This is a genomic window from Microbacterium sp. NPDC089320 (assembly GCF_040684875.1).
GTDB lineage: Bacteria > Actinomycetota > Actinomycetes > Actinomycetales > Microbacteriaceae > Microbacterium.
Genome location: NZ_JBFBGY010000003.1, coordinates 226,030 through 341,372 on the forward strand (window position 1 = coordinate 226,030; position 115,343 = coordinate 341,372).

101 protein-coding genes and 1 riboswitch (2 of these 102 only partly in view) are annotated in these 115,343 nt (G+C 68.9%); of the genes, 47 read left to right on the forward strand and 54 right to left on the reverse strand.

Going from position 1 to position 115,343, the window contains the following annotated elements; translation table 11 throughout:
• The 5 genes in view from hpaD to AB0N61_RS09665 are tightly spaced (at most 59 nt apart) and all read left to right on the forward strand, a layout consistent with a single transcriptional unit that may run on beyond the window.
• Positions 1-732, forward strand: partial view of a 3,4-dihydroxyphenylacetate 2,3-dioxygenase gene (gene hpaD, locus AB0N61_RS09645; RefSeq protein ID WP_167946289.1) — the 3' portion only. 432 nt of this gene lie to the left of the window's left edge; only the last 732 of its 1,164 coding nucleotides appear in the window; its start codon lies beyond the left edge, outside the window; the stop codon is at positions 730-732.
• A 26-nt stretch (positions 733-758) separates the two neighbouring features.
• Positions 759-1,544, forward strand: coding sequence for a fumarylacetoacetate hydrolase family protein (locus AB0N61_RS09650; RefSeq protein ID WP_363363507.1), 786 nt, complete (start codon positions 759-761; stop codon positions 1,542-1,544).
• Complete coding sequence (locus AB0N61_RS09655) at positions 1,529-2,332, forward strand: aldolase/citrate lyase family protein (protein ID WP_363363509.1); 804 nt, start codon at positions 1,529-1,531, stop codon at positions 2,330-2,332. Before AB0N61_RS09650 ends, AB0N61_RS09655 begins: the two co-directional genes overlap by 16 nt.
• A gap of 59 nt (positions 2,333-2,391) precedes the next feature.
• Positions 2,392-3,639: an MFS transporter gene (locus tag AB0N61_RS09660; protein ID WP_363363511.1), complete on the forward strand. Its 1,248-nt coding sequence runs from the start codon at positions 2,392-2,394 to the stop codon at positions 3,637-3,639.
• 22 nt (positions 3,640-3,661) lie between these two features.
• Positions 3,662-4,384 (forward strand): DUF6882 domain-containing protein, encoded by a 723-nt coding sequence (locus AB0N61_RS09665; RefSeq protein ID WP_363363513.1) that lies wholly within the window; start codon positions 3,662-3,664, stop codon positions 4,382-4,384.
• Positions 4,385-4,411: 27 nt separating this feature from the next.
• Here the strand turns inward: AB0N61_RS09665 and AB0N61_RS09670 are convergent, their stop codons facing one another.
• Positions 4,412-4,888 (reverse strand): DUF4188 domain-containing protein, encoded by a 477-nt coding sequence (locus AB0N61_RS09670; protein ID WP_363363515.1) that lies wholly within the window; start codon positions 4,886-4,888, stop codon positions 4,412-4,414.
• A 66-nt stretch (positions 4,889-4,954) separates the two neighbouring features.
• Here AB0N61_RS09670 and AB0N61_RS09675 point away from each other — a divergent pair, with 66 nt between their 5' ends.
• Entirely contained in the window at positions 4,955-5,515 is a 561-nt protein-coding gene (locus AB0N61_RS09675) for a TetR/AcrR family transcriptional regulator (RefSeq protein ID WP_363363519.1), read from the forward strand.
• 60 nt (positions 5,516-5,575) lie between these two features.
• The gene (locus AB0N61_RS09680) at positions 5,576-6,145 is read left to right on the forward strand and encodes a hypothetical protein (protein ID WP_363363521.1); all 570 of its coding nucleotides are present in this window, start codon (positions 5,576-5,578) and stop codon (positions 6,143-6,145) included.
• 86 nt (positions 6,146-6,231) lie between these two features.
• On the opposite strand, the gene AB0N61_RS09685 is transcribed toward AB0N61_RS09680, so the two are convergent.
• Positions 6,232-7,110, reverse strand: coding sequence for a bifunctional methylenetetrahydrofolate dehydrogenase/methenyltetrahydrofolate cyclohydrolase (locus tag AB0N61_RS09685; RefSeq protein WP_363363523.1), 879 nt, complete (start codon positions 7,108-7,110; stop codon positions 6,232-6,234).
• Positions 7,107-8,381 carry a serine hydroxymethyltransferase gene (gene glyA, locus AB0N61_RS09690; RefSeq protein ID WP_363363525.1) on the reverse strand — a complete coding sequence of 425 codons (1,275 nt, stop codon included), beginning with the start codon at positions 8,379-8,381 and terminating at the stop codon, positions 7,107-7,109. Before glyA ends, AB0N61_RS09685 begins: the two co-directional genes overlap by 4 nt.
• A 35-nt stretch (positions 8,382-8,416) precedes the next feature.
• Positions 8,417-8,501, reverse strand: a riboswitch (ZMP/ZTP riboswitch).
• A 52-nt stretch (positions 8,502-8,553) separates the two neighbouring features.
• On the opposite strand from glyA, the gene AB0N61_RS09695 reads away from it, so the two are divergent.
• The 6 genes from AB0N61_RS09695 to AB0N61_RS09720 all read left to right on the forward strand — a co-directional run bounded on the left by AB0N61_RS09695 (position 8,554) and on the right by AB0N61_RS09720 (position 16,064).
• Entirely contained in the window at positions 8,554-10,071 is a 1,518-nt protein-coding gene (locus AB0N61_RS09695; protein WP_363363527.1) for a family 20 glycosylhydrolase, read from the forward strand.
• Positions 10,068-11,234 carry an N-acetylglucosamine-6-phosphate deacetylase gene (nagA, locus tag AB0N61_RS09700; protein ID WP_363363528.1) on the forward strand — a complete coding sequence of 389 codons (1,167 nt, stop codon included), beginning with the start codon at positions 10,068-10,070 and terminating at the stop codon, positions 11,232-11,234. Before AB0N61_RS09695 ends, nagA begins: the two co-directional genes overlap by 4 nt.
• Positions 11,235-11,705: 471 nt before the next feature.
• Entirely contained in the window at positions 11,706-13,901 is a 2,196-nt protein-coding gene (locus tag AB0N61_RS09705) for a sigma-70 family RNA polymerase sigma factor (RefSeq protein WP_363363530.1), read from the forward strand.
• A gap of 30 nt (positions 13,902-13,931) precedes the next feature.
• Positions 13,932-14,303 carry a YrdB family protein gene (locus AB0N61_RS09710; RefSeq protein WP_363363532.1) on the forward strand — a complete coding sequence of 124 codons (372 nt, stop codon included), beginning with the start codon at positions 13,932-13,934 and terminating at the stop codon, positions 14,301-14,303.
• Complete coding sequence (locus AB0N61_RS09715; RefSeq protein WP_363363533.1) at positions 14,300-15,664, forward strand: FAD-linked oxidase C-terminal domain-containing protein; 1,365 nt, start codon at positions 14,300-14,302, stop codon at positions 15,662-15,664. Before AB0N61_RS09710 ends, AB0N61_RS09715 begins: the two co-directional genes overlap by 4 nt.
• Positions 15,657-16,064 carry an NUDIX domain-containing protein gene (locus AB0N61_RS09720; protein WP_363363535.1) on the forward strand — a complete coding sequence of 136 codons (408 nt, stop codon included), beginning with the start codon at positions 15,657-15,659 and terminating at the stop codon, positions 16,062-16,064. The genes AB0N61_RS09715 and AB0N61_RS09720 overlap by 8 nt, the downstream gene beginning before the upstream one ends.
• 25 nt (positions 16,065-16,089) lie before the next feature.
• Here the strand turns inward: AB0N61_RS09720 and nagB are convergent, their stop codons facing one another.
• The 5 genes from nagB to AB0N61_RS09745 all read right to left on the reverse strand — a co-directional run bounded on the left by nagB (position 16,090) and on the right by AB0N61_RS09745 (position 23,615).
• Positions 16,090-16,869, reverse strand: a complete 780-nt coding sequence (gene nagB, locus AB0N61_RS09725) for a glucosamine-6-phosphate deaminase (RefSeq protein ID WP_167946259.1) — start codon at positions 16,867-16,869, stop codon at positions 16,090-16,092.
• On the reverse strand, positions 16,862-17,827 hold the full coding sequence (locus AB0N61_RS09730) for an ROK family protein (RefSeq protein ID WP_363363537.1): 966 nt from the start codon (positions 17,825-17,827) through the stop codon (positions 16,862-16,864). Before AB0N61_RS09730 ends, nagB begins: the two co-directional genes overlap by 8 nt.
• 58 nt (positions 17,828-17,885) lie before the next feature.
• Positions 17,886-19,073: an ROK family transcriptional regulator gene (locus tag AB0N61_RS09735; protein WP_167946257.1), complete on the reverse strand. Its 1,188-nt coding sequence runs from the start codon at positions 19,071-19,073 to the stop codon at positions 17,886-17,888.
• Positions 19,074-19,152: 79 nt separating this feature from the next.
• A complete protein-coding gene (locus AB0N61_RS09740) occupies positions 19,153-22,407 on the reverse strand; it encodes a family 20 glycosylhydrolase (RefSeq protein ID WP_363363540.1) in 3,255 nt (1,084 codons plus the stop codon).
• On the reverse strand, positions 22,398-23,615 hold the full coding sequence (locus tag AB0N61_RS09745) for an alanine racemase (RefSeq protein WP_363363542.1): 1,218 nt from the start codon (positions 23,613-23,615) through the stop codon (positions 22,398-22,400). The genes AB0N61_RS09740 and AB0N61_RS09745 overlap by 10 nt, the downstream gene beginning before the upstream one ends.
• Positions 23,616-23,640: 25 nt before the next feature.
• On the opposite strand from AB0N61_RS09745, the gene AB0N61_RS09750 reads away from it, so the two are divergent.
• Together AB0N61_RS09750 and AB0N61_RS09755 are read left to right on the forward strand one after the other, a co-directional pair.
• Entirely contained in the window at positions 23,641-24,048 is a 408-nt protein-coding gene (locus AB0N61_RS09750; protein WP_167946251.1) for a RidA family protein, read from the forward strand.
• A gap of 100 nt (positions 24,049-24,148) precedes the next feature.
• Positions 24,149-25,654 (forward strand): L,D-transpeptidase family protein, encoded by a 1,506-nt coding sequence (locus AB0N61_RS09755; protein ID WP_363363545.1) that lies wholly within the window; start codon positions 24,149-24,151, stop codon positions 25,652-25,654.
• A 113-nt stretch (positions 25,655-25,767) separates the two neighbouring features.
• On the opposite strand, the gene AB0N61_RS09760 is transcribed toward AB0N61_RS09755, so the two are convergent.
• Positions 25,768-27,987: an NADP-dependent isocitrate dehydrogenase gene (locus AB0N61_RS09760; RefSeq protein ID WP_363364230.1), complete on the reverse strand. Its 2,220-nt coding sequence runs from the start codon at positions 27,985-27,987 to the stop codon at positions 25,768-25,770.
• 180 nt (positions 27,988-28,167) lie between these two features.
• Between AB0N61_RS09760 and AB0N61_RS09765 the strand changes: the two genes are divergently transcribed.
• The 3 genes from AB0N61_RS09765 (at position 28,168) to AB0N61_RS09775 (ending at position 31,891) form a co-directional block, all read left to right on the forward strand.
• Positions 28,168-28,626, forward strand: a complete 459-nt coding sequence (locus tag AB0N61_RS09765) for a GNAT family N-acetyltransferase (RefSeq protein ID WP_363363546.1) — start codon at positions 28,168-28,170, stop codon at positions 28,624-28,626.
• A gap of 108 nt (positions 28,627-28,734) precedes the next feature.
• The gene (locus tag AB0N61_RS09770; protein WP_363363547.1) at positions 28,735-29,865 is read left to right on the forward strand and encodes an ROK family transcriptional regulator; all 1,131 of its coding nucleotides are present in this window, start codon (positions 28,735-28,737) and stop codon (positions 29,863-29,865) included.
• A 13-nt stretch (positions 29,866-29,878) separates the two neighbouring features.
• On the forward strand, positions 29,879-31,891 hold the full coding sequence (locus AB0N61_RS09775) for a beta-galactosidase (protein ID WP_363363550.1): 2,013 nt from the start codon (positions 29,879-29,881) through the stop codon (positions 31,889-31,891).
• Here the strand turns inward: AB0N61_RS09775 and AB0N61_RS09780 are convergent.
• Positions 31,869-32,840, reverse strand: coding sequence for an acetylxylan esterase (locus AB0N61_RS09780; RefSeq protein ID WP_363363552.1), 972 nt, complete (start codon positions 32,838-32,840; stop codon positions 31,869-31,871). The two genes, AB0N61_RS09775 and AB0N61_RS09780, sit on opposite strands and share 23 nt — an antisense overlap.
• A gap of 157 nt (positions 32,841-32,997) precedes the next feature.
• Between AB0N61_RS09780 and AB0N61_RS09785 the strand changes: the two genes are divergently transcribed.
• From AB0N61_RS09785 to AB0N61_RS09810, 6 genes are read left to right on the forward strand one after another with little or no spacing between them, the layout of a single operon-like run.
• A complete protein-coding gene (locus tag AB0N61_RS09785) occupies positions 32,998-34,305 on the forward strand; it encodes an extracellular solute-binding protein (protein ID WP_363363554.1) in 1,308 nt (435 codons plus the stop codon).
• A 7-nt stretch (positions 34,306-34,312) separates the two neighbouring features.
• Entirely contained in the window at positions 34,313-35,251 is a 939-nt protein-coding gene (locus AB0N61_RS09790) for a sugar ABC transporter permease (protein ID WP_363363555.1), read from the forward strand.
• On the forward strand, positions 35,241-36,185 hold the full coding sequence (locus tag AB0N61_RS09795) for a carbohydrate ABC transporter permease (protein ID WP_363363557.1): 945 nt from the start codon (positions 35,241-35,243) through the stop codon (positions 36,183-36,185). Before AB0N61_RS09790 ends, AB0N61_RS09795 begins: the two co-directional genes overlap by 11 nt.
• Positions 36,186-36,188: 3 nt before the next feature.
• Positions 36,189-38,522, forward strand: a complete 2,334-nt coding sequence (locus AB0N61_RS09800) for a glycoside hydrolase N-terminal domain-containing protein (protein ID WP_363363558.1) — start codon at positions 36,189-36,191, stop codon at positions 38,520-38,522.
• A complete protein-coding gene (gene yicI, locus AB0N61_RS09805; RefSeq protein WP_363363560.1) occupies positions 38,519-40,738 on the forward strand; it encodes an alpha-xylosidase in 2,220 nt (739 codons plus the stop codon). Before AB0N61_RS09800 ends, yicI begins: the two co-directional genes overlap by 4 nt.
• Positions 40,735-42,171 (forward strand): GH1 family beta-glucosidase, encoded by a 1,437-nt coding sequence (locus tag AB0N61_RS09810; RefSeq protein ID WP_363363561.1) that lies wholly within the window; start codon positions 40,735-40,737, stop codon positions 42,169-42,171. The genes yicI and AB0N61_RS09810 overlap by 4 nt, the downstream gene beginning before the upstream one ends.
• A gap of 56 nt (positions 42,172-42,227) precedes the next feature.
• On the opposite strand, the gene AB0N61_RS09815 is transcribed toward AB0N61_RS09810, so the two are convergent.
• The 8 genes from AB0N61_RS09815 to AB0N61_RS09850 all read right to left on the reverse strand — a co-directional run bounded on the left by AB0N61_RS09815 (position 42,228) and on the right by AB0N61_RS09850 (position 52,980).
• Positions 42,228-43,031 carry a hypothetical protein gene (locus AB0N61_RS09815; RefSeq protein ID WP_363363563.1) on the reverse strand — a complete coding sequence of 268 codons (804 nt, stop codon included), beginning with the start codon at positions 43,029-43,031 and terminating at the stop codon, positions 42,228-42,230.
• Between the two features lie 109 nt (positions 43,032-43,140).
• Positions 43,141-44,955, reverse strand: a complete 1,815-nt coding sequence (locus tag AB0N61_RS09820; RefSeq protein WP_363363565.1) for an ABC transporter ATP-binding protein — start codon at positions 44,953-44,955, stop codon at positions 43,141-43,143.
• On the reverse strand, positions 44,952-46,883 hold the full coding sequence (locus AB0N61_RS09825; protein ID WP_363363566.1) for an ABC transporter ATP-binding protein: 1,932 nt from the start codon (positions 46,881-46,883) through the stop codon (positions 44,952-44,954). The genes AB0N61_RS09820 and AB0N61_RS09825 overlap by 4 nt, the downstream gene beginning before the upstream one ends.
• A gap of 271 nt (positions 46,884-47,154) precedes the next feature.
• On the reverse strand, positions 47,155-47,652 hold the full coding sequence (locus tag AB0N61_RS09830; protein ID WP_363363568.1) for a methylated-DNA--[protein]-cysteine S-methyltransferase: 498 nt from the start codon (positions 47,650-47,652) through the stop codon (positions 47,155-47,157).
• Positions 47,649-49,151: an AlkA N-terminal domain-containing protein gene (locus tag AB0N61_RS09835; RefSeq protein ID WP_363363570.1), complete on the reverse strand. Its 1,503-nt coding sequence runs from the start codon at positions 49,149-49,151 to the stop codon at positions 47,649-47,651. The genes AB0N61_RS09830 and AB0N61_RS09835 overlap by 4 nt, the downstream gene beginning before the upstream one ends.
• Positions 49,152-49,306: 155 nt before the next feature.
• Positions 49,307-50,914, reverse strand: coding sequence for a bifunctional phosphoribosylaminoimidazolecarboxamide formyltransferase/IMP cyclohydrolase (gene purH, locus AB0N61_RS09840; RefSeq protein ID WP_167946227.1), 1,608 nt, complete (start codon positions 50,912-50,914; stop codon positions 49,307-49,309).
• Positions 50,915-50,954: 40 nt separating this feature from the next.
• Positions 50,955-51,542, reverse strand: a complete 588-nt coding sequence (purN, locus tag AB0N61_RS09845; protein WP_167946225.1) for a phosphoribosylglycinamide formyltransferase — start codon at positions 51,540-51,542, stop codon at positions 50,955-50,957.
• 43 nt (positions 51,543-51,585) lie between these two features.
• A complete protein-coding gene (locus tag AB0N61_RS09850; protein ID WP_363363573.1) occupies positions 51,586-52,980 on the reverse strand; it encodes a DUF6350 family protein in 1,395 nt (464 codons plus the stop codon).
• A 91-nt stretch (positions 52,981-53,071) separates the two neighbouring features.
• Here AB0N61_RS09850 and AB0N61_RS09855 point away from each other — a divergent pair, with 91 nt between their 5' ends.
• On the forward strand, positions 53,072-54,529 hold the full coding sequence (locus tag AB0N61_RS09855; RefSeq protein ID WP_363363576.1) for an NCS2 family permease: 1,458 nt from the start codon (positions 53,072-53,074) through the stop codon (positions 54,527-54,529).
• A 118-nt stretch (positions 54,530-54,647) separates the two neighbouring features.
• On the forward strand, positions 54,648-55,583 hold the full coding sequence (locus AB0N61_RS09860) for a homocysteine S-methyltransferase family protein (RefSeq protein ID WP_363363579.1): 936 nt from the start codon (positions 54,648-54,650) through the stop codon (positions 55,581-55,583).
• A gap of 48 nt (positions 55,584-55,631) precedes the next feature.
• Here the strand turns inward: AB0N61_RS09860 and sucD are convergent, their stop codons facing one another.
• Entirely contained in the window at positions 55,632-56,534 is a 903-nt protein-coding gene (sucD, locus tag AB0N61_RS09865; protein WP_363363582.1) for a succinate--CoA ligase subunit alpha, read from the reverse strand.
• 27 nt (positions 56,535-56,561) lie between these two features.
• On the reverse strand, positions 56,562-57,728 hold the full coding sequence (gene sucC / locus AB0N61_RS09870) for an ADP-forming succinate--CoA ligase subunit beta (RefSeq protein ID WP_363363585.1): 1,167 nt from the start codon (positions 57,726-57,728) through the stop codon (positions 56,562-56,564).
• A gap of 163 nt (positions 57,729-57,891) precedes the next feature.
• Between sucC and AB0N61_RS09875 the strand changes: the two genes are divergently transcribed.
• The 8 genes from AB0N61_RS09875 (at position 57,892) to AB0N61_RS09910 (ending at position 63,113) form a co-directional block, all read left to right on the forward strand.
• Positions 57,892-58,305, forward strand: coding sequence for a YbaB/EbfC family nucleoid-associated protein (locus tag AB0N61_RS09875; RefSeq protein WP_363363588.1), 414 nt, complete (start codon positions 57,892-57,894; stop codon positions 58,303-58,305).
• Complete coding sequence (locus tag AB0N61_RS09880; RefSeq protein WP_167946213.1) at positions 58,305-58,634, forward strand: type VII secretion target; 330 nt, start codon at positions 58,305-58,307, stop codon at positions 58,632-58,634. Before AB0N61_RS09875 ends, AB0N61_RS09880 begins: the two co-directional genes overlap by 1 nt.
• Positions 58,631-60,097 (forward strand): glycohydrolase toxin TNT-related protein, encoded by a 1,467-nt coding sequence (locus AB0N61_RS09885; RefSeq protein ID WP_363363592.1) that lies wholly within the window; start codon positions 58,631-58,633, stop codon positions 60,095-60,097. Before AB0N61_RS09880 ends, AB0N61_RS09885 begins: the two co-directional genes overlap by 4 nt.
• Positions 60,094-60,378, forward strand: a complete 285-nt coding sequence (locus AB0N61_RS09890) for a hypothetical protein (protein WP_363363595.1) — start codon at positions 60,094-60,096, stop codon at positions 60,376-60,378. Before AB0N61_RS09885 ends, AB0N61_RS09890 begins: the two co-directional genes overlap by 4 nt.
• Complete coding sequence (locus tag AB0N61_RS09895) at positions 60,375-60,818, forward strand: hypothetical protein (RefSeq protein ID WP_363363598.1); 444 nt, start codon at positions 60,375-60,377, stop codon at positions 60,816-60,818. Before AB0N61_RS09890 ends, AB0N61_RS09895 begins: the two co-directional genes overlap by 4 nt.
• Positions 60,815-61,075, forward strand: a complete 261-nt coding sequence (locus AB0N61_RS09900; RefSeq protein WP_363363601.1) for a hypothetical protein — start codon at positions 60,815-60,817, stop codon at positions 61,073-61,075. The genes AB0N61_RS09895 and AB0N61_RS09900 overlap by 4 nt, the downstream gene beginning before the upstream one ends.
• 65 nt (positions 61,076-61,140) lie before the next feature.
• A complete protein-coding gene (locus AB0N61_RS09905; protein ID WP_167946196.1) occupies positions 61,141-61,803 on the forward strand; it encodes a TetR/AcrR family transcriptional regulator in 663 nt (220 codons plus the stop codon).
• A gap of 74 nt (positions 61,804-61,877) precedes the next feature.
• A complete protein-coding gene (locus AB0N61_RS09910; RefSeq protein ID WP_363363605.1) occupies positions 61,878-63,113 on the forward strand; it encodes an acyl-CoA dehydrogenase family protein in 1,236 nt (411 codons plus the stop codon).
• Positions 63,114-63,131: 18 nt separating this feature from the next.
• Here AB0N61_RS09910 and AB0N61_RS09915 read toward each other — a convergent pair whose 3' ends face one another.
• The gene (locus AB0N61_RS09915) at positions 63,132-64,016 is read right to left on the reverse strand and encodes a helix-turn-helix transcriptional regulator (protein ID WP_363364232.1); all 885 of its coding nucleotides are present in this window, start codon (positions 64,014-64,016) and stop codon (positions 63,132-63,134) included.
• Between the two features lie 123 nt (positions 64,017-64,139).
• On the opposite strand from AB0N61_RS09915, the gene AB0N61_RS09920 reads away from it, so the two are divergent.
• Positions 64,140-65,084, forward strand: a complete 945-nt coding sequence (locus AB0N61_RS09920) for an SDR family oxidoreductase (protein ID WP_363363608.1) — start codon at positions 64,140-64,142, stop codon at positions 65,082-65,084.
• Here AB0N61_RS09920 and AB0N61_RS09925 read toward each other — a convergent pair whose 3' ends face one another.
• Complete coding sequence (locus tag AB0N61_RS09925) at positions 65,085-65,570, reverse strand: hypothetical protein (protein ID WP_167946190.1); 486 nt, start codon at positions 65,568-65,570, stop codon at positions 65,085-65,087.
• Between the two features lie 41 nt (positions 65,571-65,611).
• Here AB0N61_RS09925 and AB0N61_RS09930 point away from each other — a divergent pair, with 41 nt between their 5' ends.
• Both AB0N61_RS09930 and AB0N61_RS09935 read left to right on the forward strand, forming a co-directional pair.
• On the forward strand, positions 65,612-67,063 hold the full coding sequence (locus AB0N61_RS09930) for an NAD(P)/FAD-dependent oxidoreductase (RefSeq protein WP_363363611.1): 1,452 nt from the start codon (positions 65,612-65,614) through the stop codon (positions 67,061-67,063).
• Positions 67,064-67,119: 56 nt separating this feature from the next.
• Complete coding sequence (locus AB0N61_RS09935) at positions 67,120-68,163, forward strand: ATP-dependent DNA ligase (RefSeq protein WP_363363614.1); 1,044 nt, start codon at positions 67,120-67,122, stop codon at positions 68,161-68,163.
• Positions 68,164-68,166: 3 nt separating this feature from the next.
• On the opposite strand, the gene ligD is transcribed toward AB0N61_RS09935, so the two are convergent.
• The 4 genes from ligD to AB0N61_RS09955 all read right to left on the reverse strand — a co-directional run bounded on the left by ligD (position 68,167) and on the right by AB0N61_RS09955 (position 75,500).
• Positions 68,167-69,219, reverse strand: a complete 1,053-nt coding sequence (gene ligD / locus AB0N61_RS09940; RefSeq protein ID WP_167946184.1) for a non-homologous end-joining DNA ligase — start codon at positions 69,217-69,219, stop codon at positions 68,167-68,169.
• Between the two features lie 40 nt (positions 69,220-69,259).
• On the reverse strand, positions 69,260-70,408 hold the full coding sequence (locus AB0N61_RS09945; protein ID WP_363363618.1) for an SseB family protein: 1,149 nt from the start codon (positions 70,406-70,408) through the stop codon (positions 69,260-69,262).
• Positions 70,409-70,434: 26 nt separating this feature from the next.
• Positions 70,435-72,897 (reverse strand): UvrD-helicase domain-containing protein, encoded by a 2,463-nt coding sequence (locus AB0N61_RS09950; RefSeq protein WP_167946180.1) that lies wholly within the window; start codon positions 72,895-72,897, stop codon positions 70,435-70,437.
• A 95-nt stretch (positions 72,898-72,992) separates the two neighbouring features.
• A complete protein-coding gene (locus tag AB0N61_RS09955) occupies positions 72,993-75,500 on the reverse strand; it encodes a lamin tail domain-containing protein (RefSeq protein WP_363363622.1) in 2,508 nt (835 codons plus the stop codon).
• A 167-nt stretch (positions 75,501-75,667) separates the two neighbouring features.
• On the opposite strand from AB0N61_RS09955, the gene AB0N61_RS09960 reads away from it, so the two are divergent.
• A complete protein-coding gene (locus AB0N61_RS09960) occupies positions 75,668-76,063 on the forward strand; it encodes a YccF domain-containing protein (RefSeq protein ID WP_363364234.1) in 396 nt (131 codons plus the stop codon).
• A gap of 7 nt (positions 76,064-76,070) precedes the next feature.
• Here AB0N61_RS09960 and AB0N61_RS09965 read toward each other — a convergent pair whose 3' ends face one another.
• Positions 76,071-77,057 (reverse strand): glycerophosphodiester phosphodiesterase family protein, encoded by a 987-nt coding sequence (locus tag AB0N61_RS09965; protein ID WP_363363624.1) that lies wholly within the window; start codon positions 77,055-77,057, stop codon positions 76,071-76,073.
• 86 nt (positions 77,058-77,143) lie between these two features.
• Here AB0N61_RS09965 and AB0N61_RS09970 point away from each other — a divergent pair, with 86 nt between their 5' ends.
• Together AB0N61_RS09970 and AB0N61_RS09975 are read left to right on the forward strand one after the other, a co-directional pair.
• Positions 77,144-78,070 (forward strand): Bax inhibitor-1/YccA family protein, encoded by a 927-nt coding sequence (locus tag AB0N61_RS09970; RefSeq protein WP_167946173.1) that lies wholly within the window; start codon positions 77,144-77,146, stop codon positions 78,068-78,070.
• Between the two features lie 159 nt (positions 78,071-78,229).
• Positions 78,230-78,502, forward strand: a complete 273-nt coding sequence (locus AB0N61_RS09975) for a GlsB/YeaQ/YmgE family stress response membrane protein (RefSeq protein WP_167946171.1) — start codon at positions 78,230-78,232, stop codon at positions 78,500-78,502.
• Positions 78,503-78,589: 87 nt separating this feature from the next.
• On the opposite strand, the gene AB0N61_RS09980 is transcribed toward AB0N61_RS09975, so the two are convergent.
• The 13 genes from AB0N61_RS09980 to AB0N61_RS10040 form a co-directional block, all read right to left on the reverse strand.
• Positions 78,590-79,879, reverse strand: a complete 1,290-nt coding sequence (locus tag AB0N61_RS09980) for an RNA polymerase sigma factor (protein ID WP_363363626.1) — start codon at positions 79,877-79,879, stop codon at positions 78,590-78,592.
• 1 nt (position 79,880) lies between these two features.
• The gene (locus AB0N61_RS09985; RefSeq protein ID WP_363363628.1) at positions 79,881-80,309 is read right to left on the reverse strand and encodes a YciI family protein; all 429 of its coding nucleotides are present in this window, start codon (positions 80,307-80,309) and stop codon (positions 79,881-79,883) included.
• Between the two features lie 112 nt (positions 80,310-80,421).
• On the reverse strand, positions 80,422-81,360 hold the full coding sequence (locus AB0N61_RS09990; protein WP_363363630.1) for an L-lactate dehydrogenase: 939 nt from the start codon (positions 81,358-81,360) through the stop codon (positions 80,422-80,424).
• 81 nt (positions 81,361-81,441) lie between these two features.
• Positions 81,442-83,028 (reverse strand): glutamine-hydrolyzing GMP synthase, encoded by a 1,587-nt coding sequence (gene guaA, locus AB0N61_RS09995; RefSeq protein ID WP_167946151.1) that lies wholly within the window; start codon positions 83,026-83,028, stop codon positions 81,442-81,444.
• Positions 83,025-83,537 carry a DUF3817 domain-containing protein gene (locus AB0N61_RS10000; protein ID WP_167946149.1) on the reverse strand — a complete coding sequence of 171 codons (513 nt, stop codon included), beginning with the start codon at positions 83,535-83,537 and terminating at the stop codon, positions 83,025-83,027. The genes guaA and AB0N61_RS10000 overlap by 4 nt, the downstream gene beginning before the upstream one ends.
• A gap of 51 nt (positions 83,538-83,588) precedes the next feature.
• Positions 83,589-83,939, reverse strand: a complete 351-nt coding sequence (locus tag AB0N61_RS10005) for a DUF2510 domain-containing protein (protein WP_363363631.1) — start codon at positions 83,937-83,939, stop codon at positions 83,589-83,591.
• Positions 83,936-84,685, reverse strand: a complete 750-nt coding sequence (locus AB0N61_RS10010) for a hypothetical protein (protein ID WP_167946145.1) — start codon at positions 84,683-84,685, stop codon at positions 83,936-83,938. Before AB0N61_RS10010 ends, AB0N61_RS10005 begins: the two co-directional genes overlap by 4 nt.
• Positions 84,686-84,688: 3 nt before the next feature.
• The gene (locus tag AB0N61_RS10015; protein WP_167946143.1) at positions 84,689-84,994 is read right to left on the reverse strand and encodes a hypothetical protein; all 306 of its coding nucleotides are present in this window, start codon (positions 84,992-84,994) and stop codon (positions 84,689-84,691) included.
• Positions 84,987-85,535, reverse strand: coding sequence for a hypothetical protein (locus AB0N61_RS10020; protein ID WP_363363634.1), 549 nt, complete (start codon positions 85,533-85,535; stop codon positions 84,987-84,989). Before AB0N61_RS10020 ends, AB0N61_RS10015 begins: the two co-directional genes overlap by 8 nt.
• Positions 85,536-85,560: 25 nt before the next feature.
• Complete coding sequence (locus AB0N61_RS10025) at positions 85,561-85,851, reverse strand: WXG100 family type VII secretion target (RefSeq protein WP_167946139.1); 291 nt, start codon at positions 85,849-85,851, stop codon at positions 85,561-85,563.
• Positions 85,852-85,978: 127 nt separating this feature from the next.
• On the reverse strand, positions 85,979-90,613 hold the full coding sequence (locus AB0N61_RS10030; RefSeq protein ID WP_363363636.1) for an ExeM/NucH family extracellular endonuclease: 4,635 nt from the start codon (positions 90,611-90,613) through the stop codon (positions 85,979-85,981).
• Between the two features lie 235 nt (positions 90,614-90,848).
• On the reverse strand, positions 90,849-91,604 hold the full coding sequence (locus tag AB0N61_RS10035; protein WP_363364236.1) for an SURF1 family cytochrome oxidase biogenesis protein: 756 nt from the start codon (positions 91,602-91,604) through the stop codon (positions 90,849-90,851).
• A gap of 58 nt (positions 91,605-91,662) precedes the next feature.
• Positions 91,663-92,778, reverse strand: a complete 1,116-nt coding sequence (locus AB0N61_RS10040; RefSeq protein ID WP_363364239.1) for a GuaB3 family IMP dehydrogenase-related protein — start codon at positions 92,776-92,778, stop codon at positions 91,663-91,665.
• Between the two features lie 76 nt (positions 92,779-92,854).
• Between AB0N61_RS10040 and AB0N61_RS10045 the strand changes: the two genes are divergently transcribed.
• Positions 92,855-93,934 (forward strand): FAD-dependent oxidoreductase, encoded by a 1,080-nt coding sequence (locus tag AB0N61_RS10045; protein ID WP_363363638.1) that lies wholly within the window; start codon positions 92,855-92,857, stop codon positions 93,932-93,934.
• A gap of 1 nt (position 93,935) precedes the next feature.
• On the opposite strand, the gene AB0N61_RS10050 is transcribed toward AB0N61_RS10045, so the two are convergent.
• The 9 genes from AB0N61_RS10050 to guaB form a co-directional block, all read right to left on the reverse strand.
• Entirely contained in the window at positions 93,936-95,624 is a 1,689-nt protein-coding gene (locus AB0N61_RS10050; RefSeq protein ID WP_363363640.1) for an ATP-binding cassette domain-containing protein, read from the reverse strand.
• A gap of 68 nt (positions 95,625-95,692) precedes the next feature.
• Positions 95,693-97,477, reverse strand: coding sequence for a HAMP domain-containing sensor histidine kinase (locus AB0N61_RS10055; protein ID WP_363363641.1), 1,785 nt, complete (start codon positions 97,475-97,477; stop codon positions 95,693-95,695).
• Positions 97,474-97,821: a response regulator gene (locus AB0N61_RS10060; RefSeq protein ID WP_167946129.1), complete on the reverse strand. Its 348-nt coding sequence runs from the start codon at positions 97,819-97,821 to the stop codon at positions 97,474-97,476. The genes AB0N61_RS10055 and AB0N61_RS10060 overlap by 4 nt, the downstream gene beginning before the upstream one ends.
• Positions 97,818-97,961 carry a hypothetical protein gene (locus AB0N61_RS10065; RefSeq protein WP_363363643.1) on the reverse strand — a complete coding sequence of 48 codons (144 nt, stop codon included), beginning with the start codon at positions 97,959-97,961 and terminating at the stop codon, positions 97,818-97,820. Before AB0N61_RS10065 ends, AB0N61_RS10060 begins: the two co-directional genes overlap by 4 nt.
• Complete coding sequence (locus AB0N61_RS10070; RefSeq protein WP_363363645.1) at positions 97,958-99,460, reverse strand: glycosyltransferase; 1,503 nt, start codon at positions 99,458-99,460, stop codon at positions 97,958-97,960. The genes AB0N61_RS10065 and AB0N61_RS10070 overlap by 4 nt, the downstream gene beginning before the upstream one ends.
• Positions 99,445-100,158: a PHP domain-containing protein gene (locus AB0N61_RS10075; RefSeq protein ID WP_363363647.1), complete on the reverse strand. Its 714-nt coding sequence runs from the start codon at positions 100,156-100,158 to the stop codon at positions 99,445-99,447. The genes AB0N61_RS10070 and AB0N61_RS10075 overlap by 16 nt, the downstream gene beginning before the upstream one ends.
• On the reverse strand, positions 100,155-101,144 hold the full coding sequence (locus AB0N61_RS10080; RefSeq protein ID WP_363363649.1) for an ATP-grasp domain-containing protein: 990 nt from the start codon (positions 101,142-101,144) through the stop codon (positions 100,155-100,157). Before AB0N61_RS10080 ends, AB0N61_RS10075 begins: the two co-directional genes overlap by 4 nt.
• Positions 101,144-102,187, reverse strand: coding sequence for a response regulator (locus tag AB0N61_RS10085; protein ID WP_363363651.1), 1,044 nt, complete (start codon positions 102,185-102,187; stop codon positions 101,144-101,146). The genes AB0N61_RS10080 and AB0N61_RS10085 overlap by 1 nt, the downstream gene beginning before the upstream one ends.
• A 205-nt stretch (positions 102,188-102,392) precedes the next feature.
• Positions 102,393-103,895, reverse strand: a complete 1,503-nt coding sequence (gene guaB, locus AB0N61_RS10090; RefSeq protein ID WP_167946117.1) for an IMP dehydrogenase — start codon at positions 103,893-103,895, stop codon at positions 102,393-102,395.
• Between the two features lie 300 nt (positions 103,896-104,195).
• On the opposite strand from guaB, the gene AB0N61_RS10095 reads away from it, so the two are divergent.
• The 4 genes from AB0N61_RS10095 to AB0N61_RS10110 are packed head-to-tail and all read left to right on the forward strand — an operon-like array spanning position 104,196 to position 108,268.
• On the forward strand, positions 104,196-105,512 hold the full coding sequence (locus AB0N61_RS10095; protein ID WP_363363653.1) for a branched-chain amino acid ABC transporter permease: 1,317 nt from the start codon (positions 104,196-104,198) through the stop codon (positions 105,510-105,512).
• A gap of 5 nt (positions 105,513-105,517) precedes the next feature.
• A complete protein-coding gene (locus AB0N61_RS10100; RefSeq protein WP_167946114.1) occupies positions 105,518-106,495 on the forward strand; it encodes a branched-chain amino acid ABC transporter permease in 978 nt (325 codons plus the stop codon).
• Positions 106,496-106,541: 46 nt separating this feature from the next.
• A complete protein-coding gene (locus AB0N61_RS10105) occupies positions 106,542-107,507 on the forward strand; it encodes an ABC transporter ATP-binding protein (protein ID WP_363364240.1) in 966 nt (321 codons plus the stop codon).
• Entirely contained in the window at positions 107,504-108,268 is a 765-nt protein-coding gene (locus AB0N61_RS10110; protein ID WP_363363654.1) for an ABC transporter ATP-binding protein, read from the forward strand. The genes AB0N61_RS10105 and AB0N61_RS10110 overlap by 4 nt, the downstream gene beginning before the upstream one ends.
• A gap of 131 nt (positions 108,269-108,399) precedes the next feature.
• Here the strand turns inward: AB0N61_RS10110 and AB0N61_RS10115 are convergent, their stop codons facing one another.
• The 3 genes from AB0N61_RS10115 to AB0N61_RS10125 all read right to left on the reverse strand — a co-directional run bounded on the left by AB0N61_RS10115 (position 108,400) and on the right by AB0N61_RS10125 (position 112,271).
• Positions 108,400-109,677, reverse strand: coding sequence for an ABC transporter substrate-binding protein (locus AB0N61_RS10115; RefSeq protein WP_363363657.1), 1,278 nt, complete (start codon positions 109,675-109,677; stop codon positions 108,400-108,402).
• Positions 109,678-109,821: 144 nt separating this feature from the next.
• Positions 109,822-110,760: an EamA family transporter RarD gene (gene rarD / locus AB0N61_RS10120; RefSeq protein ID WP_363363660.1), complete on the reverse strand. Its 939-nt coding sequence runs from the start codon at positions 110,758-110,760 to the stop codon at positions 109,822-109,824.
• Between the two features lie 98 nt (positions 110,761-110,858).
• Positions 110,859-112,271, reverse strand: a complete 1,413-nt coding sequence (locus AB0N61_RS10125) for an MFS transporter (RefSeq protein ID WP_363363663.1) — start codon at positions 112,269-112,271, stop codon at positions 110,859-110,861.
• A gap of 103 nt (positions 112,272-112,374) precedes the next feature.
• On the opposite strand from AB0N61_RS10125, the gene AB0N61_RS10130 reads away from it, so the two are divergent.
• A complete protein-coding gene (locus AB0N61_RS10130; protein WP_363363666.1) occupies positions 112,375-113,250 on the forward strand; it encodes a helix-turn-helix transcriptional regulator in 876 nt (291 codons plus the stop codon).
• A gap of 80 nt (positions 113,251-113,330) precedes the next feature.
• Here AB0N61_RS10130 and groES read toward each other — a convergent pair whose 3' ends face one another.
• A complete protein-coding gene (gene groES, locus AB0N61_RS10135) occupies positions 113,331-113,627 on the reverse strand; it encodes a co-chaperone GroES (RefSeq protein ID WP_039394204.1) in 297 nt (98 codons plus the stop codon).
• A 143-nt stretch (positions 113,628-113,770) separates the two neighbouring features.
• Between groES and AB0N61_RS10140 the strand changes: the two genes are divergently transcribed.
• Positions 113,771-114,979: a class I SAM-dependent methyltransferase gene (locus tag AB0N61_RS10140; protein ID WP_363363670.1), complete on the forward strand. Its 1,209-nt coding sequence runs from the start codon at positions 113,771-113,773 to the stop codon at positions 114,977-114,979.
• Positions 114,980-114,994: 15 nt separating this feature from the next.
• Here AB0N61_RS10140 and AB0N61_RS10145 read toward each other — a convergent pair whose 3' ends face one another.
• A protein-coding gene (locus tag AB0N61_RS10145; RefSeq protein WP_363363672.1) for a hypothetical protein crosses the window boundary here: on the reverse strand, positions 114,995-115,343 show its 3' portion. Its footprint extends 854 nt past the window's final position; 349 of the gene's 1,203 nt are visible here — the last part of the coding sequence; the start codon falls outside the window, past its right edge; its stop codon occupies positions 114,995-114,997.

A 115,343-nucleotide genomic window follows, 5' to 3' on the forward strand; every position in this document is an offset into this window, starting at 1 on the left:
CTGGGCTTCCCGATCGAGTTCTTCCACCAGTCCGACCACGTCGAGCGCATGTCGTGGCGCTACGACCTGCACATCCCGGGCGAGCTCGTGCGTCTGGATCACTTCAACCAGGTCACCCCCGACGTGCCCCGTGCGGTGAAGTTCATGCAGGATCTGGGTTTCCGCGTCACGGAGGACATCCAGGACGACGAGGGCACGGTGTACGCCGCCTGGATGCGCCGCAAGCCCACCGTGCACGACACCGCCATGACCGGCGGCGACGGACCGCGCATGCACCACGTCTGCTTCGCGACGCACGAGAAGCACAACATCCTCGCGATCTGCGACAAGCTCGGCGCTCTCCGTCGCTCCGATGCGATCGAGCGCGGTCCCGGCCGCCACGGCGTCTCGAACGCGTTCTACCTCTACCTCCGCGACCCCGACGGACACCGCGTCGAGGTGTACACGCAGGACTACTACACGGGCGACCCCGACAACCCGGTGATCACCTGGGACGTGCACGACAACCAGCGCCGCGACTGGTGGGGCAACCCGGTCGTCCCCTCCTGGTACACCGAGGCATCGCTCGTGCTCGACCTCGACGGCAACCCGCAGCCCGTCGTGGCGCGCACCGACGACTCCGAGATGGCCGTCACGATCGGCGCCGACGGCTTCTCGTACACGCGACCGGGCGATGACGAGGCCATGCCGGAGTACAAGCAGGGCGAGTACAAGCTCGGCCACCAGCTCTGATCGATTCGTCGAGAGAGGAGACACGGATGCTGTCCGCAGACACCATCGAGAGCATCGCCGCGGAACTCGCCGAGGCCGACCGGACCCACTCGGTGATCCCCCGGATCACCGCCCGCCACCCGGAGGCCACGGTCGAGGACTCGTACGCGATCCAGGGCGTGTGGCGCGACTCGCAGGTCGCCGCGGGGCGCCGGCTCGTCGGCCGCAAGATCGGGTTGACGTCGAAGGCGATGCAGCAGGCCACCGGCATCACCGAGCCCGACTACGGCGTCATGTTCGACGACACGGTCTACGAGTCGGGCGCCGACATCCCGGTCGACCACTTCTCGAACGTGCGCATCGAGGTCGAGCTGGCGTTCGTGCTCAAGCATCCGCTCGAGGGGCCGGACTGCACGCTCGACGACGCTCTCGCGGCGATCGACTACGCCGTGCCCGCTCTCGAGGTGCTGAACTCGCACATCGAGCTCGAGGGTCGGACGATCGTCGACACGATCAGCGACAACGCCGCCTACGGGGCGATGGTGGTGGGAGACGTGCACAAGCGTCCCGACGAGATCGACCTGCGGTGGGTGCCGGGCGTGCTCTCGCGCAACGGCGAGATCGAGGAGACCGGTGTCGCCGCCGGTGTGCTGGGCCACCCCGCCACCGGGGTCGCGTGGCTGGCGAACAAGTTCCATCAGCACGGCGCGCGTCTCGAGGCCGGCGAGATCATCCTGGCAGGATCATTCACACGCCCGATGTGGGTGTCGCGCGGCGATCAGGTGCTGTGCGACTACGGACCGATGGGAACGATCGAATGCCGCTTCATCTGAGCCCCTCCTTCCGCGAGCAGCTCGCGGCGTACGACCGCGCCGTCATCGGGATGTGGGCGTGTTCCGGCAGCCCGCTCGTGACGGAGGTCGCCGCGGGATCCGGTCTCGACTGGCTGCTGATCGACATGGAGCACTCGGCCAACACGCTCGAGTCCACGCTGCTGCAGCTGCAGGTCGTCGCCGCCTATCCGATCACCCCGGTCGTTCGCGTGCCCGTCAACGACGTCGTGGCGATCAAGCAGGTCCTCGACCTCGGCGCTCAGAACCTCATCGTCCCGATGGTCTCGTCGGCCGATGAGGCACGTGCGGCCGTCGCGGCGACCCGCTACCCGCCCGAGGGAGTGCGCGGTGTCGGCAGCGCGCTCGCCCGCAGCGCCCGCTGGAACCGGGTCGACGGCTATCTGCACGACTCGGCGCACCACACCTCGCTCACGGTGCAGATCGAGACGGCCGCCGGGGTGGAGGCCGCCGCGGAGATCGCGGCGGTCGACGGCGTGGATGCCGTGTTCGTGGGACCCTCCGATCTCTCCGCGTCGATGGGACTGCTCGGCCAGCAGACGCATCCGGACGTCGTCGCCGCCGTCGAACGGGTCTTCGCCGCGGTGAGAGCCGCAGGCACACCAGTCGGCGTGAACGCGTTCGATCCGTCCGCCGCCGATGCGTACATCGCCGCCGGCGCGGACTTCGTGGCCGTCGGCGCCGACGTGGCGATGCTCGCGCGCGCATCCGAGGCACTGGCCGCCCGCTTCATCCCGGCATCCGACGACACGACCCGCGCCAGCTACTGACGCCTGCCGATCCTCTCGGGGTGGCAGGATTGACGGATGCAGAGCAGCGACGAGCCGTCATGATCCGCGCGCTCGCAGCGATGCAGGACCGAGGGTTCCGCTGGTTCTTCCTCGCGCGTGCGATCACACTGATCGCCGGGTCGATGTCGTCGATCGCGCTCGCCTTCGCGGTGCTCGAGATCGACAATGACGCGCGGTCGCTCTCTCTCGTGCTCGCCGCATTCACCGTGAGCAACATCGTCTTCCTGCTCTTCGGCGGTGTGATCGCCGATCGACTTCCCCGCGCGCTCATCATCCAGTCCTGCTACGTCGTCGACATCCTCACGGTCGGAGCGATGGCGGCGCTGCTGTTCAGCGGCACCGCGACGGTTCCGCTGCTGGCACTGCTGTCGGTCGTGAACGGCGCCTCCACCGCCTTCGTCCTGCCCGCCATGCAGGGGATCATCCCGCAGCTGACCTCCCCCGAGCACCTGCAGCAGGCCAATGCGATGCTGTCGTTCGTGCGCTCGGCGACCACGATCGGCGGCCCGATCATCGCGGGCATCGTCGTCGCCGCGGCCGGCCCCGCGTGGGCCATGGTCGTGCAGGCGATCGGGTGGGTCATCGCGATCCCCGTGCTCGCGATGGTCAAGCTCCCTCCGCCGGATCACGCGGGCGGAACCACCCTGTTCCACGATCTCCGCATCGGCTGGCAGGAGTTCTGGAGCCGCACCTGGCTGTGGGTCATCGTGCTCGCCTTCATGGTGATGAATGCCATCCACATCGGCGCGTGGGGCGTCGTCGGACCGTACATCGCGAAGAACGACGAACGGCTCGGCATCGCGGGCTGGGGATGGGTCGTCAGCGCCGAAGGCGTCGGCATCCTGCTCATGACCCTCGTGCTGATGTGGTTCCCGCTGAAGCGCCCGCTGCGGTACGGGATGATCGGCATGGCCGCCTTCGCGATCCCGCTGACCGTGCTGGGCGTGCATCCCGCGGTCATCCTGCTGGCCATCGCGGCGTTCCTCGCCGGCGCCGGCGCCGAGGTCTTCAGCACCGGGTGGAATCTCGCGATGATGGAGAACGTCCCCGGTGACAAGCTCTCCCGGGTCTCGAGCTACGACATGCTCGGCAGTTACGTCGTGATGCCGATCGGCACCCTCGTCTACGGCTGGCTGATCACCCACAGCGATGTCGAGACGGTGCTCGTCACCTCGGGGATCCTCTATGCCGTGCTCGCCGCCGTGACCCTGTTCGTGCCGAGCGTCTGGCGGATGGGTCGTCCGAACGGCGCACTGTCCCCGCGAGCGGAGTTGGCGGATTCATAGCAATCCGGGCGAGACTGTGGGCATGACCTTCGCCGCGCTCCAGCCGCTCGCAGACCGTGCCGCACTGTTCTCCGCTCTCCGTCAGGATTCCCTGTCGACCGCCCTCGAGGACCTCGGCGACAACCGCTGGGATGCCGACATGGCGGCCGGCACTCTCACCTTCACGTCCAACGCCGATGCGACGCGCCGGCTCGTGACCCGCGCCCACCTCGTCGCGACGATCGCTCCGGGACCCCGCTCGCTGCTCTGGGCATGGGCTCACCCGCAGGGCGACCCTGCGGGTGTCGCCGCCCAGCTGCGCGACTACGGCAGGGAGCACGGCGTGGCGGAGCTGAGCGAGCAGGAGCTGCCGTTCCCCGACGACGCGGCCGGCGACGCCGACTGGATCACGGGCGCCGCCCACACCGTCGGCGCCGTCGCGGTGGAGCTCACCGGGCGCGCACCGTACTACCTCGCACCGGTCGGCGGCGGCACATATGCCGTGTTCCTGCTCGACGCCCCGCTTCCCCCGCTGACCGTCGCGGCGGCCGCGATCGCTCTTCCGCGCATCCTGTCGGGCCTGGCCCTCCCCGATGCACGGACAGCGGTCTGGGACGCCGCACGCCTCGCCGGGTGGAACCTCACCTGGACGGACGAGTCGTTCTCGGGCGCCACGGTCGCCGACGGCACGGGCACGGCGACCTTCCGGTTCGACGAGCAGGCGCGCATCACGAACATCGAGAGCAGCCTGCACCCCCAGAGCTGAGCCCTGGCGACGCCAGCTGCCGGCGCGTCAGCGGCCCATCCGCTGGCGCGCCGTCTTCATCCCCGGCCCGACCGGGACGTGTGAGGTGGCCGCCGCCAGTCCGAACGCCGGCATGTCGACGTAGACGGCCTCCATGTCCGCCGTCGGCACCTGGTATGTCTCGTGCCACACGCCGACGCTCCCCGTTCCCTGCAGTGTGCGCATGAAGTCGCGCCACGGCTGCAGATGCGGCGCATCGCGATCGGCGGCGAAGCGCTGCAGATGCTCCGGACTCTCCCAGTACGTCAGAAGGATCGTCGTCCGCCCGAACCAGCTGTGCACCCCGAGCATCCCCGCCTCGGGGTGAGCGCCGAGGTGCATCAGCATCGGAGGCATCTTGCTGGCCGTCCACCACACCTTCCCGAGCTGCCACCAGCGGTTGGCCCGCATCCCGATCAGGAAGACCGTGACATCCGGTCGGTCGGGAGCCGCGGTGAACCTGCCGGGAAACACGTGCTGAACCATGCGGATCTCCCTACAACGTTGTTATGTAACTGCGTTATGCAACAACGTTACGATACGATCGATCCCATGGCAAGACCTCCTCTGTACGACGATGCCCTGCGCGACCGCCTGCTCGATGCGACTGCGGAGATGGTCGACGACAAGGGTCCCGAGAAGGTGAGCCTGCGCGACATCGCGCAGAACGCCGGCACATCGACGTCGGCGGTCTACGCGCTCTTCGGCGGGAAGACCGAACTGCTCGTCGCGGTCATCGAGCACGGATTCGCGTCATTCGGCGAGGCGCAGGCCGCCGCCGAACCCGAGGGACTTCGCGCTCTCGGCATCGCGTACCGGGCCTGGGCGATGGGGAATCCCGCGCTCTACCGCCTCATGTTCGGCGGCGGGGTGGCCACCGAGGACTGCCGCCCCGACGACGCGACCATGAGCACGGCGATGGCACCGCTCGTCAGGTCGCTCGCCGCTCGCGTCGAGGAGCCCGAGGTGATGGCCGCCGCTCTCACCGTCTGGGCGCAGGTGCACGGTGCCGTGAGCCTCGAACTCGCCGGGGTCACTCCCCCGCTCGTGCCCTGGGACTCCGTCTACGACACCGTGGTCGACGCGGTCGAGCGCGCCTTCCCCGCACGCTGATCCGGCCGGAGGAGTCGCGGGGCGACCCAGCGGCATGCGGGAGTGTGGAATTCTGGACGGATGAAGAACGGAATCGTCCGGTTCGCGGCGCTCTACGTGTTCAACGTCGTCGTGCTGCTGCTCATCGGCCTGCTGTCGACGGGCGTCTCCGTCGGGTTCACCGCGTTCTGGGCGGCGGTCATCCTGACGCTCGCGGCGCTGTTCGTGAAGCCGCTGCTCACCGCGGCCTTCCGAAAGGCGGCCGCGAAGTCCGCCGCCGATCGCACGAGAACCGGCGAGAAGGTCGTCCAGTATGTCCTCGTCTACCTCGTCGAGCTGCTGATCTGGGTGGGTGTCGTGTGGCTGAGCGGCGTCCGCGCCTCGGGCTTCTGGAGCTACGCGCTCCCGCCGCTCTTCCTGCTGTTCGGCTGGATGATCTACGACCAGGTCGACGACAAGCTGCGGGCCAAGGCCGGCGAGCTCTACGACGCCGTGCAGGGCAGGGTGTCACGACGGAAGACGACGGCCGCCTCCTCGGCATCCACCGCCCCCGCATCCGCCGCAGAGGCGTCCGCCACCGCCGAGGCTCGGGAAGAGCTCCACGACGGGCTCACTCCCGAGCAGCGGCGGATGTTCGACGAACTGGGCTGAGCCGCACCACGTCGCGGATATGCGGAGATGTCTCTGCGTATCTGCGACAGTGCGCTGGGCGCCGGCGCCGGCGCCGGCGCCGAGAATCAGACCAGGCGTTCCGCCGCCTCGACGACGTTCGTCATGAGCAGAGCGACCGTCATCGGACCGACGCCGCCGGGATTCGGCGAGACCCAGCCCGCGACCTCGGCGACATCCGGATGCACGTCTCCGAAGACGAGGTTCTTGCCCGTCTCGGGGTCGGCCTCGCGCGTCACGCCCACGTCGAGCACGGCGGCACCCGGCTTGACGTCCTCGGCGCGGATGAGGTGCTTGACCCCCGCGGCCGCCACGATCACGTCGGCCTCCCGCAGGTAGCGCGGCATGTCGACCGTGCCGGTGTGCGTGAGCGTGACCGTCGCGTTCAGGTCACGGCGCGTCAGCAGCAGGCCGATCGAGCGTCCGATCGTCACCCCTCGCCCGACGACGACCACGTGCTTGCCCGCGAAGTCGTAGCCGTTGCGCAGCAGCAGCTCGATCACTCCGCGCGGCGTGCACGGCAGCGGGGTGTGGATCGGGCTGTTGACGTTGAGCACGAGCCGGCCCAGGTTGGTCGGGTGCAGGCCGTCGGCATCCTTCGCCGGGTCGATCCGCTCGAGGATCGCATCCGTGTCGAGGTGCTTCGGCAGCGGGAGCTGCACGATGTAGCCGTGGCACTCCGGGTCGGCGTTGAGCTCGTCGATCAGCGCCTCGACGTCAGCCTGCGTGGCATCAGCCGGCAGTTCGCGCTGGATCGAGTTCATCCCGATCGCCTCGGACTGACGGTGCTTCATGCCGACGTAGAGCTGCGAGGCCGGGTCGGCGCCGACGAGCACGGTCGCGATTCCGGGGACGATGCCCTTCGCCTTCAGCGCGGCCACCCGCTCGGTCAGTTCGGCCTTGATCGCTGCCGACGCCGCCTTGCCGTCGAGGATCTTCGCGGTCACTGCTGCAGGTCCGGGTAGAGCGGGAAGCCGGCGGCGAGCGCGTCGACCCGCGCACGGAGCGCCTCGACGTCGGCACCGGGGAGCAGCGCGAGCGCGATCACGTCGGCGACCTCGGTGAACTCGGCGTCGCCGAAGCCGCGGGTCGCGAGTGCGGGGGTTCCGATGCGCAGGCCCGAGGTGACCATCGGCGGACGCGGGTCGTTCGGCACGGCGTTGCGGTTGACGGTGATGTGGATGTCGTGCAGCAGGTCTTCGGCCTGCTTGCCGTCGATCGCGGCGTCGCGCAGGTCGACGAGCACCAGGTGCACATCGGTGCCGCCGGAGCGCACCCCGATGCCGGCATCCTTCACGTCCTGCTGCGAGAGGCGCTCGGCGAGGATCGATGCTCCACGCACCGTGCGCTCCTGGCGCTCCTTGAACTCGGGGGTGCCGGCCAGCTTGAACGCGGTCGCCTTGGCGGCGATCACGTGCATGAGAGGTCCGCCCTGCTGTCCCGGGAACACGGCCGTGTTGATCTTCTTGGCGATGTCGGCGTCGTTCGTGAGGATGAAGCCCGAACGCGGTCCGCCGATCGTCTTGTGCACGGTCGACGAGACGACGTGCGCGTGCGGCACGGGGTTCGGGTGCAGGCCTGCGGCGACGAGACCGGCGAAGTGCGCCATGTCGACCCAGAGGAGCGCTCCGACCTCGTCGGCGATGGCGCGGAAGGCGGCGAAATCGAGCGTGCGGGGGTAGGCGGACCAGCCGGCGATGATGACCTTCGGCTTGTGCTCGACGGCGAGACGACGCACCTCGTCCATGTCGATGGTCGAGGTCTCGGGGTCCACGCCGTACGCGACGATGTCGTACAGGCGGCCGGAGAAGTTGATCTTCATGCCATGAGTGAGGTGGCCGCCCTGGTCGAGGGCGAGGCCGAGCAGCGTGTCGCCGGGGCGCGCGATCGCGTGCAGCACGGCGGCGTTCGCGGATGCACCCGAGTGCGGCTGGACGTTGGCGAACTCCGCGCCGAAGAGGTCCTTCGCACGCTGGATCGCGAGCTCCTCGGCGACGTCGACCTCTTCGCAGCCGCCGTAGTAGCGACGGCCGGGGTAGCCCTCGGCGTACTTGTTGGTGAGCACCGAACCCTGCGACTGCAGTACCGAGACAGGCACGAAGTTCTCGGATGCGATCATCTCGAGGAACGTCTGCTGGCGCGCGAGCTCACGATCGAGGACCTGAGCGATCTCGGGGTCCACCTCGGAGAGGGGGGCGTTGAAGTAACGGTCGGTCATGACATGCTCCTCTGACAACGGATTCGAAGGGTGTACCTATCGGCCCAGGCGCGCGGTCGAATTCCGTGGTCAGTCGCTCCCCGGTGGTAGTCCACCCAGACGCCAGTCGCGACGTGAGAAAGCATAGCGGATTTCCCTGCGTCGCCGACTCTGCGCACGGTAGGTTTTGTTCATGGTCCTTCCCCATTCCATGCCCCTCGTTCCTCTTCCCGCCTCCGTCATCACCGTCGATGGTCGACTGCGCGTCTCCGACGCCATGCGAGTCGTCGGCGACTCCCCTGCCGCGGCCCCGCTGATCGATGCCGTCTCGCGCCGCAGCGGCATCCTCCTGTCGCACTCGGCCGACGACACCGAGACCGCAGCGACGATCGTCCTGCGCGTCGACCGCGGCGGCGCTCCGGAGGGATACACGCTCTCCGTCGGCGACTCCGTCGAGGTCGTGGGCGGCGACGAGGCAGGCCTCTTCTACGGCGTGCAGACGCTGCTGCAGCTGCTCCGCGAGGACGATGAGGGGTGGGCGTTCCTGCGCGCCGAGATCACCGATGCACCGCGATTCGCACGCCGCGGCGTCATGCTCGATGTCACGCGTCACTTCTTCGACGTCGACGAGGTCAAGAAGTTCATCGACAGCACCAGCGCGCTGAAGTTCAATCACCTGCACCTGCACCTCAGCGACGACCAGGGCTGGCGCATCCAGATCGACTCGTGGCCGAAGCTCACCGAGCTCGCCTCCTCGACGGCCTCACTCGGCGACCCCGGGGGCTTCTACACCAAGGACGACTATCGCGAGATCGTGGCACACGCAGCCGAGCGGCACATGGTCGTGATCCCCGAGATCGATCTTCCCGGCCACACGCACGCCATCGGCGTCGCCTACCCCGAGCTCGTCGAGGATCCGGTCATGAACGATAGCCTGATCGCCGAATCGGCACGGCTGGGCCAGCCGCTCCCCGTGGCAGGAGAGCCCTATCTCGGGTGGGGCGTCGGGCACTCGAGCGTCCGCATCCATGAGGAGCGCACCTACGACTTCGTCCGTGACGTCGTGCGCGAGCTCGCCGAGATGACTCCTGGTCCGTACATCCACATCGGCGGCGACGAGTCCCTCGGCACCCCGCAGGCCGACTTCGATCTGTTCGTGGAGCGGGCGACCGCGATCGTCTTCGAAGAGGGCAAGATCCCCGTGGCATGGCACGAGGTCGGCGCGGCGAAGGACATCGCCGCCGGCACGATCGGCCAGTACTGGGGCAAGACGACTCCCGAGGGATCGCACGCGGAGGAGGCGGCGCACTTCGTCGAGCGCGGCGGTGCACTCATCATGTCGACCGCAGACGTCGCCTACCTCGACATGAAGTACACCTCAGATTTCCCCCTCGGTCTCACCTGGGCCGCGATCATCGACGTCCGCACGGCATACGAGTGGGAGCCGACCGCCGTGCTCGACGTTCCCGAGAGCGCGATCCTCGGCATCGAGGCCCCGCTGTGGAGCGAGACCACCCGCACCCTGAGCGACGTCGAGCAGCTGGTCTTCCCCCGGGCGGCGGCGCAGGCGGAGGTCGCCTGGTCACCGCGCGTGGGTGACGGACGCGACTGGGAGTCGTTCCGCGGGCGACTCGGCGCGCTCGCTCCGCTGTGGAAGGCTGAGGACGTGAACTTCCACCCCGCAGACGGCATCCCCTGGAGCGAGCGATGAGTCCCGCTTCGACAGCGACGGGATCGCTCGTCATCCACTCGGCCCGACTGATCGACCACGGCATCGAGGTCGCGGACGCCTGGGTGCGGATGGAGCATGGCCGGGTCACCTCCCTCGGCACCGGGGAGACGTGGGACCCTGCCGACGAGGTCGTCGACGCAGCGGCCGTCGCGGGACCGGATGCCGTGCTCACGGCCGGGTTCGTCGACATCCACTGCCACGGCGGTGCCGGTGCCTCGTTCGACGACGGCGCGGTCGCGATCCGCGCGGCGCGCGCGCTGCACCGCGCTCACGGCACCACCCGATCGGTGATCTCCCTCGTCACCGCCCCGGTCGACGCCCTCGCTCGACGGGTGGCCGAGATCGCGGACCTCATGGAGTCGGATGCCGACATCCTGGGCTCGCATCTGGAAGGGCCCTTCCTCGACCCGGCGCATCACGGCGCTCACGAGCCGTCGCTGCTGCGCGCTCCGCTCCCTGACGACGTCGCTCGGTTGCTCGACGCGGGCCGCGGCACGATCCGACAGGTGACGATCGCCCCAGAACTGCCCGGTGGACTCGACGCCATCCGGACGATCGTCGGAGCCGGCTCCGTCGCCGCTGTGGGACACACGAGCGCGGATGCCGCCACGGCGGACGCGGCATTCGAGTCCGGCGCGACGGTGCTCACGCATGCGTTCAACGCCATGCCCGGCATCCATCACCGAGCGCCGGGACCGGTGCTGGCCGCGGCCGCCGATCGCCGAGTGGTGCTCGAGGTGATCGCAGACGACGTGCACCTCGACCCGCACGTGGTCAAGCTCGTCTTCGACTCGGCGCCCGGTCGAGTGGCGCTCATCACGGACGCCATGGCGGCCGCGGGCAGCGCTGACGGGCACTACGACCTGGGCGCCGTCAGCGTGACGGTCGAAGACGGCATCGCGCGCGCAGACGACACAGGGTCGATCGCCGGGTCGACGCTGACCCTCGATGTCGCACTGCGACGGGCGACCGCGGCAGGGGTTCCGCTCGCCGAGGCTGTGCGCGCACTGACCGAGACGCCTGCGAACGCGATCGGATACGGCCACCGGATCGGTCGTCTCGCGGTCGGGTACGTCGCCGACGCGGTGCTGCTGGATGCGCAGCTGCAGGTCGCGCGCGTATGGGTGGGCGACCGCCCGTAGGCCCGCGACGCGAGCGCGACGACGTACGCCTCCCTCACGGCACCTGTGCGGGTGAGGGGCCGCCGTTCCCCAGATCGGCGGCCCCGTCACATTTCCCTTCACATGCGAGAGCTGGCGGGCCGAGCGCTCCTCCCCCGAGGTGCCCGACCCGCCATGCCGGTGCACTTACCCCTTGCACCAGCGCCTGGCTCCGCCCCCCGGTGGAACCAACGGCTGTCTCTAGTGATGAGACGACGACATGGCCGATTCATTACGCGGTTTCCCAGACTTTTTTTGAAGCTGCCCTGCAGCGCCCAGGTAACTCGATGTGATCAGCGGTTTCGTTGAGGACGACAGGCCGCGACGACTTTTCGAGAAGGGGTGGCACGCCTGGGAGATTGGGGAGAGAATGGAGACGGCGCGTGATGAAAACGGGGTTCACGCGTCTCTTCATGTGGACGCGCACTCGCGCTCCGCGACAGATGGATGACAGTGGATCAGGACAGCACTTCGCACGAAGAATCGATCGCCGACGCCGATCTCGTGCTGCGCACCCGCTCGGGTGACGCGGCGGCCTTCGGCGAACTGTGGAGGCGGCACTATCCCTCCGGCATGTCCGTGGCGCGATCGATCACATCGTCCATCGATCCCGACGACCTGGTGCAGGAGTCCTACACCCGCATCTATCAGGCGATCGTCAAGGGCGGTGGACCGAACGGATCGTTCCGCGCCTACCTGTTCACGAGCATCCGCAACACCGCCGCGGCCTGGGGCCGCTCTCGTCGCGAGTCCGCCATCGACGAGCTCGACACCGTTCCCGACCCCGACAGCACCGACCAGGCGGCGAACGAGGCCCTCGATCGCAGTCTGACGGCACAGGCATTCCGCAGCCTTCCCTCCCGCTGGCAGGAGGTGCTCTGGTACACGGAGATCGAGCAGATGAAGCCCCAGGAGGCGGCGACCCTTCTCGGCATGAAGGCCGGCGCTGTCTCACAGCTCGCTTTCCGGGCACGCGAAGGTCTGCGCGAGGCCTGGATCCAGGCGCACCTGCGCAGCGCTGCGGCGGGCTCCGACTGCCAGTGGAGCATCGAGCATCTGGGCGCCTACTCGCGAGGCAACCTCAGCACCCGCGACCACAACCGACTCGAGCAGCACCTCGAGCAGTGTGCGCGCTGCATGATCGTCGCCGCCGAGGCGAAAGACGTGTCCAAGCGTCTGGCCCTCGTGCTGTTGCCGCTCGTCCTCGGCGTGACGGGTTCCGCCGGATATCTCGCCACACTGCAGGGTGGCGGCACACCGATCGTCGCGCTCGCAGCCATGCCTTCCAGCGTCACCGAAGGCGCTGTCGTCGTCACCGCCGGCGGAGCAGCCGCGGCAGGATCGTCGAGCGGCGTCGGTGGGGGCGCATCAGCCGGCGGCGGCACCGCAGCGGGCGGCGGAGCCGGCGGCACGGCGACCGGTGGCATCTTCAGTGGAGTCGGCGCGCTCGTCGGCGCCGGATCGGCAGCTCTCGTCGTCGCCGGCGTCGTGGCGGCCGCGACGATCATTCCCAGCCTCACCGGCGCGACTCCGGCAGCATCGATGCCCAGCGCCGGCGACAGCGACTCGTCCTCCATCAGCGCAGACGTCGGACCCGACGAGTCCATGTCCGACGAGAAGACGCCCGTCGTCGACGACTCAGAGACCGCGCCCGTCACACCGCCCGTCATCGCGCCCGTCGACCCACCCGTCTCCTCCCAACCGGCGGAGGACGTCGCGCCCGCGATCATTCCGCCCCCTGCTCCGGTGCAGTCGACCGCGCCGGCACCGCCCGTCGCGACGACACCTCCGGTCGACGAGGAGACCGATGACGAGACGCCCGGTGGCGACAACCCCGGAGAGACCCCCGGCGAGACCCCCGGCGGAGAGACCCCCGGCGAAACCCCCGGCGGAGAGACCCCCGGCGGAGAAACCCCCGGCGGCGAGACTCCCGGCGGAGAAACCCCCGGCGAAGAGACACCCGGCGGAGAGACCCCCGGCGGCGAAAACCCGACGGAACCCGCCGTGCCGACGACGCCGATCGAGGTCGCTCTCGCGAGCATCTGCCTCGACGCTCGCGCGGTCACCTATGTCACCGTGAATGTGTCAGGCGAACCGGGAGCAGACATCGAAGCGCTGCTCGGAGGACGCCGCGGAGGTGCCGACAGCACCTCGCTGAGCGATGCGGGGACCGCTGTCATCGAGCTGCGCCCCGGGTTCCTGCAGCTGCTTCTCGGCACGACCCTCGAGGTCCACTACGTGACCGCGGCCGGGCCGATCCTGCCGACGACCACGAGCCTCTCCGCACTCGGGGTCACCCTGGGTGCCGTGGCCCTCGCCCCCTCTTGCGAGGGCGCGGCGGCGGACCCCGCAGAGGCCGCTCCCGAGGAACCGGCCCCGGCTGACGCAGACGCTCCCGCCACCGAGCCGACCGACGAGGCCGCACCTGCCTCCCCGGTCGAGGCGGCACCCGATGCTGCGGTCGAGGCGCCGGACGCGGGCCTGCCGACGGAGAGCCCGGTGCCCGAGCCCGCCGCTCCCACCGAGCCCGCCGCTCCGGTCGTGACCGCTCCCCCGGCTGACCAGGCCCCCGTCGATGAGGCTGCCCCCGTCGACGAGAGCGCACCCGTCGATCAGTCGGCCGCAGACGAGGCCGTTCCCGCGCTCTGAGGCGTCATCGGCGGCGAATAGACTGGATCCATGTCCCAGGATCCCGCCTCCACTCCCGGCGTCGACCGCCCGACCATCACCGCCCTCGACGTCGTCCGATCGGTGGTCCTGATCGTCGCAGTGGGCACGCTCGCCCTCTGGGGATTCGCCACGTGGCCCTTCCCGTGGAACATCGTCCTCGGGATCGGGGCTCCGATCGTCGTGATCCTGATCTGGGCTCTCTTCCTCTCCCCTCGACCGGTCCTGCGCCTGCACCCGTTCCTGCGCGTCGTCGTCGAGCTGCTCATCTACGTCGGAGTCACGATCGCGTGGTGGCTGATGGACCAGCCCCTCATCGGGATCGCGTTCGCCGTGGTCGCTGTCGGCGCCGGCGTCGTGAGCGGTCGGCGTCGCATCCGATGAGTGCGCTCGAACGGCTGGTGGCCGCGCTCGGCAGCATCGTCGACACCGACGTCGCTGTCCTCGAAGAGGCCCGCGCCGACCGCTCGGGTCACGCAGCCCCGGGCAGGCCGCTCGCGGTCGTGCATGCCGAGTCGGTCGAGCACGTTCAGACCGTGATGCGCATCGCGACCGAGACGGCCACCCCGGTGGTCGTACGCGGCGCCGGAACCGGTCTCGCCGGGGCGGCGAACGGCGGCGAGGGCGAGATCGTCCTGTCCGTGCGCCGGATGACCGCGATCCGTGAGATCCGAGCCGACGACCTGCTCGCCGTCGTCGAACCCGGCATCCTCAACGCCGACCTCAATGACGTGCTCGCCGAACACGGACTCTGGTGGGCGCCCGACCCTGCGAGCCGCGCGATCTCGACCGTCGGCGGCAACATCGCGACCGGAGCGGGCGGGCTGCTCTGCGCGAAGTACGGCGTCGTGAGAGACGCCGTTCTCGGCGTCGACCTCGTGCTCGCCGACGGCCGGTTGCTGACGCTCGGCCACCGCAGCGTCAAGGGCGTGACGGGACTCGACCTGACCTCTCTCGTGATCGGCTCCGAGGGCACCCTCGGCGTGGTCGTGGGCGCCACCCTGAAGCTCCGCCGCCTGGTCGAGGGGAGGACCTGCACAGTGACGGCCATCTTCCCCGATGTGCGTGCCGCAGCGTCCGCATCCGCCGCGGTGACCGCCTCGGGCGCGCAGCCCGCGATCATGGAGCTGATGGACTCCGCCAGCCTCGCAGCCGTCGCCGCTCTGCTCGACCTCCCCTCGCCCGTGGCGGGGAGCGCGCAGCTGACCATCCAGACGGATGGCCCCGCCGCGGCATCCGAGGCGTCGGTGATCGCCGACATCCTGACGGCGCACCAGGGCATCACGGAGGTCTCTCACGACCGCGAAGAGGGGGAGCGTCTTCTGGCGATCCGTCGCGCCATGCACCCGGCCATGTCGGCTCTCGGCACCACGCTGATCGAAGACGTGTCGGTGCCCCGCAGCGCCATGCCGGCGATGTTCGATGAGATCGCCCGCATCGAGAAGGCCTACTCGATGACCATCCCGACGGTGGCGCACGCGGGCGACGGCAACCTGCATCCGAACTTCATCTTCGAGGGCACCGAGCCTCCCGCCGAGGTCTGGGCGGCCGCGGACGAGCTGTTCCGGGCCGCGATCGCGCTCGGAGGCACGCTGACCGGCGAGCATGGGATCGGAACGCTGAAGAGCCGCTGGCTGGCCGACGAGCTCGGCGACGACCAGTGGGAGCTGCAGCGTCAGATCACCCGGGTCTTCGACCCGCTCGGGATCCTGAACCCCGGCAAGGTCTTCGCGCACGATGCCTGACATCCACGTCAGCGCCGCAGTGATCGTCGACGACGCCGGACGGGTGCTCGTCGTCCGCAAGCAGGGAACGACCCGTTTCATGCAGCCGGGCGGCAAGCCCGAGCCCGGCGAGACGCCGTCGCAGACGCTGATCCGCGAGCTGCACGAGGAGCTCGGCCTTCACCTCGACGAGGCTGATCTCGAGCCGCTCGGCACCTTCGTCTCCGAGGCGGCGAACGAGCCCGGTCACCGCGTCGTGGCCGACGCGTTCTCGGTGTCCATCGCCGCCGCGGAGGTCGTGGTGCAGGCCGAGCTCGCCGAGCTGCGCTGGATCACACCCGCGGATGCCGAGACCCTGCCGCTCGCACCGCTCAGCATCGAGCACCTGCTGCCGCTGGCGTGGCCGGCGATCCGCCCCTGAGGACCGATCCCGAGGTCCGACCGGATCAGATGCCCTGCCAGCTCGGCTTGTTCGCGTAGGTGTAGCGGTAGTAGTCGGCGAGCTTCAGCCGAGAGGCGGCGGCCTCATCCACGACGACCGTCGCGTGCGGATGCAGCTGGATCGCCGATCCGGGGAGGATGGCCGACAGGGGTCCCTCGACGGCATCCGCCACGGCCTGCGCCTTGCCTTCTCCGAAGGCGAGCAGCACGAGGTGACGAGCGCGCAGGATCGTGCCCAGCCCCTGCGTGATGCAGTGCATCGGGACGTCGTCGATCGAGTCGAAGAAGCGCGCGTTGTCCTCGCGGGTCTGCTCGGTGAGGGTCTTCACGCGTGTGCGCGAGGCGAACGACGAGCCCGGTTCGTTGAAGCCGATGTGCCCGTCCGTACCGATGCCGAGGATCTGCAGGTCCACGCCTCCGGCCGCGTCGATCGCGGTCTCGTAGTCCTCGCCCGCGTGCCGGATGGTGGCCTGTGCGCCGTTGGGCACATGGATCCGTCGCGGGTCGAGTCCCAGCGGCTCGACGACCTCGCGGGTGATGACCGAGCGGTAGCTCTCGGGATGAGCCGGGTCGATCCCCACATACTCGTCCAGCGCGAAACCGCGCACCTGCGAGACATCGCGCCCCGCGAGCTCGTCGCGCAGCGCCCGGTAGACCGGAAGGGGCGTCGAGCCCGTGGCGAGGCCGAGCACGGCATCCGGACGTCCGTCGATCAGCTCGACGATCTCGGCGGCGACGAGCGCGCCTGCCGCTTCTGCGTTCGGGACGATGACGACTTCAGCCATGGGACACGGTCTCCTTCGAGGGGGTGGTTGCGCCGACGACCGCGGCCCCGAAGGCCGCAGCCGGAGAGCCGGCAGGGAGCAGTTCGATCCTGTCGTCCAGGTGCAGCGAGCGCATGAAGGGCGAGGCCTGGGCTCCGGCTTGGAGAGCGCTTCGGACGCCCGTGAAAAGCCTGTCTCCGAGCGATGTGAGTCCCCCGCCGATGATCACGCGTTCGACGTCGGCCGAGAGCACGAGCGCTCGCACCGCCGCTGCCGCGCCGTGGAAGAGGTCGGCGCGAAGGGCCACCGCCCGTTCGTCACCGGCGTCGGCAGCGTCGAGGATGTCGCGCACCGGAAGCGCACCGGGACGGTCCCAGGCGCGAGCGAGCGCGCCTCCGCCGCAGAAGGTCTCGATGCAGCCCCGCTGCCCGCAGCCGCAGAGCCGGCCGTTCGGGTCGACCGACAGATGTCCGACCTCGCCGGCGGTGCCTCTCGCGCCGCGCCAGATCGTGCCGTCGACGACGATTCCGGCAGCGACGCCGGTGCCGAGATTGAGGTACGCCATCGACCCGTCGATGCCGCGCAGCACGGCAGCGCCGAGCGCGGCGGCCTTCACATCGTTCTCGACGCGAACGGGGACGCCCAGCTGCCGACCGGCGAGACCGGCGAGATCCAACGACTCGACGCCCAGGTTGACGGCGTGGAGCACCCGACCGGTGTCGGCGTCGACGAGTCCGGGGATTCCGACGCCCGCCGACTCGACCGCGGCGCGGTCGAATCCGCCGTCGACGGCGAGCGCGTCCACGGCGTCGACGATGCTGACGACGACCGCCTCCTCGCCCCATCCGGTCGGCCGCCGCAGACGCGCGAGGACTTCCCCGTCGGGTGACACCGCGACGGCATCGATCTTGGTTCCGCCGACGTCCAGGCCCACTCGTATGGGTCGACCGGAGAGGTCGACGGCACGCGCATCCGTCATCGGATGGTGCTCCTGCTCGTCATCGGCTCGTGGACGCTGTCGCTGTCGCAGCCGCGGATCACGAGACGCCCAACTGGCTGGAGAGCACCATCACGGCGGCGCCGCGCAGGACGATGTCGTCCTGGTGGGTGCGGCGGATGAGCGCGTCTTCGAACACGCCCTCGAGCGTGCGCGCGTGCAGGGTCTCGACCGCGGCGTCGATCAGCACGCCGTCGAGAAGGTCCTCCGGACCCGAGAGCACGACCTCGGACAGGTCGAGCGCCGCGACGATCGGTGCGATCGCGATGCCCATGCGGGTTCCCGCATCGCGGAGGATCTCGTCGCGCGATCCGGGCGCAGCCGTGATGGCGGGACGCAACCGCGTCTCGCTCAGCCACGCTTCGAGGCAGCCGTCCTTGCCGCAGGCGCACCGGGGCCCGCCGTCGGTGCCGACGACCACGTGGCCGATCTCGCCCGCGGCGAAGCGACTGCCGAGCAGCGGCTGACTGCCGGTGATGACGCCGGCGCCGACTCCGCGACCGATCTTGATGAGCATGAAGTCGGCCTTCGCCTCGCCGAATGTGTACTCCGCGAGGACGGCGGCGTTGGCGTCGTTGCGCACGAGGACCGGAAGGTCGAGGTCGATGCCGAGCTTCGCCTCGAGCGGCAGGTTGGTCCACCCGAGGTTCGGCGAGCTGAGCACGACGCCGTCAGGACGCACGACACCGGGGCTGCCGATGCCGACGCCGAGGATCGGCTGCGTGGCCGTCTCGGCGAGCGCGCGGGCCAGTTCTAGCGTGGCGGCGTACGCTGCGTCGCCGTCTGCGCTCTCGGGGCGCGGCACCTCTCGGCGCTCGAGCACGTCGCCGTCGAGGCTGAGAAGAGCACCCACGAAGGCATGGGGGCCCGAGAGGTCGATCCCGATGATCTGGTGGCCGACGCGGTCGATGTCGATGAGGATCGGAGGCTTGCCAGGACCGACCGTCTCGCGCACTCCCATCTCGACCACGATGCCGTCGGAGATGAACTCCGCGACGAGGTCCGAGATGGTGACCCGAGTCAGTCCGGTCTCGCGCGAGAGGTCCGCGCGACTCATCGCGCCCGAGTGGTAGAGGGTCTGCAGCACGAGCGCGCGGTTGTGGCCGCGAGCGTGCTCCGGGAGGACCTTCGATCGGGAGCGCAGGTGGCGTCCCGGCCCGAAGGCGTGTGCGCTCGCGGCGACGTAATCTGGTGACGTCGAAGGACGCGATCCATCCGATACGGACATGTTTGTTAGTAGACCTTACGAACAAAAATTTCGCAACCCCTGCCACAGTTAGCACAGGGAGGGTTACGGAAACGTTACATTATGCCGAGAGTGCTCCGTCTGCGGCGCCCGACGTGTCCGCTAGACGCTCGACGAGGCCCGCGACTATCGCCTGCCGCGCCTCGCGAGTGAGGGGCTTCTCCGGCACCCCAGGACGCCTCTGCACGGGCGTCGGACCGTCCAGAGGACGATACCGCACCCCCGACGCGGCGAGGCGCCTGAGGTGTACGGGAAGACGGCGCGCGAACCCCTCGTACGGCGGCGGATCACCACCGTCCCACAGCCGCTCGGCGATCGCCGCGAGACGGGGGAACATCGCGAAGTCGACACGATCCCTCGTGGGGAGATGCTCGGTCCAGACGTTGGCCTGTCCGCCGACCGCGCCATCCTCGATGCGCAGCGTGTACGCCTGCTCGATCGACAGCGGAGGACCGACACGGATCGGCTCCTCCCCCGACTCGGACTGGGGATAGTCGAGATACACCTCGAGATCGGGGCACGCGATCACGGGGATGCCGCGCCTCAGCGCTTCGCGCATGGCGACGGGACCCCGCCAGGCGAGGATACGCACACCGTCGGGGACGTCCCCCTCGAGCACCTCATCCCAGGCGAGTGCGATGCGCCCGCGACTGCGGACGTGGGAGACGAAGTGGTCGGTGAACCAGGGCTGCACGTCATGGGGGGTCGCCAGACCCAGCTCACGCATCCGCTCCTGGGCAGCCGCACTCTGCGCCCACTCGGTCACCGGCACCTCGTCACCGCCGATGCCGATCCACGGCGAGTCGAAGACCTCGCACAGAGCATCGATCGCCGCACGTCCGAAGGCGAGCGCGGCATCCGTCGGAGCGAGAGTGCGAGGGTTCACGCCGAACCGGGCCCACGGCGCGAGTGCGGGCTCCCCCGCATCCGTGTTCCCGAGCGCGGGGTACGCCGCGAGCGCCGCCTGCACGTGCCCGGGGAGCTCGACCTCCGGCACGACGGTCACGAATCTGTCGGCGGCGTAGGCGACCAGGTCGCGCAGCTCGGCACCCGTGTAGTGGCCCTCGTGCACTCCCGGTTCAACCGTGGCGAGGGGCCCGTGGCCGCGCTGCGTCTCCTCGCGGCGAGCGCCCACCTCGGTGAGACGCGGATAGCCCGGGACCTCGAACCGCCACCCCTGATCATCGGTGAGGTGGAGGTGCAGCACCGTGAGATGGTGGTCGGCCATCAGATCGACCAGTCGTCTCAGATCCTCGACCGGGCGGAAGTGCCTCGCGACATCGAGCATGACTCCCCGCCAGGCATGGGCCGGGGCGGACTGCCACGTCCCTGCCGGGATGCGAGCGCGATCGGAGCCCGGCTCCCGCAGCTGTCTCAGCAGAGTGACTCCTCGGAAGACCCCTGCGGGGCTCGCACCGGTCACGTCGATTCCGCGAGCGGTCACCGTCACGCGGAAGGCCTCATCGCCGACGCGGCCTCGCGCGAACGACTCCCCCGCGAGGGGCTCGTCGACGCTCAGCGTGATCGCGGGACCCGCATACACGCCATCAGGATGCTCGCCGAGACGGGACGCGCTCGTGGCGAGCGCGTCCGGGGCCACCACCGGTGTGCGGGCCGTCCATTCGAAGGGCTCGACCGTCGGATCGATCACCGACGGGATGCTCGGAACCGTGGAGCGATGCGCCGAGGGCGTCCTGCGCAGTGCCCGACCCGGCGTGGTTCCGGACGCGTGGCCGGCCAGCACCACCGGCACGCCGCCGACGAGCACCTCCTCGATGCCGATCGGTGCCCGGTGCGGCGCGTCGAAGGTCGCCCCCGCCTCGATGGTCGCCGGATCGAACAGCACCAGGTCGGCGGTCGCTCCCTCGCGGATCACGCCGCGAGGCGCGTCGCCACGGTCGAGTCCCAGGCGCATCGCCGGCGTGCCGGACAGGTGCTGCACAGCCTGCTCGAGGGACAGCACCCCGAGCTCACGCACATAATGCCCGAGATAGCGCGCAAAGGTGCCTCGCCCGCGGGGGTGCGGCCTCGCGCCGATCAGGATCCCGTCGCTGCCGCCGCTGTGCCGGGGGTGCCGCATGATCGTCCGGACGTTCTCCTCATCGCCGATGTGCATGAGGATGCCGGTCGCACCGCCATCCGCGAGGATCGTGTCGAGGACCACGTCGACGGCGCGTCTGCCGGACGCTGCGGCGATCTCCTCCACCGTGAGTCCGACGAGGCCGGCGAGGTCGGACGACGAGGTGCCGGAGATCTGGATCGCCGACCAGTCGGCACGCTCTCCGTGGAATCCGTCGCAGCCGATCTCCTCGAGCTCGACGCGCACGGCTTCACGTCCTGCCTCGTCGAGCGCGGCGATGGTCGCGAGCAGGTCGCCGCTCTCGGCGAGCCGACTCGGCAGCAGGGCAGCGAGCGTGGTGGCGCCCGGAAGGTACGGATACGTGTCGAGGGTCACGTCGACGCCGTCGGCGAGTGCCTCATCGACCAGAGCGAGGAGCTCGGACGCGCGCCCGCGGTTGGGAGCGAAGTTCATCGTCGCGTGAGTCAGATGGATCGGGCAGCCGGTGCGGCGCCCGATGTCGAGCGCCTCACGGTAGGCGTCGAGGGCGCCCCCGCCGTAGCTCCTCGTGTGAGGTGCCCAGTACCCGCCTCTCTCGGCCACGACCCGGCAGAGCGCCTCCAGTTCAGCGGTGTCGGCGTACATTCCGGGGGTGTAGGTCAGCCCGCTCGACATGCCGAACGCTCCTGCATCGAGCGCCTCGCCGAGGATCTCGGACATCGCCGCGATCTCCGCAGGAGTCGCTGCGCGATTCTCGTGACCGACCACCATCATCCGCAGGTTGCCCTGAGGCACGAGGACCGCGGCGTTGCCCACCGACGTCGAGTCGATCGCGGCGAGCAGATCATCCATCGAGCGCCACGGGACGGAGGGCGGCATGCCGTTCCAGCCGGCGATCTGGGCGGGGATCACGGCGGCGGTCGCATCGTCGAGCGGCGCGTAGCCGAGTCCGTCCTGGCCGAGCACCTCGGTCGTGACGCCCTGCAGGATCTTCGCGTCGTGGGCCGCTCCCTGCAGCACAGCCAGCTCGCTGTGCGCGTGCATGTCGATGAAACCGGGGGCCAGCGCCCGCCCCGCAGCGAAGACCTCGACCGCATCCGCGGGCAGTTCCAGATCGCTCTCGTCGCCCTCGCGGATCACTGCGACGATCCGAGCCCCCTCGATCGCGACATCGGCCACGAACCGCTCCGCCCCGGTGCCGTCGATGACCGTGGCTCCTCGGTAGACCCGCACGGGCTTCTCGGTGCTCAGAAGCATGTCGCGACCGCTCCGATCACACGAGGGTCCGCCGCGTCGGGGTCGTCGATGACAGCGACGACGCGCCACTTGTCGAAGGCCGTGCAGGGGTGCGACAGCCCGAGCCGCACGACGTCGCCGACCGCGACACCCGCGCCGTCGGCGAGAGCGAGGAACGCGTGCTGGTCGTTGAGCGCCGTGATCCGCCCCCCGACCGACTGCGGAATGGGCAGGTCGAGGTCGAACGGCACATCTCGGCGTCCCGCATCCAGCAGCGCGAGTCCCTCTTCGGGGTGCGAGACGACGCGTGACCAGGCGTGCATGGCGGAACGCAGCGGCGCCGTCGAAGTGAGAGGGCCGAACGGCGACATGCGCGAGTAGAAGCCGTCGTCGTGAATCTGGAAGGCCCCCGATCGGAGCACGATGTCGGCATCAGCGCCCTGCGGGGCCAGGATCGCCGCCGCGCGGTCGGGAAAAGCGCTGCCTCCTGCGGTGAGCACGGGCCGCACATCGGGCGTGTACGGGAGGCGGCGGTGCAGGTCGACGAGAGTCGACAGGTACGCGTCGACAGCGGCGACCGAAGCCTGCTCCCGATCGGGACCGAACGGCCCCTCATAGCCTGCGACTCCGGCCAGCCGCAGACCGGGCGCCGCGAGGATCGCCTGTGCGATGCGCTCGCCCTCCTCCACGCTGCGGGCACCGGTCCGCCCGCCGCGCCCGCCGAGCTCGACGAGCACGTCGAGGGGACGCTCGGCACCGTCGAGTGCGTCACCGAGGATGTCGACGGTCTCCACGGAGTCGGCCCAGCAGAGGATCCGCAGATCACTGTCCGCGGCGAGCAGTTCCCCCAGATGGCGAGCCGCGGAGCGATCCGTCACGGCATTCGCGATCAGCACGGTCGAGACGCCCGCCTCGATCGCGACCTCCGCCTGCCACGGCGTCGCGACGGAGATGCCCCAGGCTCCCGCATCGAGCAGCCTCTGCCAGAGCGCGGGCGCCATCGTCGTCTTGCCGTGCGGTGCCAGGGCGACTCCCTGCTGCGCAGCCCACGCGAAGACCGTCGATTCGTTGTGCGCGAGCGCCGCCTCATGCACCGTCAGAACAGGTGTCACGAGGTCGGAGAGGTGCAGACCTGCGCCGGCGACCTCCGTGAGCCGCTGCCCCGAGGTGTGCGCGGGAAAACCCTTCGCCCAGGTGCCGAGTACAGGATCGGGGATTTGTAGAGGCATCTAACAAGGCTACTAGGCTGGTCGCATGACCGCGAAGATCCGAGTGTCGACCGACGCCGCCCCCGCTCCCGCCCACACCTTCTCGCAGGGCATCCGAAAGGGCCCGATCGTGCAGGTCTCCGGACAGGGCCCCGTCGACCCCCAGACGAACGAGTACCTCTTCCCCGGCGACGTCGCGGCTCAGACCACGCGCACGCTCGAGAACGTCAAGGCGATCGTCGAGGCCTCGGGCGCGACGTTCGACGATGTCGTGATGCTGCGCGTCTACCTCACCAAGCGCGAGGACTTCGCGATCATGAACGACGCGTACGGCGCCTTCGTGACGGCGCACACGACGAGCGGAGTCCTTCCGTCGCGGACGACGGTCTTCACCGGTCTCCCGCGTGAGGAGATGCTGGTCGAGATCGACGGCCTCGCCGTGGTCAGCGACTGATCAGCAGGGAGTTCCGCAGATCCGCGGACCGTTGCCTCCCCGTTATACGCGATCGCGTAGCATATCGCTTAGGACACGTGAGAAACCGGGGGGTGAGTTCGTGACCGATCTGATCTCAGCGCAGGATGCGAAGACCGAGAAGCTGACCGAGGCACCCGCCTCCGGCGACCAGCCGCACACCGTCGCGCCCGGCGACGCACCCACCGACTCCCAGCCGCCGAGCGACGGCGACCGAGAGCTCGCGTGGGCGCCGATCGAACCGGCGCCCAAGAAGAAGCGGCTCGGCCTGTGGATCGGCCTCGGCGTCGGCGCGGTCGTCGTCGCCGCCGGTGCGGCGTCGATGATCCTGATCGCACCCGGCACCACTGTCGCGGGGATCCCCGTCGGCTGGCTCACACCCGGCGCTGCCGCCGAGACCATCCAGAGCCATGTGGCCGAGACCGAGGTCACTCTCACGGGCGCGGGCGGTGACACCGTGCTGACAGGTGCCGATCTCGGGGCCGAGATCGATGCGACCGCCCTCGCCGACGCCGCTTTCGCCGAGCGCCCGCTCTGGAACGTGACGGCATGGATGGGCGAACCCGTCGCAGGCGAGATCACCCTCGACCCCGCCACGGCCGAGGCCGCGCTGCGGGAGGCGGTGCCGACGAGCTTCCAGGACGCCGTCGATGCCGGCGTCGTCTTCGATGCCGCAGGCGGAGGCTACGCGATCACCCCGTCGGCCACCGGAACGGCCGTCGACCTCGACGGCCTCACCGCCGCCATCGTCGACACGATCGCGGACGGAGGCACGAGCCTCGAGTTCTCCGGCGATCCCGCCGAGGCAGCTCCCGCGATCACCGACGAAGACGCCACGACCTTCGCGACCTCGCTGAACACCATGCTCGGTTCGATCGGTTTCTACATCGGCGACGAGCGCACAGTGCCCGTCGACCCAGCGACCGCCTCGACCTGGTTCTCCGTCGTCGACGATGACGGAGAACTCAGCATCGTGGCCGACGAGGCAGCGATCCAGGCGACGATCGATGGGCTCCCCGCAGCGGTCGACAGGGCTCCGGTCACCGCGACGAACATCGTCGATTCCGCAGGCGAAGTCCTCCGCACAGAGACCGAGGGCGTCAGCGGCCGCGCGCTCGGCGACACCTCGACCCTCGCATCCGACGTCGCGACGAAGCTCGCTGCCGGCGAGGGCGTCTTCCCGATCCAGGTCACCGAGACTCCGTTCGAATCCGTCAACCTGGTGCGCAAGATCGATGTCGACCTCGGGTCGCAGACCGCGACGCTCATCGAGAACGGCGCAGTCGTGCGCTCCTGGGCGATCTCGTCGGGCAAGAGCGCGACGCCGACCGACACCGGCAACTTCCGGGTCTACGCCCACGTGCGCGAGCAGACCATGAAGAGCCGCGAGCCGGACGGATCGATCACCGAGACGCCGAACGTGCCCTGGGTCACCTACTTCAACGGTGACGAGGGGTTCCACGGAACCTACTGGCACAACGACTTCGGAACCCCCCGCAGCCACGGCTGCGTGAACATGCCGATCGATGTGGCCCGGTACGTCTACGAATGGTCCCCTGTGGGCCTCGAGGTCGCGGTCCACTACTGATCTCGGCGGTCGCCGCGGACGGCTCGCCGGCATACGCGCCGCGCATTCCACGGCGGATGACGCGAAGAAGGGGCCGGATGCTTTCGCATCCGGCCCCTTCTTCGTGATCGGCGTCAGCTCAGCGCGTCGACGATGCCGTTCAGCGTGGTGGACGGGCGCATGACCGCCGCGACCAGCGCGTCGTCGGGGCGGTAATAGCCGCCGATCTCGACGGGCGTGCCCTGCACGGAGTTGAGCTCGGAGACGATCTTCTCCTCGTTCTCCGCGAGCGTGGCAGCGACCGGCGCGAACGCGGCGGCGAGCTCGGCATCCTTCGTCTGCGTCGCCAGCTCCTGCGCCCAGTACAGACCCAGGTAGAAGTGGCTTCCGCGGTTGTCGATCGTGCCGAGAGCGCGGCCCGGGGAGCGGTCCTCTTCGAGGAACGTGCCGGTGGCGGCATCGAGTGTCTCCGCGAGGACGCGGGCCTTCTCGTTGCCGGTGCGGTCGGCGAAGTGCTCGAGCGACGCGGCCAGCGCGAAGAACTCGCCCAGCGAATCCCATCGCAGGTAGTTCTCCTCGACGAGCTGCTGCACGTGCTTGGGGGCCGATCCGCCGGCACCGGTCTCGAAGAGCCCGCCGCCTGCGAGCAGCGGGACGATCGAGAGCATCTTCGCGCTGGTGCCGATCTCGAGGATCGGGAACAGGTCGGTGAGGTAGTCACGCAGCACGTTGCCCGTCACCGAGATCGTGTCGAGGCCGTGGCGCATGCGCGCCAGCGTGTAGCGGGTGGCCTCCTCGGGCGCGAGGATCGTGATCGTGAGGCCCTTGGTGTCGAGGGTCGCGAGACCCTGGTGCACCTTGGCGATGATCTGCGCGTCGTGCGAGCGGTTGGCATCGAGCCAGAACACCGCGGGCACGCCCGTGGCACGGGCACGAGAGACGGCGAGCTTGACCCAGTCCATCACCGGGATGTGCTTCGTCTGCGTCGCGCGCCAGATGTCTCCGGCGCCGACCTCGTGCTCGATCAGCACGGTGCCCTCGCTGTCGAGCACCTGGACGGTGCCGGCGGCGGCGATCTCGAACGTCTTGTCGTGGCTGCCGTACTCCTCTGCCGCCTGAGCCATGAGGCCCACGTTCGGCACGGTGCCGATCGTGGCGGGGTCGAGCGGACCGTTGGCGATCACGTCGTCGATCACGGCCTGGTAGACGCTCGCGTACGAGGAGTCGGGAATGACCGCGAGCGTGTCGGCCTCTCCGCCGTCCTTGCCCCACAGCTTGCCGCCGTTGCGGACGAGTGCAGGCATCGACGCGTCGACGATCACATCGCTCGGGACGTGCAGGTTCGTGATCCCCTTGTCGGAGTTCACGTACGAGAGACGCGGACCCTCGGCGATCGCCCTGTCGAAGGCTGCGGCGATCTCGTCGCCGCCGGCGATGTCGCCGAGGCCGGAGAGGATCGACCCGAGACCGTCGTTCGGGGTGAGACCCGCGGCGGCGAGCTTGTCGCCGTACTGCGCGAACACGTCCGCGAAGAAGACCTTCACGACGTGACCGAAGATGATCGGGTCGCTGACCTTCATCATGGTGGCCTTGAGGTGCACCGAGTAGAGGACGTCGTCGTTCTTCGCCGTCTCGAGCGTCTCGGCGAGGAAGGCGTCGAGGTGCGCGGCCGAGAGGAACGTCGCGTCGATGATCTCGCGCGGCAGGACCTTGAGTCCCTCCTTGAGGATCGTCACCGTGCCGTCTGCGGCGGTGTGGCGGAAGCTCAGGACGTCGTCATGGGCGGCGACCCAAGAACGCTCGTTGTGCTTGAAGTCGTCGTGACCGAGAGTGGCGACGCGAGTCTTCGATCCCTCGGCGAACGGCTTGTTGCGGTGCGGGTGCTTCTTGGCGTAGTTCTTGACGGCCAGAGGCGCCCGGCGGTCGCTGTTGCCCTCGCGGAGCACGGGGTTGACCGCGGAACCCTTGATGCGGTCGTAGCGGGCGCGGACGTCCTTCTCTTCGAGGGAGGCCGGTTCGTCCGGGAAGTCGGGGATGTCGTAGCCCTGGGCCTGCAGCTCGGCGATCGCGCCCTTGAGCTGCGGGATCGAGGCAGAGATGTTCGGCAGCTTGATGATGTTGGCCTCGGGGAGGGTGGCGAGTCCGCCGAGCTCGGCGAGGGAATCGCCGACCTGCTGCTCCGGGGTGAGCTTCTGCGGGAACGCCGCGAGGATGCGTCCGCCGAGCGAGATGTCGCGGGTCTCGACCTCGATACCCGCCTGCCCCGTGTAGGCCTTGATGATCGGCAGGAAGGAAGCGGTGGCGAGAGCCGGAGCCTCGTCCGTGTAGGTGTAGATGATGGCGTCGTCGGTCACCAGGAGGTTCTCCGTTCGCGAGGGCATATTTGTCTCGATACCAAGATACCTGAGGCGCTCCCGGCGCACGTTCGCCAGTGGGCGGCGCCGCCATCGACTTCCGGCATGCCGCAGACGTGCACCCCTGACGAAAGTCGAGGTTTCTGCGCGACGACCCATCTGAGGGGCTAGCCTGTGACTATGTCCGAACTGCGCATGGTCGAACTCTCCGCTGCGACGATCGTCGCCGTGAACAACATGTCGCTCAAGCCCGGACAGGAGCAGTTCCTCGCTCCGGTGTCCTACGGCATCGCCGCGACCGTCATCAACCCGCAGACCTCCTGGCAGCGGGTCGTCCTCGACGGCGACCAGGTCGTCGGATTCGTCAGCGCGAACTTCGACGCCGACGCTCCCGAGGAGCACTTCCGCTCCGTGCTGTGGCGCATCAACGTCGACGCCGACGATCAGGGCAAGGGCGTGGGTCGCTTCGCAGTGGAGCAGCTCATCGAAGAGGCGCGCACTCGCGGCTTCGATCACGTGAACGTCATCTACGAGGCCGGCGAAGACGGACCGGAGGCCTTCTTCCTCCGCGTCGGCTTCAGCCCGGTCGGCGAGACCGAGTACTCCGAAGTCATCGCCCAGATCCGCATCCCTTCGTAGACCGGCGGCGGGGTCTCGAATCCCCTCCCCCATCGAGGCTCCGTCGCCCTCGGCCTATTTCGTCGCTCCTTGGAACAAAATAGTGGTGCGGAGCACTAAGCTCGTACCATGTCCCTCTCGTCGACCTGGTCGTGGCCGGCCCTGCACGACGCGCAACGCAGCGTGCTGCTGGAAGTGCTCGTTCACGGCTCCCGTTCGCGCGCCGAACTCACCCAGCGCACGGGCATGTCCCGCGCATCGCTCTCGCGGCTGTCCCGGGACCTCGTCGACCTCGGCTTCGTCGTCGAGGGCGAGGCCCAGGCCCGCCCGGGGCGCGGGCGACCGTCGGAGACGCTGCACGTGCGGGCCGAGGCCGCCCAGTTCGCCGGGATCAAGCTCACCGGTGACGCGCTCTACGCCGCGGTCGTCGATCTCTCGGCATCCGTCATCGACACGGTGGAGCATCCGCTGCCCTCTCGCGAGGTCGACGACGTCGTCGATCTGATCGGCACGGTCGTCGCAGACCTCCGCCAGGTCCACCCGCGAGTCTCTGCCGTCGGCGTCTGCCTCGCGGGTGACGTGGTGGGCGACGAGGGTCACCGCCGCATCGTCGGATCGCACTTCCTCGGCTGGGAGAACGTCCCCCTGGCCGACCTCGTGAGCGACCGATGCGGCCTTCCGGCCGAGATCGGCAACGACGTGCAGTCCCTCACCGCTGCGCACCACTGGTTCGGCGCCGGCCGCGGAGCCAGCTCTCTCGCCCTCATCGGCCTCGGCGCGGGCATCGGAGCGGGCCTCGTGATCGGCGAGGAGCCGCTGCGCGGAGCGCACGGCCATCCCGGCAAGGTCGGTCATCTGCGGGTCTCCGACACGGGTCCCACCTGCGACCGCGGCCACGTCGGGTGCGCGTCGGCATTCGTCACCATCCCGGCCATCGAGCGCCACGCCGGCGGCCGGCCGTTCGACGATGTCCTCCGTGGCGCCGCTCAGGGGGATCCCGCAGACGTCGAGGTCATCGGCAGCGCCATCCGAGCCCTGGGGGTGGTGATCTCGAACCTGGTCTGCATCGTCGACGTCGAGAAGGTCATCCTGACGGGTGAGGGCCTGCCCCTCGCCCAGTCGTTCCCCGACCTCCTCGCCGCCGCCATCGCGGATGCCCTCGATCCTGCCGCCGAGCTCCCGTCCGTGCTGCTGCACCCCTTCCAGTTCGCCGACTACGCCTGGGCGGCGGCCGTCAGCGCCATCCGCCTGGTCCTCTGACAAGCAAGGCCCCATGCCCTCCTCCGCATCCGTTCCCTTCCGCCCGCGCTCCCTGCTCTTCGGCGGCGACTACAGCCCCGAGCAGTGGCCGGAGTCCACCTGGCACGACGACGTGCGCCTGATGCGCGAGGCGGGCGTCAACACCGTCACCCTCGGGGTGTTCTCATGGGGCCTGCTCGAGGTCGACGACGACCGATGGGACTGGGGATGGTTCGACCGCATCACCGACCTGCTCGGGGAAGCCGGGATCGGCATCGACATGGCGACGCCGACCGCGTCACCGCCGATCTGGCTGCACCGCGCGCACCCCGAGATCCTCCCGGTGGACCGACGCGGCATCCGCTACCACCAGGGCGGCCGACTGCAATGGTGCCCGAGCCACCCCGTCTGGCAGAGACATGCGACGCGGGTCGTCGAGCGCCTGGGCGAGCGGTACGGCTCGCACCCCTCGGTGACCCTGTGGCATGTGAGCAACGAGCTCGGCGGCGGGAATCGGCGGTGCTACTGCGAGGCCTCGACCTCGGCATTCCGCACGTGGCTCTCGCATCGCTACGAACGCGTGGACGCCCTGAACGCGGCCTGGGGAACCGCGTTCTGGGGGCACCGCTACCGCACCTTCGACGACGTGATCGCCCCTCTCGACAGCGAATCCGCGCAGAACCCCTCGTTGCTGCTCGATTTCGACCGCTTCAGTTCCGATGCCCTTCTGGACCACTACCGTCTCGAACGCGACGCGCTGCGCGCGGCCGGAGTGCGAGCGCCGATCACGACGAACCTGATGGTGTCGCCGCACGGCAGCGTGGCCGACTACGCGAACTGGGTCGACGACCTCGACGTGACCGCGATCGACCACTACACGATCGCCGACGACCCCCGCCGCGAGCGCGAGCTCTCGTTCGTGGCCTCGCGGACGCGTGGCCTCGATCCGACTCGTCCGTGGCTGGTGATGGAGCACTCGACCTCGGCCGTCAACTGGCAGCCGCGCAATCCGCCCAAGGCGCCGGGCGAGATGACGCGGAACAGCCTCCAGCACATTGCCCACGGCGCCGACGGCGCTCTCTTCTTCCAGTGGCGCGCCTCGGCGTCCGGGGCGGAGCAGTTCCACTCGGCGATGGTCCCGCACGCCGGAACCGACACCCGGCAGTGGCGCGAAGTCGTGGGACTGGGGGCCGCACTGAGCAGAATCGGAGAGGTCACCGGCAGTCTGGTGGAGCGCTCCGAGGTCGCGATCCTCACCGATGACGTGTCTCTGTGGGCGTGGCAGGCCGGACAGAAGCCGCTGCACGACCACCCGCTGCACCTCGACGCCCGCCGCTGGTTCGAGGAGCTGTCGGCCCGCGGGATCGGCCCCGATGTGGTGCCGCCGCACTCCGACCTCGCCGGGCGTGCCCTCATCATCGTCCCGTCGCTCTATCTCGTCGACGATGCGACGGCGGCCGGGATCCGCGACGCCGCCGAGGCGGGGGCGACCGTCGTGGTCGGACCTCTGTCCGGCATCGTGGACGCCGACAGCCGCGTACGTCTCGGCGGCTATCCCGGGGCGTTCCGCGACCTGCTGGGGATCGTGGGCGAAGAGCTCGTGCCACTCCTCGCCGATCGACGTCTCTTGCTCTCCTCCGGGGCCGAGATCGTCGAGATCTCAGCCCGGATCCGTGCGACCGACGCCGAGGTGATCGACGTGCACCGCGGCGGAGACCTCGACGGATCCCCCGCCGTCACGAGGCGCGCGATCGGCACGGGCAGCGCCTGGCATCTCGCGGGCCTGATCGACACCGGGTTCGCGGATGCAGTGGATCGGGTCGTCGCAGATGCCGGCGTGCGGCGACGACTGCCGGCATCCGATGACATCGAGGCCGTGCGGCGGGTCTCGGGCGAGACGTCGTGGCTGTTCCTGCTCAACCACGGATCGACCGATGCCGTCGTCCCGGCTCACGGGGTCGACCTGCTCACGGGTGAGAGCGCCGACGGGCGCTTCGCCCTCCCCGCCGGCGCCGTCGCGGTGATCAGGGAGTCGAGCGCGCGCTGAGCCATTCGGCCTGACGCACCCACTGGTGCGTCTGACCCCCCTCGTGCCCGTTGAACGGGTAGATCGCGATCTCGCGGTCGTCGACCGCCAGGTGGTTGTAGGCGGCGAAGACGCTCGAGGGCAGCACGATGCCGTCCATGAGGGCGACCGAGAACAGCGAGGGTGCCGTCACACGGCGTGCGAAATTCACTCCGTCGAAGTACGACAGCGTGCGGAACACGCGGTCGTCCTGATCGCGATGCACGGCGAGGTACCGGGTGATCTCCATGAAGGGCTGGTCGGGAGTCAGTTGAACGGATCGCCCGAAGTGGCAGAGGAACGGCACGTCGGGAAGGACTCCGACGAGGTCGGGCACGAGACCGCCCACGGCGAGCGCGATGCCGCCGCCCTGACTCGAGCCCGTCACGGCGATGCGCTCGCAGTCGACGAACGGGAGTTCGCGCACCGCGTCGATGAGCCTGACACCGTCGGTGAAGACCCGGCGGTAGTAGTAGGTGGCCGGGTCACCGATCCCGCGCGTCATGAACCCCGGGACGGAGGCGTCGGAGCCGTGCAGGTCGGGAGTGTCACCACCCGTGCCCCAGCCGCTGCCCTGGCCGCGCGTGTCCATGAGCACATGCACGTAACCGGCCGCCGCCCACTCGAGCTTCTCTCCGGGGACTCCGCGGCCCCCGTTGTACCCGATGTACTCGACCACGACCGGAAGGCGTCCTTCGCGGCGCGGCCTCGTGACCCAGGCACGGACCGGCTCGCCGGCGAAACCGGGGAAGGTCAGGTCCTCGACGATGAGCTCCGTGATGGGCGTCGACGCCGGGACGAGGCTCGGGGACCCTCCGGCGGTGCGCGACTCGTCGAGCGTCTCGGCCCAGAAGCGGTCGAAGTCGCTCGGTTCCGCCACGTCCGGACGGAAGTCGCGCAGCTGCTCCAGGGGCAGGTCGGTCAGGGGCATCGCAATTCCTCCACATACATCCGATCAATTTCGGACTCTCGCTTGACTTTATGTTTCAGCACAACACAAAATAGCACCAGCACCCTACGACTGGGCTTCGTCCGGCAGTGAAGCCTCCTCCCGGTCACCGACAACGCCGTCTGAAAGGAACTCTTCCATGACATCGATCCGCCACGGCCAGCGGAACGCCGCACGGTGGGCCGCCGCGCTCCTCGCTCCGGCGCTCGCCGTCACCGCTCTCGCCTCGTGCTCGAGCGGTTCCGAGCCCAGCGCCGACGACCCGGTCGCCATCGACTTCTGGGGCTGGGTCCCCGGCCTCGAAGACCTCGTGGCCCAGTGGAACGACGAGAACGACGACATCCAGGTCTCGTTCCACCGCATGACCGGCGACGACGGCCAGAAGGTCGAGGCCGCCGTCGATGCGGGCCAGGGCCCCGACCTCGTGCAGCTCTCGACCCACGGCCTCCCGGAATACGTGATCACCGAACGCGTCGTCGACATCACCGACTACGTGTCGGAGTACGCCGATGACTACACGCCCGCATCCTGGGCGGCCGTGTCGTTCGACGGTCGCGTGTTCGGCGTGCCCCAGGGCATCGGCCCGGCCGGCACGATGTATCGCTCCGACCTCTTCGCGGAGTACGGCATCGAATTCCCCGAGACCTGGGACGAGTACCTCGACGCCGCCCGCGCACTCAAGGCGGCGAACCCCGATCTGTACATCGCGAACCTCTCCCCCGGCGAGATCGGCCAGTGGTCGCAGGAGATCCAGCAGGCCGAGAGCAGCTGGTACGGCATCGACGGCGACTCCTGGACCGTCGGAGTCAACGACGAGGGCAGCCAGCTCGTCGCGGAACGCTGGCAGACGCTGCTCGACGAGGGACTCGTGACGACCGAGCTGATGTGGACGCCGGAGTACTGGGCGCTCGTGAACAGCGGCAAGATCGCCACGATCACGTACGCGGCCTGGTTCCCCAGCATCCTCGCCGAGAACGCGTCGGACCTCGCCGGAAAGTGGAGCGTCGCGCCGATGCCCACGAACGCCGGCTCCGAGAACTCCGGCGACTCGGGCGGGGCCGCTGTCGTGGTGCTCAAGAACACGAAGAACGCGGAGGCCGCAGCGAAGTTCGCCGCCTGGCTGAACGGTTCGGACGACACGCAGGAGGCGCTGATCACCGTGGGCGGGCTCTTCCCGTCGACCCAGAACGGCCTCGACTCGCCCGCACTGCTCCAGGAATCGGACTTCTTCGGCGGACAGACCGTCAACGAGGTCTTCATCGAGGCGGCGAAGAACACCCCGGACACCTGGGTCGAGGGCCCGAACTACGGCACGATCCAGACCGCCCTCCTCGACGAGTTCGCCAAGGTCGTCGCCGGGCAGCAGACGTTCCTCGAGGCCCTCGACACCGCGCAGGCGGCCGGCATCGCCGACCTCGAGGCGCGCGGCCTCAGCGTTGAGGAGTGACCCTGTCGTGACCACCTCTGCCACCACGACCTCCCGGCGCCGGTTCTCCGGCGCCGGGAGGCCCTGGGTGCCGTACGCATTCGTCGCCCCCTTCGTCATCCTCTTCCTCGTCTTCCTCGTCGCGCCCATCGTCGTCGGCATCGTCAACAGCCTGTTCTCGCGCAAGTCCGCGGGGCTGGGATTCGGCGGATCCACGATCGACTTCGTCGGCATCGACAACTTCGTGCGCGCCTTCGCCGACAGCGACTTCCTGCTGGGCTTCCCGAAGGTGCTGCTGTACGGCGCGATCCAGGTGCCGGTCATGATGGTGATCGCCGCAGGGCTCGCCCTGCTCTTCGACACCGCACTGGTCAAGGGCAAGCGCTTCTTCCAGTTCGCCGTCTTCCTCCCCTACGCCGTGCCCAGCGTGATCGCCGCGCTGCTATGGGGCTTCCTCTATCAGCCCTCCGTCAGCCCGATCCTGCAGTTCCTGGCCTCGCTCGGCATCGACGCGAACCTCCTGGCCCCCGGGACGGTGTGGTGGTCGATCGGAAACATCAACCTCTGGTCGCTCATCGGCATCAACATGATCATCCTGTTCGCCGCTCTGCAGTCCGTGCCGCGCGAGATGTACGAGGCTGCGCGCATCGACGGGGCAGGCGAGGTCCGCACCGCTCTGCAGATCAAGCTCCCCATGATCGCACCCGCCGTGCTCCTCACCACGCTGTCGTCGGTCATCGGCACCCTGCAGCTGTTCAACGAACCGCAGGTGCTGCAGTCGATCACCTCCAACATCCCCAGCGACTTCACCCCCAACATGGCGATCTACGCGGCCTCGACCCTCGGCAAGGACGCGAACCTGTCGTCGGCCATGGCCGTGATCCTGGGGCTCGCCACGCTCGTGGTCTCGCTCCTCCTCCTCGCCGCCAACCGGCGCACGACCAAGGCGGCCTCCGATGGCATCTGACACCCTGCTCGCCGACCCCGAGCCCACGACGCGCGCCCTCCGAGGGCCCGGAGCCTCCGACCGCCGTCGGCGCACGACCTTCGTCAACGGCGACCGCGTGCACCGCGGCTGGATGGTGCTGGTCACCGTCGTGATGATCGTGGTCGCGGCCTACTTCCTCATCCCCGTGCTGTGGCTGGTCATCGCCTCGACGAAGTCGACGGGAGACCTGTTCTCGACCCCGGGCTTCGCATTCGCCGACTGGCACCTGTGGGACAACCTGGCCGCGCTCAGCTCGTACGACGGCGGGATCTTCTGGCGATGGAGCCTCAACTCGGTGATCTACTCCGTGATCGGCTCGGCGTTCACCACGCTCGTCTGCGCGGTCACCGGATACGCTCTGGCGGTCTACCGGTTCCGCGGACGCAGCACGCTGGTCGCCGTCATCCTCGGCAGTCTGCTGGTGCCCGGCACCGTGATCGCCCAGCCGACCTACGTGCTGCTCGTGGGCATGGGACTCAACAACACCTACCTCGGCCTGCTGCTGCCGGCCCTGGTCTATCCGTTCGGCGTGCTGCTGTGCTTCATCTACGCGCAGTCGTCTGTGCCGCACGAGCTGATCGAGGCGGCCCGGCTCGACGGTGCGGGCGAGTTCCGCATCTTCGGCACGATCGGTCTTCGACTCATGTCGACCGGCATGGTGACCGTGCTGCTGTTCGCCTTCCTCGGCAGCTGGAACAGCTACATCCTGCCGCTGCTCGTGCTCACCGACTCGTCGCTCATGCCGCTCACGGTCGGTCTGACCGGATGGAGCCAGGCGTCGATCACGATCCCCGGACTGCAGATCCTCACCGTCGTGGGGTCGCTGGTGTCGGTGATCCCGATCGCGATCGTCTTCCTGTCGCTGCAGCGCTTCTGGCGGGCGGGCCTCACCGCGGGAAGCGTGCGCGGCTGATCCATGAGCTCGATCCGATTCACGGGCGCGGCGGGCGCCTGGCTGGAATGCCTCCCGCTGGGCGACGGGCGCCTCGGCGCGATGACCGACGGCGGCGTGGCTCGCACGGTCGTTCACCTCAACGACATCGGGGCCTGGTCGGGTTCGCCGTCGAGCGAGATGCGCGACGGGGGCCCGGACGGCGACGAGAGCGCGGCGCTGCTCGCTCGGGCGCGTGCGGCCGTCGCCGCTGACGACCCCGCCGGAGCCGAGGCTCCGCTGCAGGCGCTGCAGACCCGGTACGCGCAGTCCTTCCTGCCGCTCGGCTCCGTCGCGATCGACATCGTGCATGCCGCGGCGGCGACCTCCCGCGAACCCGTCCGGCGCTCGCTCGACCTGCGCACGGGCATCCACCGATCGACCCTGGACACGATCGCCACGTCGACCTTCGTGACCGCCGAGCACAGCGTGCTGGTGCACGAGATCGATGCCCCGCTCCCGGTCGAGGTGACCCCGACCTCGCCTTTGCACGGTGCGAACGGCGACGCCCCCGATCGAATCGACGCGGGGAACGACACCGCGCTGCTGCTGCGGCTTCCCAGTGACGTCGCGCCCGGCCACGAACCGGATCTCCCCGGCGCCGAGTGGGCGGAGGGCACGGTGCAGGCCGCACTCGTGTGTCGTGTCCTGCGCGAGCAGGATCGCACGGTCGTGCTGATCGCCACCGCCACGACCTTCCGAGCCCCCGGACGCATGCCGGAGGGAACGGCCGAGGACGCGCTCGCCGACGCGATCGCACGCCTGGATCTCGTGTCGGCGATCGACGTCGAGGCCCTGCGAGAGGCGTCCGCTTCGGCGTCGACCCGCCGCCTGGGCACCGTCGATCTGCGCCTCGGACGCGCGGAGACCGACCCCGCAGAGACCGACACCCCGGAGATCGACACCGCAGAGCGGTTCGCCCGGGCTCGGCGCGACCCGCGCGGCATCCTCGCCGCCGATCCCGGGCTCGTGGCCCTGCTGTTCGACTACGGACGATACCTGCTCGTCTGTTCCTCTCGCCCCGGAGGGATGCCGCCCACGCTGCAGGGCATCTGGACCGCCGATATGCGTCCGCCGTGGGGCAGCGCGTACACCCTGAACATCAACACCGAGATGAACCACTGGGGTGCACACGCCACCGACCTCGCCCCGCATGCACGCGCGCTCGAGGAGTTCACGATCGCGCTCGCCGACGCCGCCGCGCCGCACACCGCACGTCTCTACGACGCGCCGGGGTGGACGGTGCACCACAACACCGACGCCTGGCTGTACGCGACGACCCCCGGACGCGGGACGGGCGATCCGCGCTGGTCCTTCTGGCCGCTGGGCGGCTCGTGGTTGGGTGCGCTGCTGACGGAGGCGTGGGAGTTCGGCGCCGCCGACGTCGACGACCTCGCGCGCGTCTGGCCGACACTGCGCTCGGCGGCGGCGTTCGCGCTCGCCTGGCACCGTGACGGAGCCACCTCGCCCGCGACCTCGCCCGAGAACGCCTTCCTCATCGACGGCGGCGTCTCGGCATCCGTCGTCGCGACGACGACCATGGACGTCGCGCTGATACGAGCGCTGCTGCGGCGCACCGTCGACGCGGCGCACGCGCTCGGCATCGATGACGACATCGCCGTGCAGGCATCCGCCCGCCTCGGCGCGCTTGCCGAGCAGCCTCCCATCGCCTCGGACGGCACGATCGTGGAGTGGGACCGCGAGCGCCCCGAGGAGGACCCGCACCACCGCCATGTGAGCGGGCTCTATGGTCTCTTCCCCGGCGACGAGGCGTGGGACGACGAGCATCGCGCCGCGGCGGCTGCGAGCCTCGATCGCCGCGGCGACGACTCCAGCGGATGGTCGCTGATCTGGAAGCTCGCGCTCTGGGCGCGGCTGCGCCGACCCGACCGCGTCTCGGCGATCCTCGCGCTCGCCCTCCGCGACGCGAACAGCACGTCCGGCCCCTGGGCAGGAGGGCTGTACCCCAACCTCTTCGCCGCCCATCCGCCGTTCCAGATCGACGCGAACCTCGGCTTCGTCGGGGCTCTGGCCGAGACGCTGCTGCAGTCGCACGACGGCATCCGCCTGCTGCCCGCGGTTCCCGACGGCCTTCCCGACGGCCGTGTCTCGGGCCTGATCGCCCGCCCCGGGATCCTCGTCGACATCGCATGGCAGGACGGATGCCTCGTCGAGGCGGTGCTGCGCGCTCGCCTCGCACGTGCCGCCGGCGAACACACCGTCCATTGGGCCGGACGCTCCGTGCGCGTCACGATCGACACCGATCACGACATCATCCTCTCCCCCCGTTCTTTCCCCACCCAGGAGGTCCACCCGTGAGATTCACCGACGGGTTCTGGCAGCTGCGCGAAGGCGTCAGCGCCCTGTACGCCCGCGAGGCGCGCGACATCGAGGAACGGGACGGCCGCCTGATCGTCACCGCTCCCACCAAGATCATCGAGACCCGAGGCGACACCCTCAACCGCCCGGTGCTCACCGTGACCCTGGAGGCCCCTCTCGACGGGATCATCGGCGTCACCATCGAGCACCACACCGGCGGACACGCACACGAGGGGTTCGACCTTCCGGGGCTCGAGGAGGCCGACTCATCATCGCGGATCGTGCTCGACGAGTCGGGTGGCACGCTGAGGAGCGGCTCGCTCACCGCACGGGTGCACGCGGGCGCGGGCTGGTCGCTGTCGTTCGACGACGCGGGACGCCACCTCACGAGCGCCGGCGAGAAATCGATCGCGATGATCGACGTCGACCCGTCGGTGGCGCTGGACGGTCAGCTCGAGGACCAGCTGCGGACGCACCGCGGAGGAGGCGCCCAGCGCTATCTGCACCAGCAGCTCTCCCTCGGCGTGGGCGAACTCGTCTACGGCCTCGGCGAGCGCTTCGGTCCGCTCGTGAAGAACGGTCAGTCGATCGAGACCTGGAACGCCGACGGCGGCACCTCCAGCGAGCAGGCGTACAAGAACGTTCCCTTCTACGTGACCAACCGCGGATACGGGATCCTCGTCGACCATCCCGGACACGTCTCCTTCGAGGTCGGATCGGAGAACGTGGAACGCGTGCAGTTCGCCGTCGCCGGCGAGCGGCTGCGGTACTACATCATCGCGGGCGACGGGCCCCGGGAGATCCTCGAGCGGTACACCGCTCTGACCGGCCGCCCCGCCCTGCCGCCGGCCTGGTCGTTCGGGACGTGGCTCTCGACGAGCTTCACCACCGACTACGACGAGCAGACCGTGAACTCGTTCATCGACGGCTTCGCCGAGCGCGACCTGCCGCTGTCGGTGTTCCATTTCGACTGCTTCTGGATGCGCGAGTTCAACTGGTGCGACTTCGAATGGGATCCTCGTGTGTTCCCCGACCCCGAGGGGATGCTCGCGCGCCTACACGCCCGCGGCCTGCGCGTGTCGGTCTGGGTCAACCCGTACATCGGTCAGCGCTCGCCGCTCTTCGAGGAGGCGCGCGCCGGCGGATACCTGCTGCTGCGCCCCGACGGGAGCGTGTGGCAGTGGGACATGTGGCAGGCCGGCATGGCGATCGTCGACTTCACCAATCCTGCCGCCCGCACGTGGTACCAGGACAAGCTGCGCAGCCTCGTGAGGCAGGGCGTCGACACGTTCAAGACGGACTTCGGCGAGCGCGTGCCGCTCGACGTGCAGTGGCATGACGGCAGCGCACCCGAGGGGATGCACAACCGGTTCGCGCAGCTGTACAACGAGGCCGTGTTCGAGGTCCTGCAGGAGCGCGACGGGACGGATGCCGTGGTGTTCGCCCGCTCTGCGACGGTCGGCGGCCACCGATTCCCCGTGCACTGGGGCGGCGACAGCGCGTCCACGTTCGTGTCGATGGCCGAGACCCTGCGCGGAGGGCTGTCGCTGGCGTTCGGGGGCTTCGGGTTCTGGAGCCACGACATCGGCGGATTCGAGGGGACCCCTGATCCGGCGGTCTTCAAGCGATGGGTGGCCTTCGGGTTCCTCTCCAGCCACAGTCGCTTCCACGGGTCCCGCTCGTACCGCGTGCCGTGGGCGTTCGACGACGAGGCCGTCGAGGTCACCCGGGTGTTCTCGCAGCTCAAGATGCGGCTCATGCCCTACCTCTACTCCGCCGCACTCGAATCCGCCGCAAGCGGCACGCCCGTCATGCGTCCCATGCAGCTCGAGTTCCCCGACGACCCGGCTGTCGCGTACCTCGACCGGCAGTACATGCTGGGCCCGGACCTGCTCGTCGCGCCCGTCTTCTCGGTCGACGGGACCGTGGAGTTCTACCTGCCGGACGGCGAGTGGACCTCGCTGCTCACCGGAGAGCGGGTCTCCGGCGGCGGGTGGCGCAGGGAGACCCATGCCTTCGACTCGCTGCCCCTGTATGTGCGTCCGGGGACGGCACTCCCCTGGGGCGCTCGCACCGACCGCCCCGACTACGATTACCACGACGGTCTGCGTGTGCGCGTCTTCCCCGGCGGATCCGGCTCTGTCTCGGTGTCCGTCACCAACCCCGATGGCCTCGAGAGGGCCTATCCGATCGATCTGTCGAAGGTGACCGAATGACGCTTCTCACCCCCGCTGATGACTACCGCGGATCCGGACTCGTCCTCCCCGAGGGCTTCACGTTCGGCTCCGCGACCGCCGCGTACCAGATCGAGGGAGCCGCTGACGAGGACGGCCGCACACCGTCGATCTGGGACACCTTCAGCCGCACACCGGGCAAGGTGTGGAACGGCGACACCGGCGACGTCGCCTGTGATCACTATCACCGCGTCGACGCGGACCTCGATCTGATGTCGGACCTCGGACTGCAGGCCTACCGCTTCTCGATCGCCTGGCCGCGCATCGTGCCGGAGGCCGGCGGACGCGTCAACCAGGCGGGAATCGACTTCTACTCCCGGCTGGTCGACGGACTCCTCGAGCGCGGCATCCGGCCCGTGGCGACGCTCTATCACTGGGACCTTCCGCAGTACCTGGAGGATGCGGGCGGCTGGACCTCGCGAGCGACGACCGACGCCTTCGAGGCGTACGCGTCGATCATGGGCGCGGCACTCGGCGACCGCGTGCACACCTGGACCACGCTCAACGAGCCGTGGTGCTCCGCGTACCTGGGCTATGGGCAGGGCGGACACGCGCCCGGACGACACGAACCGGCATCCGCCCTGGCTGCCGTGCACCACCTGAACCTCGCACACGGGCGAGCGATCCAGGCGCTCCGCGCGACCTCGAGCGGCGACCCCGACTACTCCGTGACGCTGAACTTCCACGTGCTCCGCGGGCAGGGCGACGGCGCGGGCGAGGCGATGCGTCGGATCGACGCTCTGGCGAATCGCGCCTTCACGCACCCGATGCTGCGCGGCGAGTACCCCGCGGATCTCCTCGACGACACGGCCTCGGTCACCGACTGGTCGTTCGTGCAGGATGGCGACCTCGCCACCGTCAACCAGCCGATCGATGTGCTCGGGGTGAACTACTACTCGACGGCGACCGTACGCCTGTGGGACGGGGTGTCGGAGAAGCAGCAGAACGACGGGCACAAGGGCGCGGCCGGAGGCACGGCCTGGCCCGGCAGCGATCAGCTGGTCGAGTTCGTCGAGCAGCCCGGCCCGTACACGGCGATGGGGTGGAACATCGCGCCGGAGGGACTCGAGGAGCTGCTCGTCTCGCTGTCGGAGCAGTTCCCGTCGCAGCCGCTCATGGTCACCGAGAACGGCGCCGCGTTCGACGATGACGTCGCCGAGGACGGCTCCGTGCCCGATCCCGAGCGCACTGACTACCTGCGGCGGCACTTCACGGCCGCTCATCGCGCGATCCAGCGCGGCGTCGATCTGCGGGGGTACTTCGTGTGGTCGCTGCTCGACAACTTCGAGTGGGGCTACGGCTACGCCAAGAGGTTCGGCATCGTTCGTGTCGACTTCGACTCTCTCGAGCGCACCGTCAAGGACTCGGGGCACTGGTATCGAGAAGTGATCGCGTCCCGCACGATCGGGGCCTGAGACACCGCACAGCGTGTGTCGAGTCGAGCGCCGTCTCCGCCCTGCGGAGGCGGCGCTCAGCGCTTGTCGGGGCGCTTGCGCTCGTTCCACGCGGCGAACGCCGAGGCGGCGGCGCCCGCGGCGCGATCGATCGCTTCGGCGGACCGACTGATCACGTCCTGGGCGGCATCCTGCCAGCTGGGCGATGATGAGGACGCCTCCCCGGCCTGCACCCGCGCCGCGTACTCGGCGGCCTCGAAGGCCCGCTCGAGATCGGCGACAGCGTCGCGGTAGGCGGCGAAGTCCGCCGCACTGACCCGTCCGGTCGCGGCGCGGCGCATCTCGACGGCGTGGGCCGCCGCGCGCAGGTAGGCCGCTGTCGCCGGCTGACGGACGTCGGTCATGCCCGGGTACGCGATCTGCAGCCCCGGATCGGTCTCGTAGGTCATCCAGCGCGCGACGATCAGCTCATGCTGCGCCTGAAGCCTGTCCAGGGGGCGCGGGGCGGAGGCCGCAGGGATCGCCGCGCGGGCGGCGTTCAGGCGCACCTGCTTGGCCCGCACATCGGCGGACGCGGCTTTGGCGTCGTTCTCCTTCGCCCGCAGCATCCGCTTCGCGCCCGCGACCTGCTCGGGCGTCGCACGGCGGGCGGCGCGTTCGGCCGAGATGCGAGCGACGTCCGCACGGGCCAGCTTGACGGCCATCCGCTTCTCGACCGCCGTCTGCCGGGCCGCTTTGAGATCGTGCCGAGCCGCGTCGTACTCGAGCCGGCGCCCGCTCTTGATGCTGCGACGGCGGAATCCGACGGCGCCGGCCGCGACGCCTCCGGCTGCGGCGGGCGCGATCCACCACAACTCGACGGCGAGCAGCAGCGGATCCATACCTCGATGCTACCCAGCGGAAGGCCTCACCGCTCCGCCCATCCGAGCGGACGACGGAGGCCACGACCGATGATCGGTCGTGGCCTCCGCCGTCAGGAATCCCGTTCGTTCACACCAGCGTCTGCTGCCACGCGGCGTGCAGTTGAGCGAACTTGCCCGTTCCGCTGATCAGCGCCTCGGGGCTGTCGTCCTCGATGATCTTCCCGTGCTCCATCACGAGCACCCGGTCGGCGATCGCGACTGTCGACAGACGGTGCGCGATGATGATCGCCGTGCGGTCCTTGAGGAGCGTCTGAAGCGCCTCCTGGATCAGACGCTCCGAGGGGATGTCAAGCGACGCGGTCGCCTCGTCGAGGATCAGCACCGCAGGGTCGGCGAGGAACGCGCGCGCGAACGAGATCAGCTGACGCTGACCTGCCGACACACGCCCACCCCGCTTGTTCACGTCGGTGCCGTACCCGTCGGGCAGCGACGAGATGAACTCGTCGGCGCCCACCGCGCGTGCCGCTGCCCTGATCTCATCGAGCGACGCATCGGGCTTGCCGAGCGCGATGTTGTCGGCGACCGTGCCGCTGAAGAGGTACGCCTCCTGCGTCACCATGACGATGGCGCGGCGGAGATCCTTCGGATGCAGGTTGCGCAGATCGACGCCGTCGAGCGTGACCGTGCCTACCGACGGATCGTAGAAGCGCGAGATCAGCTTCGCCAGAGTCGACTTGCCGGCCCCGGTCGTGCCGACCAGCGCGATCGTCTGCCCGGCGGGGATGTCGAGCGAGAAGTTCGGCAGGATCGTCTTCTCGCCGTTGTAGCCGAACGTGACCTCGTCGAACCGCACGTGTCCCCGCGACTCCCAGAGGTCGACCGGCTTCTCGGGGTCGGGTACGGTCGGCACCTCTTCGAGCACTCCGGACACCTTCTCCAGTGCCGCGGTGGCGGACTGGTAGGAGTTCAGGAACATTGCGATCTCCTGCATGGGCGCGAAGAAGTTGCGCACGTACAGCACGGCCGACAGGAGCACACCGACCGTGAGGGTGTCGTTCGAGACCCGGATGCCGCCCCACAGCACGACGATGCCGAGCACGAGCGCCGCGACGCCCATCAGGCCGGGCTCGAAGGTGCCGAACAGCAGCATCGAGCGGCGGTTGACGTCTCGATAGTCGCCGGCGATCTTCTGGAAGGTCACGTCGTTGCGAGGCTCCTTGCGGAAGGCCTTCACTGCGCGGATGCCGGTCATCGTCTCGACGAACTGCACGATCACCTTCGCGCTGATCACGCGCGACTCCCGGTAGACGAGCTGCGACCGCGAGTAGAACCAGCGCATCAGGAAGAACAGCGGCACGCCGCCGATCGCGAGGATGAGCCCGGACTGCCAGTCCCACACGCACAGCGCGATGAAGGTGAACAGACCGAACAGCACACCCGAGACGAGCTCGTTCAGCCCGCCGTCGAGCAGCTCCTTGATCGAGTCGAGGTCGCTGGTCTGGCGCGAGATGATGCGACCCGAGGTGTAGGACTCGTGGAACTCGAGGCTGAGACGCTGCGTGTGCAGGAAGATCCGCTTGCGCAGATCGAGCAGCACGGCCTGGGTGAGCTTGGCCGCGATGATCACGTACCAGGCGATCATCGCCGCGGCGACGGCACCGGCGAGGAGGTAGACGCCGCCGATCAGGAAGGTCGGCATCCAATCGGCGCGCTCGAGCACGGCCGGCAGCGCCCGATCGAGTCCGATGCTGATGAGGATCGGTCCTGCGACCTGGAGCGCCGTCGAGATGACGAGCACGATGGCCGCCAGGGTGATCTGCGCCTTCAGCGGGCGCACGAGCGACCCCAGCAGTCGGAGCGACCGGCGGCGGATGGCCCGGCTCTCCTCCTTGGTGTAGCTGGAGCGGTCTTCGTCCTGTGTTCCGGTGATCGCGGAGCTCATCGCTGCACCTCCTTCTCGGTGATGATGTCTTCATCGGCGGCGTCCTGACGGATCCCGGCCTGGACGACGGCGTCGATCTCGTCCTCGTCATCGCGGATGATCGGAATCGCGCCGGTGCGCGCCGCCTCCTCGGCCTCGAGGCTCGAGATCACGTGGCGGTAGTGCCGACTGGTCTTCAGAAGCTCGGCGTGCGTCCCCACCGCGGTGACGCGACCGGACTCGAGCAGCGCCACCCTGTCGGCCAGAGCAACCGTCGATGGCCGGTGAGCCACCACCAAGGCCGTGGTGTCGGCGAGCACGTGCCGCAGCGCCTCTTCGACGAGCGCCTCGGTGTCGACATCGAGCGCAGACAGCGGGTCGTCGAGCACGAGCACCTTCGGCTTGGCGGCGACCGCTCTGGCCAGCGCGAGACGCTGGCGCTGGCCGCCGGAGAGACTGAGCCCCTCCTCGCCGATCACGGTCTCGACGCCCTCGGGGAGCGAGTCCACGAACGAGGCCTGAGCCACGTCGAGCGCCTCACGCAGCACGCGTTCGGCCTCGTCGCTGTGCACGTCGAGATCCGCACGTCCGAGCAGCACGTTCTCGCGCACGGTAGCCGAGAACAGCGTGGCGTCCTCGAACGCCATCGCGATGTGCTGACGCAGCTCGGCGAGCGGCAGGTCGCGCACGTCGACACCGTCGAGGGTCACCCGTCCACCCGTGACGTCGTAGAGGCGCGTGGGCAGCGTGGTCAGCGTGGTCTTGCCGCTGCCGGTCAGACCCACGAGCGCCATGGTCTCGCCCGGCCGCAGCACGAGATCGATGCCGTCGAGCAGGTCGCGCTCATGGGCGCCGGCGTCCTGGTAGCGGAAGTGCGCGTCGTCGAACGCGAGCTCGCCGCGAGGCTCCGCGATGTGCACGGGGTTCTCGGGGTCGGTGATGCTGTTCGTCTCGGAGTAGATGTCGAACACGCGATCGGTCGCCGTGCGTGCGTCAAGCATGAAGGAGAACAGGAACCCGATCGACTCGATCGGCCACCGCAGCACGACGGCCATCGCGAAGAACGCGAACAGCTGAGCCTCGTCGATCTGGCCCTGCGAGATCAGCCAGATGCCCGACATCAGGCTCAGGCCGAACGCGATCTGCGGCATGAGATCGAGCCAGAACCAGATCGACGCGATCGCACCGGCCTTGCTCATCTCGGTCTCGCGCAGCGTCTCGGCCTGGCGGCTGAAGCGGCTGAGCGCATGCTTGCCGCGACCGAACGCCTTGAGCACGCGGATGCCGTGCACGCTCTCCTCGACACTGGTGGCGAGGTCGCCCGCCTGGTCCTGGCTGCGTCGCGTCAGCGCGCCGTAGCGCTTCTCGAAGAGGTAGCCGCGGATCCAGAGCGGGATCGCTGTGACGATGAAGATGACTCCGAGCAGCCAGTGCCAGCGGAACAGCAGCACGGAGCCGATGATGATGGTCAGGACGTTGACCACGAGCAGGACGAGCCCGAAGGCCAGCCAGCGACGGATCAGGCCGATGTCCTGCATCATCCGGCTCAGCAGCTGCCCCGACTGCCAGCGGTCGTGGAAGGAGACCGGCAGCGTCTGCAGACGCGAGTAGAGCTCGGTGCGCATCTGATACTCGACCTGGGTGGCCGGGTTGAGCACGAACTGGCGGCGCAGCCAGACCATGAGCGCCTCGCCCAGTGCGAGACCGAAGACGGCCAGTGCGCCCCAGGCGATGGCGTCGATCGCGCCCGTCTGCACGGGGCCACGGATGATCTGCTCGAGCACGATGGGGATCATCAGGGCGATGATCGCGGCCACGAGCGCACTCGCGGCGCCTCCCGCGAGCCGCCAGATGACGGGCTTGACGAAGGGCTTCAGGCGCCAGAGTGCGGCCGGCGTGGAGAGGGAGGAGGACGGGGAGGCGTTCTGCGATGAAGGCGAGGAAGACATGTCTCTCAGACGAGTTTCGTATGGGGAAGCGGTTGCTGAAGGCGTCGGACGCAGCAACGGACTCTCGGAATCCGGCATCCGGTGAGGTCGTGCGTGTCGGAAGGTGGCTCTAGCGGAGCGGGCGCACCGGGGTCGAGCCGAGAGCGGCGATCTGCACAGCGGCGATCGATGTCATGGTGTCCTCCTCAGGCTCGGCTATGTCGTCCCGGTCGGTGCGACAGCCCACCAGCCTATTCCTGTGAACAAGCTGAGCGCAAGAGAGATTCCCGACTCACCGCCGAGCCGACTCCCGCTCCAACAGGCTCGCCTTTACGTCGAGGCCCCAGGCGAAACCACCCAGCGTTCCATCCGAACGCAGCACGCGGTGGCACGGCACGAAGAGAGCGGGCGCATTGCGGGCGCAGATCGACGCGGCCGCTCGCACCGCACGGGGATTCCCGAGCCGAGCCGCGAAAGAGGTGTAGGTCAGCGGCTCCCCCGGCGTGATCGCCCGCAGCGCCGACCACCCGGTGAGCTGGAGCGCCGTGCCCGACTGCGTCACCGCGACCGTGTCGATCGCCGAGATGTCTCCCGAGTAGAACGCGAGAGCCGCCGCCGCCGCCTCGGTCTCGCCCTCGCGCACGCCCGCGGGGCGCCCCGACTCCGCGAGACGGGCGACGATCGCCGACTGATCGGCCGTCCACCCTGACGAGAGCACCCGCTGACGGTCGTCGGTGAGGATCGTGAACGGCCCGTCGGGCGTCTCGATGGTCTGGATGATGGCATTCATGAGGTGGTCTCCTTCACAAGAGCGGCGGTCTGTCTCGCGTTCGGCCGTCGAACCGGCCGAACCGGAGCCGCCCGCCAGAGATGGGCACTGAGGTAGCTGCGCCACGGGGCAGCGCGCTCGGCCCACGCGATCAGCGGCTGGGGATCCCCCGGCAGTCCCGACGCGGCAGCCCCGGCACGCAGAGCGACGTCGCCGGGGAGCAGCACATCGGGGTCCCCCAGCACTCGCATCCGGACGTAGTCGGCCGTCCAGGGGCCGATGCCCGGCATCGCGAGCAGCGCCGCGCGCTGCTCGACCCCGTCGTCGCCGACCGTGAGCCGCAGGGATCCGTCGGCGAGGGCGGAGGCCGCACCGACGATCGCGCGGATGCGGGCTCCGGGTCCGCGCAGGACGTCTGCCCCGTGTTCGGCTATCGCCGACATGGTCGGGAACAGGAGCCCCTGCTCCGTGCGCTCCCCCAGCGCTTCGGTCAGGGCGGTGAGAGCGGTGCGCGCGGCGACGACGGTGATCTGCTGACCGACCATCGCCCGGATCAGCATCTCGTGCGGATCCGCCGAACCTGGCACGCGGATGCCCGGAGTGCGCGCGACCAGCGGGGCGATCTCGGGGTGCGCGCTCAGCGCCTCGTCGACGGCGAGTGGGTCGGCGTCGAGGTCGAAGATCCGTCGCACGGTCGACACCAGCGGGGCGAGGTCACCGAGCTGAGCGACGCGCGCCCGAAGGTGCAGTCGCGCCGTCGGGTCCTGACGCACCTCGAACCACGCAGGCCCTCCCGCCATCCGCAGGTGCCGGGAGAAGGACGTGGCGGCGGCCTCCTCGACCCCTGATACGGCGCGCGCAGCCATCCACTGGAAGATCCCGGACGCGTCGAGCGGCCCGCGGTACGGGAGGACGAGGTCGATCGCACCGGGAGCGGCGGGTGTCACCGTCTTGCGCCGGGCCCGGAGCTCTCCGGGCGTCAGGCCGAACACCTCGCGGATCGTGTCGTTGCACTGGCGGATGCTCGCGAAGCCCGCCGAGAACGCGACCTCGGAGATCTGCATCTCGGTGCCGACGAGCAGCATCCGCGCCGTGTGAGCCCGGTGCGCCCGCGCGAGCGCGAGCGGCCCGGCGCCGAGCTCGGTGGAGAGCAACCGGGTGAGGTGCCGGGTCGAGTATCCGAGACGAACGGCGAGACCCGAGACGCCCTCGCGCTCGACCACGCCGGACGCGATGAGACGCATGGCCCGAGCGGCGACGTCGCTGCGCAGATCCCACGCGGGCGAACCGGGCGCAGCCTCCGGGAGGCAGCGCTTACAGGCGCGGAAGCCCGCCTCGTGGGCAGCGGCGCTGGTGGGGTAAAACGTGACGTTCTGCGGTTTGGGCGTGCGCGCGGGGCAGCTCGGTCGGCAGTAGATGCCCGTCGAGCGCACCGCGGTCACGAACTGCCCGTCGAAGCGCGTGTCACGCGCGCTGATCGCGCGGTATCGCTCGTCGAAGTCGGTCAGGGGGAAGCTCATGTCCCCACTCTGTCACGCACCGCGGACATCGGCTGGCGGAAATCGGACATCGCTGTGGAGCCTCATCCGTGCGCCGCTCGCACAGCACGAAGCCCCTCGCGCCGAGATCCGCGCGAGGGGCCTTCGTGCTGCGTCGGCCTCAGGGCCGACCGTTCTCAGTGGAAGAAGTGACGCTCTCCGGTGAAGAACATGGTGACGCCCGCCTTGCGTGCGGCGTCCACCACTTCCTCGTCGCGCACCGATCCGCCGGGCTGCACGATCGCGGTGACGCCCGCGTCGATGAGCACCTGCGCACCGTCGGCGAACGGGAAGAAGGCGTCCGAGGCCGCGACGGAACCGGCTGCACGATCACCGGCGCGCTCGACCGCGAGGCGGCACGAGTCGACGCGGTTGACCTGTCCCATGCCCACGCCGACCGTGGCGTTGTCCTTCGCGAGCACGATCGCGTTCGACTTGACGGCGCGGCAGGCCTTCCACGCGAAGATGAGGTTCTCCATCTCCTCGTCGCTCGGACGCTCACCCGAGACGAGCTCCCAGTTCTTCGCGACCGAGACGATGTCGTCGGGGAATCGGTCTGCGTCCTGCAGCAGCAGGCCACCCGAGACGAGCCGCACGTCCATGCGCTCCTGCTGCCAGTCCTCGGGCAGCTGCAGCAGACGCAGGTTCTTCTTCGCCTTGAAGACCTCGAGCGCGGCCGGCTCGAACGACGGCGCGACGATGACCTCGGTGAAGATGTCCTTCAGGTTCTCGGCCATCTTGAGGGTGACGGTGCCGTTCGCGGCGATCACTCCCCCGTATGCCGACACCGGGTCGCACTCGTGCGCGCGGATGTGAGCGCTCGCGATGGGGTCGAGGGCGTTGGGGGCCGTGGTGGCGATCCCGCACGGGTTCGCGTGCTTGATGATGGCGACGGCCGGCTTGACCATGTCGTACGCGGCGCGCAGCGCGGCATCCGCGTCGACGTAGTTGTTGTACGACATCTCCTTGCCCTGCAGCTGCGTCGCCTGCGCGATGCCGTGGCCACCGACCCGGGTGTAGATCGCGCCGCGCTGGTGCGAGTTCTCGCCGTAGCGCAGCGTCGCCAGCAGCTCAGCCTGGATCGTCAGGTGCGTCGGCAGGTCTTCGCCCTCGCCGAGCGTGCCCTCCGCGAACCACGAGGCCACCGCGGTGTCGTAGGCGGCCGTGTGGGCGAAGGCGCGGGCCGCGAGCTCGCGGCGCTGCGTCAGCGTAGTGCCGCCGTTCTCGATGGCGCTGATGATGGCCGGGTACGACTGCGGCGAGACGACGATCGCGACGTTCGCGTGGTTCTTGGCTGCGGCGCGCACCATGGCCGGGCCGCCGATGTCGATCTGCTCGACCACGTCGTCACCCTCGGCACCGGAGGCGACCGTCTCGACGAAGGGATACAGGTTCACCACGACGAGCTCGAACGGCTCGATGTCGAGATCCGCGAGCTGACGTTCGTGGTCCTCGAGGCGCAGGTCGGCGAGCAGACCGCCGTGGATCTTGGGGTGCAGGGTCTTCACGCGGCCGTCGAGCATCTCGGCGACGCCGGTGACGGCCGCGACATCGGTCACCTCGAAGCCTGCTTCGCGGATCGTGGAGGCCGTCGAGCCCGTCGAGACGATCTGCACGCCGGCGGCGGCGAGAGCGGCGGCGAGGTCGAGCAGACCCGACTTGTCACTCACCGAGACGAGTGCGCGGCGCACCGGGACGGTGTCGCGATCGCGGTACAGCGAGGGGTCGTGGCGGGGGCCGGCCATGATGGGCTCCTTCGTGCGAGAGTGGCGTGCGTGGATCGGTTCAGGATGCTGCGGTCAGCGAGAGCTCACCGGTCGCGATGCGGCGCACCACGTCGATGAGAAGTCGGCGTTCGACGGGCTTGATGCGCTCATGGAGGCTGTGCTCCGTGTCGCCGTCGAGGACCGGCACCCGCTCCTGCGCGAGGATCGGCCCGGTGTCGACCCCGTCGTCGACGACGATCACGCTCGCACCGGTCTCCGAGACGCCCGCGGCGAGCGCATCGCGCACTCCGTGCGCCCCGGGGAACTCGGGCAGGTATGCGGGATGCGTGTTGATCAGTCGCGGCGACAGGTCTGCGACGAGCGCGGCGGGGAGCAGACGCATGAGGCCGCTGAGAACGACGAGATCCGCGTTCCACACGGCGAGCTGACGACCGAGCTCCTCACCCCAGGCTTCCCGCGACTCGTGTTCGTGCCAGGGCACCGTGAAACTCGGGATGCCGAACTCCTCGGCGTGAGCGAGGCCGTCGGCTTCGCGGTCGGCGCCGACGACCACGACCCGCGCGGGGAAATCGGGGTGACGAGCAGCCTCGAGGAGGGCGCGAAGGTTCGAGCCGGTGCCCGAGATGAGAACGGCGACCGTGAGCACGGCCTCAGTCTACCGGGGCCGGCGGAGGGGCCTGAGCCGCGTGTCAGCCGACCGGACCCCGGGGGTCGCGCCGGGGAAGCCGGAATCCGCCCACGTCATCGAGCGGCGCGGTGTCGTTCTCGGATGCCGCCTCAGACCACCCGACCGGCGCGCCGGTCTGATCCGGTCGTCGATCCGACGCCGTGTCGGTCGCCGTCATCTCGGCGACCCATCGGTCGGTGCGCTCTTCCGCGAGCTCGTCCCGGTTGCGGGGCGACAGGAGCATGATCGCCGCGCCGAGCAGGACCTCACCGCCCAGTGCGAGGGCGAACGGCAGCGGCGAGGGGCCGGCCTCGGCGAGCCGCCCCGGACCCATCGACCCTCCGGCGAACAGCGCGGCGACGGCCGCAGTGGCGGCGGTGAGCACGCCGATGCCCACGGCGATCGTCGCACGAGGGGCGAGACCGAGAGGGGTGCCTTCCCACACGAGGCGCGAGCGCACCGCCCATCCGGCGAAAGCCCCGGCGCCGATCGGGAGGATGATCACGATGAGCATCCACATCGAGGTGCTCTCGGGAAGAAGGCCGAGCACCGGGATTCCGGGGACCACACCGAGCTGCGTGCCCGCCGGCGACACCGCCGTACCGACTCCGACCGCGAAACCGGGCCCGGCGAGCCAGGATGCCGCCCAGATGATGATCGTGGGCAGATACGCGAGGTGGCCGAGCGTGATCACCGCAGCGCCGAGCACATCGACCCGCGTCGCCTGGAACAGAGCCACCATCTCCCCGCCACGGGCCGCAGTGAGCACAGCCACGGCCACCGCCGAGACCGCGATGATCCCGACGACGGCGAAGGCCGCTCCACGCACGGCTGCACTCGGAACAGGGCCCCAGTCGCCCCGGGAGTCGACGACGTCGTGGACGCGATCGAGCAGGCCGCCGTCGCCGTCCTCCCAGACGATGCGCACGGCACCGCACACCGCGCCGACCAGATAGACGGCTGTCGGAAGCAGGATCGCCTCCACCATCGGGGTCTCGGCGGCGCCGAGACGCGCGGTCACCGCGACGCCGGTCGCGATCGCTGCGAACGTGAGCGCGCCGGCGAGCGAGCCGAGGAGCCACGCCCCGGCCCGTGCAGCCCGGGCTCCGGAGCGTGCGGCGAAGAGCAGGGTGAAGATCAGGAACGCGAGCGGGGTCACCGAAAGGGTGAAGGCGGCGGCCGACGGCGCGATGCCGGTCGTGCGGAGCACCTCGGTCGACACATCGATGCTCATCGGCACGCCGTGGCCGAACTGCCACAGGGTGCCGGTGAGCGGCCAGAGGGCTCCCCAGTCGGCCGTGACGCCGAAGGAGAGCGTCCAGAGGAGCGTGAGCGGCGCCAGCAGCACCACGAGACCGACCGCCGCGGCGATTGCGGCATCGAAGGCGGCGAGAAGCGCGACGAGGAGGCGTTGCATATCGAATCGAGACTACGACGAGAACCCTGTCGTCCCCTGGGGGCGCGCGCGACTCCGGCGACACGATATCGTCTCCTGCGGAGGTTTCCCGATGACAACTGCCCCATCCCCCACCCGCTCAGAGGCCCGACCCACGAACGCCCTCGACCGCTTCTTCGAGATCAGCAAGCGCGGATCCACGATCGGCACCGAGATCCGAGGGGGTCTGGTGACCTTCGTCACGATGGCCTACATCGTGATCCTCAACCCGATCATCTTGTCCGGCTCGGCCGACGTGGCCGGCAACACCCTCGAGTTCAGCGCCGTCGGCGCCGCGACCGCGCTGACCGCCGGCGTGATGACGATCCTGTTCGGCCTGATCACCCGCCTGCCCTTCGGCTTCGCCGCCGGCCTCGGCATCAATGCGTTCGTCGCGTTCTCCGTCGTCGGTCAGGTGACCTGGCCCGAAGCGATGGCGCTCGTGATGATCAACGGTCTCGTGATCGTGCTGCTCGCCGCCACCGGCCTTCGGAAGATGATCTTCGACGCCGTCCCGTTCCAGCTGAAGATCGCGATCACGGTCGGAATCGGCCTGTTCATCGCCTTCATCGGCTTCGTGAACTCCGGATTCGTCACCGCCACGGGCAGCGCATCCCCGCCGGTCGGTCTCGGAGTCGGGGGCTCGGTCGCAACCGTCCCCACCGTGCTCTTCATCGTCACGCTCATCCTCACCGGCATCCTGGTCGCCCGCAAGGTCAAGGGCGGGCTGCTCATCGGCCTCGTCTCGGGCACGGTCCTCGCGGTGATCGTCGAGGCCATCTGGCACCTCGGAGCAGCATCCGAAGACAACGCGGGCGGCTGGGGCCTCACGGTTCCGACCCTCACCGGCGCGCCGTTCAGCCTGCCCGATCTGAGCCTGGTCGGCGCCGTGGACTTCGGCTTCGACTTCAGCAAGGTCAGCCTGGTGGCGATCGTGATGATCGTGTTCACCCTCGTCTTCTCGAACTTCTTCGACGCGATGGGCACGATGACGGGACTCGCCAAGGAGGCGGATCTCGCGAACGAGAACGGCGACTTCCCCCGCATCAAGTCGGCGCTGGTCGTCGAGGGTGTCGGCGCGATCGTCGGCGGTGGCACCTCCTCGTCGTCGAGCACCGTGTTCATCGAGTCCGGCGCCGGGATCGGCGAGGGCGCGCGCACCGGTTTCGCGAACCTCATCACCGGCGGCATGTTCCTGCTGGCGATGTTCCTGACCCCGCTCACCTCGATCGTGCCCACCGAGATCGCCGCCGCGGCGCTGGTGATCGTCGGCGCCATGATGATGGCGCAGATCAAGTACATCGACCTCACCGAGTTCAGCATCCTGCTGCCGGTCTTCCTCACGGTCACCGTGATGCCCCTGACCTACTCGATCGCCAACGGCATCGGTGCGGGCTTCGTCAGCTGGGTGCTCGTGCAGGCGTTCTCGGGCAAGGCGAAGAAGATCAGCCCCCTGCTCTGGGTGGTCGCGATCGGCTTCGTCGTGTTCTTCGCCCGCGGTCCCATCGAGGCCGCGTTCGGCGTCGCCTGAGCGCACGCGACATGCGAGGGGCGGATGCTGCGGCATCCGCCCCTCTGCCGTGTGTGAACCCATGGCGCCGCTGGTGGCTCAGTGCTAGACCGGAAGCACTCGAGGAGAGCAGGCTCAGATGTCCGCGTCAGAAACCACCGCTCCTGTCCGATCCGTCACCGACGGCGGTCTGGAGACCGACCTGATCTTCCATCACGGCGTCGCCCTTCCGGACTTCGCCGCCTTCGTGCTGGTCGACGACGATGACGGCCGCCGACTGCTGCGGCAGTACTACCTCGGGTATGTCGAGATCGCCCGTGCGAACGATGCTCCGCTGCGGCTCGAGACGCCGACCTGGCGCGCCAGCGCCGACTGGGGTGCCAGGCTCGGGTACGACGCCGACGCGCTGCGCCGGGTCAACATCGACGCGGTCACGCTGCTGCAGCAGATCGCTGCCGAGTCCGGTCTTCCTGCGGTGCGGATCGTGGGGATGCTCGGCCCCCGAGGAGACGGCTATCGCCCGGGCGCGTGGGATCCTCAGACCGGGCCCGAAGACGCCTACCGCTATCACCGCGACCAGGTGCGCGCCCTCGCCGACGCAGGCGCAGATCTCATCGCGGCGTACACGCTCAACGACGCGGCGGAGGCGCGCGGAATCGTTCGTGCAGCGCGGGAGAACCGCGTGGAGGTCGAGATCGGGTTCACCGTCGAGACGGACGGCATGCTCGCGACGGGTCGTACTCTCGCCGAGACGATCTCCGAGGTCGATGAGGCCGACGCCCCGGACGGGTACTTCCTCAACTGCGCGCACCCGGATCACTTCGACCGGGCTGTGGATGCCGAGACGGCTCGGCGGATCGTCGGCATCCGTCCCAACGCCTCCCGCCAGTCGCACGCCGAGCTCGACGAGTCGGAGGTCCTCGACGACGGCGACCCCGCCGAGCTGGCCGACCGCGTGTGCGAGCTCGTCGAGCGCCTGCCTGCGGTGCGCGTCATCGGCGGATGCTGCGGAACGGATGCACGCCACGTGGCGGCGATGTGGGAGCGACTCGACAGCGACCCTGCGCGGGCATAGAAGAAGGCCCTGGGGTGGAGCCCAGGGCCTTCTCCTGCAGTCTAGCGCTTAGAGCGACTCGACGATCTCACGCATGAGCGCGGCGGTCTCGGACGGCGTCTTGCCGACCTTGACTCCGGCGGCCTCGAGGGCCTCCTTCTTCGCCTGAGCGGTGCCCGCGGAGCCCGAGACGATGGCACCGGCGTGGCCCATGGTCTTGCCCTCGGGAGCCGTGAAGCCCGCGACGTAGCCGACGACCGGCTTGGTGACGTGCGCCTTGATGTAGTCGGCCGCGCGCTCCTCGGCGTCGCCGCCGATCTCACCGATCATCACGATCGCCTTGGTCTCGGGGTCGGCCTCGAACGCGGCGAGCGCATCGATGTGCGTCGTGCCGATCACGGGGTCGCCGCCGATGCCGATGGCGGTCGAGAAGCCCAGGTCGCGCAGCTCGAACATCATCTGGTAGGTCAGGGTGCCCGACTTCGACACGAGGCCGATCGGTCCCTTGCCGGTGATGTTCGCCGGCGTGATGCCGACGAGCGCCTCACCGGGGGTGATGATGCCGGGGCAGTTCGGTCCGATGATGCGGGTCGTGTTGCCCTTGCTCTGGGCGTAGGCCCAGGCCTCGGCCGAGTCGCCGACGGGGACGCCCTCGGTGATGACGACGAGCAGCGGGATCTCGGCGTCGATGGCCTCGATCATCGCGTCCTTCGTGAACGCACCGGGGACGAAGGCGATCGACACGTCGGCGCCGGTCTCCTTCATGGCCTCGGCGACCGAGCCGAAGACGGGGAGCTCGACGGCGTTGCCGTCCTTGTCGGTGTGCGAGACCGTGGTGCCGGCCTTGCGCGCGTTCACACCGCCGACGACCTGGGTACCGGCCTTGAGCATGAGCGCCGTGTGCTTGGTGCCCTCGCCGCCGGTGATGCCCTGGACGATGACCTTGGAATCCTTGTTGAGGTAGATCGACATTTCTCTAGTCCTTGTGTCTCTCTGCGATCAGGCGTTGGCGAGTTCGGCGGCCTTGTCGGCGCCTTCGTCCATGGTGCTGGTGAGCGTGACGAGCGGGTGCGCGTACTCGGCGAGGATCGCACGACCCTCGTCGACGCGGTTGCCGTCGAGGCGCACGACCAGCGGCTTGGAGGCCGTGGAGCCCAGCGTCTCGAGGGCGCCCTTGATGCCGTTGGCGACGGCGTCGCACGCCGTGATGCCGCCGAAGACGTTCACGAACACGCTCTTGACCTGCGGGTCGCCCAGGATGACGTCGAGGCCGGCGGCCATGACCTCTGCCGATGCGCCACCGCCGATGTCGAGGAAGTTCGCGGGCTTGACGCCGTTGTGGTTCTCACCGGCGTAGGCGACCACGTCGAGCGTCGACATGACGAGTCCTGCGCCGTTGCCGATGATGCCGACCTCGCCGTCGAGCTTGACGTAGTTGAGACCGCTCTGCTTGGCCTTGGCCTCGAGCGGGTCGGCCGCGTCCTTGTCCTCGAGCGCCTCGTGCTCGGGGTGGCGGATCTCGGAGGCGTTGTCGTCGAGCGTGACCTTGCCGTCGAGCGCGATGATGTCGCCCTCTTCGGTGCGCACGAGCGGGTTGACCTCGACGAGGGTCGCGTCCTCGCCCTTGTAGACGTCGAACAGCTTGACGAAGACGTCGGAGACCTTCTCGACGAGGTCCTCGGGGAAGTTGGCGGCGCGAGCGATCTCGACGGCCTTCTGCTTGTCGATGCCGGTGAGCGGGTTGACCTCGACGCGCGCGAGCGCCTCTGGACGCTCGACGGCGAGCTCCTCGATCTCCATGCCGCCCTCGACCGAGCAGAGGCTCAGGTACGAGCGGTTGGCGCGGTCGAGCAGCACGGAGAAGTAGAACTCCTCGGCGATGCGGGCGCCCTGCGCGACCATGACGCGCTTGACGACGTGGCCCTTGATGTCGAGACCGAGGATGGCCTTGGCCGCCTCGTATGCCTCGTCGGGGGTCTTGGCGACCTTGACGCCGCCGGCCTTGCCGCGACCACCGGTCTTGACCTGGGCCTTGACGACGACGACGCCGCCGATCTTCTCAGCGGCTGCCTTCACCTCCTCAGGAGTGTCGGCGACGATGCCGGCGAGGACCGGCACTCCGTACTTCTCGAAAACGTCTCGTGCCTGGTACTCGTACAGATCCACTGTGCTTCCTTCACTGGGCTGCGGCCTGGAATTCTCTCGATGTCGAGACATCGATCAATCCCCCAGCCTACTACCGCCGCCTGAAAGCCCACGCCCGGAGTGCGCCGGGCGACGACCCGACACCGTCCGGTAGCATTCTTGTGCGTTGAATCAGGGGGAGACGATGACGGACACGTTCGACTGGTCGGATCCGATGGCGACACGGGCCCGCATCGAGCAGCAGGTGAGGGACGCGGAGCGCCGCGCGGCGCAGGCCGAGCAGGTGCGCGACGACATCGCTGCCGTGCGCGAGCGGGCGACATCGCCGAGTCGCGATGTGGCGGTCACCGTCGATTCCTCCGGCCGCCTCGCCGCAGTCGCACTGACGGATGCCGCATTCGACCGCTCCCCCGCCGCCCTGGGCGAACTGATCGTCGCGCTCGCCGGTGATGCGCAGCGCGCGGCCGGTGCGCGGGCCGTCGAGATCGCCGCCGAGGCGTTCGGTGCCGAGGACGCGGCCGTCGAGCACCTGCGCGAGGAGATCGCGCAGCTCCCCGACCCCAGTCAGGACGGCCAGGCTCGGATCGAGTACCGCTGATGGCGGAGCTCATCGCCGTCGACACCGAGACGGTTCGCATGCATGCGCAGCGCGTGGGCCAGGTGGCGTCCGATGTGAGGCTCGCCGAGAACGCCGCCGGGTCGATGAACGTCGGCGGCGGGGCGTTCGGCGTGATGTGCGCGTTCCTCGTGCCGCCCGCGCAGATCGTCTCGTCGATCGCCACGAGCACGATCTCCGCCGCGGCGACCATGCTCGAGCAGTCCGAAGAGCAGCTCAAGGGCCTCGCCGATGACTTCGACGAGGGCGAGCAGCGGCATCTCGACACGATCAACGGCCTGATGGCATCGGTCGAGGGCGGCGTCCGGTGACTCCGCCGAACCCGCTGGTGGCGGGCCCGATCGATCCGACCACGCCGTTCAGCGGCGCCGGACTGCTCGAAGACGGCTATGAGCTCGTCAACGCCATCGAGAGCGGTGACTGGGTGGCCGGGGGGCTCGCATCGTTCTCCGCGCTCGCGAACACCGTCGCGACGGCGATGGATCCGCTCGGATCGCTGATCGCGGCGGGGCTCGGCTGGCTCATGGATCATCTCGAGCCGCTCAAGGGCTGGCTCAACGACCTGACCGGCGACGCCGGGGAGGTCGCCGGATTCGCCGCGACCTGGGGCAACATCGCCCAGCATCTGCAGCAGGCCGGCCAGACGCTCGATGCGCGGCTCGCCGACGTCAGTTCGATGTCCGGCGAGGCGATCGAGGCGTATCTCCGGCTTCAGGCCGACGTCGCGGCCCACATCTCGGCCGCGGCCTCGTGGGCGGGCGGCATGAAGACGGGCATGGAAGCGGCATCCATGCTCGTGCAGGTCGTCCACGAGCTCGTGCGCGACACGCTCTCGCAGCTCGTGGGCTCGCTGATCTCGTATGCGAGCACGCTCGTCGTCTCGCTCGGCACGGCCACCCCGTATGTCATCGCCCAGGCGACGAGCCGCGTCTCGGCGATGACCGCTCGCATCTCCGGCACGGTGCTCAAGCTCGTCGACGCCGTCACGGCCCTCGCCAAGCACCTCGACGAACTCAAGGCGCTCTTCCAGCGTCTCGGAGACCTCTTCTCGCGAGGCCCCGGCGGGAACGCGCCGTCGAGTCCGGGAACACCGCACGCCCCCGGCACGACGCCTCACGGTCCGGACGGCACGACTCCGGACGGTACTGCGCCCGACGGGCCCTCGTCGCCCGGCCCCAGCGTGCGCGACCAGAGCACGCTCACCGACGCGCAGCTCCACACGTACCTCGAGGCCAACTATCCGGAGTACGCCGACGACTTCGCGAACAACGGCACGCTCCCGCCCGACGTCCAGATCCCGAAGGGGCCGGAAGTCCTCCAGCCCGACGGGAACATCGACTGGGACCAGGTCCCGCGCGGCGGGTACGTCCTCGACACGAACGGCGATCCGATCAAGACTCCCCACACGCCGCAGCCCGGGGACGTGCTCGACCGTTATGGTCCTCCCGATGGCCGGTACACGTCACCCATTCCAGAGGCCGGGCCTTACACCTATGACCAACGTTCCCTCCCCTACGTCGAGAACCCCGCGCACTACCACCGCTACGAAGTGATCGGCGACATGTCCGACCTCCGCGGCGCGTATGACAGCGCCCCTCAGCACGTCAAGGACGAGCTCCTCGCCGGCGGGCTCAAGCCCGAGTACCTCGGCTCGCAGGGGTACCAGGGAGATATCGCGCGCGGGTTCGGATCGACCGGAGGCGGCGTGCAGGTGCAGCTTCCGCTGACCGCCGAGCAGCTGATCGCGCTCGGCCTGCTCAAGGAGATCCCATGACCGACCTGACCGCCGACGACGTACAGCGCATCATCCGAGACGAGCAGCTCACAGCGACCGCGAACTGGTTCGGCCGAACCGGTCGCCCCCAGTCCGCTGCGTGGATCGACCGCGACGGCGACGGCTGGATCGTGTGGGAGACCGACGAGCGCGGCGAGACGTTCCACGACCCGCTCCACTTCAGCTCGGAGGCGGAGGCACTGGATCTCTTCCTCAAGATCGCGCGCCGGCACAGGGCGGGGAACTCCCAGGCAGTGCGACGGATCGGAGACTCCGCATGACCGAGCTGTGGATCGGCCCCGACGGCCGCGCCCTCACTCGTGAGCCGGTGCCCGCAGGCGCCGAGGTGTGGGACATGTACGGGCCGGTGAACACCCGGTACGTGTACCTCGTCGAGAACGGGCAGCCCGCCCCGTATGCCGAGCGCTCCCTTCCCTGGGTCGAGAACCCGTCGGCCTATCACCAGTTCGCCGTCATCGGCGACTGCGCCCACGTTCGCGCCGCCTACGAGCGCTCCGACGATTCCGCGCTTCGCCGCGACCTCGAGGATCTCGTGGAGATCGGCTACTACCGCTGGGACGAGCCCATCTACAGCGGCAGGGTGGCTCCGGCTTTCGGCGAGCCCGGCGGGGCCACGCAGCTCGTGCTGCCTCTGCCGTTGACGTTCTATCTGCGACTCGGCCTCATCCGCGAGCTGAGCGTCCCGGGAGGACCCTCATGAACCGTGACACCGTGATCGCCGACCTGCGCGCGCGCGGCCTTGCCGGGTACTCGCTGTTCGAGGACCCGCGCGGCAAGCCGAACGTCATCGTCCTGGCCTTCGGCAGGGACGGGTTCCAGACCTGGATCCACGATGAACGCGCCCAGCCCATCGCGGGTTCGCTCCGCACCTTCGCGGAGGAGTCCGATGCGCTCTCCGATTTCACTCGCCGAGTGGAGATCTGGAACCGCATCAGCGGGGTCCGCTCGCCGGCGTGACCGCATCCTGCGCCGGTCCCGGAGACGACGGTGGCCGACGCCGTCGACGGGTCTAGGCTCGTCCCATGCACGAATCCGCAGAACTGCGCACCGGCGTCGTGGCCGCTGCACTCGAGCTCTTCGCGTCACAGGGCTTCGACCAGACCTCCGTCGAGCAGATCGCGAAGGCCGCAGGCGTCTCGCGCTCGACGTTCTTCCGCCAGTTCGGCGGCAAGGAGGACGTCGTCTTCGCCGACCACGAAGTGCTGCTCGAGCAACTGCGGACCTTCCTCGCCGAGGGACACGACGACCCGTGGGGTGCGGTGTGCGCGGCATCCGAGTCGGTCTTCGCGCACTTCGCGCACGATCCCGAGCTCGCGCGTCGCCGCTATCAGATCGTGCGCCAGGTGCCGGTGCTCCGTGAGCGCGAGATCATCACCGTGTTCCGCTACGAGCGGCTGTTCGACGACTATCTGCGCAGCTCCCTCCCCGGCGTCGATCCCCTGGACGCCGTCGGGTTCTCCGCTCTCGTGACAGCCGTGCACAACCACGTGCTGCGCCAGCTGCTGCGCGGCAAGAAGAAGGTGCCGCTGTCGACTCTGCAGACTGCGCTCGCCGACGTGCGACGCCGCTACGGGGTGCCCTCGGAGGCGGCGACCGAGGCTCCGGATGACGTGGTGGTGGCCGTCTTCCCGCGTTCGATGCCGATGGCCGAGGTCACCCGGCGCCTGCGCACGCAGCTCGACTGAGCACCGAGCCCTTCGCCCAGGTCGTGAAACCGAGTTTCACGGAGTACGATACCTGGTGTCACGAAGGAGTCACCATGAGCACCGCAGCCTCCCCCCTGCCCGGCGAGCGCGTCTCGTCGTACGACATCACCGGGCGACAGGACACCGACTATTACGCCGTCTTCGCCGACATCCCTGACGCCGACCGCTCGGCCTGGGATCGCGCCAAGGCCTACATCGACGAGGTCGGACCACAGATGGTCGAGGCGTGGGATCGTGCGGAGTATCCGCTGGCCGCCGCCCGCCGCATGGGCGAGATGGACCTCGTCGTCGATGGCATCGTGCATCCCTCCCTCACCCGGCTCTCTCCTCTCGCAGCCGGACTGGTGAACATGGAGATCTCGCGCGGCGACGGCTCGCTCGGCACCGTGCTCGCCGTCCAGGGCGGACTCGCCCTGCGCACCCTGGCACTCTTCGGGTCCCCCGCGCAGCAGGAGAGATGGCTAACCCGGCTCGCCGACGGCTCGGTCTTCGGCTCCTTCGCCCTCACCGAGCCCGACCACGGGTCGGACTCGGTGTCTCTCGAGACCGTCGCTCGTCGCGACGGCGACGAATGGGTCATCCGCGGTGCGAAGAAGTGGATCGGCAACGGCGCCTCGGGCGGCATCACCTTCGTCTGGGCGCGCGTCGACGACGAGAGCGCTCCCGAGCACGGCGCCGTCCGGTGCTTCCTGGTCGAACAGGACACCCCCGGATACTCCGGAACCCCTATCCGCGGCAAGGCCTCGCTGCGCGCCATCCACCAGGCGCACATCGTGCTCGACGACGTGCGGGTGCCGCTCGACTCCGTGCTTCCCGGGACGAAGAGCTTCAAGGATGCCTCGATCGTGCTCTACGCGACCCGCTCGGGCGTCGCCTGGTCGGCTCTCGGCCACGCGACGGCCTGCTACGAAGCGGCGTTGGCGTACTCGACGCAGCGCATCCAGTTCGGCAAGCCGCTCGCCAAGTTCCAGATGGTGCAGGAGCGGCTCACGCACATGCTCGAGGACCTCACCGCGATGCAGCTGTACTGTCGTCGCCTCGCGGACCTCGAGTCCGCGGGCGAGCTGCGCCCGACCCAGGCCTCGCTCGCGAAGTTCCACAACACCCGGGCGGCTCGACGCGTGGCATCCGTCGCGCGCGACCTCCTCGGCGGCAACGGCATCCTGCTCGAGAACGGGGTGATGCAGCACATGGCCGACATCGAGGCGATCCACACCTACGAGGGCACCGAGAGCGTGCAGGCCCTGCTGCTCGGCCGGGACATCACCGGGATGAGCGCCTTCGCGTGATCCGGTCCGGTCCGGCGATCAGGGTTCGGGGTGCTCGGCGACCGCGACCGCCGCGGATTCCGGATCGAACGTCTGACCGCCGATGACCGAGAGCAGCCGCAGCTTCTCCTGGCTCTCGGTGCCCGGCGCAGCCGTGTAGACGAGAAGCGCGTGCGACTGCTCGGGGTCGACGAGCGTCTGGCAGGACAGATCCAGACGGCCGAGCTCGGGGTGGATGAACCGCTTGGTGAGCGGCGGTCGCAGACCGACCTCGTGCCGCTCCCAGAGCAGTGCGAACTCCTCGCTCCGAGGGAGCAGAAGGTCCACGTAGCGCGCGGCACGCGAACCCGGGCCCCGCAGCGTGGCGACCTCTCGCAGACCGGACACCCACAGCCGGGAGAGGAATGCGTGGTCCTCCGGGTCGTATCGTCGCCGCGCCGCGGGGTCGGTGAACCACCGGTATCCGATGCTGCGTTCAGGACCCTGCAGACGGGTCAGATCGCCCACCAGGGCGATGCCGAGCGCGCTCTGCCGCAGAGTCTCCCCCAGTTCGGTGACCACCTCGGCAGGCGTGTCGTGCAGTCGATCGAAGATCCGCAGCATCCCGGGGCTCACATGGTCGCTCTCGGCGCCGCGCGGCGGCGGGGTGTGGCCCGCGAGCACGAAGAGATGATCCCGCTCCGCCAGCGAGAGGTGCAGCCCCTGGGCTATCGCGGCGACCATCTGGTCCGACGGCTGCGGCCCTCTCTCCTGTTCGAGTCGCGCGTAGTAGTCGGTCGACATGTGGCTGAGCGCGGCCGCCTCCTCCCGGCGGAGTCCGCTCGTGCGGCGACGCTCCCCACGGGCCAGGCCGACGTCTTCCGGCTGCAGCGCCGCGCGTCGTCCGCGCAGGAACTCCGCGAGCCCACGTCTGTCGATCGCCATCCGCCACTTCCCCTCGTCCACTCCGTTGTACCAGCCGAGCGATGAGCGATCCACGGATCGACGATCCCTGGATGCCCGCCGCTCCGCCGCGAGAGCATCGACGTCGACAGAGAAGGGGCTGATATGCCACGGAAGAACACAGACCTGATCATCCCGGCGCAGCACGGTGTCCGAGCAGTGGTCACCGGAGCCAGCGACGGGATCGGACTCGGCATCGCGAGCCGGCTCGCCGCCGCAGGCGCGGAGGTCATCCTGCCGGTGCGCAACCGCGAGAAGGGCGACGCGGCGATCGCACGGATCCGTCGCACGGTGCCCGACGCGTCGCTGTCGCTGCGGGACCTCGACCTCGCCTCTCTCGAGTCGGTCGCCGCACTCGCTGCGACTCTGCGCCAGGAGGGCATGCCCATCAGCATCCTCATCAACAACGCGGGAGTGATGACCCCGCCATCCCGGCGCACGACCTCGGACGGATTCGAGCTGCAATTCGGAGCGAACCACCTCGGACACTTCGCCCTGGTGGCCGGGCTGCTGCCGCTTCTCGTCGAGGGCGGGGCGCGCGTCGTCTCGCAGATCAGCGTCTCCGCCGACAGCGGAGCGATCGAGTGGGATGACCTGCAGTGGGAGCGCACGTACAGCGGCATGCGCGCCTACAGCCAGTCGAAGATCGCCATGGGGCTCTTCGGTCTCGAACTCGACCGTCGGAGCAGGGCCGAGGGCTGGGGAATTCGGAGCCTGCTCTCGCACCCCGGGGTCGCGCCGACCAACCTGCTGGCCGCGCAACCCGAGTTGGGACGGTCGACCCAGACCCCCGCGCGCCGGGTGATCGAGGCGCTGTCTCGCCGCGGCATCCTTCTCGGCACAGCCGACACGGCGGGGCTGCCGGCCCTGTACGCCGCGACGTCTCCGGACGCCGTCGGCGGAGGCTTCTACGGTCCGTCCGGCCTCCTCCACCTGGGTGGCCGGCCGGGGCCGCAGAAGCTCTACTCGCGACTGCGCGACGACGAGGCCGCCGCCCGCATCTGCCGGGTCTCCGAGGAGCTCACCGGCGTGCCGGTGCGGGGCGCGTGATCAGTCGCAGCCGCAGCCGCCAGCGGGCGTCTTCACCATGAAGCAGACGTCACACACGCCGTAGTCGCGCTCTTCCGTCTTGGTCGCGCGCTCGGCCTTCGGCGCTGCGGCCGCTCTGGGCGTCGTCGACCGCTTGACCTTCACGGGCGCGAGCGGTCGGAACTCGCTCGGATGCGTCACATAGAAGTAGGGGGCGCGGCCTTCGCTGGGCCGCAGACGCAGAGGCGTGGAGCCGACGACCACGACTTCGTCCTCTGAGAAGCCGTTCGTGTAGGTCTTGCCGATGTGCAGGGCCGCGCCCTCGCCGCGACGGATCGCCTCGATGTAGCGGCCACGGTCGATGTACGACGAGATGCCGACGGCATCCGTGATCGCCGTGATGAACTCATGGTTCTCGACGGCGATGCGGTGCGCGCGCAGCGCCTCCGCGAGGGTTCGGTACGGACGGGAGGTGCCTGTGGGGGTCGGGCCCTGAACTTCATTCATCTCTTCAAGGATCTCACGCTCAGGCATGGAAGACTGGCCCCATGGCACGCGCGACGATCATCGGCTCCGGACCGAACGGCCTCGCGGCCGCGGTCGCACTCGCCCGCGCCGGGTACGAGGTGCGCGTCCTCGAGGCGGCCGAGACGATCGGCGGCGGGCTGCGCACGATCGAATCCACGATCCCCGGGTTCCTGCACGACGTCTGCGCAGCCGTGCTCCCCTCGGCACTCACCTCCCCGTTCTTCCAGGCGTTCGGTCTCGCCGACCGCGTCGACTGGATATATCCGGACATCTCCTACGCCCACCCGCTCGACGACGGCAGAGCCGGAATCGCCTGGCGCGACATCGAACGCACTGCAGCCGGTCTCGGTGTCGACGAACGGGCGTGGCTGGCACTGCTCCGCCCCCTCAGCACACACGTCGAGGGGGTCGTGGATTTCACGGGCAATCAGATGCTCCGTGTTCCGCGCGATCCGCTCACCGCGCTCCGGTTCGCTCTGCGGATGCTCGATCAGGGCACAGCACTCGCGAAGAGGACGTTCCGCACCGAGGAGGCGGCCGCGCTCATCGCCGGCGTGCTCGCACACCCGCCGACGCCGCTGCCGACCCTCGCCGGAGCTGCGGCCGGGCTGCTGCTCGCAGCCGAGGGTCACGCAGACGGGTGGATGTACCCGCGGGGCGGAGCACAGAAGATCGCCGACAGCCTGGTGACCGACCTGGAGGCGCACGGCGGCCGGGTCGAGCCGGGCACGCATGTGACGGACCTCGGTGCCCTCGACTGGGGCGATCCCGACGGCGGCGATCTGCTGCTGCTCGACACGTCTCCCCGGCTGGCGCTCACCCATCCCGACATCCCCGCGCGGTATGCGCGGGCCATCCGCGGCTTCCGATACGGTCCTGCAGCCGCGAAGGTGGACTTCGCCCTCGACGGACCGATTCCATGGACCAACCCTGATGTGGCTCTCGCCCCCACGGTGCACATCGGAGGGACGCAGGCCGAGGTGTGGGAGAGCGAGAACGCGGTGGCCCGCGGTCGGATCAGCGAGCGACCGTACGCCCTGTCGGTTCAGCCGTCGATCTTCGACCCCACACGGGCGCCGGCGGGCAAAGCGGTGCTGTGGGCGTACATCCACGTGCCGCACGGGTCGGACATCGACGCCACCGAACTGGTCACCCGCCAGGTCGAGCGGTTCGCACCCGGGTTCCGCGATCTGATCCTCGCTCACCACTCCGTGCCCGCGTCGTCGCGAGAAGCGATCAACCCGTCCGAGGTCGGCGGCGACATCCTCGGCGGTGCGTTCACGATCCCTCAGGCCATCCGTCGACCGGTGCTGAGCACCGCACCCTGGCGCACGCCGATGCGCGGTGTGTACCTCGCGTCGGCCTCGACGCCGCCGGGGCCGGGCGTGAACGGCATGGCAGGGTGGCACGCGGCCCGCACGGCGCTGAAGGATGCCGGACACCGCGCATCCCTCGACGACCTGTTCGCCTGAGGGCGGTCTGCGCAAGACCCCTTCTGCCGTCTCCATCCTGACGCCAGGATGGACCCATGCGCTACGAGATCCCCTCCCCCATGCTCGCGAAAGCGGCCGCATCCGTCCCCGACCCCGCCAAGACCGCCGGCGGACTGCTGTTCGAGCCCAAGTGGGACGGATTCCGCGGGCTGATCGCCTGGGACGGCGAGACCGTCGAGATCGGCTCACGCGGAGCGAAGCCGCTGACGAGATACTTTCCCGAGCTCGTCGAGGCGATCCCGGCGCTGCTTCCGAGGCCCTGCCTGCTCGACGGCGAGATCGTCGTCGCCACGGGACCCGCGGGGGCGCAGCGACTCGACTGGGAGGCGCTGAGCCAGCGCATCCATCCCGCGGCCTCGCGAGTGGCGAAGCTCGCAGCGGAGACACCCGCGATGTTCATCGCCTTCGACCTCCTGGCGATCGACGATGTCGACCTGCTGCACGCTCCGTTCGCCGAGAGGCGCGAGCGCCTGGAGGCCCTGATGGCGGGCGTCGCACATCCCCTGCACATCACGCGCACCACGCGTGATCGTGACGCGGCCGTGCGCTGGCTCGCCGAGTTCGAGGGCGCAGGGCTCGACGGGGTGGTCGCCAAGCCGCTCGATCAGCCGTATGCGCCGGGCAAGCGCACGCTGACCAAGATCAAGCACGCGCGCACCGCTGATGTGGTCGCGCTCGGATACCGTGTGCACAAGTCGGGGTCGGGCGTCGGGTCGCTGCTCGTCGGGCTCTACGACTCCGACGGCGTGCTGCGTCAGGTCGGCGGCGTGGCCGCGTGGAGCGATGCGCGCCGCCGAGAGCTCGTCGACGAGCTCGCCCCGCTCGTGCAGCGCGACGACAGCGGCGAGGCCATCACCGGCGAGGGCGAGCGTTCGCGCTTCAGCGGATCCAAGGACGTCTCGTTCGTGCGACTGCGGCCCGAGCTCGTGCTCGAGGTGCGCTACGACCAGCTCGAGGGATCGCGGTTCCGCCATACCGTGCAGTTCGAGCGCTGGCGCCCCGACAGGGATGCCCGCTCCTGCACCTACGATCAGCTCGACACCGTGGCGGGATACGACCTGGGCGACGTCATCGGCTGAGGTTCACTCGTCGACGGGATCTCCGTTCGCGTCCCAATTGGCCTCGACCTTCTTGCTGGGCTGCACGCGCGGGGGCTCCCCCGGCATCTTGGGGAACTCGGGCGGGAACGACAGCTCGCCCAACCCCGCCTCTTTGTCACGCTCCCACCACTCGAGGAGCGTGTCGATGCGGCCCGGGGAGTCCTGCTTGCCCGCCCAGGGATCACCGATATCGGCGAGTCTCTTCGGGATGCTGCGAACCGTGAAGACAGCGGGGTCGAGGTCGTCCAGCTCGTCCCAGTGCACCGGCGTCGAGACCGTGGCTCCGGGGAGGGCACGCGGGCTGTAGGCGCCGGCCATCGTGCGGTCGCGGTTCGCCTGGTTGAAGTCGATGAACACCCGCTCCCCGCGCTCCTCCTTCCACCAGCTCATCGTGACCTGCTCGGGCATGCGCCGCTCGAGCTCACGACCGGCCGCGATCACGGCGTGCCGCACATCGAGGAACTCATGGGTCGGCTCGATCGGTGCGAACACGTGGAGTCCGCGGTTGCCACTCGTCTTCACGAACGCGTCGAGGCCGACCTCTCGGAGCACCTCCCTCAGGGCGTGCGCGGCCGGGACGGCATCCGCGAACCCCGTGCCAGGCTGCGGGTCGAGGTCGATCCGAAGCTCGACCGGGTTGTCGGGGTCGGACGCGAGCGACGCCCACGGGTGGAAGACGATCGTGTTCATCTGCGCAGCCCAGACGATGGCGCTCGGTCGGTTGAGCACGATCTGCGGATGCCGACGGGCGCTGTTGTACGTGACGGTGACGGCGTCGACGTAATCGGGTGTGCCCTTGGGCGGGTTCTTCGAGAAGAAGCCGTCGCTGCCCACGCCGTCGCGGAACCGCTCGAGCGAGACCGGGCGATTGCCGTTCGCCTCGAGGAACGGCCCGCTGACGAGCTGGAAGTACTCCGCGAGCTCGGCCTTCGTGATCCCGTCCTTCGGCCAGACGACTCGGTTCGGGCTCGAGAGCGCGACCTCGCGCTCTCCGTCGGGATCGATGACGGTCAGGGTCACGCGTTCTGAGGCCATGCTCCGACCCTAGGGGGCCGGTGCGACGCGGGGAAGCCCGTCAGTCGTCGATATCGATCGCGAGGATCAGCACCGAGGTGAGGGCATCGCGCTCCACGACGATGCTGGGTCCGGCCGGGTCGATGATGACGCCCGCCATATCGACGTGGCTCGAGAGGATCTTGGCCAGCTGCAGGGGCTCGAAGGGCAGCGGTCGATCGCCGCGGCCGAGCGCGAGCACCTCGAGCGGGTGCGAGAAGAGCTGGAGGAACCGCTTGCCGTCGGGGGTCTGCGCTTCAGCGATCCCGACCTGTCCGCCCGGATTCCCTTCGTTGACGGCGACCCACATGCGCTTGGTCGCGAGCGCCTCACCGACCTTCGCCGCGGTGTCCTGCTCACGCGGCGCGGCGATGAGCGACTTGACCGTCATGTCGACGTCTGCCTGCTCGAGGGCCTTCTGCAGAAGCTCGGTCGGGAACACCACGCGGTGCGGTGCGGAGGCGTTGTCGACGATGAGGCCGGCGAAGTCGCCGGAGACGACCTGCTGCAGGACCGACGTGACGGGCTGGGCGACGGCGGACGTCGCGGTCGGGTCCTTCTCGAGCTGCACCGAGTCACGCACAGCGGCTGCCGAGCTGAACGCGAGCATGAACTGGCGCTCGCCATCGCGCACGACGGCCACCGCGAGCGGCTTGCCCTCACTGATCTGGGCGCGTGCATCACCGTTGACCCGGATGTACATGTGGCCCTGCAGCGCCTGGCGGAGCACTCCGAGGAGCTGCTCGTTCGTGGCGCCCTGCTCGACCTCCTTGAGCGACTCGCGCAGCAGGACGTTGTCCTTCATCCCCGGGACGGTCTCGGTCTGCTCCGGCGGCATCGCGGGTGCGAGCGGCAGTCGGCGCTCGGGCTCGACGACCGGTGCAGGGGCGGACGGGGCGGCTGCCGCCGGAGCAGCGACGGGAGCGGGTGTCGCCGTGGCATCGGGATCCGGCAGCTCGACCTCGGGCCCTGCCTGCGCGCCGACGCCGCGGAACGCCTGCACGGAGATGCCGATGGTCGGCGTCACCTCCGCGACGTCATCCGTCGCATCCGCGCCCTCCGGACCCTCGACGACGGACTCGTCGGTCGAGGTGTCGGTGTCGGTGTCGGTGACGTTCTGGTCGGCGACGACGTCGTCAGCGGACTTCTTGCGGCGGGAGAACAGGGCCATATCAGCCAGCCTAACCCGCCACCGGGCTAGATCTTCTCGATCGGCGCGACCTTGATCAGCAGCTTCTTCTGACCGGCGGAATCGAAGCGCACGTGCGCGATGCGCTTGGCCCCCTCACCCGTCACCGCGTCGACGCGTCCGTCGCCGAAGTCCGCGTGGCGGATGCGATCGCCCGCGGCGAGTTCGAGATCGCCGTTGTCGCGCATCTTGGCTGTGACCCGGTTGGGGAACTTGTCCATCGCGGTCGACAGCGGCTTGAGCGAGTCGCGCCCCGGCAGCTGCTTCACGGCGAAACGGTCGCCGGATCCGGAACCGCCCGAGCCGCCGAACCCGCCTGCCCGGCGCGCATTGAGAGCTCGGGACTGCATGCCACCCCGGGAGTTGACGTCACCGGGAGACTGTCGCCAGTCGATGAGTCCGGCAGGGATCTCCTGCAGGAAGCGACTCGGCATCGCGACCGAGACCTCGCCGAACTGCGCCCTGGTCATGGCGAGCGACAGGTGCAGGCGCTTGCGGGCGCGCGTGATGCCGACGTAGAAGAGCCGCCGTTCCTCCTGCGGGCCGCCCGGCTCCCCCGCCGAGATGCGGTGCGGGATCAGGTCCTCTTCGACACCGGTCACGAACACCGCGTCGTACTCGAGTCCCTTCGCGGTGTGCATCGTCATCAGCGACACCGAACCCGACTCGTCATCGAGATCATCGGCATCCGAGACGAGGGCGACCTCCGTGAGGAAGTCGACGATCGTCCCGTCGGGGTTGTTGCGCGCGAAGTCGCGCGCCACGGCGACGAACTCGTCGAGGTTCTCGACCCTCGCCTCGTCCTGCGGGTCGCGGCTGGCGCGGAGAGCATCGAGGTAGCCGCTCTTCGAGAGCAGCACGCTGAGTCCGTCGGCGACGGTGGTCGGAGCGGGGACCTCACCGGAGGCCGGGAGCATGATCTCGGTCGCCTCGGCCAGCACGGCGTCGAGCTGCGCGATGCCGGCCTGGATCTTCGGACCGAAGCCCAGCTGGTCGGGCACGGACAGGGCCTGCCGGAACGTGATGCCGTGCTCTTCGGCGAACCGGGCGATCGCCGTCTCGGTCACATCGCCGATGCCCCGCCGCGGCTTGTTGAGGATGCGGCGCACCGCCATCTCGTCGGCCGGGTTCGCGACGGCGACCAGGTAGGCGAGCGCGTCTTTGATCTCGGCGCGCTCGTAGAACTTCGTGCCGCCCATGATCTTGTAGGGCACGGCGGAGCGGATGAAGATCTCTTCCAGGGCACGGGACTGCGAGTTCGTGCGATAGAACACGGCCATCTCGGAGTACGGCATGCCGGCGCGATGCAGCGCCTCGACCTCGTCGGCCACGAACTGGGCCTCATCGTGCTGGGAGTAGCCGGTGAAGCCGACGATCATGTCGCCGTCGCCCTTGTCGCTCCAGAGCTTCTTGTCTTTGCGGTCGAAGTTGTTGCCGATCACGGCATTGGCCGCCGAGAGGATGTTCTGCGTCGATCGGTAGTTCTGCTCGAGCAGCACGACACGAGCGCCCGGGAAGTCACGCTCGAACTCACTGATGTTGCGGATGTCGGCGCCGCGGAAGGCGTAGATCGACTGATCGGAATCGCCCACCACGGTGAGGGACGCACCCTCGAGCTCCGGCGTGGTCTCGGGCTCGAAGATCATCATGCCGTTGGAGGCATACGGGTCGGGAGAGTCGCCGGAGACGGGCCGCGTCAGCTCGTGGATGAGGGCGTACTGGGCATGGTTGGTGTCCTGGTACTCATCGACGAGCACATGACGGAACCTGCGCCGGTAGGTGTCGGCGACCTGCGGGAACGCGCGGAAGAGATAGACGGTCTGACCGATCAGGTCGTCGAAGTCGAAGGCGTTCGCCTTCTGCAGCTGGCGCTGGTAGTCGGCGAACAGCTCGACGAAGATCCGCTCGGCGGGGTCGTTCATGTTCGCCTGGCGCGCGTACGCGTCGGCATCGGACAGCTCGTTCTTGAGCTTGGAGATGCGCGACTGCACGGCACCCGGCGTCAGACCGTAGGCGTCGGCCTCGTGCTCTTTGACCAGGCGCTTGAGGAGAGCCCGCGAATCGCCCGAGTCGTAGATCGTGAACGACTTGGTGAACCCGAACTGCTGGGCCTCTCGACGAAGGATCCGCACGCACGCGGAGTGGAACGTCGAGATCCACATGCCCCGAGCGGCGTCGCCCACGATCCCCTCGACGCGCTCACGCATCTCGCCGGCGGCCTTGTTGGTGAAGGTGATCGCGAGGATCTGGCTGGGCCATGCCTCGCGCGACCTCAGAAGCGAGGCGATGCGGCGCGTCAGCACGCTGGTCTTGCCGGAGCCGGCGCCCGCGACGATCAGCAGCGCGGGTCCGCGGTAGGTCACCGCCTCGAGCTGCTGCGGGTTGAGGCCGGCGAGGAGATCGTCCTGCCCCTGCGCTCCGGTGGAGTGAGGGCCGACGGATCCGGGGACGATGAGGGGGGCTTCGGTCATGGCTCTACGAGTCTAAGCCGCCCCACTGACACTGCTGCCGGACGGGGCGGATGCACGGGATGCCGCGCATCCGCCCCGTCGTCACATCGCCCGCATCAATCGGCGCGCCGGCGCCGGCGGGCGGCGAACGCACCGCCGACGACGAGCACCAGAGCCAGAGCGATCAGAGCGGTCGGCACCTGCGAACCGGTCGCGGCGAGTCCGGTGGCGCCGCCGCGTCCGTCGCGCGTGGGCGTGCTGTCCGGCTGCGCCGGGACCGAGCCGCCCTGCCCGTCACCCGGGGTCTCGCCGGGGCCTGCCCCGGGGTTCTCGCCGGGGTTTCCGTCCGTCGCACCGGGGAGGGTGCCGACCCGCAGCGCCTCCGCGGCGAACCCGTCGGCGAACCACCACACCGGACGCTGACCGTCGACCGACAGCGAGGCCGGGGCCGTCGCGAACCCCTCGTTGTTGATGTCGGGCATTCCGGCGGGGCGGGCGAAGTGCGCGATACTCGGCTGCGCCGTGCCGTTCAGCGTGATCTGGGCCGACTGACCCTGGCATCCGTCGTCGCAGACCGCCCACAGCACGTCGAGCACGCTGTCGTAGTCGAGCGCCATGACGCCGGGGAGCCCGGGAGCGATCTCCGATACCAGCGTGGCATCGCCGCCGGCACCGAGCGCGAACGCGTACACGTGGCCGTTGTCCTCGACCGCGACGAAGAACAACCCTCCTCCGTGCCCGGCATAGTCTGCCGAGTCATACGCCGCCGCGGTGTTGAGATCGAAGAGCGCCCCGTCGAGAACGCTGTCCGGCACCCACTGCACCGCCTCCATTCCGAGGTTGGCGCCCACGGCGGGGAGCAGCGACGTCAGATCCCACTCCTGCTCGGCGACGAGGTCGCCGGCGGACGCCTCGGGATCGACCTTCAGGATGGTGTTCTGGTTCACGCCCTTGGCGCTGTTGTCGCGCTCAGAGGCGACATAGACCGACCCCTCACCGTCGACGGCGATGCCCTCCGTGTCGGGGCCCGGGGCCCCCGTGTCGCCGGCATCCTTCTGGAATCGCACGCGCTTGCCCGACTCCCAGCCCGGAATCTGCGAGAACGAGCCGTCGGCGTGGGCCTCGAGCTTCCAGATGCGCCCCTCGCCGTTGTCGACGGCCCAGAGGAACGAACCGTCCGCGGTCTCCTGCACGTCGAGACCGGAGCTGTCCTCGAGGAAGGTCGGTGCGGTGTCCAGCACCCGGACGTCGGCCGAGCCCGGCCAGGGCGAGACCGCGATCTCGCCGGCGCAGATGTTCGCCGCGCCCTTCGTGCTCTCGGCGGTCACAGTGAAGACGCCGGTGACGTCCGGGCAGCGTCCCCACGTGGTGGCCGCATGCCCCGCACCCCAGGTGGTGGAGTCGATGAGCAGGTCTCCGTCGAACAGGCGCACGGAGTCACCGTCCCCCAGTCCGAAGCCGAGGTCCGCCCCCTCGATGACGAGGTATCCGCCCGCGGCGATGGTGGACGCCGCCGGAAGGGCGTAGGAGTGGGTGTCGTCGTCGTCCTTCACCACGACACCGGAGACATCCAGCGCGGATGCGGTCGGGTTGACGAGCTCGATCCAATCGCCGGGCGATCCACCGTCGGACTCGACCTCGTTGATCCGCACCGGATTGCCGCACGCGTTGCGCTGGCCCTTGGTGGAGACCGCGATGTCGACGAAGTCGCCGCCGCCGTCGGCACAGCGAGCCAGGACGCCCTCTGCATGGGCCGCGTACACGTGCTCGTCGACGACGTTCAGGTTCGCGTCGCGGATCGTGACGGTGTCGCCGTTGCCCAGACCGAACACGAAGTCCGCGGGCTGATCGAAGACGAAGTACGCCCCGGGTGCGAGCACGGTGCCGGCGGGCAGCGGCGTCGTCTCGCCCGCATGGCCGACCGGGTCGCCGTCCATGACGGTCCAGCCGGAGAGATCGACTGGCGCGCTCCCCGTGTTGACGATCTCGACCCAGTCGGTCGCGTCGCCGTTGGACTCGATCTCGTTGATCACGACATCGGGCATGACGCAGGTGTTCGCCGCCCCAGGGGTCGCATACGCGAGCACGAAGGCGCCTGCACCGTCGGGGCAGCGTGCGAGGGTCGCGGCGATGGCGTCACCGTCGATCGCGGCATGGCCGTTCCACGGCTGCGTGTCGTCGATCAGCGCGCCTGCGGGGTCGAAGAGGCGGATGCGGTCGGCGCTGCCGATTCCGATCGGATCGCGGAAGGCGGTCTCGACACCGCCGACGAGGCCGATGGTGCCTTCTTCGACGACCAAGAACTCGCCCGCGGCGATCTCCGTGCCCGGCAGGAACTGCCAGCGGTGATCGTCTGAGTTGTCGCGGATCTCATAGCCCGAGATGTCGAGAGGGGCGTCGCCCGCGTTGTAGAACTCCACCCAGTCCGCAGGCTGCGAGTCGACCTCGTTGATGACGATCGAACCGCCGGCGGGAGCGGCCGGCGCGAACACGCCGCTGGACTCGACTTCGTTGATCCGGACACCGAGTTCGGCTCCGGTGGCGGCGAGCGGCACAGCGAGCAGGGCGGCAGCGCTGAGTGCGCAGACCGTCGTGAACGCAGCCGCGGAGTGCAGGCGGGACATAGGGCTCCTGAGGAAAGCAGTCGGGTACGACTCCACATCAGCGATCCCGGGTGGACGGACGACGGCGCACGGGTGCACGGATGGTGAACGCACGGTGGCGGTTCGCCCTCGACTTCCGTGCGGACGCGGACAGGCGGATGCTCAGCCGCCGATGCGAGAATCGGGCGGTGCGCACGATCCTCAACATCATCTGGCTGATCTTCGCCGGGCTCGGTCTGTTCCTCGGCTACGTCCTGGCCGGCATCCTGTTGTGCATCCCGATCGTGACGATCCCGTGGGCGATCGCCTCGTTCCGCATCGCCCGTTACGCGATCTGGCCGTTCGGTCGCGAGATCGTCAGCAAGCCCACGGCCGGGGTCGGCTCGTTCCTCGGCAACGTGCTCTGGGTCATTCTCGCCGGCTGGTGGTTGGCCATCGGACACATCGTCTCGGGCCTCGCGCTCTGCATCACCATCATCGGCATCCCCATGGGCATCGCCGACTTCAAGATGGTGCCCGTCTCGCTCATGCCACTCGGCAAGGAGATCGTGTCTCGTCGCGGCGCGTTCGACCGCACGCTGTGATCGGCGGTCAGTCGCGGAAGAATCCGACCCCGAGGTCGGGGTGGTCGACGAAGACCCCGTCGACTCCCGTGCGGGCGATGACGCCCCATTCGGCCTCGTAGTCTCCGAAGGCGCCCTTTCCTCCTGAGCCGCGGAACTCCGACGAGAGGAAGGCGTTCTCGGGTCGACAGGTCCAGGTGAAGACCGTGAGTCCGCGCGCGTGCGCATCGGGGACGATCGAGTTGCCAGGGGCGAGCAGCATGCGCTTGTCGACGCTGATTCCGTCGACCCTGCCGACGAGCGCATCGAGGCCCTGCGGAGTGACAGTGGCCGCATAGGTGGGCGCCTGCGCGCCGTGGGCGACGGACAGATCGTACGCGCGCCCGGACGCCTCGATCAGATAGACGTAGGACGCCGCGATGCCTCGGGCCTTCAGGTGTCCGAGGATCGTCGACTCGAACGACTCGACGATCAGCGGCAGCTCGCCCTCGGCCCAGCCCGCCGCGCGAAGGTCCCGCTCGATGAGCGGCGCGAGGTCGAGACCGATGCTCGCGAAGTAGGTCGCGTGCTTGACCTCGAGCACCACGCCGATCTCACGTCCGTGCTCGACGGAGCCGGAGTGGACGAGGTCGAGCACGTCGGTCAATCGCAGGATCGCCTGCGACCCGTCGAAGCTCGCGCTCGACGCACGCACCTTCGGAAGTCGCTCCCGAGTGCGCAGCGTCGTCAGCTCCGCCCAGGTGAAGTCCTCGGTGAACCAGCCGGTCAGGGCCTCACCGTCGACGCGCTTGGTCGTCTTGCGGTCGGCGAACTCCGGGTGCTCGGCCACGTCGGTGGTTCCCGAGATCTCGTTCTCGTGCCGCACGATGAGCACACCGTCCTTCGTGGCCACGACGTCGGGTTCGACCGCATCCACGCCCATCGCGAGGGCGAGTTCGTAGGACGAGCGACTGTGTTCCGGACGGTAGCCGGGCGCACCGCGGTGCCCGATCACGAGAGGCGATTTCCTGGGCACGCTCTCAGCGTAGGACACCCTGATGACCCGGTATTCCGGCTATCGTGGAGGAAAGCGACCTACAACCCCTTTGGAGTGAGGCCCACATGAGCAATTTCGCCTTCAACAACCCGGCGTTCCAGCAGCAGGATCCGCGCAACGTCGCGACCTACCCGGGGGCCCCCCAGGGCGCTCAGGGTGCGCAGGCCGCGTCGTTCCAGCACGGCACGATGGATGCTGCCGCCAACGCGCAGCTGGAGGGCATGTATGCCGCTCCTCCGGCCGGTGCGATCGAGACCGACCGCATGTCGGTCGAGGACACCGTCTGGAAGACCGCCGGGCTCTTCGCCATCCTGCTCGTCACCGCAGCCGTCGGCTGGTTCCTGACCCTCGGCGGTGTCGCCGCCCCCGAGCTGAACCCCTACGACCGGTTCCAGCCCAACCTGATGCCGTGGATCATCGGTGCGCTCGGCGGCTTCGTCCTCGCGATGGTCATCACCTTCACCTCGCGCAAGAAGGTGCGTCCCGCGCTGATCTTCGCGTACGCCGCATTCGAGGGCCTCTTCGTCGGCGGCATCTCGGCGTTCTTCGAGGTCATGTGGCCCGGCATCGTCGTGCAGGCGACCCTCGCCACGGTCTCGGTCGTCGGCGTGACCCTCGCTCTGTTCGCGAGCGGCAAGATCCGCGCATCGAAGAAGGCCACCAAGATCTTCATGATCGCCATGGTCGGCTACCTCGTCTTCTCGCTGCTGAACCTCGTTCTCATGTGGACCGGCGTCCTGCCCGAGGGCCAGGCCTTCGGCCTCTACAGCGCCACGATCATGGGGATCCCGCTCGGTCTGATCATCGGCGTTCTCGTCGTCATCATGGCCGCCTACTCGCTGGTGCTCGACTTCGACCAGATCCAGCAGGGCGTGCGCAACGGCGCTCCCCGCAAGTACGGCTGGCTCGGCGGCTTCGGCATCATGGTCACGGTCGTCTGGCTCTACGTCGAGATCCTGCGCATGATCGCGATCATCCGCGGCAACAACTGACGCGATCGCCTCGCTCCGAGGCCCGCCTCCCTCGGGGGGCGGGCCTCTTGCCATATCCGAGGCCGCCGGCGCAAGGGGTTGGCTGATAAAAAGCTGGGAGGGCATTGTGGATTGCACGAGCCCTGGCACCCCAGGGCCCACGAAACAAAGGAGCTGAACATGAGCTTTCTCGGATTCCTTCTTCTCGGTCTCATCGCCGGCGCAATCGCGAAGCTGATCCTTCCCGGCAAGCAGGGTGGCGGATGGTTCATCACCCTTCTGCTCGGAGTGGTCGGTGCCCTCCTGGGCGGGTGGCTCGGCAGCCTGATCCTGAACCGTCCTCTGACGGAGTTCTGGGACCTGGGCACGTGGCTCCTCGCCATCGGCGGCTCGATCATCGTGCTGCTGATCTACGGCCTGATCGCCGGCCGCGGCAGCAAGGCCCGCAGCTGACCTCTCAGCACCACAGTCAACCGCCCTCTTCGCCAGCGACGCTGGTGAAGAGGGCGGTTCTCTGTCTGCCGCGGGATGTTCAGCGGTTCAGCGCTCGGCCGCCTTGGCCAGGAGCACCGCGCGCTCCCGGTCGTTGCCGGCGAGAGCCGCGGCGACCGCGAACTCGCTGCGTGCCTCCTCGTCGCGTCCGAGCCGCAGCAGCAGTTCGGCACGGGTCGCCGGCAGCAGGTGATAGCCGGCCAGCGCACCCGAGGCAGCCAGCCGGTCGATGATCTGCAGAGCGGATGCCGGGCCCGTCGCCATCGCGACGGCTGCCGCCCGGTTGAGCTCCACGACGGGCGACGGAGCAAGGCGACCGAGCGCCTCGTACAGCAGCACGATGCGGTCCCAGTCGGTGTCGTCGACCGATGGCGCGAGCGCGTGGCATTCGGCGATCGCCGCCTGCAGACCGTAGGGACCGCGACCGGAACCGAGTGCATCGGCGGTCGCCAGCGCCGCGCGACCGCGGGCGATGCGGCTGCGATCCCAGCGACGACGGTCCTGGTCGGCGAGCAGCACCGGCTCGCCGTGGATGTCGACGCGCGCGGGGAAACGCGCGGCGGTGAGCTCCATCAGCGCGAGCAGGCTGTGGACGTCTCGCTCCCGCGGCATCAGCGCGACCAGCACTCGCGTCAGCCTGATGGCCTCGAGACTCAGCTCTGGCCTCATCCAGTCCGGACCGCTGCTCGCCGCATGCCCCTCGTTGAAGATCAGGTAGAGCACGCCGAGGATCGCCCCCAGCCGCTCCGCATGCTCCTCCCGCGGCGGCATCTCGAAGGGCACGTGCGCGGCGCCCAGCGTCTTCTTGGCCCGCACGATGCGCTGCTGCACGGTCGCCGTCGGCACGAGGAAGGCCCGGGCGATCTCCTCGCTCGACAGACCACCCACCACTCGCAGCGTCAGAGCGACCTGCGCTTCTCGTGACAGCACGGGGTGGCACGAGATGAAGATCAGGCGGAGCACGTCGTCGTCGACGGCATCCGGGTCCCACGGCGGCGCATCCGCGACCTCCGCCTGCTCGCGTTCCAGGTCGTGGGCGAGCACGGCCATCCTGTCGTCAAGGCGTTCGCGGCGCCGCCAGCCGTCGATCGCCTTGCGCTTCGCGACTGCCGTGAGCCACGCCGCCCCGTTGCGCGGAAGGCCGTCGACGGGCCACTGCCGCAGAGCGTCCAGCAGCGCCTCCTGCGCGAGGTCCTCTGCGAGACCGAAGTCGCCCACGACTCTGGTGAGCGTGGCGACGATCTTCGCCGACTCGATGCGCCACACGGCGGCGACGGCCCGCCGCACACCCTCGTCGGATGCGGAGCGGGCCGTCTCGCGATCAGTGGAGCCGGTCATCTCACTGCTGGGCGCGACGCGCCTCCTCCTCCTCGCGCCAGCCCTTCTCCTTCTCGATCCACTCGTTGTCGGCCGGGAAATCGGACTCGTCGGTCACGCGGCGCACCTCGAGGAACGACCCCTTGCCGAGGGGCGCCCTGCTCGCCCACTCGGCCGCCTCTTCGCGACTCGAGACCTCGATGATCCAGAAACCGTTGAACAGCTCCTTCGTCTCTCCGTAGGGGCCATCGGTGATGAGAGGCTTGTCGGCGCTGAAATCGACGACGAATCCCTCTTCGGCGTCGCTGAGGCCCTCTCCTGCGGCGAGAACGCCGGCTTTGATCATGGACTCGTTGTACCTGCCCATCGCCTCGATGACCTGCTCGAACGGCGTCTCCTTGTAGGCCTCGACTGCTTCGTCGTTCGACCGCATGATCAGCATGTACTTCATGGTGTCCTCCTGGTGGCGGGGCCGCGTGTCGACCCTCTCATCAAAGACGTCGAGCGGGAATGCCGCAGATCGACATCAGTTGCGAAGATTTCTGAGATTCTCTCGCGGTCCGTCAGCCGAGCTCGTCGATCGCTCCTCGGATCGCGTCGGCGGAGGCCCGAAGCAGTGTGAGTTCGTGCTCGCTCATGGGCGTCTCCGCCAGTGGCACCGCGCCGGCCGCACCGACCACCGACGGCACCGACAGCGCCACACCGCGGATGCCGTACTCGCCGTCGAGCACCGTCGCCACCGGAAGCACCGCCCGCTCGTCATGCAGCACCGCCTCGGCGATGCGGGCGCAGCTGACGCCGATCGCCAGGTTGGTCGCTCCCTTGCCGCGGATCACCGCGTAGGCGGCGTCTCTGACCTCGACGGCGATCCGGTCGAGCTCCTCGGTGGTGAAGGGATCCTCGGCGGGCCAATCGAGGATCGGCACCGAGCCGATGGTCGCGTTCGACCACAGCGGGAACTCGGTGTCGCCGTGCTCGCCCACGATGTCGGCGTGCACGCTCGCAGTGCTCACGTTCGCCCGATGCGCGAGACGCCAGCGCAGCCGCGACGTGTCGAGCACGGTGCCCGACCCGAACACCCGATGCGGCGGGAGACCGGAGACGCGCTGCGCGACGACCGTCATCACATCGGCCGGATTCGTGACGATGATGAAGACGGCGTCCGGCGCCCGCTCGACGAGCTGCGGCATGAGGTTCTCCAGCAGGCGCGCATTGATGCCTGAGAGCTCCATGCGGGTCTGCCCCGGCTGCTGCTTCGCGCCTGCGGTCACGACGATCACGTCGCTGCCTTCGACGACGGCGAGGTCGGATCCACCGCTCACCGCCGCGGAGGTGAACTGCGTGCCGTGCGCGAGATCGAGCACCTCGGCATCCACCTTCTCGGTCGCGATGTCGTAGAGCGCGACCTCGGCCGCACTCCCCCGGATCAGCGCCGCATAGGCGACGCTCACCCCCACGCTGCCTGCACCGATCACCGTGATCTTCGTCCGCGCCTTGGTCATACGCTCATCCTGCCCGAAATACAGCGAACGGGCACGGACCGCGATGGTCCGTACCCGTTCGATGTCGAGTGAGCGGGACGCTCACTCCCACTCGATGGTTCCCGGCGGCTTCGACGTCACGTCGAGCACGACGCGGTTCACGTCGCGGACGCCGTTGGTGATGCGGTTGGAGATCTTGGACAGCACGTCGTAGGGCAGACGTGTCCAGTCGGCGGTCATGGCATCCTCGCTCGAGACAGGACGCAGCACGATCGGGTGGCCGTAGGTGCGACCGTCGCCCTGCACGCCCACCGAGCGGACGTCGGCGAGCAGCACGACCGGGCACTGCCAGATCTCCTGGTCGAGACCCGCCTTGGTGAGCTCCTCGCGAGCGATCGCGTCGGCTTCGCGGAGGATCTCGAGACGGTCCTGCGTGACCTCGCCGATGATGCGGATGCCGAGGCCGGGACCGGGGAACGGCTGGCGGCCGACGATCGCCTCGGGGATGCCGAGCTCGCGGCCGATCGCGCGGACCTCATCTTTGAACAGGGCGCGCAGCGGCTCGATGAGCTCGAAGTCGAGGTCGTCGGGGAGCCCGCCGACGTTGTGGTGCGACTTGATGTTCGCCGTGCCCGCGCCGCCGCCGGACTCGACGACATCGGGGTAGAGCGTGCCCTGCACGAGGAACTTCACGGGTGCGCCACCCGAGGCCTTCGCCTCGGCGACGAGATCGAGCTGCACCTTCTCGAACGCGCGGATGAACTCGCGTCCGATGATCTTGCGCTTCTCTTCGGGGTCGGTGACGCCCTTGAGGTGACCGAGGAAGACGTCTGCGGCGTCGACCGTGATCAGACGCACGCCCGTGGACTCGACGTAGTCCTTCTCGACCTGCTCGCGCTCTCCCTTGCGGAGGAGGCCGTGGTCGACGAACACGGCAGTCAGCTGGTCGCCGATCGCCCTGTGCACGAGAGCGGTCGAGACCGCGGAGTCGACACCGCCGGAGAGAGCGGAGATGACGCGGGCGTCGCCGACCTGCTCGCGGATGCGTTCGACCTGCTCCGCGATCACGTTGTCGCTGTTCCAGTCCGACGCGAGCCCGGCTCCCTTGTGCAGGAAGTTCTCGAGCACCTGCTGCCCGTGGTCGGAGTGCTTGACCTCGGGGTGCCACTGCACGCCGTAGAAGCCTCGCTCCTCGTTCGCGAAGGCGGCGACCTTCGTCGCGTCGGTCGTGGCGAGCACGTCGAAGCCCTCCGGCGCCTTGGCGACCTGGTCGCCGTGGCTCATCCACACGTTCTGCGCTGCCGGCTGGCCACCGAGCAGCGTGCCGCCGTCGCCGGAGATGACGGCATCCGTCGCTCCGTACTCACGGAGGCCGGTGTTCGCGACCTCGCCGCCGAGCGTCTGCGCCATGTACTGGAAGCCGTAGCAGATGCCGAGCGTGGGCACCCCCAGGTCGAAGACGGCCGGGTCGAGGCGCGGAGCACCCTCTTCGTAGACCGACGACGGACCACCCGAGAGGATGATCGCGACGGGGTTCTTCTCGGCGATCTCGGCGGCCGTGGCGGTGTGCGGCACGATCTCGCTGTAGACGCCGGCCTCGCGCACTCGACGGGCGATCAGCTGCGCGTATTGCGCGCCGAAGTCGACGACGAGCGCGGGGCGCTGCTGGGTCTCGGACTGTTCGGTCAACGGACACCTTCCGGGGCGGGAGTGGAGGCCTCGGCGGCCTCCCGGGTGGCGAGATAGGTCTTCACTTCACGGGCGACGACGGCCTCCATGAAGAACGACAGGAGGGGGATGACGCCGCCGAGGGCGAGCAGGATGAACCGCGGGAACGGCCAGCGCATCAGGCTCCACATGCGGAAGCACGCGAAGAGGTACACGACGTAGAACCAGCCGTGCGCGACCAGGATGAACAGCGAGACGTTGAATCCGTCGCCGAGGGACGTCATCTCGCACGAGTTCGTCATCGGAGCGAACAGCGACCACCACTGACAGTCGGGGCCGGCGAGCACACCCGCGAACCACAGCGGACCGCCCGACCCCCCGACGAAGAGCTCGAGGTGGATCGGCGTGTACTTCAGCACCATCTCGGTCAGCAGCAGGAGCAGCATGACCCCGGTGATGATCGACGCGATCTGGTAGAACTTCAGCGCACCACGGATCGCCGGAAAGCTGGCGACTTTCGGTTCGGGCATGGTTCCAGTCTAGCCGGGGAGAATCCGCCTCGAATGTTCGCAGGACTCACGTCACCGGGCGTCGACCGGTCCACCGGGAGTGGGCGGGACCGCCGCGATCAGTCGCGACCCGGTGATGGCCGCGGCGACGATCGCCGCACTGCCGGCGACCGGCAGCAGGGCGAGCGCGAACGCCGCGCTCGGGCCGAAGGCGAACGAGAAGACGAGGAACGCGGCCCAGGCGACGACGCCGACTCCTACCCACAGCCACTGCATCCTGGTCGTGGCCGCGCGAAGCGCCGTGGCCGTGGTGGGCCTGCCGTGATGCACGACGTTCTCCGTCCATTGGCGGCCATCCCACCACCGCTGGGTCCGCCGGTGCACGTCGTACCAGCCCGGCGCTGCGGGCCCCGCGCCGCTCATGCGGCGAAGGAGGGCTTGGGCCACGACGGCAGCGCCGTGGAGGTGAGGACGTCGGAGAGCACCGCCGCGCGGCCCTCGGAGTCGCCGCGTCCGATGAAGTATCCGATCACGTTCAGCAACAGGCCGATGATGCCGATCGCCAGCCCCACCCATGCGACAGGAGTGGCGAACCCTCCGATGATCGCCACGACCAGTCCCGCGATGCCGACCACGCCGCCGATCGCATTGAACAGGTTCGACGAGTACCAGGCGTCCTGCGAAGCGGCCGCATCGCGGAGCACCCGCACCAGTCCGTTCACGGACGTCTCGATCTCGTCGATCTGATCCTCGTGCGTGTCGTATGCGGCGAGGTAGTGTCGGGCGGCGTCCGACTGCCACGCGTCGCTGCCCAGGCCGGGCAGGCGTGCCGTCGTGCATTCCGCGTCGATGCGGCGCTGTACAGCACCGATGCCCTGCTCCAGCTTGTCGGCCTCGGCGCGCAGGACGGTCGGGAGGCCCATCTGCGCGACGGCATTTCGCATCGCGTTGAGGATCTCTCGCATGATCCCGATATTGGCCAGGAGTCCTGCCATCGCCGCGTGATAGGCGGCGTCTTTCGCCCAATCGGGCCAGGGAACACCGAACGTCGACAGGTTGTCTGCCCACGCACGCGCCACGATGGGCGCGCCCCGTTCCGCCTTCTCGAGCTCTCGGAGTCCGTCATCGATCACATCGATGATCCACTGCCCCATCGCCTCCGGATGCACGTCTCACGCTCCCCTGATGTCGCGGTCGACGTCGTCTTCGGTCGTCTCGTAGATCTCCGCGATCTGCTCGAGTCGCGTCCCCATGGCACGGAAGAGCGCGCCGCCGTCTGCGACCCTCTGTCGCAGTTCCGCCGCTGCGGCGAAGTACTCGTCGCGGAGGGCCTCGAAACCGGGCTGATTCGAGAACGCCCAGTACTCGAAGCTGTCCGAGATGCTGTCCGCTCCCGTCGAGAGATCATCACCCCACCCCCGCCAGAGCTCCGCGTCACCTCTCAGAACTGCTGTGTCGACCTTGTAGCCGTCACTCATCCTGTCCTCCGTGTTCGTCGCCCGCGCGTCGCGCGATCACCGTGTTCACATTCGTCTTCACCGCGTCCGCGAACTCGACCGCGGTGGCCGACGCCCGCCACTCCGCATCGACCGCCACCGCGAACTGACCCAGCGCGTCGACCTCGATCGTGAGCTCGGGGAAGCCGTGGCGTTCGGGTTCGCCGTCGGGCTCGGCGACCACTGCGTCGATCGCGTCCGCGGCAGGAAGCCCACCGTGCAGCAGCCGCATGACCTCGTGCGCCTTGGCCGACACGTCCGGCATCGCCGAGACGCCCGCGAGCGCCAGCGCCGAGTCGGTCGCGGAGGCCAGCGCTGTGGCTGCCGCGTTCGCGAAGTCACCTGGATCGACGACGACCGAGGAGATGAGCCCCCGGTCGTCGACGTCGATCACCACGAGCGGGTCACGCTGGGCGACCTCGCGCGTCAGACGCGCCATCTCGGCGGAGAAGTCCGACGCGATCTGACGGGATCGTGTGCGAAGAGAATCGAGGCGAGCGGTCAGGTCATCAGAAGTCGTCATGAGAGAGGAATCCAGGCTCGGGTCGTCAGACGACCAGGTCGATGATCGTGGCTTCGGCGTGGCGATAGTTCGCGAGAGCCCGCTGCAGCGCCTTGATGGCACTGGTGAGCTCGTCGACGGTGTACGTCTGATCCGCTTGCCACTGTTCGTGCCGGCTCGCGTATGCGTCGGCCGCTTCGCCGTCCCAGCCTGCGAGCATCAGCTGAGATGCGCTGTCGAGCGTGGCGCCCTCGGCCTGCAGATCGGACAGCGCCCCGAGCAGGACATCGATCATCGTCTGTATCTGGTCGAAATCGACCTCGACTGCTACCCCCATGCCAGCACCCTAACATCCTCCCGTCTCGCTGCCACGGCCCCTGCCGGTCGTCCACGAACGACGACGGCCGCCGGGATCGCTCCCGGCGGCCGTCGTGCGTGTCAGGCGGACGCGCCTCCTGTCGACATCAGAACCAGCCTGAGATGAGATCCCAGAGCCAGTCGATGATGCCGCCGATGATCCCGCCCGCGCGGTTGACGGTGACGGTGGCCGTCGCCTCATCACCGTCGGCCTGAGCGACCGCGACCGTGTACTTGCCCGGCTGCGTGCTCTTCGGCACGGTGACCGAGGTCGTGAACGAGCCGTCAGCCGTGACCTGAACGGTGCCGACCTCGACGGCCGGGCCCTTCTTCGGGCGCAGCTGCACAGTCACCGTCTCACCCGGCTGGTAGCCCTCGCCGGTGATCGTGAGCTTCTTGCCCGCAGCCACCTTCGACGAGCCGAGATCGATGGAGCCGGCGAACTCGACCGGTTCCTCGCCAGCGATCGTGAACGGCACCTGCACCGTGGTTCCCGTCGCGGGGACGAGGACCGTAAGCAGCTGATCGCCGTACACGCCGGTCGGAACCGTGAACGTCAGCGACGCCCGCCCCGCCTCGTCGGTCGTGTCGACGATCGTGGGATCGACCGTGCCCGTCGCGAGCTCGGTGTCGCCGAGCGACAGCGTCACCGCACCCGGCGCCTGCTCGCCTGCGCTGAACGCGAGCGAGGAGAGCGCGACAGTCACCTGATCGCCGGCGCTGTAGCCGTCGGCATCCGGTGCGCTGAGCGAGACGCCCACCGCGCGCTGCGCGAGGTCGGGGGTCGCGGTCTTGTTCGCATCGAACCAGTCGACCATCGACTGCAGGTCGATCTTGCCGGTGTCGCGCTTGTCATCGCCCTCGCGGAAGGTGAAGAAGTTGTCTCCACCTGCGGCGAGGAACGAGTTGGCGGCGACGGTGTAGTCGGCCGCCGGATCGATGGCCGAGCCGTTCAGCGTGATCGAGGTGATCCTCGATCCCTGCGCTGCGGCGGGGTCGTACGTATAGACCAGCCCCTCCGAGACGCCCAGCTTGAGGAACGGACGCGCGGCTCCTGCCGGCTGCCACTGCTCCTCGAGCACGCCCTTCAGCTCGGCACCTGTCATGGTGAGCGTCACGAGAGTGTTCGCGAACGGCTGCACCGTAGCCGCCTCGCGATACGTGACATTTCCTGCCGGGTCGTTCGCGTTCGACGAGGCGTACGTCAGGTTGGCACGGATGCCGCCCGGGTTCATCAAGGCGATGTCCGCACCGGTGGACCACTTCTGCACGTCGGCGACGAAGTTGCCGATGGTCGACTCGCCACCACGGTTCTCCGACCCGTTCGCCTGGCGAGCCCGGTTGAAGTCCGCCGTGATGTCTCCGACCTTGACGGCGCCGAGCACGTCGGCATCCGCCTTCGCCTTGGCGACGATGTCAGCGACCGCCGGAACGGCCGGGTAGAGCGCGGTCCCGTTCGCGGTGAGGGGCTTGATCTCGTTGGTGATCGAGATCAGCTCCTTGGTCTTCGGGTCGACCTGGATGTTCATCAGCCCGAGGTTCTCGCCGTACTGACCGGCAGAGATGACCGGACGACCGTCGATCACGTGGTTGTACGCGAGGTGCGTGTGCGCCGACACGATCGCGTTCACGTCGTCGTCGACTCCGTAGACGATCTCGCCGAGAGGCGTCTCGGGGGTGATGGTCGACAGCTCGGTGCTCGCCGCGCCCTCGTGCACGAGGAGAATGACGACATCCGCCTCGCCGTTGGACTCGTCGCCGTCGCGCAGATCGTCGGCCACGGCGTTCACCGAGTCGACGATGCTGCGCACCTCGAGATCCGCGATGCCCTCGGGCGACACGAGCGAGTCGAGGTCCTCGGTGACGGCGCCGACGAAGCCGACGCGCACTCCGTCGAGCTCCTTCACCCAGGCCGGTGCGAGCGCGGGCTCGCCCGTCTCGGTGACGAACACGTTCGACGAGATGTACTCCCAGTCCGCGCGATCCTGCACCCGGTCGCGCAGGTCCTGCCAGCCCTGGTCGAACTCATGGTTGCCCGCGGCGCTGACGTCGAGACCGGCAGCGTTGAGCGCGTCGATCGTCGGGTTGTCGTCGTTGATGAACGACGTGAACGTCGACGCGCCGATCAGGTCGCCGACGCCGGCGAAGATCGTGTTCGGGTTCTCGGAACGGAACTGCTGCACGGCCCCTGCGACGACCGCCGCGCCTGCCGCGGCTCCGTCGGCTTCGATGCGACCGTGGAAGTCGTTCATGGTGACGACATCGATGCTCACGGGAGGGATCTCCGACGAGACGCCGACGATGATCGGGTCGTGATCGCTGGAGCGGAACGGCGTTCCCGCGTCGGAGGCACCGAACGCGTAGCCGCGGTCGCTCCACTCGGGAGAGTTGATGCTCCAGACTCCGGCACCCGTGATCGACTCAGCGAGCGAGGGCGATGCGAGCACGTGGTCGAGCGAGCCGAGCTCGCCGTCGAACGTGTACGTGTGCTCGTCCGGGGCCTTCTCGCGGGCGACATCGCTCCAGCCCTCGCTCGTGAAGACCTCGATCGGGTCTTCCTTCGCGTAGGCGTTGAAGTCGCCGATCAGCAGGATGTCGCTGCTGCCCGTCGTCTCCTCGATCTCGGTGGTGAAGGCCTTGAGCGAGTTCGCCTGCTTCACGCGGTCGGCGTTGAAGAAGCCCTGGCCGTCTGCCGGCTCTGCGCCGCCGCCCTCGGGTGCCGACTTCGACTTGAAGTGGTTCGCCACCACCGTGACGACGCGTCCGTCGATGTCGAACGCCTGCGCGATCGGCTCGCGGGCGTTGCCCCAGACGCTCTCGTCGGTCACGGTCAGGCTGTCGCCGACCGTCTCGACGGCGTCCTTCTTGTAGATGATCGCACTCGTGATGAAGTCGGTCGTCGCCGAGTCGTTCAGCTCGTCGGGCGTGCGGACGTAGTCCCACTCGTCACTGCCGAGTGCGTCGTTCAGTCCGTCGACCAGATCCGCGAGCGCCTCGTCGAGCGAGCCGCCGAGCTTGATCGAGTTCTCGATCTCCATCAGCGAGACGATCTCGGCATCGAGGCCGTTGATCGCGGCGACGATCTTGGACTTCTGGATCTCGAACTGGGCCGCATTCGCCGCACCTCGTGCGTTCGAGTTCTCGCTCTTCAGCGTCGTGAAGTAGTTGAAGACGTTGAACGATGCCACCTGCACATCGCCGCCCACCGTCGGGGCCGTGTCCGTGCGCGGGTTCGTCGGCTGGAAGCCGACCTTCAGGTCGGCGGACGACGTGCTGTCGATCGGCACGACCGGCTGCAGACGCCAGTCGTCGAAGCCGTACTGGAGCACGTACCCGTTGTCGCTGAAGTCGACCGTGTCGCCGTTGCGGACGACCAGGTCCTTCGTGAAGTACGGCTGGTCGTTCGGGTGCCCGTTGTTCGAGACCTGGATCGACCATCCGTCGTCGAGCAGGATCCGGTTGGCGCGGTTGGCCGCGGTGATCGCCGCAGCCTCCGCCCCCGGACGCACGAGCTCGGTGCTCTTCACGTTCAGCTCGTCTCCGGCGTTCAGCCAGAGTGTGCCGAAGTTGAAGAGCTGGTGGCTCGATGCCAGGCGATAGGTGCCGGACGGCGCGACGTACATGTTCTCGTACTGCTCGCGGTCGGCTCCCACAGCGGTGTCGGGCAGGGGCGTGATCTCGGGGACGCCGACACCCGCCTGCACGACGGAGATGCCCGACAGCGCGGCCGGGTTGATCTGGGTCTGCCCGAAGTACTCGCTGACCGAGCCGGTGACCGAGACGAGGTCACCGATCTCGAGCGTCGGCGCGAGTGCGTTGAGGAAGACGAAGACGCCGTCCGAGGCGCCCGGCGTCGCATCCGTCGCGCCGCCCGATCCCTCGGTCTGGATGACGATGCCCTTGTAGCCGCCGGTGCGGTAGTCGGCGGTCACGACGCCCTCGACGGTGACCGTCTGGCCGTTCAGCGGAGAGACGTCGGTCGTACCCTGCACCTCGGCGATCGAGACCGCGGTGGGCTCGGGTTCCGGTTCGGGCTCAGGCTCGGGGTCGGGCGTGGTGCCCGCGTTCTGCGGCGTGATGGTCGCCGACAGACCGAAATCGGCCTTGTTGTCGTCGGTGTCCTTGCCGTCGGTGCGGTTGAGCGACTTGACGTCGGTGTTGCCGGCGGGGGCCGTGGCCGCCGCGGTCTCGAAGGTGTTCGAGGTGCCGTAGCCGAGCACGTCGATCACACCGTCGACGCCGGTGACGGATCCGGGCGTCAGAGCGACGGCGGCCGTTCCCTCGACGAGCGCGAGCGTGCCGTTCGTGCCGCTCGGGTTGAGGGTGCTGACCGCGTCGGCCTTCGGAAGGGCGGCGCCGTTCGCTCCGTTGCTCCCGGCCTGCACCAGGTAGTGCCCCTTCGCGGGGATGACGCCCGTCAGCGGGGCGACGCCGTTGGAATTGCCCGTCCCGGTGGCGGATCGGTACTGCAGCGAGAATCCGTCGAGCGTGACGGGTGAGGAGGTGGGGTTGTACAGCTCCACGAACTTGTTCGTGAACGCGGCGCCCGCGCTGCCCCCGGAGAGATAGGCCTCGTTGATCACCACCCCGGTCCCTGAGACGTCTGCCGAGGCTGGCGCCGCGATCAGAGCGCTGGCGCCGAGTGCGGCGACGCAGGTGGCGGCGAGGACGCCGAGACGCCCCCGACTTCTGCGATCTGACGCGGGAACCTCGTGGTTCGCGGCGTCGGGAGCGGACATCATCTGTGTTGTCTCCTCGGGTGTGTTCTGGCGACGGCTCTCGTGAAACCGGGCGGTGCGAGCTCTCAGCTGACGCACATGTGAGCGAGCATACGGAGGGCCTCGGACAACCTCAACGGAGTTTTCCGATTGGTAACCAAGCCCTCACCGAACGTCCGGACCGGCCCCTGACGAAGGTGGAATATCGCAGCCGGTGGTGCTCAGATGCGCGGGATGAGCCGCGCGCATGCGCGACGGATCAGGCCGTGTCACCGGCAGCGTGAGCGTCTTCGAACTCCTCGACCTCGCGCTCCCAGGCGTCCTTCGCGAGTCGGTACCAGAGATAGAAGGCGAACCCGGCGAAGATCGCCCACTCCGCGGCATAGAAGATGTTGAGCCAGTTCACCGGCGACTGCTCCTCGGGCGCGGGCGAGGAGATGTCGGTGAGGCCGGCGGTCGCCGTCGACGATGCGAGATAGGGCCGATACACGTCGAGGTCCTCGACATCGTGCCAGTGGCTGAGGAGCGCGGCGGTCGACATCCGGTCCATACGCTGCGGATCGTCCCTCGGGGGCACCGAAGGCCCCTCATCCGAGATGATCCGACCGGTGATCGACGCCTCCGCGTCGCCCGCGTTCAGCTTCTCGACGGCGGCGTCGGCGATCTCGCGGTCCGACGTCCAGCCGATCGCCACGGCGATCGAGGTGCGATCGGCGACACGCAGCTGACCCGTGACCCAGTACCCCTCGACGCCATCGTTGAACCTGCTCGACACGATGAGGAAGTCATCGCGGATCCAGGTCCCCGAGGTCTCGACCTTCTGCCCTACGAGAGGCTCAGGAAGGTACTCGCCCGGCTCGACCGCATCGGTCAGAGGACGCACCTGCTCGGTCACCCCGGCGGGCGGCGGGTCGGTGTCGATCGCGCGCTCGAGCTGCCACTGCCCGAGCCACGCGAACACGCCGGCGACCACGAGGCACAGCACGAGCATCCCGATCCAGCGCCCCCGGAGCATGACCTCGCGAAGGGTCGGCGGGAACAGAGCAGCAGAAGTCACGGTGACGCGCGGGGCCTCAGGCCTCGTAGGGTGCGAGGACGACCTCGACCCGCTGGAATTCCTTGAGGTCGGAGTAGCCGGTCGTGGCCATCGACTTGCGCAGCGCTCCGATGAGGTTCGCGGTGCCGTCGACCACGGGCGCGGGACCGTACAGGATCTCCTCGAGCGTGCCGATGCCGCCGACCTCGACGCGACGACCGCGCGGGAGCTTCGGGTGATGCGCCTCGGGACCCCAGTGGAAGCCGCGCCCCGGAGCGTCCGTGGCGCGCGCGAGGGCGACGCCGAGCATGACCGCGTCGGCCCCCATCGCGAGCGCCTTGACGATGTCACCGGACGTGCCGACGCCGCCGTCTGCGATGACGTGCACATAGCGTCCGCCGGACTCGTCGAGGTAGTCGCGACGTGCCGCGGCCACGTCCGAGACGGCCGTGGCCATCGGAGCATGGATGCCCAGCGTGGCGCGAGTGGTCGACGCCGCTCCGCCGCCGAAGCCGACGAGGACGCCGGCCGCGCCCGTGCGCATCAGATGCAGCGCCGCCGTGTAGGTCGCCGCACCGCCCACGATCACGGGCACATCGAGGTCGTAGATGAACTTCTTGAGGTTGAGCGGCTCGTCGACGCTCGAGACATGCTCGGCCGACACCGTGGTGCCGCGGATCACGAACAGATCGACGCCCGCAGCGGCCACGGTGTCGTAGAACTCCTGCGTGCGCTGAGGCGTCAGCGACCCCGCGACGGTGACGCCCGCCTCACGGATCTCGGCGAGACGCTGGGTGATGAGCGCGGGCTTGATCGGCTCGGAGTACAGCTGCTGCATCCGCGCAGTCGCCTCACCCTCGCCGAGCGCGGCGATCTCGGCCAGAAGAGGCTCGGGGTTCTCGTATCGGGTCCAGAGTCCTTCGAGGTCGAGGACGCCGAGTCCGCCGAGCTGCCCGAGCATGATCGCCGTCTGGGGGCTCACGACGGAGTCCATCGGAGCACCGAGCACCGGGATGCCGAATCCGAAGGCGTCGATCGTCCATGCGGTCGACACGTCCTCCGGGTTGCGGGTGCGCCTCGAGGGCACCACCGCGATGTCGTCGAAGGTGTACGCACGACGCGCACGCTTGCCTCGGCCCAGCTCGATCTCCATGGTCACCACCCCAGACTACCGGGCGCGCGCGACGGAGCCGACGGCTGGAAGACTGAGAGCGAACTCGGGAGGCGATATGTCGGATTCGGCGAAGGTGGCCGTCGTGGGTGGCGGCGTGATGGGACTCGCTACCGCGTGGGAACTCACCCGACGCGGACTGAAGCCCGTCGTCTTCGAGCGCTTCGCGCGGGGGCACCGCCAGGGCGCGTCGCACGGCGCGACCCGCAACTTCAACAACGCCTACGACGAAGAGCACTACCTCGACCTGCTGGTGCGCTCACGGGCCGGGTGGGACGCCCTCGGGCAGGTCGACGGCGAGCCTCTGCTGCGCCTGCACGGGCTGGTCACGCACGGCGACGTCGACGTCGAGGGGATCGCGCGGCGTCTGACCGGTCGCGGCATCCACGCCGAGATCCTGTCTGCGGACGAAGCGACCTCACGCTGGTCGGGCATGCGCTTCGTCGAGCCTGTGCTGTTCTCGCGCGACGCAGGCGTCGCCCGGGCATCCGCGGCGCTGGCCGAGCTCGAGCGGCGGATTCTCGCCGCAGGCGGAGAGGTGCGCTGGGAGACGCCCGTGTCGCGCGTCGACGAGAGCGACGAGGGCGTCGACATCGTGCTGCCCCACACACGGATGCGGGCCGACGTCGTCGTCGTCACGGCGGGCGCCTGGACCGAGGGGATGCTCCCCGGCGTCGCGCTGCCCCGGCTGGAGGTCACCGAGGAATCCCCCGCGCACTTCCGCCCCACGGACGGATCGACCTGGCCCTCGTTCAACCACTACGTCGAGCCCGACCGCTACCCCGCGACCGTCTACGGGATGCCGACGCCCGGCGAGGGCGTCAAGGTCGGGTTCCACCGCGTGGGCGACGTCGTCGACCCGGATGCCCGCCCGCATGCCGTCACCCATGCCCGGGCCCTGGCCGACTACGTGGCCGAGTGGATGCCTGGCCTCGGCCCGGCATCCGCAGAGCCGATCAGCTGCACGTACACCTCGACCGATGACAGCGCCTTCGTGCTCGATCGGTCAGGGCGCGTGGTCATCGGCGCCGGCTTCTCGGGCCATGGCTTCAAGTTCGCTCCGGGCGTGGGCGCCACCCTCGCCGATCTGGCGCTGGACCCGTCCGCCCTCGCGGCGGAGCCTTTCCGACTGCGCTGAGCTACCGGGCTCGCACTACCCTGCGCTCGTCCCACACCGGAGCATCGGACTCGTACACCTCGCCGTCCGAGCCGAACACGAGGAACCGGTCGAACGAGCGCGCGAACCAGCGGTCATGCGTGACCGCGAGCACAGTGCCCTCGAAGCGCCGCAGAGCATCCTCCAGCGCCTCGGCCGATTCGATGTCGAGGTTGTCGGTCGGCTCGTCGAGCAGCAGCAGCGTCGCGCCGGAGAGCTCCAGCAGCAGCACCTGGAATCGCGCCTGCTGACCACCCGACAGCGACTCGAACGTCTGCTGCGCCTGACGCACCAGCCCGTAGCGATCGAGCGCCGAGCTCGCCGCGTCTCTCGGCATGCCCGCTCGCCGCTCGTCTCCCCGGTGCAGGATCTCGAGCAACGTGCGCCCGACGAACTCCGGGTGCGCGTGCGTCTGTGCGAACAGCCCTGGCACGACGCGCGCTCCGAGCGTGGCCCGCCCGCTGTGGTCGACGGGCGCGAGCTGCTCCCCCGTCGACGTCACGTGACCCAGAGTGGGGTCGGGGTCGCTGCCACCGCGCGCGAGGAGGCGGAGGAAATGCGACTTGCCCGAGCCGTTCGATCCGAGCACGGCGACCCGATCTCCGTACCAGACCTCGGCGTCGAACGGCCGCATCAGCCCGGTGAGCTCGAGCGCCTGTGCGACCACCGCCCGCTTGCCGGTACGCGATCCGCGCAGCCGCATGTCGAAATCCTGAGCCGGGGGCCGCTCCTCCGGCGGACCCGCCTCTTCGAACTTGCGCAGCCGCGTCTGCGCCGCCTGATACCGGGACGCGAATCCGTCGTTCGCCGACGCCTTGACCTTGAGCGTCGCGACGAGCGTCCGCAGCTTCTCGTGCTGCTCGTCCCACCGCCGCCGCAGTTCGTCGAGTCTGTCCATGCGGTCCGTGCGCGCCTGGTGGTAGGTCGCGAACCCGCCGCCGTGCACCCAGGCCGAGGCCCCCGCTCCTCCTGGTTCGAGTGTGATCAGACGATCGACCGCCCGCGCGAGCAGCTCTCGGTCGTGCGACACCAGCAGCACGGTCTTCGGCGTCTGGCGGAGCTGCTCCTCGAGCCAGCGCTTCGTGGGCACGTCGAGATAGTTGTCCGGCTCGTCGAGCAGCAGCACCTCGTCGGGACCGCGCAAGAGCGCCTCCAGGGCGAGTCGCTTCTGCTCGCCGCCCGACAGCGTCGTCAGTTCGCGGAAACGCGCGCGCTCGAACGGCATGCCGAGGGCGGCGACCGTGCACTGGTCCCACACGGTCTCGTGCTCGTAGCCGCCGGCATCCGCGTACTCGGCGATGGCCGTCGCATACGCCATCTGCGTGTCGTGCTCGTCGCGCTCGATCAGCGCGTTCTCCGCGTTCTCGAGCGCCTGCGCCGCCTGACGGATGCGGTGAGGGGCGACGCGCACCAGCAGCTCGTGCACGGTCTCGCCCGCCTCGCCGTGACCGACGAACTGATCCATCACGCCGAGTCCGCCGTCGATCGTCACGACCCCGTCGTCTGCGGGCTGCTCGCCCCGGATGATCCGCAGCAGCGTCGTCTTGCCGGCGCCGTTGGGTCCGATCAGCGCGCTCGTCGAGCCTGCTCCGACGCGGAAGGTCGTCTCGTCCAACAGCGGTCTGCCGTCAGGAAGGGTCAGCGAGACCCCTGCAACATCTATGTATCCCACCGTGCGTGGCCGTCCTTCCGCCCGCATGGCGAGCCGACCAGGCTATCAGCAACCGAGTGGGCCGTCGATCACACGCGGCCGCCGATGACCGGGACCGCCTCGGTGCGGGGGGCCATGGGGAACAGCATCCGGAATTCGGTGCCGACACCCTCCTTGCTCGTGACGTCCATCGTGCCGCCGTGCGCGAGCACGATCGCGCGCGTGATCGTGAGTCCTAGGCCCACACCGGGCACGGCGTTGCGGGTGGCCGTCGACGCACGGAAGAAGCGGGTGAACAGCATCCCCTGCTCGTCCTCGGGGATTCCCACACCGGTGTCGCGCACCGCGAGCTCGACCGCCCCGTCGACCATCCGAATGCTCGTGGTGACCTTGCCTCCTGCGCCGGTGAACTTGATGGCGTTCGAGAGCAGGTTGTCGAGGGCCTGACCGATGCGGCCGGAATCGATCGTCAAGAACACCGGGGTGGAGGGGACTTCTGCCACCAGCTCGATGCCCTCGCGCTGCGCATGGGGTCCTGCCGAAGTCACCGCGTTGCGCACCAGCTCGGCGACGTCTGCCTGGCCGCGCTCGAGCGGGAACCTGCCCGACTCGACCTGCGCGGTGAACAGCAGGTCGCCGACCAGGTTCAGCAGCCGTTGGGCGTTGCGCTCGATGATGCCCACGAACTCCCGCTGATCTTCGGTGAGCGGCTGAGCGGGGTCGTTCTGCAGGAGGTCGAGGAACCCGATGATCGCGCTCAAGGGGGTGCGCAGCTCGTGCGAGATCATCCCCACGAACTCGTCCTTCATGCGCGCGACCTCGACGGCCCTGGACTCGTCTGTGATCACGAGCAGGTAGCCGTGCCGCGAGCCGTCGGCATCCTGATACGGAGACACGGTCACCCTGGCGGGGACGGTCGACCCGCCCGCCGTCTCGACGTCGACGTGCGAATCCACCGGCAGACCCGCGTCGGCGTCGTCGAAGAGAGCGCGAAGGCCCGGGTGGAGCCCGTCGGCCGTGGTCGGTGCCCCCTCGGGGACGAACTGCGCCAGGACGTGCGAGGGGAAGAAGGTGTCGACCCGCACCTCGGAGAGGGCATCGTGCACCGACATCCCGAGCAGGCGCACGGCTCCCGGATTCCAGGCGGTGATCATGCCGCAGTTGTCGGTGGCGATGACCGCCTGGCCGGTGATGGAGTTCCACAGGCTCGTGAAGGATTCCGAGAGCGCGCGATACTGCTGCTCGCTCGCCTTCAGCTGCACGAGGATCTCCTCATTGGCGGCGAGTGCGGAGGTGCGCTCGACGACGTGCGCCTCAGCCTGCGCGGTGCGAAGACGCTGCTGACGCGACAGTTCGTTGACGATCGCGCCGACCGTCGCGAAGACCAGCGGGCCGATCACGCCGCGAAGCCAGTCGGCCGCCTCATCGGGCGGATCGATGAGGTTGGGCATGATCAGGGCGATCGACGAGAACACCGCCACGATCACGACCTGCCTGCGCCCCGGCGCGGCAGCGATCCAGATCACGGGCAGGAGCACGAACGACGAGAAGAGCGACGCCGGCCCGCCGGTGCCCGCCCTGATGGCGCCCAGACCGAGGATGTCGACCATCGGGATGAGCATCACGACCCAGCCGTCGTACACGCCGCGCGCGGAGAGGACGGCCGCGAACGCCGTCGCCGCCGCGATCGCCGAGAGGCCCAAGACGGCGACCGCCGTGTCCGTGACGGGGATGCCGGGGATGGTCCACATGAGCACGGCGGCGATCGCCACGGCGATCGCCGTCGGCGCCTGCTTCATCAACGGCGTCGGGTTGTCGAAGTAGCGTCGCCAGCTGAGCTCCATCGACTGCTGCACGGTGTTCGTCGGGGTCATCTCGACACGTCCCGCAGAAGCGCGCGCAGGTCGGCGCCGACGATCGGCTTCGGCAGCGCCGCATCGGCCTCGGGGTAGTCGGCCTCGTCGAGCACCGAGCTCACGATGAGGAAGCATTCCGGAAAGCGCCTCTTGATGAGCCGCACGCATTCCGTGCCGGTGATGCCCGGCAGAAGCAGGTCGATGACCGCGACGGCGGGCGTGATCGTGTCGAAGGCGGCGATGGCCGACTCGGCATCCGCGGCGGCGAACACCTCGAATCCCTCGCGATCGAGGTAGCGCTTCAGGAGCGAGGTCTGGTCTGCGCTGTCCTCGACCACGAGGGCCAGCGGCCGCGCGGTCATCGCAGCAACAGCTCTCGCACGATCACGACGACGACGACGATGCCGAGGGCGAGGAGCGCCTGCGGAACCAGGAGCTTCTCGCGACGGGCGTCCGCCGCGATCTCCTCCTCCTCGGCGCTGCGTGTGGGTGCGTCGGTCATGAGTCGACCCGTCCGACCTTCTCGGTCTTGATCCATGCGGCGTCTGCACGACGCCACTCTTTGATGTACGAATCCACGGTGATGGCGCACAGCAGTGAGCCGTATCCGCAGACGTAGAGCAGGAGACCCGCGAAGAAGCGTCCTGCGGGCAGCGGCTCGACCGCCCGCGCGAGCCAGATCCCGAGCATCGAGATCGGTCCCCAGAGGTAGAAGATCACCGCCCACATGAATCGCGTCTCATCGGTGAGCGCCAGCCCGAGCTCGCTCAGCCCCGATTCGAACAGCCACGGGAACAGGGCGATCGCCATCAGGATGAGAGCGCCGAGCCCGGGGAACATCAGCGCCTCGCGCCAGGACTGCCGACCGATCCGCCCATCGAGCTGCACCGCGTAGAGCATCGAGAACAGATAGATGCAGGCAGCCGCGATCCACATGAAGCGGAAGACGAATTCGGCGATGTCGCTGTGCAGCACGAGCAGCACGATCAGCGCCGTGGCTGCGAGGACCATGAACGCCGGCAGCAGCAGGATGGTGAACCACGCGAGCCCGAAGGCGAAGCTTCCCAGGTTGTGCACCCGACTCGGGCGGAACCACAGGTGGCGGTAGATCGATGTCAGCTGCACGTTTCCGCGAGCCCACCGCAGGCGCTGCTTCCACAGGCTGTCGATGGTTCGGGGCTCCTCGGCCAGAACGACGGCGTGGGGCTCGAACACCATCCGGCGCCCGGCGAGCTGCCCTTCGAAGGTCGTCATGGTGTCCTCGGCGAGCGTGCCCGTCGGAATCCGCCCGCCGATCGCTTCGAGGTTCGCCCGCGAGTGCAGCTGTGCGCCTCCCGCGAGGCAGGCGATCGCTCCCCCGACGTTCTGCGTCCGGCGGGCCGAGAGCTGTCCGATGACGTACTCGATCGCGATGAACCGGGTGAGGTAGTTGCGGTCGCGACTGCCCTCGGCGATGTACGCCGTGACGGCGCCGACCTTCTCGTCAGCGAGATGTCGACTCATCTTGCGCAGCGAATCACGGGCGAAGATCACATCGGCATCCATGATCAGCACCGCTTCGGTCCACTCATCCGCGAGCACGATGTCGAGTCCGTGGTTCAGTGTGTGCGCCTTGCCCTCGCCTCCCTTGTCGCGACGCAGGTGCACGACGCGTCCGGGGAACGCCGCCGCCTTCGCCGCGACCACCGCGGGGGTGTCATCGGTCGATGCATCGTCGATGACGAAGATGCGCAGGCGGTCGGCCGGGTATTCGAGCTGCATCAGGCGCTCGATCGCCTGTCCCAGCACCAGGCCCTCGTTCCATGCGGGGATCAGCACCGCGATCCGCGGATGGTGCGGAGCCGCCTTGCCGTAGTGGTTGCGGAACGCGTGCACGGGCAGGGCGAGGAACTGCAGTCCGGTATTGATCACCGGCAGCGTGCCGACCAGGACGCACAGCAGGAGGACGATGACGACGACGGTCTCGACCCAGTTCAGCTCGGGCATCAGCTCGCCCTCCATCCGTCGAGCATCGCCGTCACGCGCGCATAGCGTCCGACGTCGGTGGCGACGTGGCTGTCCGTGGATGCGACGATCTCGGCGCCCGCGCTGCGCAGCCCGTCGAGCAGAGGGACGCCGGGGCAGCCCCACTTCTCGTTGACCTCGACCAGCGTGTCGGTCTCGGCCGCGGTCTTCGCCCACGCCGAGATGCGATCGGTGCCGAGGTCGGCCTCGGAGAGACCGATCTTGGGCAGGATCGAGAAGCAATGGGCGAGCTGATTGCCGGGGTGGCGGCGCATCGCCGCGATCAACGCCGACACGAGCTGATCGAGCGCGTCCTCCGGGGCCCATCCGCCGTCGAGCTTCTCGCGGACGGCGCTCGGACCGAGCGGCCCGTCGACGCCGGGGAACTGATGGTCGGCGATCAGGATGCGATCGATGCCGGTCGGCAGCTCGGGGATGTCCAGGGCTCCCGATGCATCGAGGATCTTCGCCTCGACTCCGGTCAGCACCGTGAGCCCCTCGGGAATGCGCAGCGCCCTCACCGCGGCGAGGTACTCGGGCACCCAGGGCGTCGACTGCCGCACGTGGTCGACCAGGCGCACGGTCGTGAGGCCGGCAGCGGATGCCGCGGCGACGTTCTCCTCGAGCGTGGAGACCGCGTCGTCGGAGAACGTCGAATGCACGTGGTGGTCACCACGCAGCAGCGCGTGACTCACAGCTCCTCCTGATGCCCCGCGTGGGCGGAGACGAGCACTTCGTCGACCTCGACGATGATGTCCTCGAGGAAGCGGACCGAGGCGACCTCGCGGAACGCGACCGTCGACGGGATCTCCCGGCCGAGGAACAGATCGGCGACGAGCGAGGGGATGTCGACACCTGCGGCGATCGTGAGCGGAAGCGCGCCGGGGAATCGCGGATTCACCTCGAGGAGCACCGCTCGGTCGCTGCGATCGCGACGGAGCTGCACGTTGGCGACGCCGACGAGCCCGATCGCCTGCGCGATGGATGCCGCGGCGGTCTCGAGTTCGTCGTCGTGCACGGTGAGCCCGGCGATGGCCACACCCGAGTCGACCCTGGCGCGGGTCCGCGGCACGGCCGCGACCACCGAACCCGATGCGTCTGCGATCACGTCGACCGAGTACTCCTCACCCGGGAGGAAGTCCTGCACGATGAGCCCCTCGTCCAGGGGCAGCGCCTTGAGCGCCGCCCGGTCGGCGACGAGCCGAACGCCACGGCTGCCGGCTCCCTGACGGGGCTTGGCGAAAACCGGGAACTCCCAGTCGACCGCCAGCGCGTCGGGGCCGGCGAGGACCGTGCGCGGGGTGAGACCGGTCGACTCGCACCGCTCGGCGAGCAGCAGCTTGTCGAGGGCGACCGAGAGCGTCTCCTGCGAGGGGGCGGCCAGCACGGCCGGCGCGAGCTCCTCGCGCCTCCCCGCGAGCGCGATCAGCTCGACATCGACGGTCGAGATCACGAGATCGAGCCGGTCGTCCTCGACCATGCGGGCGATCGCGGCGACGAAGTCGTCATCACGCCCCGGCGGCACGAGACGGCGGTGCGACGGCGGCACGAGGTAGATGCCGCTGGCCCAGCCGTCCATGTCGGCGGCGAAGACCTCGAGATCGGGACGTCGCAGCAGCGAGCGGATCACGGCCACGCCGGCGGGTCCTCCCGCACCGGTCACCAGTACGCGTGCAGTCATCAGCTCTCCCGTCGTGTGAGCTCGTGGACGCCGATGAACTCGGCGGTCTCGCGCACGACCTCGAGCGGCTCGACGGCCGCTCCGCCGCCGAAGCGGGACCAATAGCGGGCCGTAGCGGTCACGAAGTCCGGCTCGAGGTAGTCCCGGGTCGCCGTCTGCGAGCTGAAGCACTCGAGCAGCCGGAGCTTCTGCTCGATGAAGGGATCGATCCGCACGAACCGCGTGGGGCGGAAGTCGATCGTCGACGACGGACTCTGGTAGCAGGCGACCGTCCCCACCCGCCGGGTCGCGACGATCGTCGCCTCGCTCACCGCTCGGTGGTCCTGGTGACGGTCATGGCTGGAGTGCGTGTACACGATGGTCGGCCGGACCTCCTGCACGACCTCCTCGATCAACCGGACCGTGGCTCCGCCCCCGGAGATCTCGGTGTCGACGAGGTCCTTGACGAAGAGTCGCGCGCCGAGCATCTCGGCCGATGCGAGCGACTCGTGCTGCCGGCTGTCGGCGTCGCCGCCTCGCGCACCACGCGAGAGGGTCAGGATCGTGATCGAGTCGCCGGCTTGCGCGTGCGCGGCGAGGAGTCCCCCGACACCGATCTCGACGTCATCGGGGTGCGCACCGATGGCGAGCACCGTCTCCTTGGTGCGCTGGGACTCCCGCCGGGCCCGGCCCTCGGTAACGAGTCGGGTCACCGCATCGACGAGCTTCACGTTGTCGAGCGGCTTCGTCAGGAATTCGTCGGCCTGGGCTCGCAGGGCCGAGACGGCGTACTCGACGGAGACGTGCGCGGTCATGACGACCACCGGAAGGAGCGGATCGTCTCTGCGCAGCTGTGCGAGCAGCTCGAGCCCGTCGAGTCCGGGCATCTCGATGTCCGTGACGACCACGTCGGGCGTGAATGTCTCGAGCCGCGCGACGGCTGACGCTCCGTCATGCGCGACGACGACCTCGCAGCCGGCTCGCCTCTGGAGCACGGTCTTGACGAGCAGGGCGACGTCTGGGTCGTCGTCGACGACGAGGACGCGGGGAGCATCCTGGGGCATATCTTCGGCTCTCCATGGGGAAGTCCCCTGCCGGTCAGCGTCCGGCATGTCACTCCCTGCGCCCTTCGCGCGGAGAGCTCGAGGGGAAGTCGAGCGGGTGTCTCTAAATACTGGCATATCAAAAGACCGAAGCGATGGCGGCCGCGGCGGCGCTCACGCGAGAAGGGGCCGGATGCGATCGCATCCGGCCCCTTCTCGGTTCGACTCAGCGCTTGTAGTTCGGCGCCTCGACGACGATCTGCACGTCGTGCGGGTGCGACTCCTTGAGTCCTGCCGCCGTGATGCGCACGAACTTGCCCCGCTGCTTGAGCTCCTCGATGGTGCGCGCGCCGACGTAGAACATCGACTGCCGCAGTCCGCCGACCAGCTGGTACGCGACGGCCGACACGGGGCCGCGGTACGGCACCTGACCCTCGATGCCCTCGGGGATCAGCTTGTCGTCGCTGGGCACGTCGGCCTGGAAGTAGCGGTCCTTCGAGTACGACGTCTGCTTGCCGCGGGTCTGCATGGCTCCGAGGGAGCCCATGCCGCGGTACTGCTTGAACTGCTTGCCCGACTGGAACACGATCTCACCCGGGGATTCGTCGGTGCCGGCGAGCAGCGAGCCGAGCATCACGGCGTCAGCACCCGCGACGAGAGCCTTGGCGATATCGCCCGAGTACTGCAGACCGCCGTCGGCGATCACCGGGACGCCGGCCGGACGTGCTGCCAGCGACGCCTCGTAGACGGCGGTGACCTGGGGCACGCCGACGCCGGCGACGACGCGCGTCGTGCAGATCGACCCTGGACCGACGCCCACCTTGACGGCGTCGACACCCGCATCGACCAGCGCCTGAGCACCCTCACGGGTCGCGACGTTGCCGCCGATGACGTCGATGTGGGCGAAGCTCTCGTCTGCCTTGAGGCGCGTGACGAGGTCGATCACGCCCTGCGACTGACCGTTGGCCGTGTCGACCACGAGGACGTCGACGCCGGCGTCGCGCAGCGCCTCCGCGCGCTCCCAGGCGTCGCCGAAGAAGCCGATGGCCGCGCCGACGCGCAGACGACCCTGGTCGTCCTTCGTGGCGAGGGGGTACTTCTCGCTCTTGTCGAAGTCCTTGATGGTGATGAGGCCGGCGAGCTTGCCCTCGTCGTCGATCAGCGGCAGCTTCTCCACGCGGTGACGCGCGAACAGGGCGATGACCTCGCCCGCGGCGACGCCCACCGGCGCGGTGACGAGGCCCTCCGACGTCATGACGTCCTTCACGAAGGTGGTCTGACGCTCGAAGCCCGAGACGAAGCGCATGTCGCGGTTGGTGATGATGCCGACGAGGCGGCCGTCGGGGTCGACGACCGGCAGCCCGGAGATGCGGTACTTGGCGCAGAGCGCGTCGACCTCTTCGACGGTCGCATCCGGCGAGGTCGTGATCGGGTCGGTGATCATGCCCGACTCGCTGCGCTTGACGCGGTCGACGTGGGCCGCCTGGTCGGCGATCGACAGATTGCGATGCAGGATGCCGATGCCGCCCTCACGTGCCATGGCGATGGCCATGCGGGATTCGGTGACCGTGTCCATGGCGCTGGAGAGCAGCGGAGTCGCGACCGAGATGCGGCGAGTGATCCGCGACGAGGTGTCCGCCTCGCTGGGGATGACGTCGGTGTGCCCCGGCAGGAGCAGCACATCGTCGTACGTGAGTCCGACGAAGCCGAAGGGGTCGTGCTGGTCCATGGATTGTCCTCCTGCGGGCGCGATCTGGGGCGAGGGTGTACCAATTCTAAGTGCGCTGAGGCTGAAGAAATTCCCCGCGCCCGCTGACATCGCGCGCAAGACGCCCCGGGCGACCGATCGGTATTTCGCAACTTCGTGATGGGATCGTTCTCACCGTGAGCAGATCGTGCCTTGGTTGAAACAGAGCCGACACATTACGCTCATACCGTCGTACATCAGGGCCGATGAACAACTCCGTCATGGCCCGTGTACTGGGCTGGAGGTTCTGTGCGTCCGACGATCTCGGCGAATCGAAGCGGAATGCGGTGGGTAATCATCCTGCTCGCGTCGCTGCTCGCCATCGCTTTCCTGTGGTTGCAGCCTCCGGCTGCGGCATCCGCCGACGAGACAGACGACGGCCAGGAGATCACAGACTTCTACTTCGCCGGTGTCATCACCTTCGATGACGAACCCGTCGAAGGTGTCGTGATGACGATCGAGGGCGGCGGCTTCGACGGCGAGACCGAGACGGACGCCGAAGGCAAGTGGCGTCTGTACGTGCCCGAGAAGGACACGTACACGCTCACCGTCGATGAGGACACACTCCCCGACGGCGTGATCGTCGACGCGGCGCAGCTGCCCGAGGGCACTCAGCCGATCGCCGGCACGACCGCGTCGTTCGAGGTCGAGTTCGGCCTGACCGGCACGAAGATCCTCAATCTCTTCCTCGGCGAGGGTGAGAGGATGACGAGCTCCTTCCTCGACCAGCTCCTCTCGCGTCTGGTCGGGGGCCTGAACTTCGGACTGCTGCTCGCGCTCGCCTCCATGGGTGCCGCGCTGATCTACGGCACCACCCGGCTGTCGAACTTCGCGCACGCCGAGATGGTCACCTGGGGCGGCCTGGTCGCCCTCGTGACGACGAGCTTCTGGCACCTCCCGCTGTGGCTCGGGATCATCGCCGCCGTGATCGGCGGCGGTCTCTTCGGCTGGGCGCTGGATGCCGGCATCTGGCGTCCGCTGCGACGACGAGGGCTCGGGGTCGTGCAGCTGATGATCGTCAGCATCGGCCTCTCCCTCGCCCTCCGCTACGCCTTCCAGTACATGATCGGCGGCGGAACCCGTCAGCTCCCCGGTGCGAGCCCGGAGCCCTTCCGGTTCGGCCCCATCTCGCTGTCGTACATCGACCTGATCGGCATGGGGGTGAGCATCGTCGTCATCATCGGTGTGGCGTTCTTCCTCACCCGCACCCGTATCGGCAAGGCGACGCGCGCCATCTCCGACAACCCGCAGCTCGCCGCGGCATCCGGCATCGACGTCGACAAGGTCGTGCGCTACGTCTGGATCCTCGCCGGAACCCTCGCTGCCGTCTCCGGCATCCTGTGGGCCTACTTCCGCCCCGGCGTGAAGTGGGACATGGGAATGCAGATGCTGCTGCTCATCTTCGCCGCCATCACCCTCGGCGGACTCGGCACCGCCTTCGGTGCCCTCGTCGGCTCGCTCATCGTCGGCATCGCGGTCGAGGTCTCCACCCTCTGGATCCCCTCGGATCTGAAGTATGCGAGCGCCCTGGTCGTGCTCATCGTGATCCTTCTCGTCAGGCCGCAGGGCCTGCTGGGACGCAGGGAAAGGTTGGGCTGATCGCCATGGACTTCGGAAGCATCTTCTCGAACACAGCCGTCTATCTGTTCAGTCCCGTCACCCTCGCCTACGCGCTGGCGGCGACCGGTCTGGCCGTGCACTTCGGCTACGCGGGCCTGCTCAACTTCGGAATGGCCGCCTTCATGGCGATCGGCGGCTACGGCTACGCCATCTCGGTGCTGACCTTCGGGCTCCCCTGGTGGGTCGGCATGCTCATCGGCCTGCTGGGCGGTGCGGTCTTCGCGATCATCCTCGGCATCCCGACGCTGCGACTGCGCGCCGACTATCTCGCGATCGCGACGATCGCGGCGGGCGAGATCGTGCGCCTGCTCTTCACCACCCAGATCTTCGACGAGTACACCAACTCCGCCGACGGTCTCGCGCAGTTCAACGGCGGATTCCGCGACGCCAACCCCTTCCCGCCGGGCACCTACGGCTTCGGCCCGTGGACCTACAGCGCGAACGACCTGTGGAACAGGGTGTTCGGACTCATCGTCCTGCTCGTGGCGATCCTGCTGGTCTGGTCGCTCATGCGCAGCCCGTGGGGACGCGTGCTCAAGGGCATCCGCGAAGACGAGGACGCCGTGCGCTCGCTCGGGAAGAACGTCTTCGCCTACAAGATGCAGGCGCTCGTCGTCGGTGGCGTGATCGGCGCGGCCGGAGGAATCGTGTTCGTCCTCCCCTCGGCTGTGGTGCCGGGCAGCTACACCACCTCGCTCACGTTCTTCCTGTGGACGATCCTGCTGCTGGGCGGCGCGGCCACCGTGTTCGGTCCGACACTCGGGGCCATCCTCTTCTGGGTCGTGTTCGCGTTCATGGCGAACCTGCTCCCGGCGATGGCGCGGTCCGGCATCCTGCCCATGTCCGACAGCCAGGCCTCCACCCTGGTGTTCATCTTCGTCGGCATCGCCCTGATGCTGCTCGTGATCTTCCGACCTCAGGGCATCCTCGGAGACAAGAGGGAGATGACCTTTGTCAAATGAACTGACCCCCGACGAGAGCGCTCAGGCGGCGCCCGCCACCGGGAGCATCCGTCGCCCGAAGACCACCGGTCTCGCCAAGGGCCCCGCGGCCCCCGGCGTGCCGAAGGTCGACCCCATCCTGATCGCGGATGCGGTGCAACGGCGCTTCGGCGGGCTCACCGCTGTCGACGTCGACCACGTCGAGATCCCGCGCGGTGCCATCACCGCGCTGATCGGTCCGAACGGAGCCGGAAAGACGACCCTGTTCAACCTGCTGTGCGGCTTCGACAAGCCGAACAGCGGAACCTGGTCGTTCGACGGCACGAGCCTCTCGGGTGTCCCGTCCTTCAAGGTGGCGCGCATGGGACAGGTGCGCACCTTCCAGCTGACCAAGTCGCTGTCGCTGCTCACCGTGCTCGAGAACATGAAGCTCGGCGCTCCCGGGCAGCGTGGCGAGGGCTTCTGGTCGAGCCTGTTCCCGTTCCTCTGGCGCAAGCAGGACCAGGAGATCGAGGTCAAGGCCCGCGAGCTGCTGGCCCGCTTCAAGCTCGACGCCAAGGAGAAGGACTTCGCGGCAGCTCTCTCGGGCGGCCAGCGCAAGCTTCTCGAGATGGCTCGAGCGCTCATGAGCGATCCGACCCTGGTGATGCTCGACGAGCCGATGGCCGGTGTCAACCCGGCGCTGACGCAGTCGCTCCTCGACCACATCCTCGACCTCAAGGAGCTCGGCATGACCGTGCTGTTCGTCGAGCACGACATGCACATGGTCCGCCACATCGCCGACTGGGTCGTGGTCATGGCGGAGGGCAAGGTCGTCGCCGAGGGCCCGCCCGACGAGGTCATGGAGGATCCGGCCGTGGTCGACGCCTACCTCGGCGCCCACCAGGACCTCGACCTCGGTGCCGTCACCGGTCGCATCCCCGTGATCGAGACCGCCGACGCCGCCAGGCTCCGAGAGCAGATCGAAGCCGAAGCCGAGGCCGAGCTCGAAGCGACGAGCACCCTGGACCCCGATCAGAAGGACCACGCATGAGCGCCGAGACCTCCGCAGCGTCGTCGACAGCCGACGACATCGTCGTCGAGATGAAGGATGTGCACGCCGGGTACCTGCCGGGCGTGAACATCCTCAACGGCGCGAACCTCGTCGCCCGGCAGGGCGAGCTGATCGGCATCATCGGCCCCAACGGCGCCGGCAAGTCGACGCTGTTGAAGGCGATCTTCGGAATGGTGAACGTCCGCAGCGGCGACATCACCGTGAACGGAGAGAGCATCGTCGGGCTGAAGGCCGACAAGCTCGTCAAGCGCGGTGTCGCCTTCGTGCCCCAGACGAACAACGTGTTCCCCTCACTCTCGATCGAGGAGAACCTGCAGATGGGGCTCTACCAGAACCCCAAGATCTACGCTGAGCGGCTGGAGTTCGTCACGGGCATCTTCGCCGAACTGGGCAAGCGCCTCAAGCAGCGCGCCGGCTCGCTCTCCGGCGGTGAGCGGCAGATGGTGGCGATGTCGAGGGCCCTGATGATGGATCCCTCGGTGCTGCTGCTCGACGAGCCGTCGGCCGGCCTCTCCCCCGTTCGCCAGGACGACGCGTTCATCCGCGTCTCCGACATCAACAAGGCGGGTGTGACGACCATCATGGTCGAGCAGAACGCTCGGCGCTGCCTGCAGATCTGCGACCGCGGCTACGTGCTCGACCAGGGCAAGGACGCGTACGAGGGCGCCGGGCGCGATCTGCTGAACGACCCGAAGGTCATCGGCCTCTACCTCGGGACGCTCGGCACCGACGCCGCCTGACCGCGCGCATGACAGAGGGGCGGATGCTGCGGCATCCGCCCCTCTGTCATTGTGCGCGTCTCGCCGGGCACCCTCGGGTTCGCGTGCACGACGAAGGCCCCGGATGCGGGATCCGGGGCCTTCGCTCGTGATCAGTTGGTGCGGGAGATCAGGTTGTCCGCGCCGTACACGTAGGTGCCGATCGAGGCGCCCTGCGGGTCGCCGTTCTCGTCGAACGTGATCTCGCCGGAGTAGCCGTCGTAGTCGGCGGTGCCTCCGTCGTTGATGATCTTCGCGCAGTCGGCGAAGCTCGTGCACTTCTCGCCGTCTCCGCTGCCACCCGAGACCTCGGCCATCTTCGCCGCGATGTCAGCGCCCTCGGTCGAGCCGGCGGCGAGAGACGCGAGGGCGACGAGCACGACCGCGTCGTAGGCCTCGGCCGCGTAGGTGAAGTCGTTGACCTCGGGGTTGCCCTCACCGGTCCAGAACGTCTGCAGACGATCGGTGAAGTCGTCTTCGAGAGCCGGTCCGGGCTTCGTGCCCTGCGCGCCCTCGAGCGAGAACGGGAAGTTCGTGTCGGGCGACGAGCCGTAGTCCGACAGGTTTCCGTCGACGAGGTAGAACTTGTCGGGCGAGATGCCGGCGTTGACCAGCAGCGGGGCGATCGTCTTGAACTGGTCGAACGACACGATCGCGACAGCGTCGGGGTTCTGAGCCTTGATCGTCTCGACCTGTGCGTCGAACTGACCGTCACCGACGTTGTACGACGCGTCTGCGACGACCTCGCCGCCCGCGTTCTCGAACGTCGACTTGATGTTGTCGAACAGTCCGGTGCCGTAGGCGTCGTTCTGGTAGATGACACCGAGGGTCTTGTGACCGTCTTCGGCGATCAGGTTGCCGAGGACCTCACCCTGCAGCAGGTCGCTGGGGGCGGTGCGGAAGTAGAGACCGTTGTCGTCCCAGTCGGTGAAGTCGGGACCGGTGTTCGAGGCCGAGATCTGCAGGATGCCCGCGCTGACGTTGCCGTCGAGGATGAGACGCGAGACGCCCGAGGCCGCGGCGCCGACGATGGCCGTGACACCCGCGCCCTGGAGCTTGCTGATCGAGGTCTCGTAGGCCTTGGTGTCGGTGTCGCCCTCATCTTCAGCCGTCAGGTTGATCGTGACGCCTGCTGCAGCATCGTTGACCTCCTTGACCGCGAGGCCGACGCCGGACTCCATGGGCGGGCCGAGGAACGACAGCGAACCGGTCTGCGGCAGCAGCGAGCCGAGCTCGAGCGTGAGGTCGGCCGACGATCCGCCGCCGCCGCCACCATCGGACGGCTCCTCAGAGGGCGTGCTGCTGCAGCCTGCGACGACGATCGCCGAGACGCTCAGCAGCGCGACTCCTGCGAGAATCTTGGCGCTGCGCGAGCGCGTGGATGAGGTCATGATGCTCCCTTGCGTGACTGGCCGTGGATTGTGACCACGGTCGGGTGCTCTAACACTAGGACCGAAAGGCTTCGCGTAGGGGTCGCCGATGTTTCGGTGCGTTAACGATCCGACACCGGGTTTCCGGAGGGGTGAACCGGGATGTCAGACGGGTGCGGGATCCGCGATCCGGCGTCCGCGACGTGCCGCGAGCAGCAGGTCGATCACGAACACGAGGATCGCGATCCAGACGATGATGAACCCCGCCCACCGCTCGGGAGGCATCGGCTCGCCGAGCACGACCGCGCCGATGATGAACTGCATGACCGGAGTGATGAACTGGATCATCCCGATGACGGTGAGGTTGATGCGCCGGGTGCCGGCGGCGAAGAGCAGCAGCGGCACCGCGGTCGCCACACCGGCGAAGGCGAGAAGCACCGCATGCCACGCGCCGTGGGACCCCATCGTGATCCCGGCCGGGGTGGCCGCGACGAGGATCAGCTGCATGACGGCGATCGGGATCAGCCATAACGACTCGAGCGTGAGGCCGCTGACCGCATCGACCGCGGGCCCGATCTTCTTCTTGATGAGTCCGTAGACGCCGAACGACGCCGTGAGCGAGAGAGCTATCCACGGGAACTCGCCATAGAAGAACACGATGATGATCACAGCGACGGCGGCGATGCCGATCGCCGCCCACTGGAGCCTGCGGATGCGCTCCTTGAGCACGAACACTCCGAGCAGCACGGTGGTGATCGGGTTGATGAAGTAGCCGAGGCTGGTCTCGACGATGTTCTCGGAGAGGGTGCCGATGAGGAACACCTGCCAGTTGACGTAGATCAGGATGCCCGCAAGTGCCGTCCATCCCAGCAGTCTCGGCTGCCGGACGATCGCGCCGAAGGCGGCCCAGCCGCGCATCACGGTGAGCAGGATCAGGCAGAAGACGAAGGAGAGCAGCACGCGCCAGGCGACGACCTCCCAGGGGCCCGTCGGCGTGAGCAGCAGGAAGTAGAGGGGCAGCACGCCCCAGAGCAGATACGCTCCCCCCGCATACGCGACTCCCGCCGTCTGAGTGGCTCGGGAGGCGGCGTTCGTCGGGGTCACCGCACAACCCTATGCCTGTCGCCGAGGAGCATCCGGCGCGCACCGTCCGCCGCGTGGACATTGGCAGGAATCGATGCAGCGATGGCACGTGCGGTCACTCACTGGCGGCGAGGGCGTCCGAGGACGATCGCGACCAGGACTGCGGTCGCGAGCGCGATCATCGCATTAAGTCCGATCGCCGCCTGCAGCCCGGCGAGGAGGCCCACGCCGGCGAGCGCGGCGACGACGGCCGCCATCACGGGCGTGCCCAGCGCGATGCCCACCTGCTGACTCATCGTGACGAGACCGGTCGCCAGGCCCTGCTGGTCGGAGTGGACCCCGCCGGTGGCCGTCACCACGTAGCCGACGATGGCGACGAGATTCGCCACGCCGCCGAGGAAGCTCAGGATCAGGAGCGGAATCGCCCAGGAACGATCGTCGGAGGCGAACACGAGCGGCAGTGTGGCCGCGGCCTGTACGACCGATCCGATCACGATCGCCCGCGATGATCCGACCTTCCCGATGACGCGGGGCGCGAGGAGACCGCCGAGCACCGTGCCCACACCGAGCACCCCCAGCATGAGCCCGGCTGCGATCGGGGTGTAGCGGAGGATCTCCTGCAGGTAGACCGTGAGCAGGAACACGAGGGACGTCTCGGTCGCGAACGCGAGCAGTCCCGCCAGGTTCCCCCAGGCGACCGTCCTCCTCTTCAGCAGAGAGGGCGGGACGAGCGGCTCGGCCGCACGCCGCTCTGCGAGCGCGAACATCACGAAGAAGGCCGCGGAGACGACGAACGGCGCCCAGGTGCCGGGGCTTCCCCAGCCGACGCGCCCCGCCGAATCGATGCCGATGACGAGGGCGAACAGTGCGGCCGTGACGGTGAGCGCGCCGAGGACGTCCAGGCGAGCCCGAGCGACGCGCCGCGGCTCGTGAAGAACGAACGCGCCGACCAGGAGGGCTGCTGCGGCCACCGCGACGTTGACGAAGAACGCCCACCGCCACGACACGCCGCCGGTGAGCAGCCCTCCGAGCACCGCGCCGGACGTGAACCCCGCGGCCATGAGGGCGCCGTTCAGACCGAGTGCCCGGGATCGCGCCCGCCCCTCCGGGAACATGGTGGTCATCAGCGCGAGGGCGGCAGGGGTCACCATGGCCGTCGCGGTGCCCTGACCGACCCGGGCGGCCAACAGCACGCCCGGCGTGGTCGCCAGTCCACCGACGACGGACGCCACCCCCAGCAGGACGAGTCCCGCGAGGAACAGTCGCTTCCGGCCGAGCAGGTCGGCCACTCTCCCGAAGAACAGGGTGAACGACGCGGCGCAGACCGCGAAGGCCGTCACGATCCACTGCAGGGACGCGGTGTCGAAGCCGAGTTCTCGCCCGATCGGGGGCAGCGCGACCGTGAGGATCGAGAAGTCGACGGCGAGGGTGAAGTTCGCCATGAGGAGGACGCCCATGGCGAGTGCCTGCGCGGGAGTGAAGCGATCGCGGGCCTGCGGCAGGGTGGAGAGTGTCGAGTCGGTAGGAGTCACGCTCTTCAGCGTTCGCGATGCACCGCGCGGCAGCCAGTGCCCCCGTGTGACTAGCACTGACAGGGGCAGGCTGGCGGGTCGCGCAGTCGGGGAGAATGGCTCCATGGATCCGCATCCCCCAGTCCTCCGGACGATCGCGAGAGAGCGCCCGGCGCCGGAGCTCGGCGAGTTCCTGCGCTCTCGGCGGGATCGCATCACGCCCGCCGACGTGGGGGTGTCCAGCGTCGGTCGTCGCAGGGTGCCCGGTCTGCGTCGCGAGGAGCTCGCGCGCCTCGCCGGCGTCTCGATGACCTACCTGACACGCCTGGAACAGGGCCAGTCGCAGAACGCTTCCGACGCGGTCATCGACGCTCTTGCTCGTGCGCTCCGCCTCGACGATGACGAGCACGCACACCTCCGAGCACTCGCGCGCCCGAGATCCGCAGCTGCCCGGCGTCCGCGAAAGCAGGAGCAGCCGCATCGAGGCGCCTCGCAGCTGCTGCACGCCATGGGGGTTCCGGCGGTGCTGCTCGGCCGGTTCACCGACATCCTCGACTGGAACAGTGCGGGCCACCTGCTCATGGCCGGCCACCTCGAGTCGGATGCGCCTTCTCGACCGTCGGAACGCCCGAACCACCTACGGATGCTGTTCCTCGACCGCCATACCCGCGACCTGTACGCCGACTGGGCCGAGGAGGCCGCCCTCGCCGTGGCGTCTCTGCGATACGTCGCCGCGCGCTTCGTCGATGACCGACACCTGGCAGAGCTCGTTGGCGACCTGAGTCTCAGCAGTCCCGACTTCGCCCAGCTGTGGGCCGGGCACATGGTCAGGCTCTGCACGAGCGGCAGCAAGCGATTCCGCCATCCGGTCGTCGGAGACGTCACGCTCGGCTACGAGGTGCTGCATCTGCCCGAGGGCGACGGACAGCGCATCCTCGCCTTCAGCGCCGCTCCGGGCAGCGCCGCATCAGCGGCGGTCGAGCTGCTCCAGCCGCGCTGAACCCGCGCGGCGCTCGTGCCGTGCGGACATGCAGGAAGGCCCGGATGCGTGATGCATCCGGGCCTTCCGAAGACGTTGTCTCAGCGGACGACGACTGCGAGCACGTCGCGAGCCGACAGGACGAGGTACTCGTCTGCGCCGAACTTCACCTCGGTGCCGCCGTACTTGCTGTAGAGCACACGGTCGCCCACGGCGACGTCGAGCGGAACGCGGTTGCCGTTGTCATCGATGCGGCCGGGGCCCACGGCCACGACCTCGCCCTCCTGGGGCTTCTCCTTGGCGGTGTCGGGGATGACCAGGCCACTCGCGGTGGTCTGCTCGGCCTCGACCTGCTTGATGACGATGCGGTCCTCGAGCGGCTTGATGGAAACCGACACGGTCTACCTCTTCTTTCTTGACGCTGACAGGAAGACTTTTCGCACTCTCAACCCGAGAGTGCTAATCCAGTCTAGGCGTTCCGCTGGCACTCACGCAATGCGAGTGCCAATGCCGCGAACAGCCCGCCGCCTAAGCTGGAGCAGTGGAGATCTCCGAGCTGCGCGCACTGCTCACCCCCGAGGGCCTGATGGCGCTGGATGAACTCGGCCCGGTCGAGGACGTCGCCGACGTAGCCCGGATCGTCTCCCGGCTGCGCGCGGCCGGCCACTCCCCCGAGCTCGTCTCGGCCGTGGTCGGTCAGGCGCGTCTGCGCACCAGGGCGAAAGTCAAGTTCGGCGACTTCGCAGCCAGGATGCTGTTCACCAGGGCCGGCCTCGAGCAGGCCACGCGACTGGGGGTCGCCGCCCGGCATGCCCAGCGGATGCGGCGTGTCGGCATCACCCGCGTCGCCGATCTCGGCTGCGGCATCGGAGGTGACTCCCTCGCCTTCGCCGGCGCCGGACTCGACGTCCTCGCGGTCGATGCGGACGAGGTGACGGCAGCGATCGCGGCCTACAACCTCGCCCCCCTCGGAGACAGCGCAGTAGTGACGCACGGCACCGCCCAGGAACATGCGCCTGCCTCCGGAGACGAGACCCAGGCGGTCTGGATGGATCCCGCTCGCCGCACAGCCGGCCACAGCGAGACGCGCCGGGTGTCGTCGGACGATTACTCGCCTCCGCTCGACTGGGCCTTCGACGTGGCCACCCGCACATCGACCGGCATCAAGCTCGGTCCGGGCCACGACCGGGATTCGCTTCCCGCGGATGCAGAGGCGCAGTGGGTGAGCGCAGACGGCAGCGTCGTCGAGCTGGTGCTGTGGACGCGGGCGCTCGCCCGCGACGGCGTCCGCCGGTCGGCCCTCGTGATCCGCGGCGAGCGCTCGCATGAGCTCACCGCGGGGGCGGACGCCCCCGATGAACCCGTGCGGGCGCTGGGCGCCTTCGTGCATGAGCCGGACGGCGCAGTGATCCGAGCCCGCCTCATCGGCGACGTCGCACGCAGCCTCGACGCCGGGATGCTCGACGAGCGCATCGCGTACCTCACCTCCGATGCCGCGGTGACGAGTCCGTTCGTGCAGTCCTTCCGGGTGCGCGAGACGATGCCCGCCAACCCGAAGGCGATCAGCGCCGCGCTCAAGGCGAACGACATCGGCACGCTCGAGATCAAGAAGCGCGGTATGGACATCGATCCCGCCGCCTTCCGCAAGAAGCTGACACTGCGGGGTGATCAGACCGCGACGCTGATCCTCACCCGGGTGGGCGACCAGCGCCGAGCGATCCTCGCCGACCGGGTGCCGGCGGTCGGCTGACGTCGGACCGGCGGCCTAGCCGTCGGAACCGTCCGCCGGGATGTCGACCTGGATCGGATCCTGGTTCTCGCCGCCGAGTTCCAGCGTCTCACCCGGCCTCACCGTCTGCACCGCGGCCGACGCCGTGCTGTCTCCCGACACCACCAGATAGGGCATGCCGTTGGGCGTGTACGCGAGACGCACGCTCCACTCGGCGGGCGTGCCGCCGGCCTCGTCCACCGTGGCCCCGCTGACCTCGATGACGTCATCCGACGTCTGGCCGTCGCCCGCAGGACGGCATCCGACGGCCTTGACGGCGTCGACGATCAGGCAGTCCTGGATCTCATCGCTCTCGAGGCGCTGAGCGCGCCAGACCGGGGCGCCG

Coding starts and splice junctions, on each gene's coding strand:
- AB0N61_RS09650 (WP_363363507.1), top strand. CDS start 759: ATGCTGTCCGCAGACACCATCGAGAGCATCGCCGCGGAACTCGCCGAG.
- AB0N61_RS09655 (WP_363363509.1), top strand. CDS start 1,529: ATGCCGCTTCATCTGAGCCCCTCCTTCCGCGAGCAGCTCGCGGCGTAC.
- AB0N61_RS09660 (WP_363363511.1), top strand. CDS start 2,392: ATGATCCGCGCGCTCGCAGCGATGCAGGACCGAGGGTTCCGCTGGTTC.
- AB0N61_RS09665 (WP_363363513.1), top strand. CDS start 3,662: ATGACCTTCGCCGCGCTCCAGCCGCTCGCAGACCGTGCCGCACTGTTC.
- AB0N61_RS09670 (WP_363363515.1), bottom strand. CDS start 4,888: ATGGTTCAGCACGTGTTTCCCGGCAGGTTCACCGCGGCTCCCGACCGA.
- AB0N61_RS09675 (WP_363363519.1), top strand. CDS start 4,955: ATGGCAAGACCTCCTCTGTACGACGATGCCCTGCGCGACCGCCTGCTC.
- AB0N61_RS09680 (WP_363363521.1), top strand. CDS start 5,576: ATGAAGAACGGAATCGTCCGGTTCGCGGCGCTCTACGTGTTCAACGTC.
- glyA (WP_363363525.1), bottom strand. CDS start 8,381: ATGACCGACCGTTACTTCAACGCCCCCCTCTCCGAGGTGGACCCCGAG.
- AB0N61_RS09695 (WP_363363527.1), top strand. CDS start 8,554: ATGGTCCTTCCCCATTCCATGCCCCTCGTTCCTCTTCCCGCCTCCGTC.
- nagA (WP_363363528.1), top strand. CDS start 10,068: ATGAGTCCCGCTTCGACAGCGACGGGATCGCTCGTCATCCACTCGGCC.
- AB0N61_RS09710 (WP_363363532.1), top strand. CDS start 13,932: ATGTCCCAGGATCCCGCCTCCACTCCCGGCGTCGACCGCCCGACCATC.
- AB0N61_RS09715 (WP_363363533.1), top strand. CDS start 14,300: ATGAGTGCGCTCGAACGGCTGGTGGCCGCGCTCGGCAGCATCGTCGAC.
- AB0N61_RS09720 (WP_363363535.1), top strand. CDS start 15,657: ATGCCTGACATCCACGTCAGCGCCGCAGTGATCGTCGACGACGCCGGA.
- nagB (WP_167946259.1), bottom strand. CDS start 16,869: ATGGCTGAAGTCGTCATCGTCCCGAACGCAGAAGCGGCAGGCGCGCTC.
- AB0N61_RS09730 (WP_363363537.1), bottom strand. CDS start 17,827: ATGACGGATGCGCGTGCCGTCGACCTCTCCGGTCGACCCATACGAGTG.
- AB0N61_RS09735 (WP_167946257.1), bottom strand. CDS start 19,073: ATGTCCGTATCGGATGGATCGCGTCCTTCGACGTCACCAGATTACGTC.
- AB0N61_RS09740 (WP_363363540.1), bottom strand. CDS start 22,407: ATGCTTCTGAGCACCGAGAAGCCCGTGCGGGTCTACCGAGGAGCCACG.
- AB0N61_RS09745 (WP_363363542.1), bottom strand. CDS start 23,615: ATGCCTCTACAAATCCCCGATCCTGTACTCGGCACCTGGGCGAAGGGT.
- AB0N61_RS09750 (WP_167946251.1), top strand. CDS start 23,641: ATGACCGCGAAGATCCGAGTGTCGACCGACGCCGCCCCCGCTCCCGCC.
- AB0N61_RS09765 (WP_363363546.1), top strand. CDS start 28,168: ATGTCCGAACTGCGCATGGTCGAACTCTCCGCTGCGACGATCGTCGCC.
- AB0N61_RS09770 (WP_363363547.1), top strand. CDS start 28,735: ATGTCCCTCTCGTCGACCTGGTCGTGGCCGGCCCTGCACGACGCGCAA.
- AB0N61_RS09775 (WP_363363550.1), top strand. CDS start 29,879: ATGCCCTCCTCCGCATCCGTTCCCTTCCGCCCGCGCTCCCTGCTCTTC.
- AB0N61_RS09780 (WP_363363552.1), bottom strand. CDS start 32,840: ATGCCCCTGACCGACCTGCCCCTGGAGCAGCTGCGCGACTTCCGTCCG.
- AB0N61_RS09785 (WP_363363554.1), top strand. CDS start 32,998: ATGACATCGATCCGCCACGGCCAGCGGAACGCCGCACGGTGGGCCGCC.
- AB0N61_RS09795 (WP_363363557.1), top strand. CDS start 35,241: ATGGCATCTGACACCCTGCTCGCCGACCCCGAGCCCACGACGCGCGCC.
- AB0N61_RS09800 (WP_363363558.1), top strand. CDS start 36,189: ATGAGCTCGATCCGATTCACGGGCGCGGCGGGCGCCTGGCTGGAATGC.
- AB0N61_RS09810 (WP_363363561.1), top strand. CDS start 40,735: ATGACGCTTCTCACCCCCGCTGATGACTACCGCGGATCCGGACTCGTC.
- AB0N61_RS09815 (WP_363363563.1), bottom strand. CDS start 43,031: ATGGATCCGCTGCTGCTCGCCGTCGAGTTGTGGTGGATCGCGCCCGCC.
- AB0N61_RS09820 (WP_363363565.1), bottom strand. CDS start 44,955: ATGAGCTCCGCGATCACCGGAACACAGGACGAAGACCGCTCCAGCTAC.
- AB0N61_RS09825 (WP_363363566.1), bottom strand. CDS start 46,883: ATGTCTTCCTCGCCTTCATCGCAGAACGCCTCCCCGTCCTCCTCCCTC.
- AB0N61_RS09830 (WP_363363568.1), bottom strand. CDS start 47,652: ATGAATGCCATCATCCAGACCATCGAGACGCCCGACGGGCCGTTCACG.
- AB0N61_RS09835 (WP_363363570.1), bottom strand. CDS start 49,151: ATGAGCTTCCCCCTGACCGACTTCGACGAGCGATACCGCGCGATCAGC.
- purH (WP_167946227.1), bottom strand. CDS start 50,914: ATGGCCGGCCCCCGCCACGACCCCTCGCTGTACCGCGATCGCGACACC.
- AB0N61_RS09850 (WP_363363573.1), bottom strand. CDS start 52,980: ATGCAACGCCTCCTCGTCGCGCTTCTCGCCGCCTTCGATGCCGCAATC.
- AB0N61_RS09855 (WP_363363576.1), top strand. CDS start 53,072: ATGACAACTGCCCCATCCCCCACCCGCTCAGAGGCCCGACCCACGAAC.
- AB0N61_RS09860 (WP_363363579.1), top strand. CDS start 54,648: ATGTCCGCGTCAGAAACCACCGCTCCTGTCCGATCCGTCACCGACGGC.
- sucD (WP_363363582.1), bottom strand. CDS start 56,534: ATGTCGATCTACCTCAACAAGGATTCCAAGGTCATCGTCCAGGGCATC.
- AB0N61_RS09875 (WP_363363588.1), top strand. CDS start 57,892: ATGACGGACACGTTCGACTGGTCGGATCCGATGGCGACACGGGCCCGC.
- AB0N61_RS09880 (WP_167946213.1), top strand. CDS start 58,305: ATGGCGGAGCTCATCGCCGTCGACACCGAGACGGTTCGCATGCATGCG.
- AB0N61_RS09890 (WP_363363595.1), top strand. CDS start 60,094: ATGACCGACCTGACCGCCGACGACGTACAGCGCATCATCCGAGACGAG.
- AB0N61_RS09895 (WP_363363598.1), top strand. CDS start 60,375: ATGACCGAGCTGTGGATCGGCCCCGACGGCCGCGCCCTCACTCGTGAG.
- AB0N61_RS09900 (WP_363363601.1), top strand. CDS start 60,815: ATGAACCGTGACACCGTGATCGCCGACCTGCGCGCGCGCGGCCTTGCC.
- AB0N61_RS09905 (WP_167946196.1), top strand. CDS start 61,141: ATGCACGAATCCGCAGAACTGCGCACCGGCGTCGTGGCCGCTGCACTC.
- AB0N61_RS09910 (WP_363363605.1), top strand. CDS start 61,878: ATGAGCACCGCAGCCTCCCCCCTGCCCGGCGAGCGCGTCTCGTCGTAC.
- AB0N61_RS09915 (WP_363364232.1), bottom strand. CDS start 64,016: ATGGCGATCGACAGACGTGGGCTCGCGGAGTTCCTGCGCGGACGACGC.
- AB0N61_RS09920 (WP_363363608.1), top strand. CDS start 64,140: ATGCCACGGAAGAACACAGACCTGATCATCCCGGCGCAGCACGGTGTC.
- AB0N61_RS09925 (WP_167946190.1), bottom strand. CDS start 65,570: ATGAATGAAGTTCAGGGCCCGACCCCCACAGGCACCTCCCGTCCGTAC.
- AB0N61_RS09930 (WP_363363611.1), top strand. CDS start 65,612: ATGGCACGCGCGACGATCATCGGCTCCGGACCGAACGGCCTCGCGGCC.
- AB0N61_RS09935 (WP_363363614.1), top strand. CDS start 67,120: ATGCGCTACGAGATCCCCTCCCCCATGCTCGCGAAAGCGGCCGCATCC.
- ligD (WP_167946184.1), bottom strand. CDS start 69,219: ATGGCCTCAGAACGCGTGACCCTGACCGTCATCGATCCCGACGGAGAG.
- AB0N61_RS09945 (WP_363363618.1), bottom strand. CDS start 70,408: ATGGCCCTGTTCTCCCGCCGCAAGAAGTCCGCTGACGACGTCGTCGCC.
- AB0N61_RS09950 (WP_167946180.1), bottom strand. CDS start 72,897: ATGACCGAAGCCCCCCTCATCGTCCCCGGATCCGTCGGCCCTCACTCC.
- AB0N61_RS09955 (WP_363363622.1), bottom strand. CDS start 75,500: ATGTCCCGCCTGCACTCCGCGGCTGCGTTCACGACGGTCTGCGCACTC.
- AB0N61_RS09970 (WP_167946173.1), top strand. CDS start 77,144: ATGAGCAATTTCGCCTTCAACAACCCGGCGTTCCAGCAGCAGGATCCG.
- AB0N61_RS09975 (WP_167946171.1), top strand. CDS start 78,230: ATGAGCTTTCTCGGATTCCTTCTTCTCGGTCTCATCGCCGGCGCAATC.
- AB0N61_RS09980 (WP_363363626.1), bottom strand. CDS start 79,879: ATGACCGGCTCCACTGATCGCGAGACGGCCCGCTCCGCATCCGACGAG.
- AB0N61_RS09985 (WP_363363628.1), bottom strand. CDS start 80,309: ATGAAGTACATGCTGATCATGCGGTCGAACGACGAAGCAGTCGAGGCC.
- AB0N61_RS09990 (WP_363363630.1), bottom strand. CDS start 81,360: ATGACCAAGGCGCGGACGAAGATCACGGTGATCGGTGCAGGCAGCGTG.
- AB0N61_RS10000 (WP_167946149.1), bottom strand. CDS start 83,537: ATGCCCGAACCGAAAGTCGCCAGCTTTCCGGCGATCCGTGGTGCGCTG.
- AB0N61_RS10005 (WP_363363631.1), bottom strand. CDS start 83,939: ATGAGCGGCGCGGGGCCCGCAGCGCCGGGCTGGTACGACGTGCACCGG.
- AB0N61_RS10015 (WP_167946143.1), bottom strand. CDS start 84,994: ATGAGTGACGGCTACAAGGTCGACACAGCAGTTCTGAGAGGTGACGCG.
- AB0N61_RS10020 (WP_363363634.1), bottom strand. CDS start 85,535: ATGACGACTTCTGATGACCTGACCGCTCGCCTCGATTCTCTTCGCACA.
- AB0N61_RS10025 (WP_167946139.1), bottom strand. CDS start 85,851: ATGGGGGTAGCAGTCGAGGTCGATTTCGACCAGATACAGACGATGATC.
- AB0N61_RS10030 (WP_363363636.1), bottom strand. CDS start 90,613: ATGATGTCCGCTCCCGACGCCGCGAACCACGAGGTTCCCGCGTCAGAT.
- AB0N61_RS10035 (WP_363364236.1), bottom strand. CDS start 91,604: ATGCTCCGGGGGCGCTGGATCGGGATGCTCGTGCTGTGCCTCGTGGTC.
- AB0N61_RS10040 (WP_363364239.1), bottom strand. CDS start 92,778: ATGGAGATCGAGCTGGGCCGAGGCAAGCGTGCGCGTCGTGCGTACACC.
- AB0N61_RS10045 (WP_363363638.1), top strand. CDS start 92,855: ATGTCGGATTCGGCGAAGGTGGCCGTCGTGGGTGGCGGCGTGATGGGA.
- AB0N61_RS10055 (WP_363363641.1), bottom strand. CDS start 97,477: ATGACCCCGACGAACACCGTGCAGCAGTCGATGGAGCTCAGCTGGCGA.
- AB0N61_RS10060 (WP_167946129.1), bottom strand. CDS start 97,821: ATGACCGCGCGGCCGCTGGCCCTCGTGGTCGAGGACAGCGCAGACCAG.
- AB0N61_RS10065 (WP_363363643.1), bottom strand. CDS start 97,961: ATGACCGACGCACCCACACGCAGCGCCGAGGAGGAGGAGATCGCGGCG.
- AB0N61_RS10070 (WP_363363645.1), bottom strand. CDS start 99,460: ATGGAGGGCGAGCTGATGCCCGAGCTGAACTGGGTCGAGACCGTCGTC.
- AB0N61_RS10080 (WP_363363649.1), bottom strand. CDS start 101,144: ATGACTGCACGCGTACTGGTGACCGGTGCGGGAGGACCCGCCGGCGTG.
- AB0N61_RS10085 (WP_363363651.1), bottom strand. CDS start 102,187: ATGCCCCAGGATGCTCCCCGCGTCCTCGTCGTCGACGACGACCCAGAC.
- guaB (WP_167946117.1), bottom strand. CDS start 103,895: ATGGACCAGCACGACCCCTTCGGCTTCGTCGGACTCACGTACGACGAT.
- AB0N61_RS10095 (WP_363363653.1), top strand. CDS start 104,196: ATGCGGTGGGTAATCATCCTGCTCGCGTCGCTGCTCGCCATCGCTTTC.
- AB0N61_RS10100 (WP_167946114.1), top strand. CDS start 105,518: ATGGACTTCGGAAGCATCTTCTCGAACACAGCCGTCTATCTGTTCAGT.
- AB0N61_RS10110 (WP_363363654.1), top strand. CDS start 107,504: ATGAGCGCCGAGACCTCCGCAGCGTCGTCGACAGCCGACGACATCGTC.
- AB0N61_RS10115 (WP_363363657.1), bottom strand. CDS start 109,677: ATGACCTCATCCACGCGCTCGCGCAGCGCCAAGATTCTCGCAGGAGTC.
- AB0N61_RS10130 (WP_363363666.1), top strand. CDS start 112,375: ATGGATCCGCATCCCCCAGTCCTCCGGACGATCGCGAGAGAGCGCCCG.